Origin of the sequence: Streptomyces gardneri (genome assembly GCF_006539185.1) — a bacterium.
Taxonomy (GTDB): Bacteria; Actinomycetota; Actinomycetes; order Streptomycetales; family Streptomycetaceae; genus Streptomyces; species Streptomyces gardneri.
Genome location: NZ_BJMN01000014.1, coordinates 1 through 114642 on the forward strand (window position 1 = coordinate 1; position 114642 = coordinate 114642).

Annotated in this window: 101 protein-coding genes and 1 tRNA gene (1 of these 102 only partly in view); 64 read left to right on the forward strand and 38 right to left on the reverse strand. The window is 71.3% G+C overall.

All coding sequences use genetic code 11. The features are described 5' to 3' along the window. Positions 1-340 precede the first annotated feature (340 nt). Both SGA01_RS11980 and SGA01_RS41860 read left to right on the forward strand, forming a co-directional pair. The gene (locus tag SGA01_RS11980) at positions 341-1882 is read left to right on the forward strand and encodes a M4 family metallopeptidase (protein ID WP_141296659.1); all 1542 of its coding nucleotides are present in this window, start codon (positions 341-343) and stop codon (positions 1880-1882) included. A 194-nt stretch (positions 1883-2076) separates the two neighbouring features. Beyond that, positions 2077-2949 (forward strand): hypothetical protein, encoded by an 873-nt coding sequence (locus tag SGA01_RS41860; RefSeq protein ID WP_229917609.1) that lies wholly within the window; start codon positions 2077-2079, stop codon positions 2947-2949. Between the two features lie 143 nt (positions 2950-3092). On the opposite strand, the gene SGA01_RS11995 is transcribed toward SGA01_RS41860, so the two are convergent. Then, positions 3093-3164: transfer RNA gene (locus SGA01_RS11995), tRNA-Arg, on the reverse strand. A gap of 169 nt (positions 3165-3333) precedes the next feature. Here SGA01_RS11995 and SGA01_RS41865 point away from each other — a divergent pair. The 25 genes from SGA01_RS41865 (at position 3334) to SGA01_RS12120 (ending at position 29167) form a co-directional block, all read left to right on the forward strand. Then, positions 3334-3891, forward strand: coding sequence for a response regulator (locus tag SGA01_RS41865; protein WP_229917648.1), 558 nt, complete (start codon positions 3334-3336; stop codon positions 3889-3891). Between the two features lie 81 nt (positions 3892-3972). Then, positions 3973-4941 (forward strand): ArgS-related anticodon-binding protein NrtL, encoded by a 969-nt coding sequence (gene nrtL / locus SGA01_RS12005; protein ID WP_141296445.1) that lies wholly within the window; start codon positions 3973-3975, stop codon positions 4939-4941. 18 nt (positions 4942-4959) lie between these two features. Next, the gene (lysA, locus tag SGA01_RS12010) at positions 4960-6351 is read left to right on the forward strand and encodes a diaminopimelate decarboxylase (RefSeq protein WP_141296448.1); all 1392 of its coding nucleotides are present in this window, start codon (positions 4960-4962) and stop codon (positions 6349-6351) included. Positions 6352-6502: 151 nt separating this feature from the next. Further along, positions 6503-7801, forward strand: coding sequence for a homoserine dehydrogenase (locus tag SGA01_RS12015; RefSeq protein ID WP_055646020.1), 1299 nt, complete (start codon positions 6503-6505; stop codon positions 7799-7801). Between the two features lie 7 nt (positions 7802-7808). Continuing rightward, positions 7809-8879, forward strand: coding sequence for a threonine synthase (gene thrC, locus SGA01_RS12020; protein WP_141296451.1), 1071 nt, complete (start codon positions 7809-7811; stop codon positions 8877-8879). Positions 8880-9222: 343 nt separating this feature from the next. Further along, the gene (gene thrB / locus SGA01_RS12025) at positions 9223-10140 is read left to right on the forward strand and encodes a homoserine kinase (protein WP_055641325.1); all 918 of its coding nucleotides are present in this window, start codon (positions 9223-9225) and stop codon (positions 10138-10140) included. 437 nt (positions 10141-10577) lie between these two features. Beyond that, positions 10578-12671 carry a transcription termination factor Rho gene (gene rho / locus SGA01_RS12030; RefSeq protein WP_174867277.1) on the forward strand — a complete coding sequence of 698 codons (2094 nt, stop codon included), beginning with the start codon at positions 10578-10580 and terminating at the stop codon, positions 12669-12671. A gap of 205 nt (positions 12672-12876) precedes the next feature. Beyond that, positions 12877-14007 (forward strand): LCP family glycopolymer transferase, encoded by a 1131-nt coding sequence (locus tag SGA01_RS12035; RefSeq protein WP_141296457.1) that lies wholly within the window; start codon positions 12877-12879, stop codon positions 14005-14007. 147 nt (positions 14008-14154) lie between these two features. Beyond that, positions 14155-14373: a 50S ribosomal protein L31 gene (gene rpmE, locus SGA01_RS12040; RefSeq protein ID WP_030321069.1), complete on the forward strand. Its 219-nt coding sequence runs from the start codon at positions 14155-14157 to the stop codon at positions 14371-14373. Positions 14374-14469: 96 nt separating this feature from the next. Beyond that, on the forward strand, positions 14470-15546 hold the full coding sequence (gene prfA / locus SGA01_RS12045; protein ID WP_141296459.1) for a peptide chain release factor 1: 1077 nt from the start codon (positions 14470-14472) through the stop codon (positions 15544-15546). Positions 15547-15592: 46 nt separating this feature from the next. Further along, the gene (prmC, locus tag SGA01_RS12050; RefSeq protein WP_055641321.1) at positions 15593-16438 is read left to right on the forward strand and encodes a peptide chain release factor N(5)-glutamine methyltransferase; all 846 of its coding nucleotides are present in this window, start codon (positions 15593-15595) and stop codon (positions 16436-16438) included. Between the two features lie 40 nt (positions 16439-16478). Then, a complete protein-coding gene (locus tag SGA01_RS12055) occupies positions 16479-17126 on the forward strand; it encodes an L-threonylcarbamoyladenylate synthase (RefSeq protein WP_055641320.1) in 648 nt (215 codons plus the stop codon). After that, the gene (locus SGA01_RS12060; protein ID WP_055641319.1) at positions 17123-17770 is read left to right on the forward strand and encodes an arsenate reductase/protein-tyrosine-phosphatase family protein; all 648 of its coding nucleotides are present in this window, start codon (positions 17123-17125) and stop codon (positions 17768-17770) included. The genes SGA01_RS12055 and SGA01_RS12060 overlap by 4 nt, the downstream gene beginning before the upstream one ends. Before the next feature lie 67 nt (positions 17771-17837). Beyond that, entirely contained in the window at positions 17838-19085 is a 1248-nt protein-coding gene (glyA, locus tag SGA01_RS12065) for a serine hydroxymethyltransferase (RefSeq protein ID WP_141296462.1), read from the forward strand. A 107-nt stretch (positions 19086-19192) separates the two neighbouring features. Then, positions 19193-20503: an MraY family glycosyltransferase gene (locus SGA01_RS12070; protein ID WP_141296465.1), complete on the forward strand. Its 1311-nt coding sequence runs from the start codon at positions 19193-19195 to the stop codon at positions 20501-20503. Positions 20504-20765: 262 nt separating this feature from the next. Beyond that, positions 20766-21179, forward strand: coding sequence for a Cg1360 family ATP-synthase-associated protein (locus SGA01_RS12075; RefSeq protein WP_055641316.1), 414 nt, complete (start codon positions 20766-20768; stop codon positions 21177-21179). Between the two features lie 222 nt (positions 21180-21401). Beyond that, positions 21402-22211: a F0F1 ATP synthase subunit A gene (gene atpB / locus SGA01_RS12080; RefSeq protein ID WP_024761916.1), complete on the forward strand. Its 810-nt coding sequence runs from the start codon at positions 21402-21404 to the stop codon at positions 22209-22211. Positions 22212-22302: 91 nt separating this feature from the next. Continuing rightward, positions 22303-22569: an ATP synthase F0 subunit C gene (gene atpE, locus SGA01_RS12085; protein ID WP_024761915.1), complete on the forward strand. Its 267-nt coding sequence runs from the start codon at positions 22303-22305 to the stop codon at positions 22567-22569. A gap of 40 nt (positions 22570-22609) precedes the next feature. Further along, on the forward strand, positions 22610-23155 hold the full coding sequence (locus SGA01_RS12090; protein ID WP_024761914.1) for a F0F1 ATP synthase subunit B: 546 nt from the start codon (positions 22610-22612) through the stop codon (positions 23153-23155). Beyond that, on the forward strand, positions 23152-23967 hold the full coding sequence (locus tag SGA01_RS12095) for a F0F1 ATP synthase subunit delta (protein ID WP_141296468.1): 816 nt from the start codon (positions 23152-23154) through the stop codon (positions 23965-23967). The genes SGA01_RS12090 and SGA01_RS12095 overlap by 4 nt, the downstream gene beginning before the upstream one ends. Before the next feature lie 143 nt (positions 23968-24110). Further along, entirely contained in the window at positions 24111-25709 is a 1599-nt protein-coding gene (gene atpA, locus SGA01_RS12100) for a F0F1 ATP synthase subunit alpha (RefSeq protein ID WP_024761912.1), read from the forward strand. A 20-nt stretch (positions 25710-25729) separates the two neighbouring features. Continuing rightward, positions 25730-26647: a F0F1 ATP synthase subunit gamma gene (locus tag SGA01_RS12105; RefSeq protein WP_024761911.1), complete on the forward strand. Its 918-nt coding sequence runs from the start codon at positions 25730-25732 to the stop codon at positions 26645-26647. Further along, positions 26647-28089, forward strand: a complete 1443-nt coding sequence (gene atpD, locus SGA01_RS12110) for a F0F1 ATP synthase subunit beta (protein WP_024761910.1) — start codon at positions 26647-26649, stop codon at positions 28087-28089. Before SGA01_RS12105 ends, atpD begins: the two co-directional genes overlap by 1 nt. 111 nt (positions 28090-28200) lie before the next feature. Further along, complete coding sequence (locus SGA01_RS12115) at positions 28201-28575, forward strand: F0F1 ATP synthase subunit epsilon (RefSeq protein ID WP_024761909.1); 375 nt, start codon at positions 28201-28203, stop codon at positions 28573-28575. A 145-nt stretch (positions 28576-28720) separates the two neighbouring features. Further along, positions 28721-29167 (forward strand): DUF2550 domain-containing protein, encoded by a 447-nt coding sequence (locus SGA01_RS12120; RefSeq protein ID WP_055646019.1) that lies wholly within the window; start codon positions 28721-28723, stop codon positions 29165-29167. A gap of 63 nt (positions 29168-29230) precedes the next feature. Here SGA01_RS12120 and SGA01_RS12125 read toward each other — a convergent pair whose 3' ends face one another. From SGA01_RS12125 to SGA01_RS12135, 3 genes are all read right to left on the reverse strand, one after another. Continuing rightward, positions 29231-31075, reverse strand: coding sequence for a glycoside hydrolase family 18 chitinase (locus tag SGA01_RS12125; RefSeq protein WP_174867280.1), 1845 nt, complete (start codon positions 31073-31075; stop codon positions 29231-29233). Between the two features lie 122 nt (positions 31076-31197). Beyond that, positions 31198-31851: a response regulator gene (locus tag SGA01_RS12130; protein WP_141296472.1), complete on the reverse strand. Its 654-nt coding sequence runs from the start codon at positions 31849-31851 to the stop codon at positions 31198-31200. Positions 31852-31876: 25 nt separating this feature from the next. Continuing rightward, the gene (locus tag SGA01_RS12135; RefSeq protein ID WP_141296475.1) at positions 31877-33073 is read right to left on the reverse strand and encodes a sensor histidine kinase; all 1197 of its coding nucleotides are present in this window, start codon (positions 33071-33073) and stop codon (positions 31877-31879) included. Positions 33074-33224: 151 nt separating this feature from the next. On the opposite strand from SGA01_RS12135, the gene SGA01_RS12140 reads away from it, so the two are divergent. Further along, on the forward strand, positions 33225-33878 hold the full coding sequence (locus SGA01_RS12140; protein ID WP_141296478.1) for a hypothetical protein: 654 nt from the start codon (positions 33225-33227) through the stop codon (positions 33876-33878). Here SGA01_RS12140 and SGA01_RS12145 read toward each other — a convergent pair. From SGA01_RS12145 to SGA01_RS12155, 3 genes are read right to left on the reverse strand one after another with little or no spacing between them, the layout of a single operon-like run. Continuing rightward, on the reverse strand, positions 33795-34367 hold the full coding sequence (locus tag SGA01_RS12145; protein ID WP_141296481.1) for a cob(I)yrinic acid a,c-diamide adenosyltransferase: 573 nt from the start codon (positions 34365-34367) through the stop codon (positions 33795-33797). The genes SGA01_RS12140 and SGA01_RS12145 overlap by 84 nt on opposite strands. Before the next feature lie 13 nt (positions 34368-34380). After that, positions 34381-35130, reverse strand: coding sequence for an ABC transporter permease (locus SGA01_RS12150; RefSeq protein WP_141296484.1), 750 nt, complete (start codon positions 35128-35130; stop codon positions 34381-34383). Positions 35131-35137: 7 nt separating this feature from the next. Next, entirely contained in the window at positions 35138-35911 is a 774-nt protein-coding gene (locus tag SGA01_RS12155; protein WP_141296487.1) for an ABC transporter ATP-binding protein, read from the reverse strand. Positions 35912-35999: 88 nt separating this feature from the next. Between SGA01_RS12155 and SGA01_RS12160 the strand changes: the two genes are divergently transcribed. The 4 genes from SGA01_RS12160 (at position 36000) to SGA01_RS12175 (ending at position 40987) form a co-directional block, all read left to right on the forward strand. Then, positions 36000-36638, forward strand: a complete 639-nt coding sequence (locus tag SGA01_RS12160; protein ID WP_055641306.1) for a TetR/AcrR family transcriptional regulator — start codon at positions 36000-36002, stop codon at positions 36636-36638. A 139-nt stretch (positions 36639-36777) separates the two neighbouring features. Then, positions 36778-37626 carry a 3-hydroxyacyl-CoA dehydrogenase family protein gene (locus SGA01_RS12165; protein ID WP_055641305.1) on the forward strand — a complete coding sequence of 283 codons (849 nt, stop codon included), beginning with the start codon at positions 36778-36780 and terminating at the stop codon, positions 37624-37626. A 126-nt stretch (positions 37627-37752) separates the two neighbouring features. Next, entirely contained in the window at positions 37753-38076 is a 324-nt protein-coding gene (locus SGA01_RS12170) for an STAS domain-containing protein (RefSeq protein ID WP_024761898.1), read from the forward strand. A 211-nt stretch (positions 38077-38287) separates the two neighbouring features. Then, a complete protein-coding gene (locus SGA01_RS12175) occupies positions 38288-40987 on the forward strand; it encodes an ATP-binding protein (RefSeq protein WP_141296489.1) in 2700 nt (899 codons plus the stop codon). Between the two features lie 105 nt (positions 40988-41092). On the opposite strand, the gene nucS is transcribed toward SGA01_RS12175, so the two are convergent. Continuing rightward, positions 41093-41764 (reverse strand): endonuclease NucS, encoded by a 672-nt coding sequence (nucS, locus tag SGA01_RS12180; RefSeq protein ID WP_174867282.1) that lies wholly within the window; start codon positions 41762-41764, stop codon positions 41093-41095. A gap of 228 nt (positions 41765-41992) precedes the next feature. Here nucS and SGA01_RS12185 point away from each other — a divergent pair, with 228 nt between their 5' ends. After that, positions 41993-42385: an SCO5389 family protein gene (locus tag SGA01_RS12185; RefSeq protein ID WP_055641302.1), complete on the forward strand. Its 393-nt coding sequence runs from the start codon at positions 41993-41995 to the stop codon at positions 42383-42385. A 106-nt stretch (positions 42386-42491) separates the two neighbouring features. On the opposite strand, the gene SGA01_RS12190 is transcribed toward SGA01_RS12185, so the two are convergent. Then, positions 42492-43526, reverse strand: a complete 1035-nt coding sequence (locus SGA01_RS12190; protein WP_141296492.1) for an LLM class flavin-dependent oxidoreductase — start codon at positions 43524-43526, stop codon at positions 42492-42494. Between the two features lie 198 nt (positions 43527-43724). On the opposite strand from SGA01_RS12190, the gene SGA01_RS12195 reads away from it, so the two are divergent. After that, the gene (locus SGA01_RS12195; protein WP_141296495.1) at positions 43725-44054 is read left to right on the forward strand and encodes an Rv1322 family protein; all 330 of its coding nucleotides are present in this window, start codon (positions 43725-43727) and stop codon (positions 44052-44054) included. An 11-nt stretch (positions 44055-44065) separates the two neighbouring features. On the opposite strand, the gene SGA01_RS12200 is transcribed toward SGA01_RS12195, so the two are convergent. The 7 genes from SGA01_RS12200 to mce all read right to left on the reverse strand — a co-directional run bounded on the left by SGA01_RS12200 (position 44066) and on the right by mce (position 54349). After that, positions 44066-44902 (reverse strand): ABC transporter permease, encoded by an 837-nt coding sequence (locus SGA01_RS12200; protein WP_141296498.1) that lies wholly within the window; start codon positions 44900-44902, stop codon positions 44066-44068. After that, positions 44899-46029: an ABC transporter ATP-binding protein gene (locus SGA01_RS12205; protein ID WP_141296500.1), complete on the reverse strand. Its 1131-nt coding sequence runs from the start codon at positions 46027-46029 to the stop codon at positions 44899-44901. The genes SGA01_RS12200 and SGA01_RS12205 overlap by 4 nt, the downstream gene beginning before the upstream one ends. Before the next feature lie 222 nt (positions 46030-46251). Beyond that, complete coding sequence (locus SGA01_RS12210) at positions 46252-47031, reverse strand: ABC transporter permease (RefSeq protein ID WP_141296502.1); 780 nt, start codon at positions 47029-47031, stop codon at positions 46252-46254. 3 nt (positions 47032-47034) lie between these two features. Continuing rightward, positions 47035-48003, reverse strand: a complete 969-nt coding sequence (locus SGA01_RS12215) for an ABC transporter ATP-binding protein (protein ID WP_141296504.1) — start codon at positions 48001-48003, stop codon at positions 47035-47037. Positions 48004-48134: 131 nt separating this feature from the next. Next, positions 48135-49070: a coiled-coil domain-containing protein gene (locus SGA01_RS12220; RefSeq protein WP_024759232.1), complete on the reverse strand. Its 936-nt coding sequence runs from the start codon at positions 49068-49070 to the stop codon at positions 48135-48137. Positions 49071-49184: 114 nt separating this feature from the next. Further along, entirely contained in the window at positions 49185-53684 is a 4500-nt protein-coding gene (gene scy / locus SGA01_RS12225; protein ID WP_141296662.1) for a polarized growth protein Scy, read from the reverse strand. A gap of 212 nt (positions 53685-53896) precedes the next feature. After that, positions 53897-54349: a methylmalonyl-CoA epimerase gene (mce, locus tag SGA01_RS12230; RefSeq protein WP_055641293.1), complete on the reverse strand. Its 453-nt coding sequence runs from the start codon at positions 54347-54349 to the stop codon at positions 53897-53899. 138 nt (positions 54350-54487) lie between these two features. Here mce and SGA01_RS12235 point away from each other — a divergent pair, with 138 nt between their 5' ends. After that, the gene (locus tag SGA01_RS12235) at positions 54488-55690 is read left to right on the forward strand and encodes an acetyl-CoA C-acetyltransferase (protein ID WP_141296505.1); all 1203 of its coding nucleotides are present in this window, start codon (positions 54488-54490) and stop codon (positions 55688-55690) included. A 24-nt stretch (positions 55691-55714) separates the two neighbouring features. Next, positions 55715-56671: a methylmalonyl Co-A mutase-associated GTPase MeaB gene (meaB, locus tag SGA01_RS12240; protein WP_055641291.1), complete on the forward strand. Its 957-nt coding sequence runs from the start codon at positions 55715-55717 to the stop codon at positions 56669-56671. A gap of 73 nt (positions 56672-56744) precedes the next feature. On the opposite strand, the gene SGA01_RS12245 is transcribed toward meaB, so the two are convergent. The 4 genes from SGA01_RS12245 to SGA01_RS12260 form a co-directional block, all read right to left on the reverse strand. Then, positions 56745-57221 (reverse strand): MarR family winged helix-turn-helix transcriptional regulator, encoded by a 477-nt coding sequence (locus tag SGA01_RS12245; RefSeq protein WP_055641290.1) that lies wholly within the window; start codon positions 57219-57221, stop codon positions 56745-56747. Positions 57222-57304: 83 nt separating this feature from the next. After that, complete coding sequence (locus tag SGA01_RS12250; RefSeq protein ID WP_141296507.1) at positions 57305-58090, reverse strand: AIM24 family protein; 786 nt, start codon at positions 58088-58090, stop codon at positions 57305-57307. Continuing rightward, on the reverse strand, positions 58087-58737 hold the full coding sequence (locus SGA01_RS12255; RefSeq protein WP_055641288.1) for an AIM24 family protein: 651 nt from the start codon (positions 58735-58737) through the stop codon (positions 58087-58089). Before SGA01_RS12255 ends, SGA01_RS12250 begins: the two co-directional genes overlap by 4 nt. Then, positions 58737-59375: an AIM24 family protein gene (locus SGA01_RS12260; RefSeq protein ID WP_141296509.1), complete on the reverse strand. Its 639-nt coding sequence runs from the start codon at positions 59373-59375 to the stop codon at positions 58737-58739. The genes SGA01_RS12255 and SGA01_RS12260 overlap by 1 nt, the downstream gene beginning before the upstream one ends. A 107-nt stretch (positions 59376-59482) precedes the next feature. On the opposite strand from SGA01_RS12260, the gene SGA01_RS12265 reads away from it, so the two are divergent. From SGA01_RS12265 to glxA, 7 genes are all read left to right on the forward strand, one after another. Continuing rightward, positions 59483-59836, forward strand: a complete 354-nt coding sequence (locus SGA01_RS12265) for a DUF3817 domain-containing protein (protein WP_174867286.1) — start codon at positions 59483-59485, stop codon at positions 59834-59836. Further along, on the forward strand, positions 59833-60126 hold the full coding sequence (locus SGA01_RS12270) for an MTH1187 family thiamine-binding protein (RefSeq protein WP_116158775.1): 294 nt from the start codon (positions 59833-59835) through the stop codon (positions 60124-60126). The genes SGA01_RS12265 and SGA01_RS12270 overlap by 4 nt, the downstream gene beginning before the upstream one ends. A gap of 177 nt (positions 60127-60303) precedes the next feature. After that, a complete protein-coding gene (locus SGA01_RS12275) occupies positions 60304-61026 on the forward strand; it encodes a hypothetical protein (protein ID WP_141296513.1) in 723 nt (240 codons plus the stop codon). A 44-nt stretch (positions 61027-61070) separates the two neighbouring features. Then, positions 61071-61730 carry a DUF4166 domain-containing protein gene (locus tag SGA01_RS12280; RefSeq protein WP_141296663.1) on the forward strand — a complete coding sequence of 220 codons (660 nt, stop codon included), beginning with the start codon at positions 61071-61073 and terminating at the stop codon, positions 61728-61730. Continuing rightward, positions 61727-62407: a TetR/AcrR family transcriptional regulator gene (locus SGA01_RS12285; protein ID WP_141296515.1), complete on the forward strand. Its 681-nt coding sequence runs from the start codon at positions 61727-61729 to the stop codon at positions 62405-62407. The genes SGA01_RS12280 and SGA01_RS12285 overlap by 4 nt, the downstream gene beginning before the upstream one ends. A 90-nt stretch (positions 62408-62497) precedes the next feature. After that, the gene (locus SGA01_RS12290; protein ID WP_141296517.1) at positions 62498-64309 is read left to right on the forward strand and encodes a glycosyltransferase family 2 protein; all 1812 of its coding nucleotides are present in this window, start codon (positions 62498-62500) and stop codon (positions 64307-64309) included. Between the two features lie 3 nt (positions 64310-64312). After that, complete coding sequence (gene glxA / locus SGA01_RS12295; RefSeq protein ID WP_141296519.1) at positions 64313-66274, forward strand: radical copper oxidase GlxA; 1962 nt, start codon at positions 64313-64315, stop codon at positions 66272-66274. 35 nt (positions 66275-66309) lie between these two features. On the opposite strand, the gene SGA01_RS12300 is transcribed toward glxA, so the two are convergent. Both SGA01_RS12300 and SGA01_RS12305 read right to left on the reverse strand, forming a co-directional pair. Next, positions 66310-67326, reverse strand: a complete 1017-nt coding sequence (locus SGA01_RS12300) for a glycoside hydrolase family 6 protein (RefSeq protein ID WP_141296521.1) — start codon at positions 67324-67326, stop codon at positions 66310-66312. Positions 67327-67410: 84 nt separating this feature from the next. Then, on the reverse strand, positions 67411-68403 hold the full coding sequence (locus tag SGA01_RS12305) for an ArsR/SmtB family transcription factor (RefSeq protein WP_141296523.1): 993 nt from the start codon (positions 68401-68403) through the stop codon (positions 67411-67413). 82 nt (positions 68404-68485) lie between these two features. Between SGA01_RS12305 and SGA01_RS12310 the strand changes: the two genes are divergently transcribed. The 4 genes from SGA01_RS12310 to icmA all read left to right on the forward strand — a co-directional run bounded on the left by SGA01_RS12310 (position 68486) and on the right by icmA (position 72583). Then, complete coding sequence (locus SGA01_RS12310) at positions 68486-69883, forward strand: MFS transporter (protein WP_229917606.1); 1398 nt, start codon at positions 68486-68488, stop codon at positions 69881-69883. Positions 69884-69925: 42 nt separating this feature from the next. Next, the gene (locus tag SGA01_RS12315; RefSeq protein ID WP_141296525.1) at positions 69926-70435 is read left to right on the forward strand and encodes a MarR family winged helix-turn-helix transcriptional regulator; all 510 of its coding nucleotides are present in this window, start codon (positions 69926-69928) and stop codon (positions 70433-70435) included. 43 nt (positions 70436-70478) lie between these two features. Further along, positions 70479-70811, forward strand: coding sequence for a DUF3817 domain-containing protein (locus tag SGA01_RS12320; RefSeq protein WP_055641276.1), 333 nt, complete (start codon positions 70479-70481; stop codon positions 70809-70811). A gap of 71 nt (positions 70812-70882) precedes the next feature. Then, positions 70883-72583 carry a coenzyme B12-dependent isobutyryl-CoA mutase large subunit gene (icmA, locus tag SGA01_RS12325; protein WP_055641275.1) on the forward strand — a complete coding sequence of 567 codons (1701 nt, stop codon included), beginning with the start codon at positions 70883-70885 and terminating at the stop codon, positions 72581-72583. Positions 72584-72703: 120 nt separating this feature from the next. Here icmA and SGA01_RS12330 read toward each other — a convergent pair whose 3' ends face one another. After that, the gene (locus SGA01_RS12330) at positions 72704-73336 is read right to left on the reverse strand and encodes a TetR/AcrR family transcriptional regulator (RefSeq protein WP_141296527.1); all 633 of its coding nucleotides are present in this window, start codon (positions 73334-73336) and stop codon (positions 72704-72706) included. Positions 73337-73656: 320 nt separating this feature from the next. Between SGA01_RS12330 and SGA01_RS12335 the strand changes: the two genes are divergently transcribed. From SGA01_RS12335 to SGA01_RS12355, 4 genes are all read left to right on the forward strand, one after another. Further along, on the forward strand, positions 73657-74628 hold the full coding sequence (locus SGA01_RS12335; protein ID WP_141296529.1) for a tetratricopeptide repeat protein: 972 nt from the start codon (positions 73657-73659) through the stop codon (positions 74626-74628). A gap of 600 nt (positions 74629-75228) precedes the next feature. Continuing rightward, complete coding sequence (locus SGA01_RS12345) at positions 75229-75897, forward strand: DUF6230 family protein (RefSeq protein ID WP_141296533.1); 669 nt, start codon at positions 75229-75231, stop codon at positions 75895-75897. 106 nt (positions 75898-76003) lie between these two features. After that, on the forward strand, positions 76004-76570 hold the full coding sequence (locus SGA01_RS12350; protein WP_141296535.1) for a DUF6114 domain-containing protein: 567 nt from the start codon (positions 76004-76006) through the stop codon (positions 76568-76570). After that, positions 76560-77936: a hypothetical protein gene (locus tag SGA01_RS12355; protein WP_371866022.1), complete on the forward strand. Its 1377-nt coding sequence runs from the start codon at positions 76560-76562 to the stop codon at positions 77934-77936. The genes SGA01_RS12350 and SGA01_RS12355 overlap by 11 nt, the downstream gene beginning before the upstream one ends. 92 nt (positions 77937-78028) lie before the next feature. On the opposite strand, the gene SGA01_RS12360 is transcribed toward SGA01_RS12355, so the two are convergent. From SGA01_RS12360 to pta, 4 genes are all read right to left on the reverse strand, one after another. Then, positions 78029-78532: a hypothetical protein gene (locus SGA01_RS12360; RefSeq protein WP_141296539.1), complete on the reverse strand. Its 504-nt coding sequence runs from the start codon at positions 78530-78532 to the stop codon at positions 78029-78031. A 91-nt stretch (positions 78533-78623) separates the two neighbouring features. Next, a complete protein-coding gene (pyk, locus tag SGA01_RS12365; RefSeq protein ID WP_055641270.1) occupies positions 78624-80054 on the reverse strand; it encodes a pyruvate kinase in 1431 nt (476 codons plus the stop codon). Positions 80055-80136: 82 nt separating this feature from the next. Beyond that, positions 80137-81369 carry an acetate kinase gene (locus SGA01_RS12370; RefSeq protein ID WP_141296541.1) on the reverse strand — a complete coding sequence of 411 codons (1233 nt, stop codon included), beginning with the start codon at positions 81367-81369 and terminating at the stop codon, positions 80137-80139. After that, a complete protein-coding gene (gene pta, locus SGA01_RS12375; RefSeq protein WP_141296543.1) occupies positions 81366-83480 on the reverse strand; it encodes a phosphate acetyltransferase in 2115 nt (704 codons plus the stop codon). Before pta ends, SGA01_RS12370 begins: the two co-directional genes overlap by 4 nt. Before the next feature lie 312 nt (positions 83481-83792). On the opposite strand from pta, the gene SGA01_RS12380 reads away from it, so the two are divergent. Together SGA01_RS12380 and SGA01_RS12385 are read left to right on the forward strand one after the other, a co-directional pair. Next, positions 83793-84818 carry an ATP-dependent 6-phosphofructokinase gene (locus SGA01_RS12380; protein WP_141296545.1) on the forward strand — a complete coding sequence of 342 codons (1026 nt, stop codon included), beginning with the start codon at positions 83793-83795 and terminating at the stop codon, positions 84816-84818. A gap of 311 nt (positions 84819-85129) precedes the next feature. Further along, positions 85130-86212 carry an RICIN domain-containing protein gene (locus SGA01_RS12385; protein WP_141296547.1) on the forward strand — a complete coding sequence of 361 codons (1083 nt, stop codon included), beginning with the start codon at positions 85130-85132 and terminating at the stop codon, positions 86210-86212. On the opposite strand, the gene SGA01_RS12390 is transcribed toward SGA01_RS12385, so the two are convergent. The 4 genes from SGA01_RS12390 to SGA01_RS12405 form a co-directional block, all read right to left on the reverse strand. After that, positions 86209-86973, reverse strand: coding sequence for a tyrosine-protein phosphatase (locus SGA01_RS12390; protein ID WP_141296549.1), 765 nt, complete (start codon positions 86971-86973; stop codon positions 86209-86211). The two genes, SGA01_RS12385 and SGA01_RS12390, sit on opposite strands and share 4 nt — an antisense overlap. 94 nt (positions 86974-87067) lie before the next feature. Continuing rightward, entirely contained in the window at positions 87068-87676 is a 609-nt protein-coding gene (locus SGA01_RS12395; protein ID WP_229917646.1) for a helix-turn-helix domain-containing protein, read from the reverse strand. 145 nt (positions 87677-87821) lie between these two features. Further along, entirely contained in the window at positions 87822-88517 is a 696-nt protein-coding gene (locus SGA01_RS12400) for a response regulator (RefSeq protein ID WP_055641264.1), read from the reverse strand. Further along, entirely contained in the window at positions 88514-90160 is a 1647-nt protein-coding gene (locus SGA01_RS12405) for a sensor histidine kinase (RefSeq protein ID WP_141296553.1), read from the reverse strand. Before SGA01_RS12405 ends, SGA01_RS12400 begins: the two co-directional genes overlap by 4 nt. 162 nt (positions 90161-90322) lie before the next feature. Here SGA01_RS12405 and SGA01_RS12410 point away from each other — a divergent pair, with 162 nt between their 5' ends. Further along, on the forward strand, positions 90323-91732 hold the full coding sequence (locus SGA01_RS12410; protein WP_141296555.1) for a cation:dicarboxylate symporter family transporter: 1410 nt from the start codon (positions 90323-90325) through the stop codon (positions 91730-91732). A gap of 118 nt (positions 91733-91850) precedes the next feature. Here the strand turns inward: SGA01_RS12410 and SGA01_RS12415 are convergent, their stop codons facing one another. Both SGA01_RS12415 and SGA01_RS12420 read right to left on the reverse strand, forming a co-directional pair. Beyond that, positions 91851-92744 (reverse strand): aldo/keto reductase, encoded by an 894-nt coding sequence (locus SGA01_RS12415; protein ID WP_141296557.1) that lies wholly within the window; start codon positions 92742-92744, stop codon positions 91851-91853. Beyond that, a complete protein-coding gene (locus SGA01_RS12420; RefSeq protein WP_141296559.1) occupies positions 92744-93676 on the reverse strand; it encodes an NAD-dependent epimerase/dehydratase family protein in 933 nt (310 codons plus the stop codon). Before SGA01_RS12420 ends, SGA01_RS12415 begins: the two co-directional genes overlap by 1 nt. Positions 93677-93740: 64 nt before the next feature. On the opposite strand from SGA01_RS12420, the gene SGA01_RS12425 reads away from it, so the two are divergent. From SGA01_RS12425 to SGA01_RS12440, 4 genes are all read left to right on the forward strand, one after another. After that, positions 93741-94256, forward strand: coding sequence for an Lrp/AsnC family transcriptional regulator (locus tag SGA01_RS12425; RefSeq protein ID WP_174867288.1), 516 nt, complete (start codon positions 93741-93743; stop codon positions 94254-94256). A 48-nt stretch (positions 94257-94304) separates the two neighbouring features. Further along, positions 94305-94715: a MerR family transcriptional regulator gene (locus SGA01_RS12430; protein WP_055641259.1), complete on the forward strand. Its 411-nt coding sequence runs from the start codon at positions 94305-94307 to the stop codon at positions 94713-94715. Between the two features lie 5 nt (positions 94716-94720). Beyond that, positions 94721-95059 carry a thioredoxin family protein gene (locus tag SGA01_RS12435; RefSeq protein WP_141296561.1) on the forward strand — a complete coding sequence of 113 codons (339 nt, stop codon included), beginning with the start codon at positions 94721-94723 and terminating at the stop codon, positions 95057-95059. Positions 95060-95220: 161 nt separating this feature from the next. Next, the gene (locus SGA01_RS12440) at positions 95221-97455 is read left to right on the forward strand and encodes a HelD family protein (protein WP_141296563.1); all 2235 of its coding nucleotides are present in this window, start codon (positions 95221-95223) and stop codon (positions 97453-97455) included. Here the strand turns inward: SGA01_RS12440 and glgB are convergent. The 5 genes from glgB to SGA01_RS12465 form a co-directional block, all read right to left on the reverse strand. Beyond that, entirely contained in the window at positions 97442-99709 is a 2268-nt protein-coding gene (gene glgB, locus SGA01_RS12445) for a 1,4-alpha-glucan branching enzyme (RefSeq protein WP_174867290.1), read from the reverse strand. The genes SGA01_RS12440 and glgB overlap by 14 nt on opposite strands. Positions 99710-99922: 213 nt before the next feature. Further along, positions 99923-101272: a maltokinase N-terminal cap-like domain-containing protein gene (locus tag SGA01_RS12450; RefSeq protein WP_141296565.1), complete on the reverse strand. Its 1350-nt coding sequence runs from the start codon at positions 101270-101272 to the stop codon at positions 99923-99925. A gap of 233 nt (positions 101273-101505) precedes the next feature. Then, on the reverse strand, positions 101506-103200 hold the full coding sequence (treS, locus tag SGA01_RS12455) for a maltose alpha-D-glucosyltransferase (RefSeq protein ID WP_141296567.1): 1695 nt from the start codon (positions 103198-103200) through the stop codon (positions 101506-101508). Beyond that, a complete protein-coding gene (locus SGA01_RS12460; RefSeq protein ID WP_229917602.1) occupies positions 103197-105182 on the reverse strand; it encodes an alpha-1,4-glucan--maltose-1-phosphate maltosyltransferase in 1986 nt (661 codons plus the stop codon). Before SGA01_RS12460 ends, treS begins: the two co-directional genes overlap by 4 nt. A 370-nt stretch (positions 105183-105552) precedes the next feature. Further along, complete coding sequence (locus tag SGA01_RS12465; protein ID WP_141296571.1) at positions 105553-106494, reverse strand: SDR family oxidoreductase; 942 nt, start codon at positions 106492-106494, stop codon at positions 105553-105555. A 118-nt stretch (positions 106495-106612) separates the two neighbouring features. Between SGA01_RS12465 and SGA01_RS12470 the strand changes: the two genes are divergently transcribed. The 6 genes from SGA01_RS12470 to glgP all read left to right on the forward strand — a co-directional run. Then, entirely contained in the window at positions 106613-107608 is a 996-nt protein-coding gene (locus SGA01_RS12470; protein ID WP_141296573.1) for an AraC family transcriptional regulator, read from the forward strand. A 242-nt stretch (positions 107609-107850) separates the two neighbouring features. Next, positions 107851-109281: a 4-hydroxyphenylacetate 3-hydroxylase family protein gene (locus tag SGA01_RS12475; protein ID WP_141296575.1), complete on the forward strand. Its 1431-nt coding sequence runs from the start codon at positions 107851-107853 to the stop codon at positions 109279-109281. Next, positions 109278-109487, forward strand: coding sequence for a hypothetical protein (locus SGA01_RS12480; RefSeq protein ID WP_141296577.1), 210 nt, complete (start codon positions 109278-109280; stop codon positions 109485-109487). Before SGA01_RS12475 ends, SGA01_RS12480 begins: the two co-directional genes overlap by 4 nt. 172 nt (positions 109488-109659) lie before the next feature. Beyond that, positions 109660-110766: a monodechloroaminopyrrolnitrin synthase PrnB family protein gene (locus SGA01_RS12485; protein ID WP_141296579.1), complete on the forward strand. Its 1107-nt coding sequence runs from the start codon at positions 109660-109662 to the stop codon at positions 110764-110766. 19 nt (positions 110767-110785) lie between these two features. After that, the gene (locus tag SGA01_RS12490) at positions 110786-112111 is read left to right on the forward strand and encodes an FAD-dependent monooxygenase (protein ID WP_141296581.1); all 1326 of its coding nucleotides are present in this window, start codon (positions 110786-110788) and stop codon (positions 112109-112111) included. A 139-nt stretch (positions 112112-112250) separates the two neighbouring features. After that, a protein-coding gene (gene glgP / locus SGA01_RS12495) for an alpha-glucan family phosphorylase (protein ID WP_141296583.1) crosses the window boundary here: on the forward strand, positions 112251-114642 show its 5' portion. 164 nt of this gene lie beyond the right edge of the window; only the first 2392 of its 2556 coding nucleotides appear in the window; its start codon is at positions 112251-112253; its stop codon lies beyond the right edge, outside the window.

The following is a 114642-nucleotide window of genomic DNA, read 5'->3' on the forward strand; positions in this document are numbered from 1 at the left end:
CCCACCCCACCCCACCCCCCCCCCCCCCCCCCCACCCCACCCCCAACCCGAAGCCCCCCGGACATCCCGCCGGGGGGCTTCGCGCTGCCCGACATCGGGCAGGCGGCCCCGCGCACGCGCCCAACTTCCCGAATAACGGACAGAGTTCTCTGTCCTTCGGACAACAGATGGTCAAATCCTTGTCGTAGACCTGCCAAAACCTTCCCTTCGCTGGCACGCTCACAGCCGCGCCACCCCCCCCACAACCCCCACGTGCTTCAGCGAAGGAGCCCGCGTGATCCGCCAGCAGTCCTCGCACCGCCGCACCGCCCTCTCGACCGCCCTCATCGCCTCGGCGGCCATGATCGTCGTCGGAGTCCAGACCGGATCCGCCAGCGCGGACGCCCAGCGGGAGGCGGGCGCCACCGCGCTCGTCCTCACCGGCACGCAGCGCGCGGCGGCCGTCCAGGAGGCGCAGGCGGGAGCCGCCGCGACCGCCAGGGCGATCGGTCTCTCCGGCCAGGAGAAGCTCGTCGTCCGCGACGTCGTCAAGGACGCGGACGGCACCGTCCACACGCGCTACGAGCGCACCTACGAAGGCCTGCCGGTCCTCGGCGGCGACCTGGTCGTGCACCAGAAGAAGAACGGCACTCGCGCGACGACGAAGGCGACCAACGCCCGGATATCGGTCGCGAGCACGGCGGCCCAGGTCTCCGACGCCACCGCGAAGAAGGCGGCCCTGGCCTCCGGTGCCCACGCCTCGGAATCCGCCTCCACCGCTCGCAAGGTGGTCTGGGCGGCGACGGGCAAGCCGACGCTGGCCTGGGAGACGACCGTCACGGGCACGCAGTCGGACGGCACTCCGAGCGAGCGTCACGTGATCACCGACGCCACCACGGGCAAGGAGCTCTACTCCTACGAGGCGATCGAGACGGGCACCGGCAACACCCAGTACAGCGGCCAGGTCACGCTCGGCACGGCGCCCTCGTACACCCTCACGGACGCGACCCGCGGCGGCCACAAGACGTACGACCTGAACGGTGGCACCAACGGCACCGGCTCGCTCTTCACGAACAGCACGGACACCTGGGGCAACGGCCTGGCGACGAACCGCGAGACCGCCGCCGCCGACGCCCACTACGGCGCCGCGCTCACCTGGGACTTCTACAAGAACGAACTGGGCCGCAACGGCATCCGCGGAGACGGCGTCGCGGCGTACTCCCGCGTCCACTACGGCAACGCGTACGTCAACGCCTTCTGGTCCGACACCTGCTTCTGCATGACGTACGGCGACGGCGCGGGCAACACCAAGCCGCTGACGTCCATCGACGTGGCCGGCCACGAGATGACCCACGGCCTCACCGCCTCCACGGCGGGCCTCCGCTACAGCAAGGAGTCGGGCGGCCTCAACGAAGCCACCTCGGACATCCTGGGCACCTCGGTCGAGTTCTACGCGGCGAACGCCACCGACGCGGGCGACTACCTCATCGGCGAGAAGATCGACATCCGCGGCAACGGCACCCCGCTCCGCTACATGGACAAGCCGAGCAGGGACGGCAACTCCGCCGACTACTGGTCCAACTCGGTGGGCCGCCTCGACGTCCACTACTCCTCTGGCCCGGCGAACCACTTCTTCTACCTGCTCTCCGAAGGCAGCGGCACGAAGACGATCAACGGCGTCACCTACAACTCGCCCACCTCCGACGGCTCCACCCTCACGGGCATAGGCCGCACGAAGGCCTACAAGATCTGGTACAAGGCGCTCTCCACCTACATGACCTCCTCCACCACCTACGCCGGCGCCCGCACGGCCACCCTCTCGGCAACCACCGACCTCTACGGCGCGAACAGCCCGGAGTACACGGCGGTCGCCAAGGCCTGGACGGCGATCAACGTGAAGTAACCCCACACCGCACCACACGAAAGACCCCGCCCCGGCCCACCCGCCGCAGGCGGGGTCTTCCATTCACACCAACAGTGAGCGCGCTGGGGAGAAGCCGTTGGCACCACGCACGGGCGGCCGCGGTCGGCGCGCCGAGTCCGGAGTCCCCATGGGCAGTGACAGATCGCCCAGATGCGCGAGCAGCACATCCGCACATGCCCGTGGAGCCGGGTGAGCACTCGGCGCATCAGACTTCTCGTGATGACTTCGGCACGGCGGTGTTCGTCGAGCGGCAGAAGCTCGGCCAGGAGCCCGGCTGTGAGCCGGAGCTGCTCGGGGCGGGGGCGGCTGCCCAGGTCTCCGATCCGCTCGACGTGTTCGAGCAGTCGACCGCCGACCCTCGTGGTCGTGGCGCTGGGCATCCTGGCGCTCGGGATGACGGTGATCTGGCGGAGGACCGGTCGCGCAAAGAACCGAATCTACTGACTGACCGACGACACCAACCGATCGGTGGCGTCTGCCCAAGTGAGAGGTCGTCAGGATGCGGCGAATCGGCGGTTCGCAGACCTGCTGGGGGAGTGCGAGTGATCGAGCGAGGGGGGACTGTCAGTGCGATCGCCTACGCTGCGGTCCGCTTCGACGGTTCGCATGGGGAGGAGACAGGAATGGGCGGTAACGCCTGGACACAGACGGGCCCGTATCAGCCTGATCTGGCGGCTGCATTCCGGCAGGCCCAGGATGGCAACCTGGCGGAGGACGACCACGGCTTCGGAGGGCGATCCATCGAGGAGTTGTGGCGCGATCCGGCATGGCACGAGTACATCTTCACCGGTGGTACGGGCACAGTGCTGGACTTCCCCCACATGATCGATGCCACGGACCGGAGCGATGGTCCGTTCATGCGACCGCTGACCGACAGCGAAGTGCGCGCCTGGTCCCCGAGCGGCCAACCCACCTACGAGGACTGGGACGCGGCCCTCGATTCAGGGCGGTTGGAGTTCCCCGACGGCGCCCAAGGGAACTGCACGGTGCTCTACCGCGACGGCAGGCCCGCCTCGATCGGCTACTGGGGAGTGACCGCCGACTAGCCGAAGAGGCTCCAGGACCAGTCCCGGAGCCTTCGTCATTTCCGTGCTCGGCCGCTCAGGGCGTCATGCACCTGCACATACAACAAGACCCCGCGTTCAGCGTTTCCGCTGATCACGGGGTCTGTGTGGCACTTCCTGCGAAGTGCCCCCGGCAGGATTCGAACCTGCGCACACGGCTCCGGAGGCCGTTGCTCTATCCCCTGAGCTACGGGGGCGTCCGCCGCGTTCGGCGGCGACGGGTAGAACCCTACCAGCTCGTGAGGCGTGCCTGTGAACAGGTATTTCCGTGGTGTCACCAGGGGCTGGTTCCCCCGCACGGGTCGGAAGTGGGCAAAACCCGGACGCAGCTCATCGGGGCGTCCTACTCTCGTTCGTGTGTCAGGCATGTCCGGTCGGGTGCTCGTTGTCGATGACAACAAGGTGATCCGGCAGTTGATCAGGGTCAATCTCGAACTCGAGGGGTTCGAGGTCGTGACCGCGGCCGATGGTGCCGAGTGTCTGGATGTCGTTCATCAGGTCTGTCCTGATGTCGTCACCCTCGACGTCGTCATGCCCCGCTTGGACGGGATCAAGACGGCCGAGCGGCTGCGGGCCGACCCGCGGACCAGACATCTGCCGGTGGCGATCATCAGTGCCTGCGGTGAGCACGAGGCGGCCGGCGGCGTCGGTTCCGGTGTCGACGCCTTTCTCGCCAAGCCCTTCGAGCCCTCCGAGCTCGTCCGCGTCGTGCGTCAGTTGATGCACCACGAGCGCCGTGCGCGCCGGAAGGCCGCCGGGCAGGAGGGGGGAGAGGAGCCGCCCGCAGCCGACGGGCGGCAGGAATTGCGGAGTGAAGGTCGGCAGGGCGAGTCGGATGGCGTTCCGGAGGTGTCCCCGCAGGGCGCCCCGCAGGACGTCCGGTCGCAAGCGCGGCGTGCCGGGAGTGCGCCCGGCGCTCATTGAGGGGGCGGCTGGTCGGGGCCGGGTGCCCGCATGGCGAAACCGGTTCGCGTTCTGACCCCCCTCCTCCCCTAGGCTTGTCCCGTGACCCCCGCGGACCTCTCCCTCACCGTGCTGCACGCCGTGCGCCGTGCGGTCGACGACGGTGCACTGCGGGTCGAGGTGCCCCCGCGGATCAAGGTCGAGCGGGCCCGGCCCGGCGGTGCCGGGGAGTACGCCAGTAACGTCGCGCTCGTCCTCGCCAGGTCTGCCGGGCGCAGTGCCCGCGAGGTCGCCGGGATCATCGAGGAGCGGCTCCGTGACGCACCCGGGCTCCGCGGTGTCGAGATCACCGGGCCCGGCTTCCTGAACTTCACCCTGCGTGGCGATGCGGGGAGCGAGCTCGTCCGTGTCGTCCGCGCCGCCGGAGCGTCGTACGGGCACGGCACCGCACTCGCCGGCACCACCGTCCGTTTCGCCGAGGTGACAGAGTCACGGGCCGTGCTCGTGACCGAGGTCGTCGTGCGGCTGCTGCGTTCGCAGGGCGCCGACGTCGACCCCGGGGTCGGCGGCGGCGAGCGGGTGTACGTGCACCCCGGGGCGTACGAGGTCGAGAGGCTCGGGAGCGACGCCGCCCGGTGGGCGCTCCTGCGCGCCGCGCCGCACGACCGGCCCCTCGACGGGGCGCCCCTCCTCGCCCAGCACGAGCGCAACTCCCTCTTCCGGGTGCGGTACGCGCACTCCCGGGTCCGACGGCTGCTCGTCAACGGTGAGCAGCTCGGGGTCGGGCCCGCCCCCGAGGTGCCCGTCGACGCGCCCGTACTCCTCGGTGTCCTCGGCGACCACCCCGTCGTCCTGCTCGCCGCCGCCCGCCACCGCGCCCCCGACCGGGTCGCCCGGCACCTGGAAGCCCTCGCCGACGCGCTGCTCGCGTTCCAGCACACCGTCCTGCCGCTCGGCGACGAGAAACCCTCGGCCGCCCATCGCTCCCGGCTGGCGCTCGCCGAAGCCGCCGGGACGGTGCTCGCCGGTGGCCTCTCCGTGCTCGGCATCAGCGCACCCGACCGGATCTGAAAGAGCAGAAGACCAGACATGAGCCGTTCCGCCCACCCCGCAGGCCCCCGCCACGCAGACGTCCTCACCGAGGGCCACTACTCCGCGCCGCCCGCCGACCTCAACGTCCTCGACCCCAAGGTGTGGGCCCGGACCGTCACGAGGGACGAGCGGGGGGTCGCCACCGTCGGGGGGCTGGGCGTCGACGCGCTCGCCGAGGAGTTCGGCACCCCCGCCTACTTCCTCGACGAGACCGACTTCCGCGCCCGCTGCCGCGCCTGGGCCGAGGCCTTCGGCAAGGACGCCGACGTGTTCTACGCCGGGAAGGCGTTCCTCTCCCGGGCCATCGTCCGGTGGCTCAAGGAGGAGGGGCTGAATCTTGATGTGTGCTCCGGGGGCGAGCTCACCACCGCGCTGTCGGCCGGCATGCCCGCCGAGCGCATCGCCTTCCACGGCAACAACAAGAGCGAGGAAGAGATCCGGACGGCCGTCGAGGCCGGTGTCGGGCGGATCGTGCTCGACTCCTTCCAGGAGATCGTGCGGGTCGCCCACATCGCCCAGTCCCTCGGGAAGCGCCAGCGCGTGCAGATCCGGGTGACCGTCGGCGTCGAGGCCCACACGCACGAGTTCATCGCCACCGCGCACGAGGACCAGAAGTTCGGCATCGCGCTCGCCGGCGGGCAGGCCGCCGAGGCCGTGCGCAGGGCGCTGAAGCTGGACGGCCTGGAGCTCATCGGCATCCACTCGCACATCGGCTCGCAGATCTTCGACATGGCCGGGTTCGAGGTCTCCGCCCGGCGCGTCGTGCAGCTGCTCGCCGAGGTGCGTGACGAGCACGGCGTCGAGCTGCCCGAGATCGACCTCGGCGGCGGCCTCGGTATCGCGTACACCTCCGAGGACGACCCGCGCGAGCCGCACGAGATCGCCAAGGCGCTCAGCGAGATCGTCACGCGGGAGTGCGAGTCCGCGGGGCTGCGGACGCCGCGGATCTCCGTCGAGCCGGGCCGGGCCATCGTGGGCCCCACCGCCTTCACGCTCTACCGGGTCGGCACCGTCAAGCCCCTCGAAGGGCTGCGCACGTACGTGAGCGTCGACGGCGGCATGTCGGACAACATCCGCACGGCCCTGTACGACGCCGAGTACAGCGTCAGCCTCGTCTCGCGGACCAGCGACGCCGAGCCGATGCTCTCCCGGGTCGTCGGCAAGCACTGCGAGAGCGGTGACATCGTCGTACGGGACGCCTTCCTCCCCGCCGACCTGGGCCCCGGCGACCTCATCGCCGTGCCCGCCACCGGCGCGTACTGCCGCTCCATGGCCAGCAACTACAACCACGCTCTCCGGCCGCCCGTCGTGGCCGTCCGGGACGGTGAGGCGCGGGTGATCGTCCGCCGCGAGACGGAAGAAGATCTCCTGCGACTCGACGTCGGGTGATGAAATAGTCGAGTGATAGCCGAGTGATGAAATAGATGTCTCAGGATCCGGACAGGGGCCGGAAACCCCCGTCCGGTGAGTGAGACTGGTTCCACCGTAGAAAACCGTCAGAGATACGACGACGAAGTAGTACGAGAAACGAGGTCGGATGATGCGTACGCGTCCGCTGAAGGTGGCGCTGCTGGGCTGTGGAGTGGTCGGCTCAGAGGTGGCGCGCATCATGACGACGCACGCCGACGACCTCGCCGCGCGCATCGGCGCCCCGGTCGAGCTCGCCGGCGTGGCCGTCCGCCGCCCGGACAAGGTCCGCGGGGGCATCCCGGCCGAGCTGATCACCACCGACGCGACCGCCCTCGTCAAACGGGGCGACATCGACGTCGTCGTCGAGGTCATCGGCGGGATCGAGCCGGCCCGCTCCCTCATCACCACCGCCTTCGAGCACGGGGCCTCCGTGGTCTCCGCGAACAAGGCGCTCCTCGCCCAGGACGGCGCGACGCTCTACGCCGCCGCCGAGCAGCACGGCCAGGACCTGTACTACGAAGCCGCCGTCGCGGGCGCCATCCCGCTCATCCGGCCGCTCCGCGAGTCGCTCGCCGGCGACAAGATCAACCGCGTGATGGGCATCGTCAACGGCACGACGAACTTCATCCTGGACAAGATGGACAACTCCGGCGCCGGATACTCCGAGGCGCTGGACGAGGCCACCGCCCTCGGTTACGCCGAGGCCGACCCGACCGCCGACGTCGAGGGCTTCGACGCCGCCGCCAAGGCCGCCATCCTCGCCGGGATCGCCTTCCACACGCGCGTGCGTCTCGACGACGTCTACCGCGAGGGCATGACCGAGGTCACCGCCGCCGACTTCGCCTCGGCGAAGCAGATGGGCTGCACCATCAAGCTGCTCGCGATCTGCGAGCGGGCCGCCGACGGCGAGTCCGTCACCGCGCGCGTGCACCCGGCGATGATCCCGCTGAGCCACCCGCTGGCCTCCGTCCGCGAGGCGTACAACGCCGTCTTCGTCGAGGCCGACGCCGCCGGACAGCTCATGTTCTACGGCCCCGGCGCCGGCGGCTCACCGACCGCCTCGGCCGTGCTCGGCGACCTCGTCGCCGTGTGCCGCAACAAGCTCAACGAGGCCAACGGCCCCGGCGAGTCCGCGTACACCCAGCTGCCCGTGAGCCCCATGGGCGACGTGGTGACGCGGTACCACATCAGCCTCGACGTGGCCGACAAGCCGGGCGTCCTCGCCCAGGTCGCGACGGTCTTCGCCGAGCACGGCGTATCCATCGATACTGTGCGCCAGCACGGTCGACAGGACGGAGGCGGCGAGGCCTCTCTCGTCGTCGTCACCCACCGCGCGCCCGACGCCGCCCTCTCCGGGACCGTCGAGGCGCTGCGCAAGCTCGACACCGTGCGCGGTGTCGCCAGCATCATGCGTGTTGAAGGGGAGTAAAGGACCCATGACCAGCAAGGGCACCCACCAGTGGCGCGGCATCATCGAGGAGTACCGGGACCGCCTTCCGGTCACGGACACGACGCCGGTCGTCACGCTCCGTGAGGGCGGCACGCCGCTCGTCCCCGCTCAGGTTCTGTCCGAGCGCACGGGCTGCGAGGTGCACCTCAAGGTCGAGGGCGCCAACCCCACCGGCTCCTTCAAGGACCGGGGCATGACCATGGCCATCTCCAAGGCCAAGGAGGAGGGTGCGCGGGCCGTCATCTGCGCGTCCACCGGCAACACCTCCGCCTCGGCCGCGGCCTACGCGGTACGGGCCGGCATGGTGTCGGCCGTCCTCGTGCCCCAGGGCAAGATCGCGCTCGGCAAGATGGGCCAGGCCCTCGTGCACGGCGCGAAGATCCTCCAGGTCGACGGCAACTTCGACGACTGCCTGACGCTGGCCCGCAGCCTCTCCGAGAACTACCCGGTGGCGCTGGTCAATTCGGTCAACCCGGTCCGCATCGAGGGCCAGAAGACCGCCGCGTTCGAGATCGTGGACATGCTGGGCGACGCCCCCGACATCCACGTCCTGCCCGTGGGCAACGCCGGCAACATCACGGCGTACTGGAAGGGCTACACCGAGTACGCCGCCGACGCCATGTCCACGCACCGGCCGCGCATGTGGGGCTTCCAGGCCTCCGGTTCCGCGCCGCTCGTGCGCGGCGAGGTCGTCAAGGACCCGTCGACGATCGCCACCGCGATCCGCATCGGCAACCCGGCGTCGTGGGACTACGCGATCGCCGCGCGCGACGAGTCGGGCGGCTTCATCGACGAGGTGACGGACCGTGAGATCCTGCGCGCCTACCGTCTGTTGGCCGCACAGGAGGGCGTCTTCGTCGAGCCCGCCTCGGCCGCCTCGGTCGCCGGTCTGCTGAAGGCCGCCGAGCAGGGCAAGGTCGACCCGGGGCAGCGGATCGTCTGCACGGTCACGGGCAACGGCCTGAAGGACCCCGACTGGGCCGTGGCCGGCGCGCCGCAGCCGGTGACCGTTCCGGTCGACGCCGCGGCCGCCGCCGAGCGTCTCGGTCTGGCCTGATCCCACCCCCTGCGCGGGGTGAAGCACTGATCGAAACCCGATCAGGAACGTACATAGGCGCACAGGTTGGCTCGCGACACGCATCGTGCGCCTCCTGTGCGCCCTATGTCGCCACAGAACCTTCCTTCGATAGGCTGTACCGAACCCGCCCCGACGCATATGCGCGGTGTTGTTGCCGTTGTCGCCTCCCCGGCCGAAACGGACCCCGGGTCCCCGTACACCTGTCGTGAGCATCCGCTGTCCGAAACACGCAGTCCGCAACACCCGCTGTCCGCAGCATCTGAAGTCCGCAACACCCGCTGTCTGAAACACCGTTGTCGCAATCAAGGAGAGTCATCGAGCGATGGCCGGTCCAGCGTTCCGCGCCGCCGCCGTACGGGTGCGCGTCCCCGCCACCAGCGCCAATCTCGGCCCGGGCTTCGACGCCTTCGGCCTGTCGCTGGGCCTCTACGACGACGTCGTCGTCCGTGTCGCCGACTCCGGGCTGCACGTCGACATCGCCGGTGAGGGTGCGGAGACCCTCCCGCGCGACGAGAGCCACCTGCTCGTACGTTCCCTGCGTACCGCCTTCGACCTGCTCGGCGGGCAGCCGCGCGGCCTCGAGGTCGTCTGCGCCAACCGCATCCCGCACGGCCGGGGCCTCGGCTCCTCCTCCGCCGCCATCTGCGCCGGCATCGTCGCCGCCCGCGCCGTGACCATAGGCGGGGACGCGAAGCTCGACGAGGCCGCCCTCCTGGAGCTGGCCACCGAGATCGAGGGCCACCCCGACAACGTCGCCGCCTGTCTGCTCGGCGGATTCACGCTCGCCTGGACCGAGTCCGGCGCCGCGCGGGCGATCAGGATGGATCCTTCGCATTCCATCGTTCCGGTGGTTTTCGTGCCCGGAAAGCCCGTACTGACCGAGACCGCCCGCGGACTGCTGCCGCGCACCGTCCCGCATGTGGACGCCGCGGCCAACGCCGGGCGCGCCGCCCTCCTCGTCGAGGCCCTGACCCGTCGCCCCGAGCTGCTGCTCGCGGCCACCGAGGACCGGCTGCACCAGGAGTACCGGGCCCCCGCGATGCCGGAGAGCATCGCCCTTGTGAACCGACTGCGCGCGGACGGCGTCCCCGCGGTCATCTCCGGCGCGGGCCCCACGGTGCTCGCGCTGGCCGAACACGGGACGGCCGACAAGGTCGCCCGACTGGCGGGCGAGGGCTGGGCAGCGAACCGGCTCGACCTCGACGCGTCCGGAGCGAGCGTGCTGCCGCTGGCGCCCTAGGGGCGCGGCGGCGGGGGCGCCGGGCAGCGTCCCCCGCGGTGCTCCGGACAACAGCCGGACAAGAGATTGCCGGTGAGGGAGAGGGGGAATGTTTGTTGGAGCCGGTAGTGTTAACCTCAAGTCTGCACCCGACCTCTTTGTGGAGCGGTGCGGAGTGTCCCCATCAGGGACCACCATTCTTCCGGGAGCCTCCTCAACTGCCTGAGCAGCCTGCCTGAGCAGTTTTGAGCACGCTCCGGAACCGGCGCGACACCCCTCGCTTTTTCCGGTGAGGGCCGAGCAGGGGGCCTCGGGCCGGACCCACAGCACGTTTCTCTCTCCGCCGTACCCGGCGGGACCACCGCCCCGGACACGGTCCACAAGCCAGGACCCTGTTCGGACAGCACAACCGGTCGCCGAGCCAGAAGGCCGACGTCCGCTCCAGGGAAGGACCCTTCGTGAGCGACACCACCGATCTGATGGGCGTGACTGCCGACAGCAGTGTCGACACCGCCGCGCCCGCCGCAGGTGCTGCCACCGGCGGCACCGCACGGCGCCGCCGCTCCGGCACCGGCCTCGACGGCATGGTCCTGGCCGAGCTGCAGCAGGTCGCGTCCGGCCTCGGCATCAGGGGCACCGCGCGGATGCGCAAGAGCCAGCTGATCGAGGTCATCAAGGAGGCGCAGGCCGGCGGGGGATCCGCCGCGCCCGCCAAGGCCGCGAAGCCCGCAGACGGCACAGAGGCCGTCGAGACCAAGCCGAAGCGCCGCGCCACCTCCAAGAGCCGTACGGCCGAGGCCGCGGCCGAGGCCACCGCTCCCCAGGCGGAGAAGGCCGAGAAGGCCGTCGCCCAGCAGCAGATCGACATCCCGGGTCAGCCGGCCTCCGAGGACCAGCCGGCCGGTGAGCGCCGTCGCCGTCGGGCCACCGCCCCCGCCGGTTCGCCGGAGGGCGAGGCCAAGGCCGAGGCGGCCCAGGTCGTCAAGACCGAGGCCCGCACCGAGACCCGTACCGACGTCAAGGCCGACACGCAGGCCGCCGACGCCAAGGCCGAGGGTGCCGTCGACGGCGCCGAGGGCCGTGGCCGCCGTGACCGCGGCGAGCGCGGGGAGCGCGGCGAACGCCGCGACCGCCGTGACCGTCAGCGCGAGCGCGGCAAGGGTGACGAGCAGCAGGGCGGTGGCCAGGGCGGCCAGCGCCAGCGTCAGGGCGGCCAGGGCCAGGGTCAGGGCCAGGGCCAGCAGGGTCAGGGTCAGAGCCAGGGTCAGCAGGGCGGCCAGCAGGCCGGCCCGCAGGACGACTACGACGACGGCGAGGGCGGCCGTCGCGGCCGTCGCGGTCGCTACCGCGACCGTCGTGGCCGTCGTGGCCGTGACGACTTCCAGGCCGGCGAGCCGCAGGTCTCCGACGACGACGTCCTGATCCCCGTCGCGGGCATCCTCGACATCCTCGACAACTACGCGTTCATCCGGACCTCCGGCTACCTGCCCGGCCCGAACGACGTGTACGTCTCCCTCGCCCAGGTCCGCAAGAACGGCCTGCGCAAGGGTGACCACGTCACCGGTGCCGTGCGTCAGCCGAAGGACGGGGAGCGCCGCGAGAAGTTCAACGCGCTGGTCCGCCTGGACTCCGCGAACGGCATGGCGGCCGACTCGGGCCGCGGCCGCCCGGAGTTCAACAAGCTGACCCCGCTCTACCCGCAGGACCGGCTCCGTCTGGAGACCGACCCGGGCGTGCTGACCACGCGGATCATCGACCTCGTGTCGCCGATCGGCAAGGGCCAGCGTGGTCTGATCGTGGCCCCGCCGAAGACCGGCAAGACCATGATCATGCAGGCCATCGCCAACGCGATCACGCACAACAACCCCGAGTGCCACCTGATGGTCGTCCTGGTCGACGAGCGTCCGGAAGAGGTCACCGACATGCAGCGGTCGGTCAAGGGCGAGGTCATCTCCTCGACCTTCGACCGTCCGGCCGAGGACCACACCACGGTCGCCGAGCTCGCCATCGAGCGCGCCAAGCGTCTCGTGGAGCTGGGTCACGACGTCGTCGTCCTGCTCGACTCGATCACCCGCCTGGGCCGCGCGTACAACCTCGCGGCGCCGGCCTCCGGCCGCATCCTGTCCGGTGGTGTCGACTCGACCGCGCTCTACCCGCCGAAGCGCTTCTTCGGTGCCGCGCGCAACATCGAGGACGGCGGCTCGCTGACCATCCTCGCCACCGCGCTCGTCGACACCGGTTCGCGCATGGACGAGGTGATCTTCGAGGAGTTCAAGGGCACCGGCAACATGGAGCTCAAGCTCGACCGGAAGCTCGCCGACAAGCGCATCTTCCCGGCGGTGGACGTCGACGCGTCCGGCACCCGTAAGGAAGAGATCCTGCTCGGCGCCGACGAGCTCGCCGTCACCTGGAAGCTGCGCCGTGTGCTGCACGCGCTCGACCAGCAGCAGGCGATCGAGCTGCTCCTCGACAAGATGAAGCAGACGAAGTCGAACGGCGAGTTCCTGCTCCAGATCCAGAAGACGACTCCTGGCGGCAAGAACGACGACTGACGCGTGACCTGCATCACGCGACGGTCACGCGACCGGAGCGAGACCCCGGTCTCGTAACCCTGTCGTGACCTGCACAAACACCGCGCCCACCGTGCCCCGCACGGTGGGCGCGGTGCGTTGCTCACCGAAACCTCACAGGTCCTTATGCAACCCTTTTGGGTGCTTCGCCGTCACACATGGTGAACCGAGGGCCCGAGGGAAGACGATGACCGAGCAGAACAACACCGGCCGAATACGCCCCCGACGCCCTGGGGGCGTGGGGGGACCCCCAGGCGCGGGAAGCGGCCGCCGCCGCAAGCCGCCCGCCAAGAGCCGACGCCGCCTGACGATCCTCCTGTCGGGCGTCGCCGCGGTTCTCGTCCTGGGCGGGGCCGGTCTGGGGTACGTGTACGTCAAGCTCGACGGCAACATCAAGGGCGTCGACATCAACGCCCAACTCGGCACCGAGCGCCCCGACGACGTCGACAACGGCTCCCTGGACATCCTCGTCCTCGGCTCCGACTCCCGCGCCGGCGACAACGCCGCGTACGGCGAGGACGAGGGCGGCGCCCGCTCCGACACCGCGATGGTCGTCCACGTCTACGAGGGCCACAAGAAGGCCAGCGTGGTCTCCGTCCCCCGCGACACCCTCGTCGACCGGCCGCAGTGCGCCGACAGCAAGGGCACGCCCGTCCCCGGCGAGCAGCGAGCGATGTTCAACACCGCGTACGAGGTCGGCGGCCCCGCCTGCGCCGTCAAGACCGTCGAGGCGATGTCCGGCATCCGCATGGACCACTACATCGAGGTCGACTTCACGGGCTTCAAGAAGCTCATCGACGAACTCGGCGGCGTGGAGATCACCACCACCCAGCCGATCAAGGACTCCAAGAGCCACCTCGACCTCGGCCCGGGCACCCACACCCTCGACGGCGAGCAGTCCCTCGGCCTCGTCCGCACCCGCAAGAGCGTCGGCGACGGCAGCGACCTCGGCCGCATCCAGCTCCAGCAGGCCTTCATGAAGGCCTTCATCGACCAGGTCAAGGACGTCGGCGTCTTCACCAACCCGGCGAAGCTCCTCGACCTCGCCGACGCGGCCACCAAGGCCATCACCCCGGACTCCGAGCTCGACTCGGTCCAGGAGCTGATGGGCTTCGCCAAGGGCCTCTCCGGCATCGGCCCCGACAACGTCCACATGATCACGCTGCCGGTCGAGTACGACCCCGCCGACCCCAACCGGGTCATCCCGCTGGAGGCCCAGTCCCGGCAGGTCTGGACGGCCCTGAAGACCGACAGGCCGATCCCCGCGTCGGCGACGAAGGACGCCGCCACGGGCAAGGCCGAAGGCGTCGTGAAGTAGCCCCCCGGACAGTCGAGGAATACTTTCGGCCGGACCCCGGTTTGGGGAGATGCGGCCGGTCCTGGCAGACTGGTACGTCGGCCCCGGTTCACGCTGTCCGCAACACCGCGGCGGCGACCCGGAGCCCTCCCGAAACTAGGAGACACCTTGAAGCGCGAGATTCACCCCGAGTACGTCGAGACCCAGGTCAGCTGCACCTGCGGCGCGTCGTTCACCACTCGTAGCACCCTGACCGAGGGCACCATCCGTGCCGAGGTCTGCTCCGAGTGCCACCCGTTCTACACGGGCAAGCAGAAGATCCTCGACACCGGCGGCCGCGTGGCCCGCTTCGAGGCCCGCTTCGGCAAGGCCGGCTCCGCCAAGTAGCGAGCCCCTGCGCCGGTCCACGGTCGCCCCGCGCGGGTGGCCGGGACCGGCGCTTTGCCGTCCCCGTAGCAACTGACGAAAACCCAGGAGCCCCCGATGTTCGAGGCGGTCGAGGAACTGGTCGGCGAGCACGCCGATCTCGAGACGAAGCTCGCGGACCCTTCGGTCCACGCCGATCAGGCGAACGCGCGCAAGCTGAACAAGCGCTACGCCGAGCTGACCCCGATCGTCGCCACCTACCGCTCCTGGAAGCAGACCGGTGACGACATCGAGACCGCCCGCGAGCTGGCGCACGACGACCCCGACTTCGCCGCCGAGGTCAAGCAGCTGGAGAAGGAACGGGAGGGGCTCACCGAGAAGCTCCGCCTGCTCCTCGTCCCGCGCGACCCGAGCGACGACAAGGACGTCATCCTGGAGATCAAGGCGGGAGCGGGCGGCGACGAGTCCGCGCTCTTCGCCGGCGACCTGCTCCGCATGTACCTCAGGTACGCCGAGCGCGTCGGCTGGAAGACCGAGATCATCGACGCCACCGAGTCCGAGCTGGGCGGCTACAAGGACGTCCAGGTCGCCGTGAAGACCAAGGGCGGCAACGGCGCCACCGAGCCCGGCCAGGGCGTCTGGGCCCGCCTCAAGTACGAGGGCGGCGTCCACCGCGTGCAGCGCGTGCCCGCCACCGAGTCGCAGGGCCGTATCCACACCTCCGCCGCCGGCGTGCTCGTCACGCCCGAGGCCGAGGAGGTCGAGGTCGAGATCGTCGCCAACGACCTGCGCATCGACGTCTACCGCTCGTCGGGCCCCGGCGGCCAGTCGGTCAACACCACCGACTCCGCCGTCCGCATCACCCACCTGCCGACCGGCATCGTCGCCTCCTGCCAGAACGAGAAGAGCCAGCTCCAGAACAAGGAGCAGGCCATGCGTATCCTGCGCTCCCGGCTGCTCGCCGCCGCGCAGGAGGAGGCCGAGTCCAAGGCCGCCGACGCCCGCCGCAGCCAGGTCCGCACCGTCGACCGCTCCGAGAAGATCCGGACGTACAACTTCCCGGAGAACCGCATCTCGGACCACCGCGTCGGCTTCAAGGCGTACAACCTGGACCAGGTGCTCGACGGCGAACTGGACCCGATGATCCAGGCCTGCGTCGACGCCGACTCGGCCGCCAAGCTCGCCGCGGCCTGACCGGCGTAAGTTCCGTAAGCCCCACCCCGCACCACGGAGGACCAGCGTGAACCTGCTGCTTGCCGAGGTGGCCCAGGCCACCCAGCGGCTGGCCGACGCCGGCGTTCCCTCACCGCGTTTCGACGCGGAGGAGCTCGCCGCGTTCGTGCACGGCGTCAAGCGGGGGGAGCTGCACAACGTCAAGGACGCGGACTTCGACGCCCGCTACTGGGAGACGATCGCCCGCCGCGAGGCGCGCGAACCGCTCCAGCACATCACCGGCCGGGCGTTCTTCCGCTACCTGGAGCTCCAGGTGGGGCCCGGCGTCTTCGTGCCCCGCCCCGAGACCGAGTCGGTCGTCGGCTGGGCCATAGACGCCGTACGCGCCATGGACGTCGTCGAACCGCTCATCGTCGACCTCTGCACCGGCTCGGGGGCCATCGCCCTCGCCATGGCGCAGGAGGTCCCGCGCTCCCGCGTGCACGCGGTGGAGCTCTCCGACGACGCCCTCGTCTGGACCCGGAAGAACGCCGAGGGCTCCCGCGTCTCCGTCCACCAGGGCAACGCGCTGACCGCCCTCCCGGAGCTGGACGGCCAGGTCGACCTGGTCATCTCCAACCCGCCGTACATCCCGCTCACCGAGTGGGAGTACGTGGCACCCGAGGCCCGCGACCACGACCCGGAGATGGCCCTCTTCTCCGGCGAGGACGGCCTCGACACCATCCGCGGCATCGAGCGCACCGCCCACCGGCTGCTGCGCCCCGGCGGCCTCGTCGTCATCGAGCACGCGGACACCCAGGGCGGGCAGGTGCCGTGGATCTTCAACGAAGAGGCCGGCTGGGCCGACGCCGCCGACCACCCGGACCTGAACAACCGGCCGCGCTTCGCGACCGCCCGCAAGGCGATGCCATGACCGCCATGACGAACCACGCGTACGAGGAGGCCGGGAACTGATGGCACGGCGATACGACTGCAACGAGGCCACCGATCGTGTGACCGGTCTGCGCGAGGCCGCGTCCGCCGTCCGTCGGGGCGAGCTGGTCGTGCTGCCCACCGACACCGTGTACGGGATCGGGGCGGACGCCTTCAGCAGCGAGGCCGTCGCGGACCTGCTGGCCGCCAAGGGCCGGGGCCGCAACATGCCCACGCCCGTGCTCATCGGCTCCCCGAACACCCTCCACGGCCTGGTCACGGACTTCTCCGAGCACGCCTGGGAGCTCGTCGACGCCTTCTGGCCCGGCGCGCTGACCCTCGTCGCCAAGCACCAGCCCTCCCTCCAGTGGGACCTGGGCGACAGCCGGGGCACCGTCGCCATCCGCATGCCGCTGCACCCGGTCGCGATCGAGCTGCTCACCGAGGTCGGCCCGATGGCCGTCTCCTCGGCCAACCTCACCGGCCACCCGTCGCCGGAGGACTGCGACGCGGCCCAGCAGATGCTCGGCGACTCCGTCTCCGTCTACCTCGACGGCGGCCCGACGCCGGGCATCGTCCCGTCCTCCATCGTCGACGTCACGGGCAAGGTGCCGGTGCTGCTGCGCGAGGGCGCGCTGTCCCCGGAGGAGCTCCGGAAGGTCGTACCCGACCTCGAGGTGGCCAGTTGACCGCCCCTGAGGGGCGTGGCATAGCGGGGTTCGACGACAGCAGCACCTTCCGCATCCTCCACGTCAGCACCGGCAACGTCTGCCGCTCGCCGATCACCGAGCGGCTGACCCGCCATGCCCTGTGCGACCGCCTGGGCGATCCGCTCGGCGGCGGCCTGATCGTGGAGAGCGCCGGTACCTGGGGCCACGAGGGCGCCCCCATGGAGACCAACGCAGAGCTGGTCCTAGCGGACTTCGGCGCGGACTACAGCGGCTTCGTGGGCCGCGAGCTCCTCGACGAGCACGTCATCCGCGCGGACCTCGTCCTCACGGCAACCCGCGACCACCGGGCACAGGTCATCTCGATGGGCCACTCGGCGGGCCTGCGCACCTTCACCCTGAAGGAGTTCACCCGCCTGGTCCGCGCGATCGACCCCGCCACGCTCCCCGACGCGCGCGACGAAGGCATGGTCGAACGCGCCCGAGCCCTGGTCCGCGCTGCCGCGGCTCTACGCGGGTGGCTCCTCGCCCCCTCGGTGGACGCGGACGAGGTCAACGACCCGTACGGCGCCCCGATCACCTTCTTCCGCTCGATCGGCGATGAGATCAACCAGGCGCTGGACCCGGTGGTGACGGCCCTGACGGGCGTGGCGGCGCGCGACTGACCGGTTGTCGTGCCGTGTCGTGGATTCTGAGCGCGCGCGTCGGGGGGTGCGTGCCTACATTGGTGGCATGCCGGTCACCGCGCCCCCCGATGAGGATCTCGACGTCCTGCGCCGGCAGGACCCGGAGATCGCCGACGTGCTGCTCGGCGAGGTGCGGCGGCAGAGCGACAGTCTGCAGCTGATCGCGGCCGAGAACTTCGCCTCGCCCGCCGTGCTCGCCGCCCTCGGTTCCCCGCTCGCCAACAAGTACGCCGAGGGCTACCCCGGCGCCCGGCACCACGGCGGCTGCGAGTACGCCGACGCCGCCGAGCGGATCGCCGTGGAACGGGCCACCGCGCTCTTCGGAGCCGACCATGCGAACGTCCAGGCGCACTCCGGCTCCTCGGCCGTCCTGGCGGCCTACGCGGCCCTTCTGAGGCCCGGGGACACCGTCCTCGCCATGGGCCTGGAGCACGGCGGGCACCTCACGCACGGCTCACCCGCCAACTTCTCCGGCCGCTGGTTCGACTTCGTCCCGTACGGAGTCGACGCCGAGACCGGCCTCGTCGACTACGAGCAGGTCGCCGCCCTCGCCCGGCACCACCGTCCCAAGGCGATCGTCTGCGGTTCGATCTCCTACCCGCGCCATCTCGACTACCGGATCTTCCGGGAGATCGCCGACGAGGTCGGGGCGTATCTGATCGCCGACGCGGCCCACCCGATCGGCCTGGTCGCCGGGGGAGCGGCCCCCAGTCCCGTCCCGTACGCCGACGTCGTCTGCGCGACCACCCACAAGGTCCTGCGCGGACCGCGCGGCGGGATGGTCCTGTGCGGTGCCGAGCTCGCGGGCCGGATCGACCGGGCGGTGTTCCCGTTCACCCAGGGCGGCGCCCAGATGCACACGATCGCGGCCAAGGCGGTGGCGTTCGGCGAGGCGTCCACTCCGGCGTACGCCACGTACGCCCATCAGGTGGTGGAACACGCACGGGTGCTCGCCGCCGCGCTCGCCGCCGAGGGCTTCGCCCTCACCACCGGCGGCACCGACACCCACCTCATCACCGCGGACCCCGCGCCTCTCGGCGTCGACGGCCGGACCGCCCGGGCCCGGCTGGCCGCCGCCGGCATGGTGCTCGACACCTGCGCCCTGCCGTACGGGGAGGGGCGTGGCATCCGGCTCGGTACGGCCGCCGTCACGACCCAGGGCATGGGCGCCCCGGAGATGGCGAGAATTGCCGCACTGTTCACCGCCGCGTTGCGTGATGATCCCGCCGAGACCGCCCGCGTCAGGGCGGAAGTACGTGCTCTGACCGGCCGATTTCCCCCGTTTGGACGCTGAGGAAGACCCGAGCGCAACCGTTCGGGCGGCCCGCGTGTCTCCAAGCACATGGACGGCACGGCTAGGGTGTGGGGCTGAGATGGCCAGCGATTCCTGTGGGGCAGCCCGTGCGTGATTACCTGCTGACGCTCTGTGTCACGGCCGCGGTGACTTACCTCCTCACCGGTCCGGTGCGGAAGTTCGCCATCGCGACCGGGGCGATGCCGGAGATCCGCGCCCGCGACGTACACCGAGAACCGACTCCGCGGCTCGGTGGCATCGCCATGTTCTTCGGGCTGTGCGCGGGCTTGCTCGTCGCCGACCACCTGCAGAACCTCAGCAGCGTCTTCGAGCTGTCCAACGAGCCGCGCGCCCTGCTGTCCGGCGCCGCGCTGATCTGGCTGATCGGCGTCCTCGACGACAAGTTCGAGCTGGACGCGCTCATCAAGCTGGGCGCGCAGATGATCTCGGCGGGCGTGATGGTCGCGCAGGGTCTGACGATCCTGTGGCTGCCGATCCCCGGCGTCGGCGTGGTCCTCCTGACCCCGGCGCAGGGCACGCTCCTGACCGTCGCCCTGGTGGTCCTCACCATCAACGCCGTCAACTTCGTCGACGGTCTCGACGGCCTCGCCGCCGGCATGGTCTGCATCGCCGCCGCGGCCTTCTTCCTGTACGCCTACCGGCTCTGGTACGGCTACACGATCGAGGCCGCCGCCCCCGCGACGCTCTTCACCGCCATCCTCATGGGCATGTGCCTGGGCTTCCTGCCCCACAACATGCATCCGGCGCGGATCTTCATGGGCGACTCGGGCTCGATGCTGATCGGCCTGATCCTGGCCGCCTCGGCCATCTCGATCACCGGCCAGGTCGACCCGGACGCGCTGAAGATCTTCGAGGGCTCGACCCGCGAGGCCACCCACGCCGCCCTGCCCGTCTTCATCCCGCTGGTGCTGCCGCTCACGATCATCGCGATCCCGATGGCGGACCTGGTCCTCGCGATCGTGCGCCGTACGTGGAAGGGCCAGTCGCCGTTCGCGGCCGACCGCGGGCACCTGCACCACCGGCTCCTGGAGATCGGGCACTCGCACAGCCGCGCGGTGCTGATCATGTACTTCTGGTCGGCGCTGATCGCCTTCGGAACGCTCGCGTACTCGGTCCACTCGGCCTCGATGTGGATCGTCCTCGGCATCACCGTGCTGAGCGCGATCGGTCTCGTCCTGCTCCTGCTGCCGCGCTTCACGCCGCGCGCACCCCGCTGGGCCCAGGCCGTCGTCCCGCCGCGCTACCGCCGCCGCAAGCCGGCCCCCGTGCCGGAGGGACTGGGCGGCCCGGACCTGACGGAAGAGCGGGTGCCGGTGCCCGCGGGGCTCCACGGGGCCACCGCCATCGGCAACCGGGAGCGCTTCACCGATCGGCGGAAGGCCGGAACGCCGAGTTGACGAAAGCCGCTTCGGCGGCCAATAGCAGACAACTCGCCCTCGTGTCGTGCACACACGCGCGGACTAACTCTCATGTGTGACAGTTGGCACACCTTACGGGTAAAGAACTACTCAAATAGTTTGTGATACCGTTCACGAGACCCGGCGACAGTGCCGAAAGACCGTAGTGCGACGGTCTGTTGGCCCCGAGACCCACCTCGGACCGGGCTTACGCTCGTCCATGACGACACCATCGCCCCCTCCAGCAAGCGGAGACACCGCCATGCCGTCCAACGACGCACGCATCCTTCTGCACACCGTCATCCCCACCGCTGCCGTCGGCGCGATCGCCACGGTCATCAGCGCTGTGGTCGCCGGTGGCAAGGGCGCGATCGGCGCCGTCGTCGGCACCCTGGTCGTGATCCTCTTCATGGGCATCGGGCAATTGGTTCTGCAGCGGACGGCGAAGTCACTTCCGCACCTCTTCCAGGCCATGGGGCTGATGCTCTACACGGCCCAGTTGTTGGTGCTCTTCATCTTTCTCGCCTTGCTCAAGAACACCACGTTGTTCGACTTCAAGGCCTTCGCCTTCACGCTGCTCGCGACGACCGTGGTGTGGGTCGCCGCGCAGGCCCGTGCCTACATGAAGGCCAAGATCACGTACATCGACCCCGGAAACACGGGGTCGAAGTCGTGAAGGGTAGGGCCGGGATAAAGCCACGTTCGGCTTCCTGCTATCGTCCGGTGCCAACTGCGGCACTGCGGGCGCGGGCATCCGAGACGCCTGTCCCAGCGCGAGGCTCGATGCCGAACCGCCGCCCCCTTATCCGTAAGACCAGTCCAGTGCCGACCCGCGGCTGCGTGCCGCGCCGACACAACGAGGTTGCCGTACCTATGCGCCACGCTGAAGGAGCCCGCGGTGAGTGCTGACCAGACGCTTGCCTTCGACCCGGATTGCCACATCTTCAGTGGATGCGGCTTCCCGGCTCCGGGCCTGCACACGTTCATGTACGAGCCCATCGCCACGGTGGCCGGCATCGAGATCACGAAGCCGATGCTGCTCGCCGTGCTCGGGTCGATCGTGGTCGTCGGGTTCTTCTGGGCCGCCTTCAACAAGCCCAAGCTGATCCCCGGCAAGATGCAGATGGTCGGCGAGGCCGGTTACGACTTCGTGCGCCGCGGCATCGTCTACGAGATCATCGGCAAGAAGGACGGCGAGAAGTACGTCCCCTTCATGGTGTCGTTGTTCTTCTTCGTCTGGATCATGAACCTCTGGTCGATCGTTCCGCTCGCCCAGTTCCCGGTCACCTCGCTGATCGCCTTCCCGGCCGGTCTCGCGCTGATCGTGTACGTCATGTGGATCTCGCTCACGTTCAAGAAGCACGGCTTCGTGGGCGGCTGGAAGAACATCGTCGGTTACGACAAGTCCCTCGGTGCCATTCTCCCGATGGTCGTCGTCCTCGAGTTCTTCTCGAACCTCCTGATCCGGCCCTTCACGCACGCGGTGCGACTGTTCGCGAACATGTTCGCCGGTCACCTGCTGATCGTGATGTTCTCGCTGGCCACCTGGTACCTCATGAACGGCCTCGGCTTCGTCTACGCCGGCGCCTCGTTCGTGATGGTCCTCGTGATGACCGCCTTCGAGCTCTTCATCCAGGCCGTCCAGGCGTACGTCTTCGTCCTCCTGGCCTGCAGCTACATCCAGGGCGCGCTCTCCGAGCACCACTGAGCCGTTCCGGCCCCGTAGCTCCACCCCGAAACCATCAGTCGTCCGGTGGCCAACCCCCATCGGGTCATTGAACAGAGAAGGAAGTAACGGCATGTCCGCTGCTCTCGACATGATCAACCTTGCCGCCGAAGGTGGCAGCGCCAAGACCAACGTCGTCGGCAACGTCGCCTCGATCGGTTACGGCCTCGCCGCGATCGGCCCCGGCGTCGGCGTCGGCATCATCTTCGGTAACGGTACGCAGGCCCTCGCCCGCCAGCCCGAGGCCGCCGGTCTGATCCGCACCAACCAGATCATGGGCTTCGCCTTCTGTGAGGCGCTCGCCCTCATCGGCATCGTCATGGGCTTCGTCTACCAGTAAGCCGGACCGACTGCCCGATTCTTTTACGGAAGGCACTGATGTGAACGCGCTTCTTCTTGCGCAGGCGGAGGAGCCCCAGCCTCCTCTGATCCCGCATCTTGACGAGCTCGTCATCGGCCTGATCGCCTTCGTCATCGTCTTCGGCTTCCTCGCCAAGAAGCTCCTCCCGAACATCAACAAGGTTCTGGACGAGCGTCGCGAGGCCATCGAGGGCGGCATCGAGAAGGCCGAGTCGGCCCAGATCGAGGCCCAGAGCGTGCTGGAGCAGTACAAGGCCCAGCTCGCCGAGGCCCGCCACGAGGCCGCGCGTCTTCGCCAGGAGGCGACGGAGCAGGGCACCGCGATCATCCAGGAGATGAAGGCGGAAGGCCAGCGCCAGCGCGAGGAGATCATCGCGGCCGGCCACTCGCAGATCGAGGCCGACCGCAAGGCCGCGTCCGCGTCGCTGCGTCAGGACGTGGGCAAGCTCGCCACCGACCTGGCCGGCAAGCTGGTCGGCGAGTCCCTCGAGGACACCGCCCGCCAGAGCCGGACGATCGACCGCTTCCTCGATGAGCTCGAGGAGAAGGCAGAGGCCGTCCGATGAACGGAGCGAGCCGCGAGGCACTGTCCGCCGCCCGCGAGTCCCTCGACGCGCTGACCGACAACACCCCGGTCGACGCGACGAAGCTCTCGGACGAGCTGACCGCCGTGACCGCGCTCCTCGACCGCGAGGTGTCGCTGCGCCGGGTCCTGACCGACCCCGCTCAGTCGGGTGAGGCCAAGGCCGAGCTCGCGCAGCGACTCCTGAGCGGTCAGGTGGGCGGCGAGACCGTCGACCTGGTCTCGGGCATGGTGCGCAACCGCTGGTCGCGTTCGCGCGACCTCGTCGACGCGGCGGAGGAGCTGGCGAACATCGCCGACCTCACCGCGGCGCAGAAGGCGGGCGCGCTCGATGGCGTCGAGGACGAGCTGTTCCGGTTCGGCCGGATCGTGTCCTCCAGCCCCGAGCTCCGCTCGGCGCTGACGGACAAGGCCGCCACGGCCACCGCCAAGGGCGCGCTGCTTCGCAGCCTGCTCGGCGGCAAGGCCCACGCGACCACCGAGCGTCTGGTCGTCCGTCTGGTGACCCAGCCCCGGGGACGTAGCCTGGAAGCGGGACTCGAGTCCCTGTCCAAGCTCGCCGCGGCGCGCCGGAACCGGATGGTCGCCGTCGTCACCTCGGCGGTGCCGATGTCCGACCAGCAGAAGCAGCGCCTCGGTGCCGTACTGGCCAAGCTGTACGGCCGGGAGATGCACCTGAACCTGGACGTGGACCCGGCGGTCCTCGGCGGGATCACGGTGCAGGTCGGCGACGAGGTCATCAACGGGTCCATCGCGGAGCGCCTCGGCGAGGCGACCCGGCGACTGGCCGGCTGACGGCTGCAGCCACCAAAGCAACAAGCATCACAGCAACACCAGCGGCCCGGTTGGGCCGTGCAGAGATTGCAGAAGATTCCTGGGGGTCGGCCCCCAGACCCCTTAAGAAACTTCGGGCCCAACAAGGAGAGCAGGGAACCCAGATGGCGGAGCTCACGATCCGGCCGGAGGAGATCCGGGACGCACTGGAGAACTTTGTCCAGTCGTACCAGCCGGACGCGGCCTCGCGCGAGGAGGTCGGCACGGTCAGCCTGGCCGGCGACGGCATCGCGAAGGTCGAGGGTCTTCCCTCGGCCATGGCGAACGAGCTGCTGAAGTTCGAGGACGGCACCCTCGGCCTCGCGCTGAACCTCGAAGAGCGCGAGATCGGTGCGATCGTCCTCGGCGAGTTCAGCGGCATCGAGGAGGGACAGTCGGTGCAGCGCACCGGCGAGGTCCTCTCGGTCGGTGTCGGTGAGGGCTACCTCGGCCGCGTTGTCGACCCGCTCGGCAACCCGATCGACGGTCTCGGCGAGATCGCGACCGAGGGCCGCCGCGCCCTCGAGCTGCAGGCCCCGGGCGTTATGGCCCGTAAGTCGGTGCACGAGCCGATGGAGACCGGCTACAAGGCCGTCGACGCCATGACGCCGGTCGGCCGTGGTCAGCGTCAGCTGATCATCGGTGACCGTCAGACCGGCAAGACCGCGCTGTGTGTCGACACGATCATCAACCAGCGCGACAACTGGCGCTCGGGCGACGTGAACAAGCAGGTTCGCTGCATCTACGTCGCCGTCGGCCAGAAGGGCTCGACCATCGCGTCCGTTCGCGGCGCCCTGGAAGAGGCCGGCGCGCTCGAGTACACGACGATCGTCGCCGCCCCGGCGTCCGACCCGGCCGGCTTCAAGTACCTGGCGCCGTACACCGGTTCCGCCATCGGTCAGCACTGGATGTACCAGGGCAAGCACGTCCTGATCGTCTTCGATGACCTGTCGAAGCAGGCCGACGCCTACCGCGCCGTGTCGCTGCTGCTGCGCCGCCCGCCGGGCCGTGAGGCCTACCCGGGTGACGTCTTCTACCTGCACTCGCGTCTGCTCGAGCGCTGCGCGAAGCTCTCGGACGAGCTCGGTGCCGGTTCGATGACCGGTCTGCCGATCGTCGAGACCAAGGCGAACGACGTGTCGGCGTTCATCCCGACCAACGTCATCTCCATCACCGACGGCCAGTGCTTCCTGGAGTCCGACCTGTTCAACGCCGGCCAGCGCCCGGCCCTGAACGTCGGTATCTCGGTCTCCCGTGTCGGTGGCTCCGCCCAGCACAAGGCGATGAAGCAGATCTCCGGCCGCCTTCGCGTGGACCTGGCCCAGTTCCGTGAGCTGGAGGCGTTCGCCGCCTTCGGTTCGGACCTGGACGCCGCCTCCAAGGCGCAGCTGGAGCGTGGACAGCGCATGGTCGAGCTGCTCAAGCAGGCTCAGTACCAGCCGATGCCCACCGAGAACCAGGTCGTCTCCGTCTGGGCCGGCACCACCGGCAAGATGGACGACGTCCCGGTCGTCGACATCCGTCGCTTCGAGGCCGAGCTCCTGGCGTACCTCCGCCAGAACCACTCGGGTCTCATGACCTCCATCCGTGAGGGCGGCAAGATGTCCGACGACACCCTGCAGTCCGTCGGTGACGCCATCGCGGAGTTCAAGAAGCAGTTCGAGACCTCTGACGGCAAGCTGCTGGGCGAGGACGCTCCTGCCGCCGTCAACGTCTCGAAGTGACGACGGAAGGGACCTGACTCATGGGAGCGCAGCTCCGGGTCTACAAGCGTCGCATCAAATCCGTCACCGCGACGAAGAAGATCACCAAGGCGATGGAGATGATCGCCGCCTCGCGTGTCGTCAAGGCGCAGCGCAAGGTACAGGCATCGACTCCGTACGCGACCGAGCTGACCCGCGCGGTCACGGCGGTGGCCACGGGTGCCAATGACCGGCACCCGCTGACCACCGAGGCGGAGAACCCGATCCGTGCCGCGGTCCTGCTCCTTTCGAGCGACCGCGGTCTGGCCGGCGCCTTCAACTCCAACGCCATCAAGGCGGCGGAAAAGCTGACGGCGAAGCTGGAAGGCGAGGGCCGCGAGGTCACCGTCTACGTCGTCGGCCGTCGTGGCATCGCGCACTACAACTTCCGCGAGCGGAAGCTGGCCGGTACGTGGACCGGGTTCACGGACCAGCCGTCGTACGGCGACGCCAAGACGATCGCGGCACCGCTGATCGAGGCGATCGAGAAGGACACGGCGGAAGGCGGCGTGGACGAGCTCCACATCGTCTACACCGAATTCGTCTCGATGATGACGCAGACGGCGGTCGAGGCCCGGCTGCTGCCCCTCAGCCTCGACGAGGTGGCGAAGGAGGCCGGCGACTCGGACACGCTCCGACCGCTGTACGACTTCGAGCCGTCGGCGGAGGACGTCCTCGACGCCCTGCTGCCCCGGTACGTCGAGAGCCGTATCTACAACGCGCTGCTCCAGTCGGCTGCCTCCAAGCACGCCGCCACGCGCCGCGCGATGAAGTCGGCTACCGACAACGCGGGAGACTTGATCAACAATCTCTCCCGACTTGCCAACGCGGCCCGCCAGGCCGAAATCACCCAGGAAATCAGCGAGATCGTCGGTGGCACCGCAGCCCTGGCCGACGCGACCGCGGGGAGTGACAAGTAATGACGACCACTGTTGAGACGGCCGCCGCCACGGGCCGCGTCGCCCGGGTCATCGGCCCGGTCGTCGACGTGGAGTTCCCCGTCGACGCGATGCCGGCGATCTACAACGCGCTGCACGTCGAGGTCATGGACCCGACCGAGGAGGGCGCGACCAAGACGCTGACCCTCGAGGTCGCCCAGCACCTCGGTGACGGCGTCGTCCGCGCCATCTCCATGCAGCCCACCGACGGCCTGGTCCGCCAGGCCCCGGTGACCGACACCGGCACGGGCATCACCGTTCCCGTCGGTGACGTCACCAAGGGCCGTGTGTTCAACACGCTGGGTGAGGTGCTGAACGCCGATGCCTCCACCGTGGCCGACGCGCCGCGCTGGACGATCCACCGCAAGGCCCCGGCCTTCGACCAGCTCGAGTCCAAGACCGAGATGTTCGAGACCGGCCTGAAGGTCGTCGACCTTCTCACCCCGTACGTCAAGGGTGGAAAGATCGGTCTGTTCGGTGGTGCCGGTGTCGGCAAGACCGTTCTGATCCAGGAAATGATCGTCCGTGTGGCCAAGCTGCACGACGGTGTTTCGGTCTTCGCGGGCGTCGGCGAGCGCACCCGTGAGGGCAACGACCTCATGGTCGAGATGGAAGAAGCGGGCGTTCTGGACAAGACCGCGCTTGTCTTCGGCCAGATGGACGAGCCGCCGGGCACGCGTCTCCGCGTCGCCCTTGCCGGTCTGACCATGGCGGAGTACTTCCGCGATGTGCAGAAGCAGGATGTTCTCTTCTTCATCGACAACATCTTCCGCTTCACCCAGGCCGGTTCCGAGGTGTCGACCCTGCTCGGCCGTATGCCCTCCGCGGTGGGTTACCAGCCGAACCTGGCCGACGAGATGGGTCTCCTCCAGGAGCGCATCACCTCGACCCGTGGTCACTCGATCACCTCGATGCAGGCGATCTACGTCCCCGCGGACGACCTGACCGACCCGGCTCCGGCCACCACCTTCGCCCACCTCGACGCGACGACGGTTCTCTCCCGTCCGATCTCCGAGAAGGGCATCTACCCGGCCGTGGACCCGCTGGACTCCACGTCCCGGATCCTGGACCCGCGCTACATCGCGCAGGACCACTACGACGCCGCCACGCGCGTCAAGGGAATCCTGCAGAAGTACAAGGACCTCCAGGACATCATCGCGATTCTCGGTATCGACGAGCTGAGCGAGGAGGACAAGCTCGTTGTCCACCGCGCCCGCCGTGTCGAGCGCTTCCTGTCCCAGAACACCCACGCGGCGAAGCAGTTCACCGGTGTGGACGGTTCGGACGTTCCGCTCGACGAGTCGATCGCCGCGTTCAACGCGATCTGCGACGGTGAGTACGACCACTTCCCCGAGCAGGCCTTCTTCATGTGTGGTGGCATCGAGGACCTCAAGAAGAACGCCAAGGAGCTTGGCGTCTCCTGAGCCCCGTGCTCCTGAGGGGGGCGGGATCCTGTCCCGCCCCCCTCACCACGCCCATTAGAATTGACCCCAACACCCGGCACGACCGCCGGGTGGTGACCCGAGGAGCCACCCTTGGCTGCTGAGCTGCACGTCGAGCTGGTCGCCGCGGACCGGAGTGTCTGGTCCGGCGAGGCCACCTTGGTCATCGCGCGTACCACCTCCGGCGACATCGGCGTCATGCCCGGCCACCAGCCGCTGCTCGGTGTGCTGGAGTCGGGCCCGGTGACCATCCGTACGAGCGAGGGCGCGACTGTCGTCGCCGCCGTCCACGGCGGATTCATCTCCTTCGCCGACGACAAGCTGTCTCTGCTCGCGGAGATCTGCGAGCTGGCGGACGAGATCGACGCCCAGCGCGCCGAGCGCGCGCTGGAGCGTGCGAAGTCGGACTCCGACGCCGCCGCCGAGCGGCGCGCCGATGTCCGGCTGCGCGCGGTAGCGGTCCGCTGACGGTCCGCGCCGAGTAGAAGTGCCCTCAGCCGCGGCACGGCTGGAATTATCCAGACCGTGCCGCGGCTGAGGCGATGCAGATGCAGGTGTATTTCGGTTCGGTCGGCTCTGCCGGCTACGGGACGCAGCGAGGAGGTCGGTGAAGATGTTCCTCGCTCTGCTCGTGTGCGGCCTGGTCGTCGCACTGGTGGTGATCGGGCTCTTCGTCTTCGGCTTGCGCAGGAGGCTGATCCAGCGTGCCGGCGGCACCTTCGACTGTTCCCTGCACTGGAATGTCCCGGCGGAGCCGGATCCGAGCGGGAAGGGCTGGGTGTACGGCGTCGCCCGCTACAGCGGTGACGAGATCGCCTGGTTCCGTGTCTTCTCGTACGCGCCCCGCCCGCGCCGTGTCCTGGAGCGTTCGTCCATCGTGGCCCTGGAGCGCCGGATGCCCGAGGGCGAGGAGGAGCTCGCGCTCCTCTCCGACATGGTCATCCAGCCCTGTATGTACGAGGGCGTCCGTCTGGAGCTCGCGATGAGCGAGGACGCCCGGACCGGTTTCATGGCCTGGCTGGAGGCGGCGCCTCCCGGGCAGCGGGTCAACGTCGCGTAGGTGTGAGGAAGCGGGGGTCGGCGTGCTGCGCCGGCCCCCGCTTCTTCGTGTCCCCCGGTGGGGTTAGTTCAGACCGGTGTTGATGGCGCCGACGAGCTCGCCGTTGGTGGTGTCACCGCTGAACTCCCAGAAGAACGCTCCGCCGAGGCCCTGGTTCTTGGCCCAGCTCATCTTCGAGTTCACGGTGGCGGGGGTGTCGTAGCTCCACCAGTTGGTGCCGCAGTGGGCGTAGGCCGTGCCCGCGACGGTGCCGTTGGCCGGGCAGGAGTTCTTGAGGACCTTGTAGTCCTCGATGCCCTGCTCGTACGTGCCCTGCGCCGGGCCGGTCGCCGTGCCGCCGGGGGCGGACTGGGTGACGCCGGTCCAGCCGCGACCGTAGAAGCCGATGCCGAGGAGGAGCTTGCTGGCGGGGACGCCCTTCGCCTTGAACTTGGCGATCGCCTCGGCGGAGTTGAAGCCCGCCTGCGGGATGCCGGCGTACGAGGTGAGCGGGGAGTGCGGGGCCGTCGGACCCTTCGCCGCCCAGGCGCCGAAGAAGTCGTACGTCATGACGTTGAACCAGTTCATGTACTGCGCGGCGCCCGCGTAGTCGGCGGCGTCGATCTTGCCGCCGGCGGAGGCGTCGGCCGTGACGGCCGCGGTGACCAGGTTGTTGGCACCGAACTTGGCGCGCATGGCCTGCATCATGTTCTTGAAGGAGGCGGCACCGCTGGTGTCGCAGGAGAGACCGCAGGCGTTCGGGTACTCCCAGTCCAGGTCGATGCCGTCGAAGACGTCGGCCCAGCGCGGGTCCTCGACCAGGTCGTAGCAGGACTGGGCGAAGGCGGTCGGGTTCTGCACGGCCTGGCCGAAGCCGCCGGACCAGGTCCAGCCGCCGAAGGACCACAGCACCTTGATGTTCGGGTACGCCTTCTTCAGCTTGCGCAGCTGGTTGAAGTTGCCGCGCAGCGGCTGGTCCCAGGTGTCGGCGACGCCGTCGACGGACTGGTCGGCGGTGTAGGCCTTGTCGTAGTCGGCGTAGGCGTCACCGATGGTGCACTTGCCGCCCTGGACGTTGCCGAACGCGTAGTTGATGTGGGTGATCTTGGACGCGGAGCCCGAGGTCACGATGTTCTTCACGTGGTAATTGCGGCCGTAGACGCCCCAGTTCGTGAAGTAGCCCATCTTCACCACGTTCGGGGGCGGGGTGCCGCCTCCGCCGGTGGTGCGGACGGGGACCGGGCCGGCGGCGGGGCCGGTCTGGTCGATGGTGTCGCGGGCGACGACCGTGTAGCTGTAGTCGGTGCCGGCGGTCAGGCCCTGGTCGGTGTGGGTGAGGCCGGTGACCGTGGCGACCTTCGTGCCGTCGCGCAGGACGTCGTAGTTCTTGATGCCCTTGTCGTCGGTGGCGACGGTCCAGGTCAGCTTCACCGAGGTGTCGGTGATGTTGGAGGCGACCGGGGTGCCGGGGGCCGAGGGGGCGTTGTCGCCCGGCTGGGAGGTCCCGTCGCAGGCGGCGCCGTTGATCTTACAACCGGTGGGCGCGCCGGAGCCGGAGCCGTTGTAGCCGAAGGAGACGGAGGCGCCGGGCGCGAGGGTCCCGTTCCAGCCGACGTTCTTGGCGGTCCAGTGGGTGCCGGAGCTGGTGACGGTGGCGTCCCAGGCGGAGGTGACGGCGGTGCCGGTGGGGTAGTCCCACTCGACGGTCCAGGAGGTGATGGTGGTGGTGCCGGTGTTCTTGACGGTCCAGTTGGCGCCGAAGCCGGTGCCCCAGTCGGACGTCTTGGTGTAGGTCGCCGTGGCCGAGGTGGCCGCTTCGGCGGGGGTCGCGAGGCCGACCATGGCGGCCAGCGGCAGGATCAGGGCGGTCAGACCGGCGGCGGCCCGGCGTCTGAACCCTGTTCTGCGCGTCGGTGCTTGAGTGCTCAACGGTGCTCCTCAAGTTGCGGACGGACAAGGTGGGGGTGGTCCGTGAAGATGCGCGCGCCCCGCGAGCGTAGGAAGGTCTGGACCAATCGTCAAGAGGTCCAGACCAACGTCGCCGATCTCGGTCAGACCCCCAACTCCTGTGCCAGTACCGCCGCTTGGACCCTGCTGCGCAGCTCCAGCTTGCTCAGCACCTTGCTGACGTGCGTCTTCACCGTCGCCTCCGCCATGTCGAGTCGTACCGCGATCTCGGCGTTCGACAGACCCCCGCCCAGCGCCGACAGCACCTCCCGCTCTCGGGGCGTCAGCGCGTCGAGCACCGCCGGGTCCGTCCCGGCCGACGGCCGCGCCGGGCGGCCCGTCGCGGCGAACTCGGCGATCAGCCGCCGGGTCACCGCCGGGGCGATGAGGCCCTCGCCGCGCGCCACCGTCCGTACCGCCTCGATCAGCTCCCGCGCCTCCGCGTTCTTCAGCAGGAAGCCCGAGGCGCCCGCCCGCAGAGCCCCGAAGACGTACTCGTCGAGATCGAAGGTGGTCAGGACGAGGACGTCCGCGAGCCCCTCCGAGACGACGATCCCGGTCGCCGTCACCCCGTCCATCCGCGGCATCTGCACATCCATCAGGACCAGGTCCGGGCGCAGTTCACGGGCCAGCTCCACCGCCCGCTCCCCGTCCGCCGCCTCCCCGACCACCTCGATGTCCGGGGCGCTGCCCAGGATCAGGACGAGCCCCGCCCGTACCGCGCTCTGGTCCTCGGCGACCAGCACCCGCACCGTCATGCCCGCTCCCCACCCGTCCGTACCGTCATGTCCGCTCCTCGTCGCTCGCGCCCACGGGCAGCTCCGCCCGGACCCGCCACGTCTTTCGTCCCCGGTCGTCCGGGACCGGGCCCGCCTCGAACACCCCGTCGAGCAGGGCCACCCGCTCCCGCATCCCCACCAGGCCGGCCCCCGAACCGGGCGCCGTCGGGCCGGAGCGCTCCCCGTACGGGCTCGTCACCCGGATCCACAGCGCGCCCGGGTCCTGTCCCAGGCTCACCCGCACCTCGCCGGGCGCCGCGTGCTTGAGCGCGTTCGTCAGGGACTCCTGCACGATCCGGTACGCGGCCAGCTCCACCGGCGCCGGGAGGGCCGACGGGCTCCGCCGGGTGTCGTCGAGGACGAGGACGAGACCGCTCGGCTCGGCGTTGGCCGCGGACTGGGCCACCAGCGCGTCCAGGCCGGCGAGTGTGGGCGCCGCGGCCGGTTCCGTGTCCGCGCCGCTGTCGCGCAGCAGCCCGATGAGCCGCCGCATCTCGGCGAGACCCGCGACGCTGTTCTCCCGGATCACGGTCAGCGCCTGCCGGGTGGTGGCCGGCTCGTCGAGCGAGAGCGCCGCCGTGGAGTGGATCGCGATGGCGGACAGGTGGTTGGCCACCATGTCGTGGAGCTCGCGCGCCATCCGGGACCGCTCGGCCACCACGGCCTGCGTGCGGTCCATCTCGGCGAGGAGCGCGGTCTGCTCGGCGCGCAGCCGGGCGGAGTCGGCCGCCTCCCGGTGGTTGCGGACGATCGCGCCCGTGATCGCCGGGAGGAAGCAGAGCATGCCGGTGATCACGCCCACGAGGAGCCCGATCGCGTTCTGCCACCAGACGAGGAAGACCACCGTGACCGTGACGGTGATCAGTCCCATGGTGTACGGGATGCGCCGGGCCTGGGAGGGCGTGCCGTACACCACCGCCGCGTAGACCACGTCCGTGAACATCAGGACCGTGGCGAGGTTGCCGTTGGTGAACTGGTCGCCGACGATCGCCACGGTGGCGAGGGTCAGGGCGGTCTGCGGAGCGGCGCGGCGCAGGGCCTCCGTCGTGGCCATCACAGCCAGCGGGATCAGCGTCGCCCAGCGCGGCCCGATGAGGCGGTCCCCGGTCACGAAGAGTCCGAACGACCACAGGACCAGGCCGCCGACCAGGCCGACGGCGGCGATGAACAGGTCGATGCGGTGCGGGCGGGGAAGGGTCACGTACCCATCCAACACGTCCCCGCGAGCGGAGACCTCCTCGTCCTGGGCGATCCGCCCCTCCGTCGAAGGATGTAGCCGGACTTCGTCCACGGCGACGAGGAATCACGCCCGAACCCACGGGACGCTGAGGGGGAACCGAAAGGGGAACATCGTGATCGTCGCGCTGATCGTGATCTGCGAGGTGGGCTTCTGGGTCCTGCTGGCCGCCGGCCTCGCCACTCGCTATCTCCTGAAGATGCCCAAGGCGGGCATGGCGCTGCTGCTGTGCGAACCGCTCCTGGAGGTCCTGCTCCTGGTCGTCACCGCGATCGACCTCAAGAACGGGGCCGAGCCGAGCTGGCGGCACGGGCTCGCCGCCGTCTACATCGGCTACACCGTCGGCCACGGCCACCGGACCGTGAAGTGGCTCGACGGCCACGCCGCCCACCGCCTCGGCGGCGGCCCCCCGCCGCAGAAGCCGCCGCAGTACGGCATGGCGCGCGCCCGTCACGAGGGCCGGGTCTGGCTCGGCTCGGTGGTCGCCGCGTCCGTCGCCTCCGTCCTGCTGCTCCTGGCGATCTGGTACGTCGGCGACGACGGGAACACGGACGGGCTGCGGAGCTGGATCTTCGGCGCCTGGCGGGCGGCGGGCATCCACGGCCTGATCGCGCTCACGTACGCGATCTGGCCGAAGAAGGCGCCGGAGGGTGAGTCCTCGAAGGGCGAGTCCCCGCAGGGTGTCTCAGCGGTCGCCGCCCGGGACCCAGAGCACGTCCCCGACCTCCTTGTTCGCCGTCCGGGCCAGGATGAAGAGCAGGTCCGATAGCCGGTTGAGGTAGGTGGCGGTCAGGGCGTTCATCGTCTCGCCGTGCACCTCCAGAGCCGCCCACGTGGAGCGCTCCGCCCGCCGGACCACCGTGCACGCCTGGTGCAGCAGCGCCGCACCGGGTGTGCCGCCCGGCAGGATGAAGGAGCGCAGCTTCTCCAGCTCCTCCAGGAAGTGGTCGCAGTCGGCCTCCAGCTTGTCGACGTAGGCCTGCTCGACGCGCAGCGGCGGGTACTTCGGGTCCTCCACCACGGGCGTGCAGAGGTCGGCGCCCACGTCGAACAGGTCGTTCTGGACACGGACGAGGACCTTCACGACCTCCTCGTCCAGCTGCCCGAGGGCGACGGCCGTGCCGATGGCGGCGTTGGCCTCGTTGGCGTCGGCGTAGGCCGAGATCCGCAGATCCGTCTTGGCGGTCCGGCTCATGTCGCCGAGGGCCGTCGTGCCCTGGTCGCCGGTACGGGTGTAGATGCGCGTCAGATTGACCATGGGCCCAGCCTAGTTAGGCACCGGCGCTTCGGAACGTCCGTGTGCCGACCGTCACGGCGAGCGCCGTCAGGCCGAGGGCGACGAGCACCCCGTACAGCACGGCCGGGGTCGTGTAGTGGCCGATGTACGCCTCCCGGACCGCGTCCACCAGATAGCGGAACGGCGTGAGGTGCGAGAGCACGTCCAGCCAGCCGGGGGCGAGGGCCATCGGCAGCATCAGGCCGGACAGCAGCATCGCCGGCATCGCGAGGGTGTTGATCGCGGGGCCGAACTCCTGCGGGCTCGGCAGCTTCAGCGCCAGCGCGTACGAGAGCGAGGCGAGCGCGGCCGAGAGCAGGGCGACGAAGCCGAAGCCGATCAGGATCCCGGGGAGCGGCGCCCTGAGGCCCATCGGAACGGCCACGAGGACGAGCAGCACCGCCTGGAAGACGAAGAGCGCGGCGTCGCGCAGGACCCGGCCGAGCAGCAGGGCCAGTCGGCTCACCGGAGTGACCCGCATCCGGTCGAACACGCCCCAGCTCTTCTCCATGATGATCGAGAAACCGGCGAACGAGGCGCCGAAGAGACCGAGTTGGAGCAGCAGGCCGGGGACGAGGATCTGCCAGGAGTCGCCCTCGCGGCCCAGCGGGAGACCGGTGAGCAGGGGCCCGAAGAAGAACAGGTAGAGCAGCGGCATCAGCGCGCCGAAGAAGATCTGGAACGGGGAGCGCAGGGTCTGGCGGGCGTAGCGCCCGAAGAGCAGCGCGGTGTCGTGGAGAAGCATCAGGGTCCTAGACGGCTACGGGAGTGGTGTCGACGGGGGCCGGGCCGCGCCCGGTGATCGCGAGGAACGCGTCCTGGAGGGTGGCGGCGCCGTGCGCGGCCTTGAGGGCGGCGGGGCTGCCCTCGGCGACGACCGTGCCCTGGTCCACGACGACGATGCGGTCGGCGAGGGCGTCGGCCTCGTCCAGGTAGTGCGTGGTGAGGACGACGGTCGTGCCGTGCTCGTCGCGCAGCCGTCGCACCAGGGCCCACAGGTCGGCGCGGCTGCCGGGGTCGAGGCCGGTCGTCGGCTCGTCGAGGAAGAGGATCTCCGGCCGGTGGGTGAGCCCCATCGCGAGGTCGAGGCGGCGGCGCTGGCCGCCGGAGAGCGCCGGGGTGGGCCGGTCGAGGAGCTCGGTGAGGTCGAGGTCGACCGCGAGTTCCTCGGCGCGCGCGGTCGCGCGGGTGCGGTCGAGGCCGTAGAGCCTGCCCTGGAGGACGAGCTCGGAGCGGACCGTCTCCTGGGGGTCGAGGCCGCCGGACTGGGCGACGTACCCGATCCGGCGGCGTACGGCCGCGGGGTCCTTGACGAGGTCGTGACCGGCGACGGTGGCGGCGCCGCCGGTGGGCGGGAGCAGGGTCGTGAGCATGCGCAGGGTGGTCGTCTTGCCGGCGCCGTTGGGTCCGAGGAGTCCGAGGATCTCGCCTGGCCGGACGGTCAGATCGATCCCGCGGACGGCCTCCACGGGGCTGCTCCTGCCGGTGAAGGTCCGGGCGAGCCCGGCCGTGCTGATGATGGGCATGACGACTACAAAAACAGAGTCACTGAAATTTTGCAATGCCACCAAGTTTTCGCACGGTCCAAAATTTCAGGGAGCCTAGGATGTGGGCATGGCCGAGGGACTCAGGGAACGCAAGAAGCGCGAGACGAAGCAGCGGATCTCGGACATCGCGACCGGGCTCTTCCTGGAGCACGGCTTCGTGACCGTGACCGTCGCCGACGTCGCCGAGGCGGCGGACGTCTCCGTCAACACCGTCTACAACTACTTCCCGGCCAAGGAGGACCTCTTCCTCGACCGGATGGACGGCGTCACCCAGCGCCTCGCCCGGATGATCCGCGGCCGCGACCGGGGCGAGTCCGCCGCCGCGGCCGTCCTGCGCGCGCTGCGCCAGGACATCGGCGCCGTCTCGCCCGCGTACGGACTCATGGACGGCTTCGACGCCTTCATGAACGTCATCGAGCACGCCCCCACCCTCAAGGCCCGGCTCTTCCACCTCCAGCAGCAGGTCCACGACGCCGTCGTCACCACCCTGCGCGAGGAGACCGGGGCCGCCGCCGACGACCCGCTGCCGCTGCTCGTCGGAGGCCAGCTCGCCTGGATCGAGAACACCGTCGTCGCCTACATCACCCGCGAGATGACCGCGGGACGCAAGGCGACGACCGTCTCCCGCGAGGCCCTCGTCCTTCTCGACGAGATCGAGGAGCTGCTCAGCGAGCGGGTCCTGACGTACGCCGTACGCGAGGGCTGACCGGACGAACGAGGTGTCGTGAGTGTGACGTCCGTCAAAGAGGGCGTGACGCGCATTACTTAGCGGTCACATGGCGCCCCCGGCCCGCTAATCTCCGCCGAAGAGTCAGAAGTGAACAGGCGTTAAGGGGTGGAACATCGTGGCCAGGAAGCTCGCCGTCATCGGGGCCGGACTCATGGGATCCGGCATCGCGCAGGTCTCGGCACAGGCGGGCTGGGACGTCGTCCTGCGTGACGTCACCGACGCCGCACTCACCCGCGGCACCGACGGCATCAAGGCGTCGTACGACCGCTTCGTCGCCAAGGGCAAGCTGGACGCGGCCGACGCCGAGGCCGCCCTCGGCCGGATCACCGCCACCACCGAGCTCGAGGCCGTCGCCGACGCCGACATCATCGTCGAGGCCGTCTTCGAGAACCTCGACGTCAAGCACGAGATCTTCCGCTCGCTCGACAAGGTCGCCAAGGACGGCGCCGTCCTCGCCTCCAACACCTCCGCGATCCCGATCACCAAGATCGCCGCGGTGACCGAGCGCCCCGAGGCCGTCGTCGGCGTCCACTTCTTCTCGCCGGTCCCGATGATGCAGCTCGTCGAGCTCGTCCGCGGTTACAAGACCAGCGACGAGACCCTCGCCGCCGCCCGGGAGTTCGCCGAGTCCGTCGGCAAGACCTGCATCGTCGTCAACCGCGACGTCGCCGGCTTCGTCACCACCCGCCTCATCTCGGCCCTCGTCGTCGAGGCCGCCAAGCTCCACGAGTCCGGCGTCGCCACCGCCGAGGACATCGACATCGCCTGCAAGCTCGGCTTCGGCCACGCCATGGGCCCGCTCGCCACGGCCGACCTCACCGGCATCGACATCCTGGTGAACGCGGCCAACAACATCTACACGGAGTCCCAGGACGAGAAGTTCGCGGTGCCCGAAGCGATGCGCCGGATGGTGGACGCGGGTGACATCGGCCGCAAGAGCGGGCAGGGCTTCTACAAGTACTGAGCCGTACCCGCCACCCCGCCTCACCCCGTGGGGTGAATTTCGGTATCGGTTCGCTGACAAGGCGCAACGTATCTGCCAGTGCGGCAGTCAGTTGTTGCGAAGACGGAGCACTCTCGGGGAGCGCATATGCACATCAGGGGCGACCACGTCGAGCTGGTCGTCGGGGGCCGCCTCGACGTCCGCAGCGCGGCGGACGCCCGTACGGTCCTGCACTCGGCCGTCGACGACGGAGTCGGCGATCTGGTGCTCGACCTGACCGGCCTCGACTCCTGGGACGCGACCGGGCTCGGCGTGATCATGGGCGCTCACCGGAGGGCCGGCCGCTGCGGCCGGCGCCTCGTCCTGCGCGGGGTCCCGCCCCAGATGCAGCGGCTGCTCGTGGCCACCCGGCTCCACCGCATCCTCGCCATCGAGGGCGGCCTCGCCGCGGAGTCGCTGCCCCGGGTGTGACCCCCCGTGCGCACCCCCAGGGGTCTCCACCGTCTGTGAAGCCGCTGTGTGAACCAGGCGTCACGCTCAATCCTCACAAGACCGTGACGTCTTGGTCTCCGTGGCACCCCGCCTGTTCCCGAGCGCCTGACCACGGTCTAGGGTTCGGTCGCCTGCACATTGACGGACCCATCCGGCGGGCACCGGACACCGCTTCTTGGGGGCTTGCACCATGGACCCGATCAACCCTGGGTCGGAGCAGTACGGGCACGACACCGAGGGTGACGAGACCCGCCAGGGCCGGGGTCTGCCCGCGCCCGCGGCCCCCGCGCGCGCCCGCGTCGTCACGCTGGTCTCCGGCGACCTGCTCCTCACCGTCAACCCCGTCGACGGCAGCGAGATAGAACCCTGCCCGCCGGGACAGGAGCCCGCGGCCCCCCGCCGCCGCACCCCCGAGGAGCGCGCCGAGGCCGCCCGCGCCGCGGCCCCGCCCGTACCGCCCGGTCCCGCCGCCCCCGACCTGCCCCTCCTCGAACGCCAGGAGCAGCGCGAGCGGCTCGCCGAGATCCTCGCCCGCGGCCGCTCCGCCCGCCTGACGGGCCCCGCCGGATCCGGCCGCACCACCCTCCTCGACGCGGTCGCCGCCGACTGCGCGGAGCTCGCCCCCGACGGTGTCGTACGCCTCTCCGGCCACCACCGCACCCCCACCGAGCTCCTCCACGAACTCTTCACCGCCGTCCGGTACGCCCCGAACCACCGGCCCGACCGGACCGCGCTCCTCGACCTGCTCCGTGACGTCGGTGCCGTCGTCGTCGTCGACGACCTGGAGTTCGGCGGCGCCGCCCTCGACGAACTCCTCGCCGCCGCCCCCGAGTGCGCCTTCCTCCTCGCCGCCGCCCCCGACGCGCCCGCCCCCACGGCCGGCGCCCACGTCGAGGAGGTCGCCCTCGCGGGCCTCGGCCGCGGCGCGTCCCTGAAGCTCCTGGAGAGCGCCGTCGGCCGCACCCTCACCGACGAGGAGGCCAACTGGGCCGGCGACCTGTGGTTCGAGTCCGAGGGCCTGCCCCTGCGCTTCGTCCAGGCCGGAGCGCTGCTGCGCCAGCGCGACCGGCTGCGCGTCACCCCGGCCGAGTTCGACGCCTTCGGCGCCCTCGAAGAAGCCTTCGGCCCCACCGACCCCGCGGCTGCCGCCGCCGCCGCGGCCGCCGCCTTCGACGGCGTCGACGACTCCGACGTCGAACTCCGCGAGATACCCCTGCCCAGCCTCGGCGAGGGCGCCGCCCCCGCCGCCCTCCTCGCCTCCCGGCTCAGCCGCTCCGCCCAGGCCGCCCTGCGCTTCACCGTGGCCCTCGGCGGAGAGGTCCCGCACCAGGCCCACCTGCCGGCCCTGGTCGGCGACACCCACGCCGATGCCGCCCTCGGCGAGCTCGTGGCCTGCGGGCTGCTCTCCCCGGTCGGCACCCGCTACCGGCTCGCCGGCGGGGTCATGACCCAGCTCCTCGCCCACGGGTACGAGCACGATGCCGCGGACCGCGTCCACAGCGCCGCCCAGCACTACGCCTGGTGGGCCGGACACCCCTCCGTCACGCCCGAGCGCGCCGCCGCCGAGTCCGACGCCCTCCTCGCCGCCCTGGCCGCGCTCGTCCCCGGCACCGAGGCCGGCACCGACGGAGAGCGCCGGGCCACCGCCGTCCTCCTCGCCCGCGCCGCCGCGCCCGCCTTCGCCGCCGGACTGCACTGGGGCGCCTGGGAGCGGGCCCTGCGCGCCGGCCAGGAGGCCGCCCGGCTCACCGGGGACGTCGCCGAGGAGGCGTACTTCCACCACGAGCTGGGCGTCCTCGCGATCTGCGCCGGAAACCTGGAGCGGGCCCGCGCCGAGCTGGAAGCCTCCATCGGGATGCGCGGGGTGCTCGCCGACAAGCGCGGCACCGTCGCGGGCCGCCGGGCGCTCGCCCTCGTCGCCGACCTCTCCGGAGAGCACGACACCCCGGTCGCGGCCCGCGCCGAGGAGCCCGTCTCGCCGCCCCGCGGAACCCCGGCCCTGCGGCGCGCCACCGCCCGGCCCGCGCTCCCGGCCCCGGAGCCGCCCACGGCCCCGCTGCCCGGTGGTCCCGTGCGGGGCCCGGCGGTGCCTCCGATTCCCGCGTTCCCGGACTTCGCCGACGAGGGCCCGACGCTCATCACCCGCCCCGACACCGGACCCGGCGACCGCCGCCCGGGCTTCGCGGGAGGCATCCTCGCCGGCGCCCGCCGCAACCTCGCCGCCGTCGGCGCGGGCGCGCTCCTCGTCGCCGTCCTCGGCACCGTCGTCACCCTCGGCGCCACGTCGGGCGAAGGCGAGGACCCCGCCACCAACCGCGTCACCTCCGACAGCACGGCGACCGACGGCACCCTCGACGACGCCATCGACGGCGACGAGCCGCCCGCCGAGGGCGACGAGGGGGAGGGCGGCGAGCCGGGCGACCCGGGCAAGACCGGCGATCCCACGCACTCGGGCTCCCCGAGCCCCTCCGGCTCCGACGGCACCTCCCCGTCGAACGCGCCGACGAGCCCCGGCGCCACGGGCTCCCCGAGCTCGCCCGGCTCCTCGTCCTCGTCGTCGTCCTCGTCGTCGTCCACCGCCCCGCCGTCGCCCACGGGCAAGCCGACGGGCACCACGCCCCCGTCCACGACCAGGCCGCCGTCGAGCCCCTCGGCCTCCACCGGCGGACCGCGCCCGACGACGTCGAGCCCGACGACCACTCCGCCCCCGTCCACGACTCCGCCGACCACGACCCCGCCGACGACCACGGCCCCCCCGACCACGGCCCCGCCGACGACCACCGCTCCGCCGGCCGAGGAGAACTCGCCGAGCAACTCCGCGTCGGCGCCCCTCGGCGGCGGCCCCTCCGTCTCCGACAGCCCCGCCGCCTCGGAGACGACGATCGTCTGACCCCGCTCACGGCAGACGGGGACGGCCCCGGGCGCGCTCACCGCACCCGGGGCCGTCCCCGTACTCGTACCGCTTCGTCCTTCTCCGGGCCGGGCCCGGGAGGACTCAGAAGAGGCGGAGCTTGTCGTCCTCGATGCCGCGCAGGGCGTCGTAGTCCAGGACCACGCAGCCGATCCCGCGGTCCGTCGCGAGCACCTTCGCCTGCGGCTTGATCTCCTGCGCCGCGAAGACGCCCCTCACGGGGGCCAGGTGCGGATCGCGGTTGAGCAGCTCCAGGTAGCGGGTCAGCTGCTCGACGCCGTCGATCTCGCCGCGCCGCTTGATCTCCACCGCGACCGTCCCGCCGTCCGCGTCGCGGCACAGGATGTCCACCGGGCCGATCGCCGTCGGGTACTCGCGGCGGATCAGGGTGTACCCCTCGCCGAGGGTCTCGATGCGGTCGGCGAGCAGCTCCTGGAGGTGGGCCTCCACGCCGTCCTTGATCAGACCGGGGTCCACACCGAGCTCGTGCGAGGAATCGTGGAGGATTTCCTCCATCGTGATGATCAGTTTCTCGCCCGCTTTGTTGATCACGGTCCAGATGCCCGCCTCACCGTCGGCACCCTCCTTCAGGGTGCACGGCGGCGACATCCAGTTGAGCGGTTTGTACGCCCGGTCGTCCGCGTGGATCGAGACGCTCCCATCGGCCTTGATCAGGATCAGACGGGGCGCGGAGGGCAGGTGGGCCGTGAGCCGACCCGCGTAGTCCACGGAGCAACGGGCAATGACGAGACGCATGGTCCGCAACGCTACAAGACGGGCGCTCTTCCGCGCGATTCGGGCATCATCCTGAGCCGAACACCCGTCGGTTATCAGCCTGTTGTGTTCCCAATCTTCTGGTGCGACCAGGTCTGCGCGCTTACCGTGGAAGCTGGAGGTCGTCGTCCGTGCACGCTGCGTGGCGCACGGCCCGGCCTTCGTCCCTGCCCGCAAGACCCCGTCCGCGGGGTCGCGAGAGGAGAACCCATGTCGCTCGACGTCTCACCGGCACTGTTGGAACAGGCCGAGCGAGGCGAGGTCGACGAAGCCGACTTCGTCGACTGCGTCCGGACCTCCCTGCCCTACGCATGGGAGATGATCAGTTCCCTGGTGGCCCAGCTGAAGGTCGACGGCGGAGAGTTCGCCGACAACCAGACGCCGCCGCCGAACGAACAGGCACGTGGTCAGCTGCTGCGCGCGCTCGCGAGCGATGCCATTCGTGGCGCCCTGCAGCGACACTTCGGGGTGCGTCTCGCCTTCCAGAACTGCCACCGCGTGGCCGTGTTCCCGCTGGACCCGGCGGTGGACGAGCGGCTCGCCCGTTTCACGTCCGTACGGGGGCAGCTGCTCAACCAGTCGCCGGAAATGCGCGACTGCTGAGACATGGTGCTGCCGCTCCGCATCGCGGGAGACGTGGTCGACGCGTGCCGACACGCGTCGACCACGAAGAGATGCCGGAGCGGCGGCACACTCTCTCCGCCGGGCCTCAGCCCAGCAGCGGGAGGACCTCGGCGCCGAGCCGCCGGACGTTCTCCTCGGTCGCCGCGAGATCGCCCGAGCCCTCCGCGAGCAGAGCGAACCGCGTGATGCCCGTACGCTCCGCCGTCGCCGCGAGCCGGTCCGCCGCCAGCCGGGGCGTGCCCACCGGGTGCAGCCCGCACAGCAGCTCCGTGTACGCCACGGGGTCCCGCATCGCCCGGTGCCGGCCGTCGACCGTCACATGCGCGTCGAGTCCCTGCTTCAGCCAGCCCGGCATCGCCTTCACCAGCGACTCGGCCGCGTCCGCCTCCCGGTCCGCGAGCTGGACGACCCCCGCGGAGACGTGCCCGGCTCCCATCCGCGCGATCTCGTCCGGGTCCCGCCCGGCCTCCCGGGCGCAGCGCGCCCAGGCCGCGACCATCTCGGCCTTGTCCTCGTCGCCGCAGTGCATGCCGAGCAGCATCGGAAGCCCGCGCTCCGCGGCGAGCCGCACGCTCTTCGGCGAGGTGCAGGCCACCACGACCTCGGGCCCCGGCTCACCGCCGATCAGCTCGTCGGCACGGGGGACCACCGCCACCTCGCGGAAAGCGAATCGTTCCCCCTCGGCGCCGACCCGGGACTCGCCCAGCCACCGCAGCAGCAGATCGAGCGATTCGGGGAAGCCTCCCTCGTACGCCGCCAGACCCGCGCCGAACACCTCAAGATCGACCCACGGACCGCCCCGGCCCACCCCGAGGGTGAACCTGCCGCCCGAGGTGAGGTGCAGCAGCGCCGCCTGCTCTCCCAGGGCGACCGGGTGGACGGTCGGCAGCACACTCACCGCCGTGCCCACCCTCAGCCGCCGGGTGCGCCCGAGGAGCAGCGCGGCGAGCGTCACGGCCGAGGGGCAGACCCCGTACGGCACGAAGTGGTGCTCGGCGAGCCAGACGGAGTCGAGTCCCGCCTCCTCGGCGACCTCGGCGGTCCGCACCGCCCGGTGCAAGGCCTCCCCTTGTCCCTGGCCCGGGAACTGGGCGGCCAGAACGAACGTACCCACGCGCATCGCCTTCTGCCTCCTTGCGGCCGACGCGTATCTCCCCTCGCACTGGCAACAACGTCTGACACGTGCCAAAGGCAACGGCCGTTCATGAAGTTCTTGCGATTTTCGGCTAAGCCGTCGCGGACCGGGCCCTGGGCACCGTGTCGCGGCCCGTAGGCTGGAGAGAACGGTCCGTGTTCCCAGACCCCGTGAGGTGTGCCCGTGTCCCCGCGCCACAACCGCTCCCGAGGCGGCGAGAAGCCCGAGCAGCAGCTGGGCGAACCCGGCGACCGGTACGGCGGCGCGCAGCGCAGCGAGACCTGGCAGGGCGAGGAGTGGTACGTCCGGCTCGTCGCCGGAGCCAGCTCGCCCGGCAAGCGCTACCGCTGCCCCGGCTGCGACCAGGAGATCCCTGCCGGCGCCCCGCACGTCGTCGCCTGGCCCGAGTACGGGGGCGTGGACGACCGGCGCCACTGGCACAAGGCCTGCTGGAACGCGAAGGACCGCCGCACCAGCAGGGTGCAGCGGTCCCGTAATGCGCCGAAGTACTGAGGCAGCCCCTCTTACACGTCCCGGCTGTTCAGCAGGGCGTAGGCGCCGGCCAGAGCCGCGGCCGTGACACCCGCCATGATCAGCAGCGGCTCCCAGCCCGCCGGGCCGTTGTCGCCGAACGGCGGACGCTCGCTGTACAGCGCGATCATCTGCGAGGGGATCGCGTAGGTGAAGAGCGCCTCCTGCACGGACCGGAGCGCCGCCGAGAACATGAACAGCGCCGCCACCAGCGGGAGCAGCAGCAGACCGATCATGACGGTGATCGCACCGGCCGAGTGCCGGATGAGCGTCCCGAGCGCCAGCGACAGCAGACCGAGCATGGCCAGGTACGCGCCCGCCCCGACCGTCGCCCGCAGCCACTCGGCGCCCGTCGGCTCCGACGCGGTGTCCACGATGGCGACCTGCGCCACCGCCACCAGCGCAGCGAAGACGGTGGTGACCGTGAAGACCAGCAGGAAGAAGACGATCGCCTTCGCCGTCAGCACCCGCGCCCGGCTCGGGCAGGCCGTCAGGGTCGTACGGATCATGCCCGTGCCGTACTCGGAGGCGATCGTCAGGACCCCGAGCGTGATCACGCAGATCGAGGCCGGAAGCATGCCGAAGAAGCCGAAGCCGAGCGCGGACTCGTCGCCCATCGGCGCCTCGGAGGCCGAGGCGATGGCCGCCACACCCAGGCCGATGCCCAGCATCAGCAGGATCATGACGCCGAGCGTCCACATCGTCGACCGCACCGAGCGGATCTTCGTCCACTCGGAGGCGAGGGCGTCACCGAGGTGCGCCCTGCGGACCGGGATGGGGGAGACGTAGGCGTGCGGCGCCGGTGCGTGGTGGTGGGTGGGGGCGGTCATCGGGCGTCCTTGGTGGTGTCGCTCGGCTGCGGGGTGGCGTACGGGCTCTGTGCGGGCGCCTGAGGAGCCCCGGCGTACGGGTTCTGCCCGGGCGGCGGCGGGGCGTACCAGCCCTGCTGGGACACCTCGGGGGCCGTCGGCTGCTGCGGCGGCATCCCGTACCCCGGCTGGCCGGGCTGGAGCGGAGCCTGGAGGTGGGCGAGCCGGTCGTCGGTGGAGCGGTAGTCCACGGCGCCCTGCGTCATCCGCATGTACGCCTCCTCCAGGGAGGCCTGGTGCGGGGAGAGCTCCCAGAGCCGAACGCCCGCGTCGTGCGCGAGGTCGCTGATCCGCGGCAGCGGCAGACCCGTCACGCGCAGCGCGCCGTCCGGCTCGGACAGCACCTGGCCGCCGGCCTCGGTGAGCGTCGTCGTCAGCTTCTCGCGCTGCGCCGGCTCGGTCTGCGGCGTCCGCACCCGGGCGAAGTCGGCGGAGTTCGCCGAGATGAAGTCCGTGACGCTCATGTCCGCGAGCAGCTGCCCCCGGCCGATCACGATCAGGTGCTCCGCCGTCAGCGCCATCTCGCTCATGAGGTGGCTGGAGACGAAGACGGTCCGGCCCTCGGAGGCCAGCTTCTTCATCAGGTTGCGGACCCAGAGGATGCCCTCCGGGTCCAGGCCGTTGACCGGCTCGTCGAAGAGCAGCACCTGCGGGTCGCCGAGGAGCGCCGCCGCGATGCCGAGCCGCTGGCCCATGCCGAGCGAGAAGCCCTTGGAGCGGCGCTTGGCCACGTCCTGGAGACCGACGACGCCGAGGACCTCGTCGACCCGCTGCGCCGGGATGCCGGCCAGCTGGGCGAGCGACAGCAGATGGCTGCGCGCGCTCCGGCCGCCGTGCACGGCCTTCGCGTCGAGCAGCGCGCCGACCTGCCGGGGCGCGTTCGGCAGCTGCCGGAAGGGGTGGCCGCCGATCGTCACATGCCCGGAGGTGGGTCGGTCGAGCCCGAGGATCATGCGCATCGTCGTCGACTTGCCCGAGCCGTTGGGCCCCAGGAAGCCGGTGACTACACCGGGCCTCACCTGGAAGGAAAGGTTGTACACGGCCGTCTTGGCGCCGTAGCGCTTCGTCAGGCCGACTGCCTCGATCATTCTCCAGCCCCATCGACAGGTCGGTCGCATCCATGTCGGGGCGTGGCGGCCGACGGCCGGAGCCCCCCGTATGAATGAGGAGCTTATCCAGCCGTTGACGGTTCCAGCGAAGCGGAAGAGATGCGGAAGGGAAGGTCCGGGAGATTTCCAGGTCGTCCCCTACGGGTCGGACCGGCCCCCGGACGGCGCGGCCGGGCGCCTTCGGGGCTCGGCCCCCCGGGGTCAGGCGTCGCGCTTCTTCAGCACCAGGTAGCCGCCGGCGAGCGAGGCCGCCACCCAGATCAGCATGATCCCGAGCCCGCCCCAGGGACCGTACGGGGCCTTCTCCGTGTTCAGGGCGTCCGGGACGACCTGCATGATCTTCGAGCCGGCCTGGTCGGGGAAGTACCGGGCCACCTCCTTGGCCTTCGGCACGGCCGCCAGGATCTGCGAGACCAGGAAGAAGAACGGCATCAGGATGCCGAGCGACAGCATCGAGGAGCGCAGCATCGTGGCCACGCCCATCGAGAAGATCGCGATCAGTCCCATGTACAGACCGCCGCCGAACACCGCCCGCAGCACGTTCTCGTCGCTGATCGACGCCCGGTGCTCGCCGAGCAGCGCCTGCCCGAGGAAGAAGGACAGGAAGCTCGTCACGATGCCGACGAGCAGCGCGAGACCGCCGGCCACCGCGATCTTCGAGAAGATGAAGGTCGCGCGCTGCGGCACGGCGGCGAGCGAGGTGCGGATCATGCCGGAGGAGTACTCGGTGCCGACCACCAGGACGCCGAAGACGACCATCGCCAGCTGCCCCAGGGTCATCCCGAAGAAGCTGACCAGGGTCGGGTCGAAGGTGAGTCTCTCGGCCTCGCTGAGCTCGTCGAAGGTGGAGTTGAACACGGCGGAGAGCGCCGCGCCGACCCCCACCGTGACGATCAGGGCGCTCGCCAGTGTCCAGACGGTCGACGACACCGTCCGGATCTTGGTCCACTCGGACCGGAGGACCGCGGATGCCGCTGCCATCGATCAGTCTCCCTCGGAGATCGAGCCCCACTTGGGGCCGGGCGCCGACGCGGCGCCGTGTACGTCGGTGCCGTGCGCGTGGTACTCCACCGCACCGGCCGTCATCTGCATGAACGCTTCCTCGAGCGAGGCGCGCTGGGAGCTCAGTTCGTGCAGGACGAGCTGGTTCGCGCCCGCCAGCTCGCCCAGCTTCTCGGTGGTCGCCCCGTCCACCTCGAGGGTGCCGTTGCCCGACTCGACCACGACAAATCCGTTGGCGTGGAGAACGTCCCGCAGGCGTTCCTGCTCCGGCGAACGCAACCGCACATAACTTCGTGAATTCTGCTGGATGAAATCCGCCATCGACGTGTCGGCCAGCAGCTTTCCCTGCCCGATCACGATCAGATGATCGGCCGTCAGCGCCATTTCACTCATCAGATGGCTGGAGACGAAGATCGTCCGGCCCTCGCCGGCCAGCGCCTTCATGAGATTGCGGATCCAGTGAATTCCCTCGGGGTCCAGACCATTGACGGGTTCGTCGAACATCAGGATCTCGGGATCGCCGAGCAGGGCCGAGGCGATTCCGAGCCGCTGCCCCATACCCAGGGAGAAACCCTTCGACTTCTTCCGGGCGACCGGCGTCAGACCCACGAGGTCGAGCACCTCGCCGACCCGGCTCTCCGGGATCCGGTTCGACTGCGCGAGACACAGCAGGTTGTTGTACGCGGAACGCCCGCCGTGCATCGCCTTGGCGTCGAGCAGGGCGCCGATGTACTTCAGCGGCTCCGCGAGGTCCCGGTAGTGCTTGCCGTCGATCCGGACCGTACCGCTGGTCGGGTTGTCCAGATCGAGCATCATCCGCATCGTCGTCGACTTGCCCGCCCCGTTCGGCCCGAGGAAACCGGTGACGACGCCCGGCCGGACCTGGAAGGAGAGATGGTCGACCGCTGTCTTCGTCCCGTAGTGCTTGGTCAGGCCCTCAAGCTCGATCATGCGTCCCAACCTAAGGGCGCGGAAAACCCCCCGCCACCGGAGTGACGGAGGGTTTTCGGATGTGCTGTGCACGCGGTACCGGCGCGGTGTTGCCGACGGTGCCGCCCGGTGTCAGCGGGACTGCCGGGGCGTCAGCGGGACTGCTGGGCCGGGACGCCGGCGGCGCGCTCGTCGTCGATCGGGGAGCCGGCCGCGGCGACCGCGGCACCCGTCAGGGTCGCCAGCATCTCGCGGACGTTGGTCAGCTGGGCGTTGATCGAGTCGCGACGGTTCGTCAGCGCCGCGAGCTCGCGCTCCGACTCGCTGCGGATCCGGTCGGCCTTCGCGTTCGCGTCGGCGACGATGTCCTCGGCCTGGCGCTGAGCGGTCTCCACCGTCTGACGGGCCCGGCGCTCCGCGTCCGTACGCAGCTTCTCGGCCTCCAGACGGAGCTGCTCGGCGCGGTGCTCGATCTCCGCGAGGCGCTTCTCGGCCTTCGCCTGACGCGAGGCCAGGTCCCGCTCCGACTGCTCGCGGCGCTTCGCCAGGTTGGTCTCGAAGTCCGCGGCGGCCTGGGCGGCCTTGGCGCGGGTCTCCTCGAAGAGGGCGTCCGCCTCCTCGCGCTTCGACTGCGCGTCCTTCTGCGCCTCGCCACGCAGCGAGTTGGCCTCGCCCTGCGCCTTCTCGACGATCCGGACGCCCTCGTCCTCGGCCTTCGACTTCCGCTCGGCCGCGAAGGACTCCGCGTCGTTGCGCACCTGCTGGGCGGCCGACTCGGCCAGCTCGCGGTGCTGCTCGGCGGCGCGACGGGCCTCCTCGCGCAGGTCCTTCGCCTCCTCCTCGGCGAGCCGGAGGATCTTCTCGACACGGGCGCCGAGGCCGGCGTACGACGGCTCGGCGTCGGTGACCTGCGCCTGTGCGTTCTGCGTTTCGAGGTGGAGTTCCTCGATGCGCTTCTCCAGGGAAGTGATCCGGGAGAGAGCACTGTCACGGTCGGCGACGAGCTTGGTAATGCGGTCGTCCACCTGACCGCGGTCGTAACCACGCCGCACGAGCTCGAAGCCGAAGGGGGAGGAAGTGTCGCTCATGGGGTTCCTGTCGAATGAGACCGGTGAGGTGTTAGAGGGAATCCTAGGGGCCGAAGCGGCGTGTCATCGAGCGTATGCCCGTTTGATCTGGAGAATGTCCAGCCTTTCGAGTGGCTAGCCGTCCTGGGACTTGCCACCCGAACGAGTGATCCCTGACGACGCACCGGCCTTCACCCCGTCCTTTGAGCCCGCCGACGGTGTCTCGAAAGACTCCAACGCCTCCAGTACGTCCTGGACACGGGAGATCTCGGCATTGATGTCCTCGCGCCTGCGCACGAGCACGCCCAGCTCCCGCTTCCCGTCCTCGACCGTCTTGTCGGCCTCGGCCTGCGCCTCGGCGCGGATCTGCTCGGCCTCCGCCTTGATGCCCTCGGCCTCCGCGACGAGCGACGCCTTCTTCTGCTCGGCCTCCTTGAGGAGCGCCTCCGCCTTCCGGACGGCCGCGATGCGGACCTTGCTCGCCTCGGAACTCGCCTCGGAGACCAGCTCCTTCGCCTTCTCCTCCGCCTCGGCGCGCTGCTCCGTCGCGGCCTTGACCAGCTTGTCGACGCGCTCGCCGGCCGTCTTCATCTGCTCGGCGTTCTCGCGCCGCGCCCGGTCGTGCAGTTCCTCGATCTCGGCCTCGACACGGCCCCGCAGCTCCTCGGACCGGTCCCTTATGGCCGTCGCGTCGCTCCGCGCCCCGACGAGCAGCTCGTCGGCGTCCGTACGGGCCTTCTCCACCAGCGAGTTGCCCTCGACGGTCGCCTCGGCGACGATCCGCTCGGCCTCCTTGCGGGCCGCGCCGACCATGGTGTCCGCCTGCGTCTCGGCCTCGGTGGTGGCGCGCAGCGCCTCCTCCTGGGCCTTGGCGATGAGCTGGTCCGCCTGCTCGGCCGCGTCCGAACGCTTACGCGCTCCGGCTTCCCGGGCCTCGTCGAGCGTCCGGTCCGCCTCCTCGCGGGCCTCGGACCGCATCTGCTCGGCCGCCGCCGCGGCGTCCGCCTTCACCTTCTCCGACTCTGCGCGGATCCGCTCGGCGTCCTGCTGCGCGGCGTCCACCGTCGCGGCCGCCTCCGCCTCCGCCTCGGCCTTGTGACGCTCGGCCTCCGCGACGGTCCGGCCCGCCTGCTCGGCGGCCTCCGCCGCGATCCGCTCGGCCTCGGCGCGTGCGTCCGCCGTGACCGCGTCCGACAGCTCGCCCGCCTCACGGGTGAGCCGGTCGGCCTCGGCGACCGCCTCGGCCATGAGTGCGTCGGCCTGCTCGGCGGCGTCGGAGCGGCGCTTGTCGGCGGCCTTGCGGGCCTCGTCGAGGACCTGCTCGCCGTCCGCGAGGGCGGCCGCCCGCAGGGCCTGGGCGTGCGCCTCCCCGTCGATCTTGACCTGCTCGGCCTCGGTACGGAGCCGCAGCGCGTCCTGCTCGGTCGTCTCCATCAGCTCGACCGCCTCGGCGGTGAGCCGCTCGGCCTCGCTCGTCGCCTCGGCCATGAGCGCGTCGGCCTGCTCGGCGGCGTCGGAGCGGCGCTTGTCGGCGGCCTTGCGGGCCTCGTCGAGGACCTGCTCGCCGTCCGCGATCGCCGCGGTCCGCAGCGCCTCCGCGTGCGCCTCCCCGTCGGCCTTGACCTGCTCGGCCTCGGTACGGAGACGCAGCGCGTCCTGCTCGGTGCTCTCCAGGAGCTCGGCGGCCTCGGTCGTGAGCCGCTCGGCCTCGGCGACCGCCTCGGCACCGATCCGCTCGGCCTCGCTCGTCGCCTCGCCCACGAGGGTGTCGGCCTGCTCGGCGGCGTCGCTGCGGCGCTTGTCGGCGGCCTTGCGGGCCTCGTCGAGGACCTGCTCGGCCTCGGCGCCGATCCGCTCCGCCTCCGCACGCGCCTCGCCGACCACCGTCTCGGCGCGCTCGGCGGCCTCCGAACGGATCCGGTTCGCGTCCTCCCGGGAGTCCGCCCGCGTACGGGCCGCGTCCTGCTCCGCCGAGGCGAGCGAGTCCGTCACCTCGGTCCGTACCCGCTGCGCGTACTCCGCGGTGTCCGCCCGCAGCTTCTCCGACTCGGCGATCGCGTCGCCGACGGTCCGCTCGGCCAGCGCCTTCGCGGCCTCCGACTCCTCCTGGGCGCGCGCCCGGGTGCGGGAGGCGTCCTCGGACGCCCGCTCCCGCTCCTCGTACGCGTCGGACCGGACCCGGTCCGCCTCCTCCTGCGCCTCGGTGCGCGTCCGCTCGGCCGCGTGCTCGGCGGCGCTGCGCAGCCCGGCGATCTCCTCCTCGGCCTGCTCGCGCAGCCCGGACACCGAGTCCCGCACCTCCTGGGCGGTGTGCTCGGCGGCGGTGACCATCTCGGTCGCCCGCGCGTCCGCCTCCTCGACCAGGCGCTGCGCCTCGGTCTGGGCGTCCTCGACGCGCTTGCGGGCGGCGGCGAGGAGCTCCTCGGACTGCTCACGGGCGAGCTCGCGCTCGCGGCCGGCCTCGGAGCGGGCCGAGGCCAGCGTCTCCTCGGCCTCCCGGCGGCGGCGGTTGGCCTCCTCCTGCGCGGCGGCCAAGGTCTCGGCGGCTTCGGCGGCCACCCGCTCGGCGGCGGCCGCGGCCTCCGCCCGCACCCGGTCGGCGGTCTCCTGCGCCTCGGACTTCAGTCGCTCGGCCTCGGCCGAGGCCTCCGTGCGGAGCCGTACGGACGCGGTCTCGGCCTCGCTCCGGGCGGAGGAGGCGTCCGAGGCGGCCTCGGCGCGCAGCCGCTCGGCCTCCTGCTCGGCCTGCTCCTGGAGCGTACGGACACGCTCGGCGGCCTCCGTGCGGAGCCGCTCCGTCTCCTCGGCGGTCTCGCGCCGGATGCGCTCGCTCTCGGCGCGGGCGTCGGTCAGCTCCTGGCCGGCCGCCGCCACCTTCGTCTCGGCGTCGGTGTGCAGCCGGGTCAGCTCGTCGGCGGCCTCGGCGCGGCGGGCCTCGGCGGCCCGCTCGGCGTCCGCGCGCAGTCCGGCGGCGGCCTCCTCGGCCGCGTCCTTGACCGACTCGGCCTGCTCCTCGGCCTCGGCGCGCAGCCGCTCGGCCTCGGCGCGGGTGCGCTCCAGGGTCTCCTCGGCCTGCGCGCGGAGCGTCTGGGCGCGCTCGACGGCCTCCGACTTGACCCGCTCGCTCTCGGTGCCGGCCTTGGTGCGGAGCTCCTCTGCGTCGGTACGGGCCTTGGTCAGCAGCTCCTCGGCGGTGCCGGCCGCCTCCTCGATCTGCTGGAGGGCCTCGCGGCGGGCCTCGCCGCGGATCCGCTCGCCCTCCGCGATGGCCTCGGCGCGCAGCTGCTCGGCCTCGCCGCGCAGCCGGCGGGCCTCCTCCTGGAGCTCGACCGTCTTGGCGCGGTACTCCTTGGTGTCGTCCTTCGCCGAGCCGAGCAGTTCGTCGGCCTGCTCCTCGGCCCGGGTCCGCAGCCGGTCCATCTCGGTCTCGGCCTCGCGGCGGATCCGCTCGGCCTCCTCGGAGGCCTTGCGGGTGGTCTCGCGGGCGTCCTCGGACGCCTTGGTGAGGATCTCCTCGGCGCTGCGGGCGGCCTTGGCGAGCGCGGCGGCGGAGTCCTCGGCCACGGCCGTACGGGCCTTCTCCGAGGCCTCCGAGAGCAGCTTCTCGGCTTCGGCGGTCGCCTCGCGGAGCTTCTCCTCGGCCTCGGACTTGAGGGCCTCGGCGTCCTTGGTGGCCTCGCCGACGAGCCGGGCGATCTCCGTCTTGGCGGTGCGGGTGCGTTGTTCGTTGACGGACTCCGCGGAGGCGAGCTGCTTGGCGGCGGCCTCCTTGGCCTCCGTGAGGGCCTTCTCGGCCTCGGCGCCGGCCAGCCGGAGCTTCTCGTCGGCCTCCTGCAGGCGCTGCTCGGCGGCGCGGGAGAGCTCGGTGGCCTGGCGGCGGGCCTGGTCCGTCTCGGCGGTGGTCGTCGAGCGGAGCTGCTCGGCGTGGCTCGCGGCCTCCTGGGCCTGGCTGGAGGCGGTGCCCAGGAGCCGTTCGGCGTCCTTGCGGGCGCGCAGCAGGATCGCCTCGGCCTCGGCGCGGGCGGCCTCGGCCTCGGCGCCGACGCGGCGGCTGGTCTCCTCGGCGAGGCGGGTGGCCTCGGCGCGGGCGGTGGCGAGCGACTGCTCGGCCTCCGCGCGGGACTCCTCCATCAGGCGGCGGGCCTGGGACTCCGTACGGGCGCGCAGTTGCTCGGCCCAGGCGACGTTCTCGTTGACGTGCGCCTCGACGGTCTGCCGGCGCTCGTTGAGCTCCTGGTCCAGCTGCTGGCGGCGCTGGACCGCCTCGTTGTGCAGCTCGGCCTGGAGCCGGGACTGGTGCTCGGCGTGCTCCTGGAGGATGCGCTGCGTCTGGGCGCGGGCCTCGCGCAGCTCGCGCTCGGCGTCCTGGCGGAGCTGCTCGGCCTGCACCTGCGCGTTGCGCAGCAGCTGCTCGGCCTGGTAGCCGATGTCCGCGCTGTCGTACGCGGGCCTGGACGCGATCGTGCGGCGCGCCTCATGGAGCTTGGCGCGCAAGACCTCGACCTGGTAGCCGAGATCCTCGGCGTGCTGGACGGCCTTCTCGCGCTCGGTCTTCAGCCGGTCCATCTCGGCTTCGAACCTGGCGAGATGGTCGTCTTCAGCTCGGTGGCTCTCCTGGCGTTCGTAGCCCCGCACTGCGCGGTCCATCCTTCCCCGAGCTCTCCGAGCAGGGGAGACCCCAACCCTGTCCGCAACTCCAACGGCACCGTCCTCATCGACGAGGACGGACCCCCGGGGAATCGTGGCAGATCGGACGACCCCGACATCCCGACTTCGGTGCCACGTGAAGCAGCCCCGACCGGCCCCGGCCCGGAGTCGCCCACTCTACCGGGCCAGGAATCCGGAGGTCAGTGCTCCGCTGAGGAGTGGTCAGCGGACGGCTTCGCCGAGGTGACCAGTTCCGTGAGGACGCCGTGGCAGTCCTTGGGGTGGAGGAAGGTGATGCGGGAGCCCATCGAGCCGATGCGCGGCTCGTCGTACAGGACGCGGACGCCCTTCTCGCGGATGGCCGCGGCATCGCCGTCGACGTCCTCGGTGCCGAAGGCGATGTGGTGCACGCCCTCGCCGTTCTTGGCGAGCCACTTGCCCACCGCAGAGTCCTCGCGGGTCGGCTCCAGGAGCTGGAGGTAGGACGCCCCGCCGTCGGAGGTCTCGTTGATCTTGAGCATGGCCTCGCGGACACCCTGCTCTTCGTTGACCTCGGTGTGGAACACCTCGAATCCGTACGTCGCACGGTAGAACTCGACAGTCTTGTCGAGGTCGAAACAGGCGATCCCGATGTGGTCGATACGCGTCAGCATGCCCCCTAGTCCACCGCCAGAAGGGCGGTTACGCAACGTGCGCGCGATCACACCGGCTGCCCGGTGACCGGGCGCCGCGCGCCTCAGTACATTGGCGGTAAACCCTCGTTCACTCCTCATCCCTAGGGGCCGTGCCTCATGTCTGGAACGACCGGTACCACCTCAGTGATCGTCGCGGGCGCCCGTACGCCCATGGGTCGCCTGCTCGGCTCGCTCAAGTCCTTCTCGGGCGCGGATCTCGGCGGTTTCGCGATCAAGGCCGCCCTCGACCGTGCGGGCATCGGCGGCGACCAGGTGCAGTACGTGATCATGGGCCAGGTGCTCCAGGCGGGCGCCGGGCAGATCCCCGCACGCCAGGCCGCCGTCAAGGCCGGCATCCCGATGAACGTCCCGGCCCTCACCATCAACAAGGTGTGTCTGTCGGGTCTCGACGCCATCGCGCTCGCCGACCAGCTGATCCGCGCGGGCGAGTTCGACGTGGTCGTCGCCGGCGGCCAGGAGTCGATGACCAACGCCCCGCACCTGCTGCCGAAGTCCCGTGAGGGCTACAAGTACGGCGCGATCGAGATGCTCGACGCCATGGCGTACGACGGCCTCACCGACGCCTTCGAGAACATCGCCATGGGCGAGTCCACCGAGAAGCACAACACGCGCCTGGGCATCCCGCGCGACGTGCAGGACGAGATCGCCGCCCTCTCGCACCAGCGCGCCGCCGCCGCGCAGAAGAACGGCATCTTCGAGGCCGAGATCACCCCGGTCGAGATCCCGCAGCGCAAGGGCGAGCCGGTCGTCTTCTCCAAGGACGAGGGCATCCGCGCCGAGACCACCGCCGAGTCCCTCGGCAAGCTCCGTCCGGCCTTCGCCAAGGACGGCACCATCACGGCCGGCACCTCCTCGCAGATCTCCGACGGCGCCGCCGCCGTCGTCGTGATGAGCAAGGCCAAGGCCGAGGAGCTGGGCCTGGAGTGGATCGCCGAGATCGGCGCCCACGGCAACGTCGCGGGCCCGGACAACTCGCTCCAGTCGCAGCCGTCCAACGCCATCCTGCACGCCCTCAAGAAGGACGGCCTGACCGTCGACGACCTCGACCTGATCGAGATCAACGAGGCCTTCGCCGCCGTCGCGCACCAGTCAATGAAGGACCTCGGCGTTACCCCCGAGAAGGTGAACGTCAACGGCGGCGCGATCGCCCTGGGTCACCCGATCGGCATGTCCGGCGCCCGCGTGGTGCTGCACCTCGCCCTGGAGCTCAAGCGGCGCGGCGGCGGCATCGGCGCGGCGGCCCTGTGCGGCGGCGGCGGCCAGGGCGACGCGCTGATCGTGCGCGTGTCCGGCAAGTAAGCACCTAACCGAGGAGCAGCGCTCATGGTGGACGTCCCCGAACTCGTCGCCCAGGCACGTGAGGGCAGGCCGCGGGCCGTGGCCCGGCTGATCTCGCTCGTGGAGGGGGCGTCCCCGCAGCTGCGCGAGGTGATGGCGGCGCTCGCTCCGCTGACGGGCGGCGCCTACGTGGTGGGCCTGACGGGCTCGCCCGGCGTCGGCAAGTCGACGTCGACCTCCGCGCTGGTCTCCGCCTACCGGCGGGCGGGCAAGCGGGTCGGCGTCCTGGCCGTCGACCCGTCCTCCCCGTTCAGCGGGGGAGCGCTGCTCGGCGACCGGGTCCGGATGTCGGAGCACGCCTCCGACCCGGGCGTCTACATCCGCTCCATGGCCACCCGCGGTCACCTGGGCGGCCTCGCCTGGTCCGCCCCGCAGGCCATCCGCGTCCTGGACGCGGCCGGCTGCGAGGTGATCCTCGTGGAGACGGTCGGTGTCGGGCAGTCCGAGGTCGAGATCGCCTCGCAGGCCGACACCTCGGTCGTCCTCCTCGCGCCGGGCATGGGCGACGGGATCCAGGCCGCGAAGGCGGGCATCCTGGAGATCGGCGACCTGTACGTGGTGAACAAGGCCGACCGGGACGGCGCGGACGCCACCGCCCGGGAGCTCAACCACATGCTGGGCCTGGGCGAGGCGCGGGGTGCCGGTGACTGGCGGCCGCCGATCGTCAAGACGGTCGCGGCGCGCGGCGAGGGCATCGACGAGGTCGTGGAGGCCCTGGAGAAGCACCGCGCGTGGATGGAGGAGCACGGGGTGCTCGCGGACCGACGCAGGTCCCGTGCCGCGCGCGAGGTGGAGACCATCGCGGTCACGGCCCTGCGCGAGCGCATCGGCGACCTGCACGGCGACCGGCGCCTGGACGCGCTGGCCGAGCGGATCGTCGCGGGCGAGCTCGACCCGTACGCGGCCTCCGACGAGCTGGTCGCGAGCCTGACGGGCAACTGACCCCGTACGCCTCGGTACGTACGAGAAGGGCCTCTCCGGTCGTCCGGAGAGGCCCTTCCCGTTCTCTGTCAGGTCACGGCTTGCCGCGCCGCCCGCGGAGCTGCTCCGCGATCGGCTTCAGCGACTCGTGGAGGTCTCCGAGGGCGTCGGAGCCGATCTGGTCGATGAAGTGCCTGCGCACCGACTCGACGTGGTGCGGGGCGACCTTGCGCATGGTCTCCATGCCGTCGTCCGTGAGGACGGCGTACAGCCCGCGCCGGTCGGACTCGCAGTTCTCGCGCCGGACGAGTCCGGCGTTCTCCATCCGGGTGATCTGGTGGGAGAGCCGGCTCTTCGACTGGAGGGTGGCCGTGGCGAGGTCGCTCATGCGCAGCCGCCGCTCCGCCGACTCCGAGAGGTTCACCAGGATCTCGTAGTCGTTCATCGTCAGGCCGAAGGGCTGGAGGTCCTTCTCCAGCTGGTGGGTCAGCATCCTCTGGACGTCCAGGAACGTGCGCCAGGCGCACTGCTCGCCGTCGCTGAGCCACGGGGTGGCGGTCTCGGTCTCCATGTATGGATTCTACCTAAGAAGTTGAATACTTGACGAAGTCTGGGAGCGTGCGTTCGAAGACGTCACACTCCGCAGACTACCGCTCACAGACCGAAGCGCCGCTGGAGGTCACCGAGCTGGCCGGGAAGGCGTGGTACCGAGCCCGGCACGCTCTGGCCGGAACCGTGCGCACCGTGTCCGCCGGGCACTCCCGCCTGCGCGGAAGGCCCGCCGATCGCCCGGTCCGGCATGAGCAGCTCCGTCGACTGGAGCAGCACCGTGCCCGCGCCCACGAACTCGAACTGGTGCTCCTCGCCCGAGGTGCCGCCGATCCCCGTCAGGGCCCGTACGCCGCCCATCACGCCGGTCATGTAGCCGTGGTCGTAATGATGACAGGGGGAGGGGCAGTCGGCCCAGCCGACCAGCGCCTGCGGGTCCACCCGCATCGGCGGCTCCATGAAGACCACCGGGCCGTTCGACGCGGCCACGAACGTGCCCGTGCCGATCAGCGTCACGAAACCCGGCACGATCGACTGCTTCAGCGCGAGCGTGGGCTGGTACGCGAGGAGATTGCCCGAGCGGATCGTCAGGTTGCCCTTGTCCAGGTCGAACGAGTTCACGTCGAAGGCCCGGTCCGCGAGCAGCATCTTGCCGCTGCCCTCCGCGACCACCCAGTCGCTCGCGTGCAGCGGCGAGTGGAACGACGTACGGACCAGCCGGTCGAGCCGCCCGTGCCCGATGCCGTTGAACTCGATCCGCCCGTAGTAGGCGATCATCTTGCCCTTCTGCAGGAACCACTGGGAGCCCTTGAGCTCCACGCAGAAGGTGTACGGGTTGACGTTGTCGTCCGACGGAAGCGTCGTCGGGTCGTGGATCACCGGGGTGCTCACAGCTTCTCCTCCGAGGCCTGGACGTACACCGCGCCGCTGCCGCTCAGCTCCAGCTGGAACGCCTCGCCCGAGCCGCGCCCCACCATGTCGCGCCAGCCCAGCGCCGTGGAGAGCTTGTTCCGTACGTCGCCGTGGTGGGCCACGTACGCCTGCGGGTCGACGTGGACCGGGCGGCCCGGGGTGATGGGCAGCTCGATGACCCCGCCGTGCGCCATGACGGCCACGGCGCCGTGCCCCTTGAGGGTGGTGGTGAAGAGGCCCTGGCCGGTCACCTGGCCGCGGACCATGCCCATGACCCCGCCCTGCGAGCCCATGAACATCGTGCCCTGCTCCAGGGTGCCGTCGAAGGCGAGGAGCCGGTCGGCCTCCACGTACAGGGTGTCGCCGGTCAGGCCGATCACCTGGATGTGGTGGCCGCCGTGCCCGAACATCACCGTGCCGTTGCCCTCGACCGTCATCAGCGGCGTCGCCTCGCCGGCCACGCGGCGGCCGATCATCGACATCACGCCGCCCTGGCCGCCTGCCATGTTCGGCGTGAAAGTGACGTCGCCGCGGTAGGCGAGCATCGCCCCGCGCTGGCTGAACATCCGCTGCCCGGGGACGACGGTCGCCTCGACCATCTTCGAGTTGATCTCGCGGAACGGCATCAGACGTCGCCCCCGATCGTGTTCCGCTCGCTCGGCTGGACGTACACGAGGCCGTCCCCCTCGAAGCGGATCTGGAAGGCCTCGCCGCCGCCCTCGCCCAGCAGGGTGCGGAAGGTCACACCCGACTGGAAGTGCTGCTGGAGGTTGCCCTGGTGGGCGATGTACGCGCCGGGGTCGACCTGGAGCGGGTACTGCGGGGTCACCCGCAGCACGACCGCCGGGCCGTCGGACGTGATCGCCGCCTGCCCGGTGCCCTCGACGGTCGTCGTGAAGAGGCCGTTGCCCGTCGCGCCGCCGCGCAGACCCGTGAAGGTGGTGCCGGTGCGCAGCCCCGCGTCGGTGCAGAGCAGATTGCTCGCCTCGACCCAGAGCTTGTCGCCGTGCAGGGACACGAGGTTGATCTCGGAGGCCCGGTCCGCGAACCAGCAGGTCCCCTGGCCGCGCGCCTCCATCACCTCCATCTGCTCACCGGTGAGCCGGCGGGTCACCATGCCGCGCAGACCCTCACCCCCACCGCTCATCTTCTTGAACGCCACCTGGCCGTCGTAGGCGACCATCGAGCCGTTCTTCGCCTTGACGGCGTCGCCGGTCATGGAGACCGCGAGCACCTTGCTGCCTTGGAGTCGGAACGTTGCCACCCGGAGAAGGTACTGGGGACCCGGATAAAGAGACAGCAAAGTCGGCGTGCACAATGGACGGGCCCTTGTGCATCCGTTCACAAGATCGAACGAAGGTGACCCCCTCCGTGGACATCAAGACCGCTTCCTCCCTCCACCGGCTCCGGCTCGTCTCCGCGCCGGAGGCCGTCTCGTTCCTGCTTCTGCTCGTCTGCTCGGTGCTCAAGCGGACGACGGACTTCAACGCGGTGCCGGTCATGGGCGCGGTCCACGGCGTGCTCTTCATCCTGTACGTCCTCTTCTGGCTGGACGCCTGGAACCGCACCAAGTGGAGCTTCGGGACCGCCGCGCTCTACTTCGTCCTCTCGGTGCTGCCGTTCGGCGGGTTCTACGCCGAGCGGAAGCTGAAGGGCGAGGCCGCCGACGCGGTCATCGCCTCCCGCGCTCGCGCGGAGGCGTCCGAGGGTGCGGTGAAGGCGTGATCGTCGCGTTCTCGGTCACGCCGCTGGGCGTGGGGGAGGAGGTCGGCGAGTACGTCGCCGACGCCGTCCGGGTCGTCCGCGAGTCCGGTCTGCCGAACCGCACCGACGCCATGTTCACGTCCATCGAGGGCGAGTGGGACGAGGTCATGGACGTCGTGAAGCGTGCCGTCGCCGCCGTCGAGGCCCGCGCGCCGCGCGTCTCGGTCGTCATGAAGGCCGACATCCGGCCCGGCGTGACGGACGGTCTGACCGCCAAGGTCGAGACGGTGGAGCGTCACCTCGGCGCCTGACGCCGGTCCGCGCGGCACCTGACGCCGACGCGTGAACCCGGGAGGCCCCCGGTCCTGATCCAGGACCGGGGGCTTCTTCGTGCCGGTGGGTTGAGCGACTGCTCAAAATCGGCTACCTTCAGCTGCAGGCAGTTTTGAGCGGTCGCTCAAAATGCCGGATGAGCTGGGAGAACGGCAATGGGTCTCTACATCGAGACACGAGTGCGCGCGGACCTGGAGACGCTCTGGGAACGCACGCAGGAACCCGACCGGCACCAGCGGTGGGACCTGCGGTTCACGGAGATCGACTACCTTCCGCGCGCCGAGGGCGAACCCCAGCACTTCCGGTACGCGACGCGCGTCCTGCCCTTCCTGGTCGTCGCCGGCACCGGTGTCTCCGCGGGGGAGCGCCACCGGGCCGGCGGCGACCGGGTCTCCGCCCTCCGCTTCGCCTCGCCCCACCCGCTGTCGCTCCTCGCCGAGGGCAGCGGCTACTGGAGGTACGTGCCCACCGGCGACGGCGTCCGTTTCCTCACGGGGTACGACTACCGGCCGCGCTGGGGCCTCCTCGGCCGCGCCGCCGACCGGCTCGCCTTCCGGCCCCTGATGGGCTGGGCCACGGCCTGGTCGTTCGACCGGCTGCGGCTCTGGTGCGAAGAGGGCATCACCCCGGAGCGCTCGCGGAACCGCTGGCTCCTCGAACTCCTCGTCCGGGTGCTGCTCGTGGCCGTGCCGATCACCCTGACCCGGCTGCCGCTCGACCTTGTGTCGTCCTACTCCGTCCCGCTCACCGTCCTCGGGCTCGCCGTCGCCGTCCTCGCGCCGCCCTCGTCCCGCACCCCCGCGGCCCGCCGCTGTCTGCGCACCGCGCCCGCCCGCAGCCGGGACCCCCGGCTCCTCGCCACCCTGGAACGGCCGTGACCACGACCCTGACCGCCACCGCGCCCTCGATCTTCCGCACCGCCATGGGGGACGCCGACTTCGAGCGGCTGCACCCGGAGCTCCGGCGCCGCTTCTCGGTCGGGCTCGCGAGCGGGGAGCTGTGCGTCGGACGGGGCGTCATGGACCGCGTATGGCACGGCCGGGCCTTCGTGAAGCCGTTCCTCGCGGTCGGCGGGCTGCGGAACATCCTGCTGCCCCGCACCGGCCGGGACGTCCCCTTCGTCATCGAGAACGTGCCGTACGCCGACTCGTACGGCCGGGAGACCGTCACCTTCGTCCGGACCTTCGACCTGCCCGGCGGCCCCCGGCGCTTCGACGCCACCATGGTCCACAGCCCCGAGCGCGACTGCGTCCTCGACTACCTCGGCACCCATCAGCACCTCGCCAGCGACCTCCACCTCTCCGCCGAACCGGACGGCTCGCTCCTCATCACCTCCGGGGAACACCGCTTCCGCGAAGGCCCGTTGGACGTGCGCGTCCCCGAGCTGATCGGCGGCCGGGCCGAGGTCCGCGAGTCCTTCGACGAGCGCACCGGCCGCTTCCGTATCAACGTCCGGGTGGTGAACCGCCACTTCGGACCGCTCTTCGGCTACGAGGGCTCCTTCACCGCCGAGTACGCCGACGTACGCTCCCGGGGGGTGCGCGCGGGGCTGCGCCCGGTGCGCGAGGAGGTACGGGCATGAGCGGGAAGACCGCCGGGAGTGTGAAGGCGCAGGACGTCCGGAGTCAGGAGACCCGCGAGAAGCTGCTGGAAGGCGCCCTGCGCACGCTCGTCGAGCAGGGCATCACCAAGGCGTCCGCGCGTGCCATCGCGACCACCGCCGGGGTCAACCAGGCCCTGGTCTTCTACCACTTCGGCTCCGTCGACGAGCTGCTCGCCGCCGCCTGCCGGCACGGCGCCGAGCGGCGGGTCGCCCGCCACCGCGAGCGGCTCCGCTCCGTCGGCAGCCTCACCGAACTGCTCGCCTTCGGGCGCGAGATGCACGAGGAGGAGCGGGAGGCCGGGCACGTCGCCCTCCTGGGGCAGCTGCTGGCCGGCGCGCAGGCGCATCCCCTGCTCGCCCCGGCCACCGCCGCCGGGCTCGACCTGTGGATCACCGAGATCGAGGAGGTGCTCGTCCGCGTCCTCGCGGAGACGCCGCTCGCCGAGTTCACCGACCCCGCCGGGCTCGCCCGCGCGGTCGCCGCGTCCTTCGTCGGCCTCGGGCTCTACGAGGGCGTCGACCCCGCCGGCGCGGAGTCGGCCTTCGCCGCGCTGGAGCAGCTCGGCGCCCTGATGGCGGCCGTCGAGGAGCTGAATCCGGTCGCCCGGAGGGCCGTCACGTACACGCTCCGTCGACAGGGTGGTCGCGGCCGGTAAAAACCCTCACTCGGACGACTCCAGTCGACACGCCGAGCGATATCCCCTTTTGATGGGGTATCGACCTGTTCGACGACAGCTGGAGGCACCGTGCGGCCGGGAGCCTACGACTACGACACCTACAGCCGACTCGCCGGTCCCCTCACGGAGCCGGACCCGGCGGCCTACACGGTGCAGTACCGAAGTCTGCTCTCCCAGGAGCCGCACCGAATACGAGCCGTCCTGCTCATGTGCCTCGCGCCGCTCCTGTCGGCGCTGCTCCTCGCCTATCTCGTCTGGCCGAGCCACTGGACCGTCCGCGAGGGCGGCGACCGCTGGCTCGTCCACCTCGACACCGTGATGCTCGTGTCGATCGGCCTCATCTGCTTCTTCATGCTGGTGAACGTCACGTCGATCGCCCACGCCACGATGGTCGCCCGCGACCCGATACCCGTCCACGCCGAGCCCGGCACCCGCGTCGCCTTCCTCACCACGTACGTCCCGGGCAAGGAACCGCTCTCCATGGTCCGCCGCACCCTCGAAGGCGCCGTCCTGCTGCGGCACGACGGACCGCTGGACGTCTGGCTCCTCGACGAGGGCGACTCCGATGAGGCCAAGGCGCTCTGCGCCGAGCTCGGAGTGCGCCACTTCACGCGCGCCGGCGTCCCCGAGTGGAACCGCAGGAAGGGCGTACACAAGGCGAGGACCAAGCACGGCAACTACAACGCCTGGCTCGCCATGCACGGCGACGACTACGACTTCTTCGCCGCCGTCGACACCGACCACGTCCCGCTCCCCAACTTCCTGGAGCGGATGCTCGGCTACCTCCGCGACCCCGACATCGCCTTCGTCGTCGGACCTCAGGTGTACGGCAACTACACCAACATCGTCACCAAGGCCGCCGAGTCGCAGCAGTTCCTCTTCCACGCCCTCATCCAGCGGGCCGGGAACCGCTACCGCGCGCCCATGTTCGTCGGCACGAACAACGTCGTCCGGATCGCCGCCCTCCAGCAGATCGGCGGCCTGTGCGACTCCATCACCGAGGACATGGCCACCGGCTTCGAACTGCACCGCAGGAAGAACCCGCGCACCGGCCGCTTCTGGCGCTCCGTCTACACCCCCGACGTGCTCGCGGTCGGCGAGGGCCCGGCCTCCTGGAGCGACTTCTTCACCCAGCAGCTGCGCTGGTCCCGGGGCACGTACGAGACGATCATCAAGCAGTTCTGGAAGGCACCTTTCCGCACCCCGCCGGGCCGCTTCCTCAACTACACCCTGATGCTCGTCTACTACCCGATGACGGCCGTCAACTGGTTCGTCGGCATCCTCAGCTGCGTCCTCTACCTCTGGCTCGGCGCCTCCGGCACGCAGGTCTCCACCTCGGTGTGGCTGATGATCTACAGCGACGCCGTCGCCCTCCAGATCGGGCTCTACCTCTGGAACCGGCGGCACAACGTCTCGCCCCACGAACCCGAGGGCTCCGGCGGCCTCGCCGGCATGGCGATGTCCGCGCTCTCCGCGCCCATCTACCTCAAGTCCCTCGGCTCCGCGGTGCTCCGCACCCGCGGCCGCTTCGTCGTCACCCCCAAGGGCGGCGAGGCCAGCCCCGACCGCGTCCTCACCTTCCGCGTCCACCTCTACTGGGCGGCGGTCCTCATCGCCTCGCTCGTGGCCTCCGTCCGCTTCGACCACACCCACGCGGCCATGCGCACCTGGGCGTCCCTCGCCCTCGTCATCGCCCTGGCCCCGGTCACCCTCTGGGCGTTCACGGCCGTGCGGGACCGGCGCGCCCGGAGCGTCAGGGAGCGCGCCCGTGCCCGGGCCCGCGCCCGCGGTCTCGCCGACGCCCGCGAGGGGGTCGAGGTCATCGCGCCGCACCCGACCGCCCCCGCCGCCCCCGCTCCGACGACGACCGGAGGGAACTGAGCCATGGCCCACCGGCCGTCGAAGAAGTTCAAGAAGACCCTGCTCGGCAGCGGGGCCGTCGTGGTCCTCGCGGCGCTCAACGCCCCCGCCGCCGTCTCCTTCGCCGAGGAGAAGTACCACGCGTACAAGATCGCCCAGCCCGGCTACAAGAAGCAGTTCGGCTCCTGGGCGGAGGTGAACGTCCCCGCCGAGTACCGCATCAACGCCATCCACGCCGCCCTCCTCCACACGGGGAAGGTGCTGCTGATCGCCGGTTCGGGCAACGACCAGAAGAACTTCGACGCGGGGACCTTCGAGACGATCCTCTGGGACCCCGCGAAGAACACCTTCAAGAAGATCCCCACCCCCGTGGACTTCTTCTGCTCCGGCCACACCCAGCTCCCCGACGGGCGACTGCTCGTCGCCGGCGGCACCGCCCGGTACGAGGTCCTCGAGGACGGGGTCGAGAAGGCCGGCGGCGGCATGCGGGTCAAGAACGAGAGCCCCGACAAGGCGGTCACCCTCAAGAAGGGCACCGTCTTCCGCTCCCCGTCCGGGGTCGAGTACGTCTCCAAGTTCGACGTCACCGTCCCCAAGGCCAAGCGCGAGTTCGAGATCTCGTACTTCAAGAGCGGCCAGATGAAGCCGTGGAAGACCAAGGTCACCGCCGCCGAGACGCGGGTCTTCGTCGAGGCCACGAAGGCGGGCCCGCAGGCCCTCACCACCGAGGCCGCGCAGTACGAGGTCGTCGGCCTCAAGGGCGAGGAGGCCGACAACGTCTACGGACTCGCGCAGAAGCTCACCACCGAGAAGCAGGACTTCCAGGGCATCAAGGGCGCCTACGAGTTCGACCCCCGGGCCGAGAAGTACATCCCCGTGGCCCCCATGAAGGACGCCCGCTGGTACCCCACCCTCGTCACCCTCCAGGACGGCAAGGTCCTCGCCGTCTCCGGGCTCAACGACGTCGGCGACGTCGTCCCCGGCGACAACGAGATCTACGACCCCGCGACCAAGAAGTGGACCAAAGGCCCCTTCCGCTACTTCCCCACCTACCCCTCCCTCTTCCTCACCAAGGGCGGCAAGCTCCTCTACACCGGCTCCAACGCCGGCTACGGCCCCGCCGAGAAGGGCCGCGAACCCGGCCTGTGGGACCTGAAGAAGAACTCCTTCACCAAGCTCGGCGGGCTCACCGACCCCGACCAGCTGGAGACCTCCGCCTCCCTGATGCTGCCGCCCGTCCAGAACCAGAAGGTCATGGTCCTCGGCGGCGGCGGGGTCGGCGAGTCCGCGAAGTCCACCGCCCGCACCTCGATCGTCGACCTCTCCAAGGACAGCCCCGTCTTCACCGACGGACCCGCGCTCCCGCAGGGCACCCGCTACCTCAGCAGCGTCCTGCTGCCCGACGACACCGTCTTCACCAGCGGCGGCTCCGAGGAGTACCGGGGCCGCAGCGGCAGCGACATCCTCAAGGCCCAGTTCTACGACCCGAGGACCAACGCCTTCGCCGAGGCCGCGGAACCCACCGTCGGCCGCAACTACCACTCCGAGGCGCTGCTGCTCCCCGACGGCCGGGTCGCCACCTTCGGCTCCGACCCGCTCTTCGACGACAAGGACAACACCAAGCTCGGTACGTTCGAACAGCGCATCGAGGTCTTCACCCCGCCCTACCTCCACCAGGCGGGCACCGACCGGCCCGCCCTGGGGGAGGGCCCGCGGGAGCTCGACCAGAACGGCCGCGCCACCTTCAGGACCGCCGACGCCGGACGGATCGTCAAAGCCCGGCTGATGCGGCCCAGCGCCGTCACCCACACAACGGACGTCGAGCAGCGCTCGGTGGAGCTCGGCCTGACGAAGGGGCAGGACGGGAAGACGGTCACCGTCGACGTACCGCAGGACCGCACGCTCGTGCCGCCCGGCTGGTACATGCTCTTCGTGACGGACGCGAACGGCATTCCGAGCGAGGCGAAGTGGATCCAGGTGGGGTGAGCGCGGCCCGTGGGGTGAGCGCGTCCACGGGGTGACTACGCCTTGGCGCGGCGGGCGAGGCCCAGGGCGTACTCCGGCCACCACGTCCCGGCGGCCGGGCCGCCCCGGCACTGACCGTCCGAGTCGCCGGGGCGCTTGATCCACAGATACGCGTCGACCAGCTCGTCCCCGGTCCGGTCCGTCGGCGGTACACCGAGGGACCGGCCCGGCGGATTGCACCAGGCCTCCGCCCGGTTGCCCGGGAGGGGGCCGGCGCCGTTGCGGCTGGTGTCCACCGTGAAGTGGGCGCCGCCGAGCAGCCCCGACAGCGTCGCGCCGAAGCCCTTCACCGTGTCGTTCGTCTGGAAGTTGGAGACGTTCAGCGAGAAGCCGTCCGCGCGGGCGACGCCCGCCCGGCGCAGTGGCTCCGCCAGCTTGCCCGGGTCGTCGATCCACGCAGGATTGCCCGCGTCCAGATAGACCCGGGTGTGCGGCTGCCGCTTGAGCCGCACGATCGCCTCGGCGAGCAGCCCGTAACGCTCGTCGTGGTACTGCGACGGGGTGCAGCCGTCCACGATGTGCGGCACCGCGTCCGGCTCCAGGACGACGATCGCGGGGGAGTCCCCGATCGCGGAGGCGAAGGAGTCGACCCAGTTCCGGTAGGCCTGGGCGTCGTGCGAGCCGCCCGCCGAGTACATCCCGCAGTCGCGGTGCGGGATGTTGTACGCGACGAAGACCGGGGTCCGGCCCTCGGCCGTCGCGCCCCGGACCGCGCGCGTCACCTCGGGGACGGGGTCGTCCCCGGCCGGCCAGTCCGCGACCGGCCGCTCCGCGATCCGCTTCAGGATCTCGGCGTCCTCGGTCCTGCCCTGCGCCTCGTACGTCCTGACCTGCTTCGCCGCGTCGCTCTCCGGGTCGACCCAGAAGGGCGAACCGGCGGAGGGGGCCGGCGCCTCGCTGCGCGTGGACGGCGGGCCGACAGGACCCTTCGGGGGCTCGTCCTCGCCGCACCCGGTCAGGAGCAGCGCGGAGACGAGGGTCAGGGCGGCGGCGGTGACGGTGCGGCGGGACATCCGGCCCCCAGGGTCGGGTACGCCGGTACGGCGGGGCGTACGGGTACGGGGTTCAGGACAATCGGCGCCATCGTGACATATCGGTCAGTCGGTTCCGGGCTGCGACACCGCGATGCCCAGCGGTGTCCGCTCGTACAGCACCTGGTGGCCGTACCGCCGGGACGCCAGCAGCCCCGCGTCCCGCAGCACCGACAGATGCGCGGAGACGGAGGAGGGCGCCCGGCCGAGGAGATGGGCCAGCGCCGTCGTCCCCATCGGCTCCGTCAGCGCGCACAGCACGTCCGCCCGCACCGGTCCGAGGAGGCGCCCGAGGGCCTCCGGCGTGCGGTCCCGGGGCTCGGCCCACAGCCCGCCGATCCCGCGCGCCGGGTAGGCCACGGTCGGCTGCCACGGCGGATCGAAACCGCTCACCACATCGGGCCAGGTGAAGACCGAGGGCATGAGGACGAGCCCCTGCCCGTCCAGCGGACGGTCGTGCTCCCCGGCGTAGGCGACCTGGAGGGTGGCCGTCTCGGCGGCCCAGGCGAAGGCCGGGTGCAGCTCGCTCAGGAGCCGTTCGAGCCCGCCCTCGGCGAGCCGGCGCGAGTGGTACGCCACATCCGCCTCCAGGAGCGCCCGCAGCCGGGGCCACTCGGGCGCGATCAGCGCCTCCCAGGCGGCCTGGAGGAGTGCGGACAGCCGCCGTACGCCGTCGGCCGGATCGGCAAGGAGTCGCCGCCCCTCCTCGGTGGCGGCCGCTCCCGGCGTCTCGGCGAGCGCCCGCTCGAAGTCGACGAGCGCGAGGGCCGGGTCGGTCTCCCGTACGGCCGTGATCTCCTCGTCGAAGGTGGCGGCGGGCCCGAGCGGCGGCGGGTAGAGGAAGTCCGGGCTGTGCCCGCGGAGCGGCATGAGGAGCTGGAGCGGCCCGAGGTCGAGCCCCCGCGCGGCGCCCGCGATCCGCCGCATCCACGGCAGGTGGTAGCTCTGCTGCCGGGGCCGGGCGAGGACCCGGACGGCGGAGTGGGTCTCCCAGAGCGGCGAGATCGCGAAGCGGATCCGCAGCGGGTCGGCCTCGCCGAAGCGCAGGTGGTACGGCACGGGGGCCCTCCCCTGGAGCGCGGAACATTCGTGTGGAGCCGAAAGTCTAGGGCGGAGGCCCGTACGGCGGCACGCTGCCGCCATGCCGAAGCACGACTCCCCGCACCCACCCCTGCCCCCTGCCGCGGCACCGCCCACCGTCCCGGCATCGCCCGACGCGCCGACATCGCCCACTGCCGCGACACCGCCCACCGCCCCGACACCGCCCACCGCGCCGACTTCGCCCACCGCCGCGCCTCCCGCTCCCGCCTCCGCCCCCGCTCCCGCTGCGGCCCCCGTCGGGGCCGCCGGCCCCGGCTATCGGGCCGTGTTCCGGGTGCGGGAGTTCCGGTTCGTCTTCGTGGCGCACCTGTTCTCGCTGCTCGGGGTCGTCGTCAGCGAGCTCGCGCTCACCGTGCTCGTCTACGACCTCACCCGCTCCCCGCTTCTCTCCTCCCTCACCTTCGCCCTCGGCTTCCTCCCCTACCTCCTCGGCGGCACCCTCCTGGCCGGTCTCACCGACCGCCTCCCGCCCCGCCGGATCCTCGTCGTCTGCGACCTCGTCTGCGCCGCCTGCGTCGCCGTGATGACCGTCCCCGCGACCCCCGTCGCCGTCCTGCTCGCCCTGCGCTGTGCCATCGCCGTCGTCTCGCCGGTCTTCAACGGCACCCGCATGGCGACCCTCGCCGACATCCTCGGCGAGGGAGACCTCTTCGTCCTCGGCCGCTCCCTCCTGCGGATCGTCTCGCAGAGCGCCCTCCTCACCGGCTTCGCCGTCGGCGGCGTGCTCCTCACCGTCGTACCGCCGCGCGGCGCCCTCGCCGTCACCGCCGTCACCTTCCTCGTCTCGGCGGTGCTGCTGCGCCTCGGCACCGTCCGCCGGCCCGCCCGCGCCGCCGGGAAGGCCGCCGCGAGCGGGCTCGCCGGGACGTGGGCCGTGCTGCGGAACCGGCGGGTGCGCGCGCTGATGCTGATGTTCTGGGTGCCGCCGCTCTTCGCCGTCGTACCGGAGGCGCTCGCCGCCCCCTACGCCGACGAGATCGGCGTCTCCACCGCCTCCCTCGGCCTCCTGATGTGCGCGCTGCCCGTCGGGACCATCGCGGGCGAGCTCTTCGCGGGGTCCTTCCTCGGTGCGGCGACCCGCTCCCGGATCGTGCTCCCGCTCGCGGTGACCGGCGTCCTCCCGTATCTCCTCTACGCCCCCGAGCCCGGCGTCGCGCTCGCGGTCGTCGCGCTCTTCCTGGCGGGCGCCACCGGCGCGTACACCCTCGGCCTCGACGCCTGGTTCGTCGCCGCGGTCCCGGAGGAGCAGCGGGGGAGGGCCATGACCCTGATGACGGCGGGGATGATGACCGTCCAGGGCGTCGGCATGGCGGGCGCCGGGATCGCGGCCGAGTTCGCCCCCGTGCACACGGTCGTCGCGGGCACGGGCGTCGTCGGCACGCTCTGTCTGCTCGCCGCCGCGGCGGAGCTGAGGGCCTCCGGTGCGACCGAGAAATGAGACGGGGCTGACCGCCAAGTTCCCCATGGGTAAGGTCGACGCGTGCCGAAGCCGCTCAGTCTCCCCTTCGACCCCATCGCCCGCGCCGACGAACTGTGGCAGAAGCGCTGGGGCCCGGTCCCGTCGATGGCCGCGATCACCTCGATCATGCGCGCCCACCAGATCCTCCTCGCGGAGGTCGACGCCGTCGTCAAGCCGTACGGGCTGACCTTCGCGCGGTACGAGGCCCTGGTCCTGCTCACCTTCTCCAAGGCGGGCGAGCTGCCGATGTCCAAGATCGGCGAGCGGCTGATGGTGCACCCCACCTCGGTGACGAACACGGTCGACCGGCTCGTGAAGTCGGGCCTGGTCGCCAAGCGCCCGAACCCCAACGACGGCCGCGGCACCCTCGCGACCATCACCGAGAAGGGGCGCGAGGTGGTCGAGTCCGCGACCCGCGACCTGATGGAGATGGAGTTCGGTCTCAGCACGTACGACGCCGAGGAGTGCGGCGAGATCTTCGCGATGCTGCGTCCGCTGCGGGTCGGCGCGCACGATTTCGACGAGAGCTGACCCGCGCGAAGATCGCCCGGAACGTGCCGTTACGCTCGACGGCATGAAATCCAGCGTGCTGACCCGCTACCGCGTCATGTCCTACGTGACCGCCGTCATGCTGCTCGTGCTCTGCACCTGCATGATCTTCAAGTACGGGTTCGACAAGGGCGAGGACGTGACCTTCATGGTCTCCCAGGCCCACGGCATCCTCTACATCATCTACCTGGTCTTCGCCTTCGATCTGGGCTCCAAGGCGAAGTGGCCGTTCGGCAAGCTCCTCTGGGTGCTGCTGTCCGGGACGATTCCCTTCGCCGCGTTCTTCGTCGAGCGCAAGGTCGTCCGTGAGACGTTGCCGCTGGTCAGCGGCGTGCAGCCGGAGCCGGTCAAGGCCTGACCCCCACCTCCGCACGTATGTGCGGAGGTTTGCCATCGACATTTACTAGGACGTCCTAGTAAATTCGAGTCATGGACGCTGACGCCATCGAGGAAGGCCGCCGTCGCTGGCAGGCCCGTTACGACAAGGCCCGCAAGCGGGACGCCGACTTCACCACGCTCTCCGGCGACGCCGTCGAGCCCGTCTACGGGCCCCGGCCCGGCGACGCCTACGAGGGGTTCGAGCGCATCGGCTGGCCCGGTGAGTACCCCTTCACCCGGGGACTCCACGCCACCGGCTACCGGGGCCGGACCTGGACCATCCGCCAGTTCGCCGGCTTCGGCAACGCCGAGCAGACCAACGAGCGGTACAAGATGATCCTGGAGGCCGGCGGCGGCGGCCTCTCCGTCGCCTTCGACATGCCGACCCTCATGGGCCGCGACTCCGACGACCCGAAGGCGCTCGGCGAGGTCGGCCACTGCGGCGTCGCCATCGACTCCGCCGCCGACATGGAGGTCCTCTTCAAGGACATCCCGCTCGGCGACGTCACCACCTCGATGACGATCTCCGGGCCCGCCGTGCCCGCCTTCTGCATGTACCTGGTCGCCGCCGAGCGCCAGGGTGTCGACCCGGCCGTGCTGAACGGCACGCTCCAGACCGACATCTTCAAGGAGTACATCGCGCAGAAGGAGTGGCTCTTCGAGCCCGAGCCCCACCTGCGTCTCATCGGCGACCTGATGGAGCACTGCGCGCAGGGCATCCCCGCGTACAAGCCGCTCTCCGTCTCCGGCTACCACATCCGCGAGGCCGGGGCGACGGCCGCGCAGGAGCTCGCGTACACCCTCGCCGACGGCTTCGGCTACGTGGAGCTGGGGCTCAGCCGCGGCCTCGACGTGGACGTCTTCGCCCCCGGCCTGTCCTTCTTCTTCGACGCGCACCTCGACTTCTTCGAGGAGATCGCCAAGTTCCGCGCGGCCCGCCGGATCTGGGCGCGCTGGATGAAGGAGGTCTACGGCGCCAAGACCGACAAGGCGCAGTGGCTCCGCTTCCACACCCAGACCGCCGGTGTCTCCCTCACCGCCCAGCAGCCGTACAACAACGTCGTCCGTACGGCGGTCGAGGCCCTCTCCGCCGTCCTCGGCGGCACCAACTCCCTCCACACCAACGCCCTCGACGAGACCCTCGCGCTGCCCAGCGCGCAGGCCGCCGAGATCGCGCTGCGCACGCAGCAGGTGCTGATGGAGGAGACGGGCGTGGCCAACGTGGCCGACCCGCTGGGCGGCTCCTGGTACGTCGAGCAGCTCACCGACCGCATCGAGGCCGACGCCGAGAAGATCTTCGACCAGATCAAGGAGCGCGGCCGCCGCGCCCACCCGGACGGTCAGCACCCGATCGGGCCGATCACCTCGGGCATCCTGCGCGGCATCGAGGACGGCTGGTTCACCGGCGAGATCGCCGAGTCCGCCTTCCAGTACCAGCAGTCCCTGGAGAAGGGCGACAAGCGGGTCGTCGGCGTCAACTGCCACCACGGCTCCGTCACCGGCGACCTGGAGATCCTGCGGGTCAGCCACGAGGTCGAGTGGGAGCAGGTCCGCGTCCTCGGCGAGCGCAAGGAGCGCCGCGACGACGCCAAGGTCCGCGCCTCGATCGACGCGATGCTGGCGGCGGCCCGGGACGGCTCGAACATGATCGCCCCGATGCTGGAGGCCGTCCGCGCCGAGGCCACGCTCGGCGAGATCTGCAACGCCCTGCGCGACGAGTGGGGCGTCTACACGGAGCCGCCGGGCTTCTAGCCCGCGGGAGAAGACGGCAGGGGCGGTACGGGAGTTCCCGTACCGCCCCTGCCGTCGTGCCGAGTGCGTCCCACCGAGTGCGTCCTGCCGAGTTGACGTACTTCGGGACGCGGCCCGCGTTCACAGACCGAGGGCCGCCACCGCGCCGAGGCCGCCCACCAGGAGGGCCGAGAGGCGGGTCACCCACTCCCCGTCGACCGGTTCGGCGCTCACCAGGGCGCGGTGGACGACCGCGCCCGCGATGACGTCGAAGATCAGGTCGTCCGTGGCGTCCACGGCGACCGGATCGCGGTCCGAGGGGAGTTCGCCGCGCAGCTGCGCCCGCCGGCGGCCGTCCAGGACGAGTCGCTTCTGGCGGTCGACTATCGAGGCGCGGATGCGCTCGCGCAGCGGTGCGTCGCGGGTCGACTCGGCCACCACCGCCATCAGGGCCGTCTTGGTCTCCGGGCGTTCGAGGAGCGCCGCGAACTGGAGGACGACATGCTCGATGTCGGCCTGGAGGGAACCCAGGTCGGGCAGTTCGAGTTCATCGAAGAGGACGGCGACGGCGTCCACCACGAGCTCGTTCTTGTTGGCCCAGCGGCGGTAGAGGGTCGTCTTCGCAACCCCGGCGCGGCCGGCGACGTCCCCCATCGTGAGCTTGGACCAGCCGAGATCGACCAGGGCGGCGCGGGTCGCCTCCAGGATGGCCGTGTCGGCCTCGATGGAGCGGGGACGTCCGGTACGGCTGTTGCGGGGGGTACTGCTGCACATGGACGACGACCATACCCGCCGGTAGGTACGGCGCCAGAGGCGCGTGATGTGAGGCAGTTCACCGAGCGGATCGCTCCCGCGCCCTCCCCGCCGATCCTCCCGGAGAGTTACGCTACGACCTGTAGCGAAAGGCTTTGAGCGGCCCGAGCGACAACCATGTGCCGGGTGGGGACCCGGCACGCACCGGGTGGGGATCCGGTGCGTACAGAAGACGAAGAACCGTGTTGCCCGGGCGTCTCGCATACCGGCGGGAGGCGTACGGGCGGCACGGTTCAGCCATGACTTACCGGTTACGCGCGCGGAAGGGGGAGGATGTACGCATGCAGCCCCGAAACATGTCCATGAGCGGCGTCGTCGACCTCGCCGCGGTGAAGGCGGCCGGAGAGGCCAAGGCCAAGGCCGAGCAGGTCCGAGCCGAGGCCGCGCGGACGGGTGGACCCGCCGCGGTGCCCCCTTCCGCCCTGGTGATCGACGTCGACGAGGCCGGCTTCGAGCGCGATGTCATCCAGCGCTCCGCCGAGGTCCCGGTCGTCCTCGACTTCTGGGCCGAGTGGTGTGAGCCCTGCAAGCAGCTCGGCCCCCTCCTGGAGCGGCTGGCCGTCGAGTACAACGGCCGCTTCCTGCTCGCGAAGATCGACGTCGACGCCAACCAGATGCTGATGCAGCAGTTCGGCATCCAGGGAATTCCGGCCGTTTTCGCGGTGGTCGCCGGCCAGGCGCTGCCGCTCTTCCAGGGTGCGGTGCCCGAGGCCCAGATCCGCGAGACCCTCGACCAGCTGATCATGGTCGGCGAGGAGCGCTTCGGCCTCACCGGCATCGCCGTGGACGCGGACGCGGACACCGAAGGTGCGGCCGCCCCGGCGCGCCCCGTCGGCCCGTACGACGCCCTCCTCGAAGCGGCCATGTCCGCGCTCGACGCGGGCGACCTGGCGGGTGCCGTCCAGGCGTACAAGAACGTGCTCGCCGACGACCCGGCCCACCCGGAGGCCAAGCTGGGCCTGGCCCAGGCCGAGCTCCTCGCCCGGGTCCAGGACCTCGACCCCGCCGCCGTACGCAAGAACGCGGCGGACGCCCCGGCCGACGTCGCCGCGCAGATCGCCGCCGCCGACCTCGACCTGGTGGGCGGTCATGTGCAGGACGCCTTCGGGCGCCTCGTGGAGACCGTGCGCCGCACGGTGGGCGAGGACAGGGACGCGGCGCGGCTGCGGCTCCTGGAGCTGTTCGAGGTGATCGGTGTCGACGACCCGCGCGTGACGACGGCCCGCCAGGCCCTCGCCCGGGTCCTTTTCTGATCCGCTTCGGAGTTCCACGCAAGGCGCCGGATCGTCCGACGATTTGGCGACACGGCGACAAACTGCGGCCGCGCTTTACCAAAACTTGGTAATCGCGGCCGCTGTTACTTGCAGTAAATCGAACCGAGGATTCTGTCCGCCTTCATCCGGCTATCTGCTGATATTGGGCGGCACTCGACCGCACCCTGCGTGCCCGTTCGGCGCCGCCCCGCCATGCCCCGGTTATCCACCCGTTACTAGCCAGTAACGAACCCCCTTGTGCGAGCGCCCGGAATGGACCACGATCGGCGACGCTCGGTCCGAACCGCACACCCCGGCAACCACCCGGGTAAGAGGGGAGGGTCCCCACCGGGCGGGCCGGTGCCCCAAGCGCCGGCCATGGACAGGGGGGTTCCCGCTCTCACCGAACGGGGCCTGTCCAATCCGGTCACGCGCAAAGCGTGGCTCATGGTTGTCGCTCGGGGGTGATCGCCGGTGATTCGGACGCGCAGCGCGCCGCCCGATGCCTCGGTGCTTCCCTTCCCGAGGACGTAGCTCTTCTCCCATCCCAGGACGGCCCCGGCCCTCCCGGAGATGTACGTCCGAGAAGGAGGAATTCTCATGAAGTCCCAGGTTCGTGGCGGAACCAGATGGAAGCGGTTCGCCGTCGTCATGGTCCCGAGCGTGGCCGCGACGGCCGCGATCGGTGTCGGCCTGGCCCAGGGTGCGCTGGCCGCGTCCTTCAGCATCTCCGGCCAGGAATTCAAGGTTAAGGCGAAGAGCCTCGTCGGCGAGGACTTCGTCCAGTACGGCAGCGTCAACGGCGGCAAGGACCTGGAGGGCAACGCTTTCGCCGCCCCGGTCGCCGTCTCGGGCTTCTCGAAGGCCTGGATCACCGACATGTGCCAGTCGGTGGTGACGCCGAAGGTGCCGTTCATCGGTGACGTCACGCTGAAGCTCACGGCCGGTACCGGCAAGGACAAGGTCTACGCGGAGGACATCTACCTCGATGTCTCCTCGCTCAAGACCAACGCCGAGTTCAAGAACATCGACATCGGCGTCGCTGCCGGTGCGCTGAACACGGGTCCCGACGGCAAGCCGGTCCCGGGCAAGCCGGGCATCCAGCCCAACACCAAGGCGAACCCGTACGGCTTCGGCCAGCGCGCCGAGGAGGCCGTGCTGAACGACGTCGAGCAGAAGGCGTGGGCGACCACCGCCGCCACCTTCAAGCTCCCGAACCTGAACCTGTCGCTGCACAGGGGCACGGCGCAGGAGTGCTTCAAGGACTGACCCGTTCCGGGGGGTGGGGGCCGTTCCGTACGGCCCCACCCGTTCCGGCCGCAGGCACCACCTTCTTCACCTTTCTCAGCAACACCGCTTCCAGGGAGCTGTTTCCATGAGCGCCGAGATCCCCGCCTCCCGCGAAGTCCCCAAGGAGAACCGGTTCAAGGTCTGGCGGCAGACCCGGCCCTTCTGGGCGGGACTGTTCACCATCATCGGCGGCGTGCCGATCGCCTACCTCCCCTACGGGGACTTCCGGCTCGGCAACGCCACGCTCGCCATGCAGACGACCGCCGGAGCCGGAGCGCTGATCATCGGCGTCCTGCTCATCACGCTCGGTCTCACGATGTGGTTCCAGCCCGTCGTCCGGGTGTTCGCGGGCGTCGCGACGATCGTCCTGGCGCTTGTCTCCATCCCGGTGTCGAACTTCGGCGGCCTCGTCATCGGGTTCCTGTTCTCCCTGATCGGCGGCGCCATGTCCGCCGCCTGGGCGCCCGCGCCCCCGGTCGAGGAGACCGACGACGCAGAGCACGACGGTCAGCTTGAGGCCTCCGAGGAGGCCGGCGCCGAGCTCGGGACCGAGGTCGTGGTGGCGGCCGGTGTCCCGGAGCAGCGCGAGACGTACGAGTCGGCGACCGAAACGACGACGGACGCCAATGGCGGGAGGAACAGTGCGGGGTGACGAGACTCAGTCGGCGCTCGCGAAGGAGGGCCCGCGGCACGCGGCCCCGCGCAAGTCGCTGCTGAACAGGATCCAGGGCCCCGCGGGCAAGGCGATGGCGCTGGCGGCCATGCCGACCGCGGTGTTCGTGGGCATGGGCCTCACGCCCAAGCTCGCCCTCGCCGACGAGAAGGACATCCCCTTCGCGCCCGGCCCCTGCGTGACCCGCTCGGACGAGCCGACCCCGGAAGCCACGGAGACGGCGAAGCCCACGGAGAGCGCGAAGCCGACGGCCGACCACTCGGCGACCGCGACCCCGAGCGCCACGGCCACGACCGGCCCGACGGCCACGGCCTCGGCCACCGCTTCGGCCAGCACCACCTCGGCCCCGACCGCCACCGCGACCCCGACGCCGACCGCGACGGAGACCGGCGCGTCGACCGCGCAGCAGGCGCGCGACGTGGTGCCGACCGCGACCCCGTCGGCCACGGCCACGCCCAGTCCCACGCCCACGGCGACGAATTCGACGAACCCGCTCGACCCGCTGGGCCTGGGCGACAAGCTCAAGGACCTCTTCGACGGCCCGGCGCCGAAGCCGACGGCCACGACGGCGGCACCGACCACGGCCGCCCCGGTCCAGAAGACCGTGACGGACGACGAACCGACCGCGACAGCTTCGGCCACGGCCGGGACCACAGCGCCCGCCAAGCCGAAGGCCACCGCGGACCCGACCACGGACCCGACCACGGCCCCGACCGCCGACCCGGCCGCCGAGGCGACCAAGAAGGCGATCGAGAAGGCGGCCGACAAGGCCGGCGCCACCGTCAAGGAGCTCCCGGAGAGCTCCAAGGGCCTCGACCCCAAGAAGGACGAGTCCATACCCGACGGCGCCAAGCCCCGCTTCCCGTGCCCCGAGCTCGACGCCGAGGCACTCGCGGCGGCCGAACTGGAGCCGGGCATCCCGCTGCTCCCGGACGAGCCGTGGCGGCTGGAGAGCACGCTCCTCACCCTCAAGGGCCTCAAGTACCACGGCATCGTCGAGGTGAAGACCGGCAGCGGCAAGATCAAGAAGGTCCTGAAGTTCACCGCGAGCGGCATCGACATCAAGGACCTCCACCAGCTGACGGTCCACTCCGAGGGCCTGACGGGTCACGTCCGCTCCAACAAGGGCTCGACGTCGACCATCACCGACGGCACGGTGACGATGTACACGGAGGAGCTGAAGGGCAACCTCTTCGGCCTCATCCCGATCACCTTCGGCCCGGAGTCCCCGCCCCCGCTGGACGTCCCCTTCGCCTTCTTCACCAACGTGAAGCTCAAGCAGGCGGGCCAGTTCGGCGGCACCCTCAAGGTGCCGGGCCTCCGCAACACGGTCGAGCCCAACTGACGGCCGACGGCCTCCCCTCCCACGAGATTCCGCGAGATTCCGCGAGATTCCGCGAGATTCCGCGAGGAGGGGAGGCCGTCGTTCTCCGTCCGTCAGCCGAGCGCCTCGGCGGCGGCCCGCCGGATGCGCCTGGTGCGCCCGGACGCGGCCAGGAGCCGCAGCACCGACGGGTCGGACACCTCGGCGCCGATCCGCAGCTGGAGCCAGTCGCTCCAGCCGTCCGGCAGCCCGGGGCCGAGCTCCCGGACGCCCGCCCCGGACCGTAGATCCTCCAGGACGCCCAGCTCGCGCGCCCGGCGCTCGCTGAACGCGCGCACCGAAGGGGCCAGGGCCCGGACCCAGACGTCCCGGTCGGCGCGGGGCACCCACTCCAAGACCTCGCCCACGGCGGCCGAGGCGACCGCGCCGTCCGGCTCCACGACGACGGCGGCCAGCAGACCCGGCCGCGGGGCATCGGAGGCGAGGGCCGCCCGGTACAGCTCCCAGCGGGCGTGGCCGTCGGTCACGTCACGTACGACCCTGCCGGTGAGGGCCTCCAGGCGTCGTACGGCGTCCCGGAGTCCCGGGGACACCTCGGCATCGTCCACGGCGTTCATGGCGCTCATTCAACCGGGCGGCGACACAGGCCTGTGGGCCGCACCCCTTCCGCCGGGGTGCGGCCCACAGTCGTACGCGTCAGGCGGGAGGTCAGGCGTGCTCGCCGCCGCCCAGGTGGTGGACGCGGACCATGTTCGTCGTGCCCGGGACGCCGGGGGGCGAGCCGGCCGTGATGACCATGGTGTCACCCTCGTTGTAGCGCTGGAGCTTCAGGAGCTCGGCGTCCACGAGGTCCACCATCGCGTCCGTGGTCTCCACGAACGGGACGAGGAAGGACTCCACGCCCCAGCTCAGGGTGAGCTGGTTGCGGGTGTTCTCGTCGGTCGTGAAGGCGAGGATCGGCTGCTGCACCCGGTAGCGGGAGAGGCGGCGGGCCGTGTCGCCGGACTGGGTGAAGGCGATCAGGGCCTTGCCGCCCAGGAAGTCGGCGATCTCGCAGGCCGCGCGGGCGACGGAGCCACCCTGCGTACGCGGCTTCTTGCCCGGGACCAGGGGCTGGAGGCCCTTGGAGAGCAGCTCCTCCTCGGCCGCGGTGACGATCTTCGACATCGTCTTCACGGTCTCGATCGGGTACGCGCCGACCGAGGACTCGGCCGACAGCATGACCGCGTCCGCGCCGTCCAGGATCGCGTTGGCGACGTCGCTCGCCTCGGCGCGGGTCGGCCGCGAGTTGGTGATCATCGACTCCATCATCTGGGTCGCGACGATGACCGGCTTGGCGTTGCGGCGACACATCTCGACGAGGCGCTTCTGCACCATCGGGACCCGCTCGAGCGGGTACTCGACGGCGAGGTCGCCACGGGCCACCATGACCGCGTCGAAGGCCGCGACGACGGCCTCCATGTTCTCGACGGCCTGCGGCTTCTCGACCTTGGCGATGACGGGGACGCGGCGGCCCTCCTCGTCCATCACCTTGTGGACGTCCTTGACGTCGTTGGCGTCGCGGACGAAGGAGAGGGCGACCATGTCGCAGCCCATGCGGAGCGCGAAGCGGAGGTCGTCGACGTCCTTCTCCGACAGGGCCGGGACGTTGACGGCCGCGCCGGGCAGGTTGATGCCCTTGTGGTCGGAGATGACCCCGCCCTCGACGACGATCGTCTTGACGCGGGGACCGTCGACCTCGACGACCCGCAGCTCGACGTTGCCGTCGTTGATGAGGACCTGGTCGCCCTTGGAGACGTCGCCGGGCAGACCCTTGTAGGTGGTGCCGCAGATGGACTTGTCGCCGGGGACGTCGTCGGTGGTGATGGTGAACTCGTCACCGCGCACCAGCTCGACCGGGCCCTCGGCGAAGGTCTCGAGGCGGATCTTGGGGCCCTGGAGGTCGGCGAGGACGCCGACGGCGTGCCCGGTGTCCGCGGAGACCTGCCGGACGCGGTCGTACCGCTCCTGGTGCTCTGCCTGGGATCCGTGGCTGAAGTTGAATCGGGCCACGTTCATGCCGGCCTCGATGAGAGCCTTCAGCTGCTCATACGAGTCGACGGCGGGGCCCAGCGTGCAGACGATTTTGGAACGGCGCATGAGGCGGATCCTATCGGTTTGTTTCACTGCGGAATATTCCGACTGGCGGAAAGTACAAATGGGCGCGGGCCCGCTCAAGCGTTCACTCGTTCGAGCTCGCCGAGCTCTGAACGAGCGCGAAACTCTGCCGCGCGATCTCCAGCTCCTCGTCCGTCGGCACCACGGCGACCGCCACCCGCGCGTAGTCCGGGGAGATGATCCGCGCCTCGTCGGAACGCACGGCGTTGAGGTCCGCGTCCACGGCGAGACCCAGCTCCTCCAGGCCCGCGATGGCAGCCTCCCGCACCGGCGCCGCGTTCTCGCCGACCCCCGCCGTGAACACCACCGCGTCCACCCGGCCGAGCACCGCGTAGTAGGCGCCGATGTACTTCTTCAGCCGGTGGATGTAGATGTCGAAGGCGAGGGCCGCCGCCGGGTCGCCCTCGTCCACGCGCCGGCGGATCTCCCGCATGTCGTTGTCGCCGCAGAGCCCGACCAGGCCGGACTTCTTGTTCAGGAGCGCGTCGATCTCGTCGGCCGACATGCCCGCCACCCGCTTGAGGTGGAAGGTGACCGCCGGGTCGATGTCTCCCGAGCGGGTGCCCATGACCAGGCCCTCCAGCGGCGTCAGGCCCATCGAGGTGTCCACGCACCGGCCGCCCGCCACCGCCGAGGCGGAGGCGCCGTTGCCCAGGTGCAGCACGATCACGTTCACCTCCTCGGGCGCCTTGCCGAGCAGCTTCGCCGTCTCCCGCGACACATACGCGTGCGAGGTGCCGTGGAAGCCGTACCGCCGGATCCGGTACTCGTCCGCCGTCGCCACGTCGATCGCGTACCGCGCCGCCGACTCCGGCATCGTCGTGTGGAAGGCCGTGTCGAAGACCGCCACCTGCGGCAGGTCGGGACGCAGCGACATCGCCGTGCGGATGCCGGTGAGGTTCGCCGGGTTGTGCAGCGGGGCCACCGGCACCAGCCGCTCGATCTCCGCGAGCACCTCGTCGTCGATGACCGTCGGAGCGGTGAAGCGCAGCCCGCCGTGCACCACCCGGTGACCGATCGCGGCCAGCTCGGGGGAGTCCAGGCCGACGCCGTCCGACGCCAGCTCCTCGGCGACCGCCTTCAGCGCCGCCGCGTGGTCGGGGATCGGACCGTTCTTCTCGCGCTTCTCCCCGCCGCCGCCCTGGAGCGGGGTGTGCGCCAGACGGGACGTCTCCTCGCCGATCCGCTCCACGAGACCGACCGCGAGCCGATTGCCGTCCGCCATGTCGAGGAGCTGGTACTTGACCGACGACGAGCCGGAGTTGAGGACGAGGACGCGGGTGGGGGTGCCGGTCATGCGGGGAGCTCCTGACCCTGGGAGGGAACCTGCGACGGGGGAGAGGGCAGCTGGGACTGGATCGCGGTGATCGCGACCGTGTTGACGATGTCGCTGACGAGCGCGCCGCGCGAGAGGTCGTTCACGGGCTTGCGTAGACCCTGGAGCACCGGGCCGACGGCCACGGCGCCGGCCGAACGCTGCACGGCCTTGTAGGTGTTGTTGCCGGTGTTGAGGTCCGGGAAGATCAGCACGGTCGCCTGACCGGCCACCTCCGAGTCCGGCAGCTTCGTGGCGGCGACGGAGGGCTCCACCGCCGCGTCGTACTGGATCGGGCCCTCGATCCGCAGCTCCGGGTGGGCCTCGCGGACCAGCTTCGTCGCCTCGCGCACCTTGTCGACGTCGGCGCCGGAGCCCGAGGTGCCGGTGGAGTACGAGAGCATCGCGATCCGCGGATCGACGCCGAAGCGGGCTGCGGTGGCCGCCGACTGGGCGGCGATGTCCGCGAGCTGCTCGGCGTTCGGGTCGGGGTTGACCGCGCAGTCGCCGTACACGAGCACCTTGTCGGCGAGGCACATGAAGAAGACCGACGAGACGATCGAGGCCTCGGGCTTCGTCTTGATGATCTCGAAGGCCGGGCGGATCGTCGCCGCCGTCGAGTGCACCGAACCGGAGACCATGCCGTCGGCCAGCCCCTCCTGCACCATCAGGGTGCCGAAGTAGTTGACGTCCGAGACGACGTCGTACGCGAGCTCGACGGTGACGCCCTTGTGGGCCCGGAGCGCCGCGTACTTCTCGGCGAACGAGTCGCGCAGCTCCGAGGTCTGCGGGTCGATCAGCTGCGTCTCGCGCAGGTCCACGCTCAGGTCGGCGGCCTTCTTGCGGATGGCCTCCACGTCACCGAGGAGCGTCAGGTCGCACACGTCCCGGCGGATCAGGACGTCGGCGGCGCGCAGCACGCGCTCCTCGGTGCCCTCGGGAAGCACGACCCGGCGCCGGTCGGCGCGCGCCTGTTCGAGGAGTTCGTGCTCGAACATCATCGGCGTGACGCGGCCGCTGCGGGCGACCGAGACCCGCTTGAGGAGGTCGGCGGTGTCGACGTGCCGCTCGAACAGGCCGAGGGCCGTCTCCGCCTTGCGCGGGGTGGCGGCGTTCAGCTTGCCTTCGAGGGAGAAGAGTTCGGTCGCCGTCGGGAAGCTGTTGCCGGGGACCGAGACGACCGGGGTGCCGGGCGCGAGGCGGGCCGCCAGGGTCAGGATCTCCGCGCTGGGCCGCTCGTTGAGCGTGAGCAGCACGCCGGCGATCGGCGGGGTGCCCGCCGAGTGCGCGGCGAGCGCGCCGACGACCAGGTCGGCCCGGTCCCCGGGGGTGACGACGAGACAGCCGGGGGTCAGCGCGTTGAGGAAGTTCGGCAGCATCGCGCCGCCGAAGACGAAGTCCAGGGCGTCGCGCGCGAGGCCCGCGTCGTCGCCGAGGACGACGGAGGCGCCGAGCGCGTGGGTGATCTGGGCGACGGTGGGCGCGGCGAGCGCCGGCTCGTCCGGCAGGACGTAACAGGGCACGGGCAGCCGGGCGGAGAGCCGCTCGGCGATGATCTCCCGGTCCTCGGCCGCCACCCGGTTGACGACCATCGCGAGCACGTCGCAGCCGAGTCCGTCGTACGCCCGGAAGGCGTTGCGGGCCTCGGCCCGTACGGACTCCGAGGGCTGGCCCTTGCCGCCGACCACCGGTATGACGGAGGCGCCGAACTCGTTGGCGAGGCGGGCGTTGAGCGCGAGCTCGTCGGGGAGCTGCGTGGCGGCGAAGTCGGTGCCGAGGACCAGGACGACCTCGTACGCGCGGGCGACGACGTGGAAGCGGTCGACGAGCTCCGAGACCAGCTCGTCGGTGCCCCGCTCGGCCTGGAGGGCCGAGGCCTCGTGATAGTCCATGCCGTAGACCGTCGAGGGGTCCTGCGAGAGCCGGTAGCGGGCCCGCAGCAGGTCGAAGAGGCGGTCGGGGCCGTCGTGCACCAGCGGACGGAACACCCCCACCCGGTCCACCTGACGCGTGAGGAGCTCCATGACTCCCAGCTCGACGACCTGGCGGCCGTCACCGCGGTCGATCCCGGTCACGTACACGCTGCGCGTCACGCCGTGGTCTCCTGTCCAGTCCTGCGGAAAGGGGCTCTCCCGTGCGGCCGCGCCGACCGCTGCGTCGGCGTCAATCCGCTGTTCTCGGAAAGCCCCTAAAGGGCGGCATTACCCCCTTGACAATACCCCCGCCAGTAGTTAGGTCGCCCGCCGGACGAAGGGCCCGGAACCCCGGGACGAAAGGCCTCCGCGAGGGCTCGGAAGCCCCTCCGGAAGGGACGCGCGGAGCAGCGACGAGCGATCCCGTCAGGCCGGGCGTGTGAGAATTGCCGTGCATCATCTGGACCGCGACCGAGCAGGAGACACAGCACGATGCGCATCGGAGTTCTCACCGCAGGCGGCGACTGCCCCGGCCTGAACGCAGTGATCCGGTCGGTCGTGCACCGGGCGCTGACCGGCCACGACGACGAAGTCATCGGCTTCGAGGACGGCTTCAAGGGCCTTCTCGACGGCCACTTCCGCCCCCTCGACCTCAACGCCGTGAGCGGCATCCTCGCCCGCGGCGGCACGATCCTCGGCTCCGCGCGTCTGGAGCGCAACCGGCTCCGGGAGGCCGCCGAGTCCGCCCCCGACCTCGCCAGGCAGTACGGCATCGACGTCCTCATCCCGATCGGCGGCGAGGGCACCCTGACCGCCGCCCGGATGCTCTCCGACGCGGGCATGCCCGTCGTCGGCGTCCCGAAGACGATCGACAACGACATCTCCTCCACGGACCGCACCTTCGGCTTCGACACCGCCGTCGGCGTCGCCACCGAGGCCATGGACCGGCTGAAGACCACCGCCGAGTCCCACCAGCGCGTGATGGTCGTCGAGGTGATGGGCCGCCACGCCGGCTGGATCGCGCTGGAGTCCGGCATGGCCGGCGGCGCGCACGGCATCTGCCTCCCCGAGCGGCCCTTCCAGGTCGACGACCTCGTCAAGATGGTCGAGGAGCGCTTCGCGCGCGGCAAGAAGTTCGCCGTCATCTGCGTCGCCGAGGGCGCGCATCCGGCCGAGGGCTCGATGGACTACAAGAAGGGCGAGATCGACCAGTTCGGTCACGAGCGCTTCCAGGGCATCGGCAACCAGCTCGCCGTCGAGCTGGAGCGGCGCCTCGGCAAGGAGGCCCGTCCGGTCATTCTCGGCCACGTCCAGCGCGGCGGCACGCCGACCGCGTACGACCGGGTGCTCGCCACCCGCTTCGGCTGGCACGCGGTGGAGGCGGCGCACCGGGGTCAGTTCGGCCGGATGACGGCGCTGCGCGGCACGAACGTCGAGATGGTGCCGCTGGCCGAGGCCGTGACGCAGCTCAAGACGGTTCCCGAGGACCGCATCCGCGAGGCCGAGTCGGTCTTCTGACCGGACCGGACCGGACAGGACCGGACAGGACCGACTCGGGAAACGTCCTCCGGACCGGCTCGGGGAGCGTCCCGCCGAACGTCCTTCCGGTCGGGACCTGCGTCCCGACCCGTCCCGGAAACGCTCCGGGACCCGGAGACACCCGAGTGGCCCCGACCCTCCCCCCGTGGAGGGTCGGGGCCACTCGTCCGTGACCGGCTTCACCACCGGAATTGCCGGGTTCCACCCTTCCGCCGGAGCGCGAGATCAACAAGGCTTGAGGCCTGTCCCGGACATGTCCCAACCCTGTCCGGCGGAAGGGGGAGACGCGGATGATGCCGGCGGAACGGGCACCCGACCCGCGGGAGGTACGGAACGCCGCGGAGTTCGTCGCGTGCCTCCAGGCGCTCAAGGACTGGTCCGGCCTGACCTACCGGGAGCTCACGGCCCGCGCCGAGGCGCAGGGCGAGATCCTGCCCCGGTCCACCGTCGCCAACATGCTGGCCCGCGCCACCGTCCCCCGCGAGGAGCTCCTGGTCTCCTTCGTCCGCGCGTGCGGGGTGGGACCGGACGGCATGGTGGAGTGGCAGGCGGTACGGAAGGAACTCGCGGTACGGAGGGCGTACGGGCGCGCCGACGGCGGTCCGGCCGAGGACGCGGCGGACCCGGGCGCGGACCCGGATGCGGACGCGGCGGCGACCCGTCCCGTGGAGGACGCCGAGCCGGTGGAGGGCATCGAGCCGGTGGAGGCCGTCGGGCCCTCAGCCGTCGTCTGGCCCGGCGAACCGGCGGAGTCCCCGGACGGCTCCCCCGACACCCCGCGGCCTGGCCCCCGGTCCCGGATACGGCGCGCCCTCGTCGCGACGGTCGCCCTGACGGGTCTCGTGCTCGCCGGCGTCAGCGTCGTCGCCGTCGTGCGGGACGGGCACGGCGCGCATCCGCCCCGTACCCTCACCGCGCCCGCCGCCGGGGACGTACGCATCCGGGTCATCGGGCGGGACCTGTGCCTGTCCGAGCGGCGCGGCGCCCGCACCGGGCAGATCCACCAGGTGCCGTGTGTCGACGCGAAGGTGCCGCTCTACTCGCTGAAGGACCTGGGCGGCGGCCGGTGGAGGATCGTTTCGGACCACCAGGACTACGGTCCCGGCTGCTCCGGCATACCCTCCGGCGGCCGGATACCCGACGCCGCCTACGAGGACTCCGAGTGCGGCGACCCGAGCCGGGTCGAGGCGTTCGCCCTGGAGCCGTACGGCACCCCCGTCGAGGGCTACCGGATCGTTCCGGCGGACTCCGCGACGCCCGGCAGCTGCGTCACCGTCGTCGGCGACCGCTCGGCGGCCTGGGCACGACTGGCCCAGGCCCCGTGCGCGCCGGACGCGGCGGGTCAGCTCTTCAGCTTCGACCGCAGGAACTAGGGCCTGTCCGGAGGGGTGTCCTGGGCGGGCTCCACCAGCCGGGCCCTGAGCGCCGTCACCACCGCCGGGTCGAGTCCGACGTGGCCGGTGACGTACCCGTACACCGAGCCGTACCGCTCGCGCAGGTCCGCGAGGAACAGCCGCAGGATCTCGGCCGGCGCCCGGCCGTACCCCGGCCAGCGGAGCTCACGGCCCGGGTGCGTCGCCCGCCAGTCGGCGATCAGCCGCTCCGTGGCCAGCTCCGTGAGCGCGAAGTCGGCGAGGATCACCTCGTCGGGGACGTCGAGGAGCGCGAGGACGAGGGCCGCGACGATCCCCGTCCGGTCCTTGCCGGAGGCGCAGTGGAAGACGAGCGGGCCGTCGGCCCCGGCGATGACTTCGAGGGCGGTACGGATCTCTTCCGCGCCGTCCTCCGCGACCTCGGCGAACCGGTCGGCCAGGTAGCGCCACGGGTCGAGGTCCGGATCGATCTCCGCCTGGTCGTACGGCCGGTGCTCGATGGACAGGTTGTGCCAGGCGACCTCCTCGGTCTCCGGCAGACGGCCCTTGGCCTCGATCTCCCACGGGTAGCGCAGGTCGATCACGGAGGCCACGCGCAGTGCGCGGAAGCGGGCGAGGTCGTCGGGTCCGGCTCCCGCCAGCTTGGCCAGGGAGTCGGAGCGGTAGAGGGTCTCCCACCGCACGGTCCCGCCGTCGGCGGTCCGATAGCCGCCCAGGTCACGGAAGTTGTGGAGTCGTTCGAAGGGTACGTGTCGTCTCACGTCGGCCAATCTACGGCCCGACGCCGCCGGCCCGACCCCACTGACCCGACCTCACCGGCCCGATCCCACTGGCCGGTCGCTGCCGGCCCCGGCGCTACTGGCCCACCGCCGCCCAGAAGTGCCCGGTGATCTCCTCCAGGTACGCGCGCCCCTCGTCGCCCGTCGCCCCCGAGGCGCCCCAGCTGCTCGTCGCCGCCATCCGCGCGTGGTAGTCCGTGTGCAGGCGCTGGAGCGCCGACTCCACGGTCCGCTTGGGCAGCGGCACCATCTTCACGGCCGGTTTCACATAGGCCTGCCAGCGCGTGGTGGCGGCGTCGCGCAGCAGCTCGGCGAGGCCGGCGTCGCCGCCGGTCGCCGTGATCAGCGCGCGCGGGCCGAGGCCGAGGACCTCCGCGAGGGTGGCCGTCTGGCGTTCGGTGCCGCGCCAGCGGCCCTCGTCCTCCATCCGCTGGTACGCGTGGGCCGCCACGCCGACCCGCCGGGCCAGCTCCTCCGCCGAGAGCGCGCGGGCCAGCCGGTGCTCGCGCATCGTCGTGGCCGCGGCGATGAGCTCGGCCGGGGCGCACCACAGGACGCCCGCGAGGGCGGTGAGCTCCTGCTCGGTCGGAAGGAGGCGGCCGCGTTCCCAGGCGACGACGGTGTCGGGGTCGATGAACATGCCGTACTGGGCGCGGAGGCCGTAGGCGACGTGTCCCGGGTCCATGCCGAGACCTTCGCGCAGACGGCGGGCGGCCAGGCCGTCGAAGGGGGGAGAGGGTTGGTGCACCCGGTCAAGGTAGGTGCGGAGGGTGACGGTTGGCTACGGTTCGTTCGCCCAACGTGCAACGTCGTAGGAACATGGGAACCGATCAGTAACCGCGGGCCCTGCCGTCGAGCCAACGGTACTGGAGCTCCGGCCGCCCGATCTGCCCGTACTGCGGGGCGCGCACGGCCCGGCCCTCGGTCACCAGATGTTCGAGGTAGCGGCGGGCGGTGATCCGGGAGATCCCGACCGCCGTGCCCGCCTCGGCGGCGGTGACCCCGGCCGGGGTGTCCCGGAGGGTGCGGGTGACCGCTTCCAGGGTCGGGGCGCTGAGCCCCTTCGGCAGCGTGGCGGGGTGCGGGGCCCGGAGCGTGGCGAGCGCCCGGTCCACCTCGTCCTGACCGGAGGCCTCCCCGGCGGACGCCCGGAACTCCGCGTACCGGACGAGCCGGTCCCGGAGGGTGGCGAAGGCGAAGGGCTTCAGGACGTACTGGACGACGCCGAGGGACACGCCCTCGCGGACGACCGCCAGGTCGCGGGCGGAGGTCACGGCGATCACGTCGGCGGAGTGCCCGGCTGCGCGGAGCGCGCGCAGCAGGTGGAGGCCGTGGCCGTCGGGCAGGTAGAGGTCGAGCAGGATGAGATCGACCGGCGTCCGGTCGAGCACCCGCACGGCGGCGGCCCGGGAGTGGGCGACCCCGACGACGGTGAAGCCCTCGACCCGCCCGGCGTAGAGCGCGTGGGCGTCGGCGGCGACGGGGTCGTCCTCGACGACGAGGACACGGAGGGGACGCGTACTCACGGGGTCGCCTCCACTCGGGCCGGGGCGGCGGCGGGCGTACCCGCACCGCCCTCCCTCGGCAGGGGCAGTCGCACGGTGAACTCCGCGCCGCCCTCCGTCGTGTCCGTCAGCTCCAGGGTGCCCGAGGCGCGGGAGACCGCCTGGCCCACCAGGGCGAGGCCGAGGCCGCGGCCCGGCCCGCGGGTCGTCCAGCCGCGGCCCAGGACCGCGTCCCGGTCGGCCGGGCGGACGCCGGGGCCGTTGTCCCCGACCCGCAGCAGCAGCTCGCCGTCGCCCGCCCGGGCCGCGACCGTGACCGTCACGCGCGCCTGCGAGGTCCCGCCCACCGCCTCCACGGCGTTGTCGATGAGATTGCCCAGGATCGTGACCAGGTCACGGGAGGGCAGGGCCGCCGGCACCCGGCCGTCGTCGATCCGGCTGTCCTCGGTCAGCACCAGCTCCACGCCCCGCTCGTTGGCCTGCGCCGCCTTGCCGAGCAGCAGCGCCGCGAGCACCGGCTCGCCGACCGCGTCGACGACCCGGTCGGTCAGCGCCTGCGCGAGCTCCAGCTCCGCCGTCGCGAACTCCACCGCCTCCGCCACCCGGCCCAGCTCGATGAGCGAGACGACGGTGTGCAGCCGGTTCGCCGCCTCGTGGGCCTGGGAGCGGAGCGCCTGCGTGAACCCCCGTTCGGAGTCCAACTCCCCGGACAATGCCTGGAGTTCGGTGCGGTCGCGAAGCGTGACGACCGTGCCGCGCCGCTCCCCGCCCACCACCGGACGGGTGCTGACGACGAGCACCCGGTCGGCCGTCAGATGGGTCTCGTCCACGCGCGGCTCGGAGGAGAGCAGTGCGCCCGTCAGCGGCGCGGGCAGGCCGAGTTCGGCGGCCGGGCGGCCGATGACGCCCTCGTCCAGACCGAGCAACTCCCGTGCCCCGTCGTTGATGAGCGCGATCCGTCGCCGCCCGTCGAGCATCACGAGCCCTTCCCGGACGGCGTGCAGCGCGGCCTCGTGGTAGTCGTGCATCCGGCTCAGCTCGGCGGCGTTCATACCGTGCGTGTGGCGGCGCAGCCGGGCGTTGACGACGTACGTCCCCGCGCCGCCCAGCGCGAGCGCCGCGCCCGCCATGCCGAAGAGGGCGGCGACCTGTTCCCGTACCTGCTCGCTGATCCGCTCGATCGTGATGCCCGCGCTGACGAGGGCGACGATCCGGCCGTCCTCGTCGCGGACGGGCGCCACCGTCCGCACGGACGGGCCGAGCACCCCCAGGTGCGTCTCGGAGAAGGTCCGCCCCCGCACCGCCTCCTCGATGTGACCGAGGTACGTACGGCCGATCTGGTCCGGTTCCGGATGCGTCCAGCGGGTTCCGTCGGGCGCCATGATCACCACGAAGGCGACGTCCGCGTGCCGGCGCAGCGACTCCGTGTACGGCTGGAGCGCCGCCGACGGGTCGGCCGAGCGGGCCGCGGCCACCACGGAGGGGGAGTGGGCCACGGCCGCGGCGGTCGCCGTGGACTGGCGCCGCGCGGTCTCCTCGGCCTGGGCGAGGTCCGTGACGTACGCGAAGACCGCGCAGCCCGCCACGACGACGGCCACGAGCACGACCTGCATCGCGAAGAGCTGACCGGCCAGGCTGCGGGGGCGGGGACGGGGGAGACGCATGCGGGTAAGTGTGCACGGCGGAGTTTGCGCCAGGTCATTGCGTTCCCGAATCGTTCTCTTCCCGGGAGCCGTCCCAGGAGTGCCTTGCTCGCCCTCTTCCGGCGGGGTTGATGTTTCGGTCGTGAACGAAACGTACGCAACCGTGACCCCGGTCACAGGCTGATGGATAGTCGCGGAGTCCACCGGGACGTGGACACCCATCAGCGCGAGGAGGAGCCCGTGGCCGCACGACGGGACCGTACCCACTATCTGTATCTGGCCGTCATCGGCGCCGTACTGCTCGGCATCGCGGTCGGCTTCCTGGCGCCGGGCGTCGCCGTCGAGCTGAAGCCGCTGGGCACCGGCTTCGTCAATCTGATCAAGATGATGATCTCGCCGATCATCTTCTGCACGATCGTCCTCGGCGTCGGATCGGTCCGGAAGGCCGCGAAGGTCGGCGCCGTCGGCGGCCTCGCGCTCGGCTACTTCCTCGTGATGTCGACCGTCGCACTCGCGATCGGTCTGCTCGTCGGCAACCTCCTGGAGCCCGGTTCCGGCCTCCACCTCACCAAGGAGATCGCCGAGGCAGGCGCCAAGCAGGCCGAGGGCGGCGGCGAGTCCACGCCGGACTTCCTGCTCGGGATCATTCCGACCACCTTCGTCTCCGCCTTCACCGAGGGCGAGGTCCTCCAGACGCTCCTCGTCGCCCTGCTCGCGGGCTTCGCGCTCCAGGCGATGGGCGCCGCCGGCGAGCCGGTGCTGCGCGGGATCGGCCACATCCAGCGGCTCGTCTTCCGCATCCTCGGCATGATCATGTGGGTCGCCCCGGTCGGCGCGTTCGGTGCGATCGCCGCCGTCGTCGGCGCGACCGGCGCCGCCGCGCTCAAGTCCCTCGCCGTCATCATGATCGGCTTCTATCTGACCTGCGGTCTCTTCGTCTTCGTCGTGCTCGGCGCGGTCCTGCGCCTGGTCGCCGGGATCAACATCTGGACCCTGCTGAGGTACCTGGGCCGCGAGTTCCTGCTGATCCTCTCCACCTCCTCCTCGGAGTCCGCGCTGCCGCGGCTCATCGCGAAGATGGAGCACCTGGGCGTCAGCAAGCCGGTCGTCGGCATCACCGTCCCGACCGGCTACTCCTTCAACCTCGACGGCACCGCGATCTACCTGACGATGGCCTCGCTCTTCGTCGCCGAGGCGATGGGCGACCCGCTCTCGATCGGCGAGCAGATCTCGCTCCTCGTCTTCATGATCATCGCCTCGAAGGGTGCGGCGGGCGTCACCGGCGCGGGTCTCGCGACCCTCGCGGGCGGCCTCCAGTCCCACCGGCCCGAGCTGGTCGACGGGGTGGGCCTGATCGTCGGCATCGACCGCTTCATGAGCGAGGCCCGCGCCCTCACCAACTTCGCGGGCAACGCCGTCGCCACCGTCCTCGTCGGCACCTGGACGAAGGAGATCGACAAAGCGAGGGTCACGGAGGTCCTCGCCGGGAACATCCCCTTCGACGAGAAGACCCTCGTCGACGACCACGCCCCCGTCCCGGTCCCGGACCAGCGGGCCGAGGGCGGCGAGGAGAAGGCCCGAGCGGGCGTCTGACCCGGACGCCCCCACAGACCCCGACGGGGGGCCGCGTCCTTCCGGATCCCGGGCCTTGAGCCGGATCCGGGCGCCGGGAGGACGCGGCGACATCCTGCACGGCCGGTACGGAGGGCGCTCAGGCGTCGCCGGGCCGGCCGTCCAGCAGTTCCCGTTCCTCCGCCCCCAGGTCGAGACCGGCCGCCGCGGCCGAGTCCCGTGCCGTCTCCGGCCGGCTCGCGCCCGGGATCGGCAGCACCGTCTCCGAGCGGGTGAGCAGCCAGGCCAGCGCCACCCGCTGCGGACTGACCCCCCGCTCCCGCGCCACCCGGTGGAAGCCCCCGAACTCCGGGTCCTCCTCCAGGGCGGACGCCCCGTCGAGCGAGCTGCGGGAGATCCCGCCCAGCGGACTCCACGGCAGGAAGGCCAGGCCGAGCTCGGCGCAGAGCCGCAGCTCCGCCTCGCTCTCCCGGACCGCCGGCGAGTAGCGGTTCTGTACGGAGACCAGCCGGTCGCCCAGGATCTCGCGGGCCAGCAGGATCCGCTCCGTGTCCACATTGGAGATCCCGGCCAGTCTGATCGTGCCGGCGTCGAGCAACTCCCGTATCGCGCCCAGTGATTCGGCGTACGGGACGGCCGGGTCCGGCTTGTGCAGCTGGTACAGGCCGATCGGCGTCCCGCCGAGCCGCCGGGCCGAGGCCTCCGCCGCCCGCCGCAGGTGCGCGGGCCGCCCGTCCACGGTCCAGCCGCCGTCCGCCGTCCGGCCGCGCCCGCCCTTCGTCGCCACGAGGACGTCGTCCTTGCGGCCCCCGTACGAGGCCAGGGCCCTCGACACGAGCAGCTCGCCCTCGCCGGGCGCTCCGCCCGGCGGGTGGTAGGAGTCGGCGGTGTCGAGGAGGGTCACGCCCGCGTCCAGGGCCGCGTGGACGGTCGCCACGGCCCGGGCCTCGTCGGGGCGGCCCTCGATGGAGAGCGGCATCGCGCCGAGGCCGACCGCCCCGACCCGTACGTCCCCCAGCGTCCTGAACCGCATCAGCGCTCCACCCCGAGGTCCGTCGCCTCGAAGCGCATCGCCCCGACCGTCTCGGAGACCGCGCGCGGAAGCCACTCGGCGCACTGCCGGAAGGAATAGCCGAGCGCCGTGGCACGGGAGTTGTCCATCCCGTACGAGCGCGCGAAAGAGAAGGGCGAGACCTGGCCGACCTCCACCTCGCGGAAGACCGTCCGGCCGCCCGTCAGCTTCTCGATCTCCGCGCAGATGTCGGCGGTGGAGAGAAGGCCGTGGGAATGGGCGTTCACCGGCCCGGTGAATTCCGCCTCGACCGCCCAGGCGAGAAACGCGGCGATCTCCTCCACGTACACATAGGTCGCCGGACGGTTCACCACGGGCACGGCGATCGGCTCGCCGGCCCGGATCCGCCGCGCGTAGTGGTCGATCCGGCCCGTGAAGTCGTCCTCGCCGCCCAGTACATGGGCGACCCGTACCGAGGTCCAGGCGAACGGCGACCCGGCCGCCGCGAACACCGCCTCGGCCTGCCGCTTCCCCTCCCCGTAGTGCTCCTCGCGGAACTCCGGATCCTCCCAGGCCAGGCCCGTGTCCACGGTGACCGAGGCCAGGTCGAGGACGTCCTCCGCGACCGGCGTCGCCGAGTCCTCGTACGCGTACACCTCCACCGTCGACGTCATCACGTACCGCGCCGCGCGCGTCCCGAACACCCGCCGGGCGATCTCCGCCTGGCGCGGGGTGTAGCAGACCTGGTCGACGACGACGTCGAACGAACGGCCCGCCAGAACGGATTCCAGCGCGGCCTCGTCGTCCCGGTCGGCGACGAGGCGCTCGATTCCCTCAGGGGTCCCGGAAGAACCCCGGTTGAGCACCGTGACCCGGTGCCCGGATTCCCGCAGCAAGGCGATGAGCCGCTTTCCGAAATAGCGATTCCCGCCGATGACCAGAATGTCCGACACTCTCAACTCCCTTGATTCGCAGGACAAGTGTTACGTTGTGCGCTCTCTGTCTGAAGGGGGAATCATGGGAGTCCCGGCCGCCGCACCGAAGGAACCACGGTCCGCTCGCCCCGCCGCCGACAATTCCTCGGCGGCCGCTTTCGACCCCATCGACCGGCAGATCCTGGAGCTCCTGCAGAGCGACGGCCGGATCAGACTCAGCGAGCTCGGCCGCCGCGTCCGGCTCAGCCCCGCGGCCGTCACCGAGCGGGTCCGCCGCCTGGAGGCGAGCGGGGCGGTCACCGGCTACGGCGCCCACGTCTCCCCGGCCCGGCTCGGCTACGGCATCCAGGCCTTCATCCGCGTGAACCCGCACGGCGGCTACACCCTGAAGCACCCGCGGACCCTGGAACTGACCGCGCGTCCCGAGGTCCTGGAGGTCCACCACGTGGTGGGCGAGGACTGCTGGATCCTCAAGGTCGCCGTCACCGACACCGTCCACCTCGAAGAGGTCCTGGAGCAGACCTCGGCGCTCGGCAGGACCACGACCTCGGTCGTGCTGTCGTCGCCGGTGGAGCGCAAGCCCCTGCTTCCCTCCTGAGGTCCTTCCCCTTGCCTTGACGTCGGCGTCAAGGCTTACGTTCGGGGCATGCGCATCGGAGAACTGGCCGAGCGGGCGGGTACGACCACGCGGACTCTGCGGTACTACGAGTCCCGGGGCCTCCTGACCGCGCGGCGCACGGAGCAGGGGTACCGCAGCTACGACGAGGACGACCTGCGGCTCCTCCAGCAGATCAGAACCCTGCAGGACTTCGGGTTCGAGCTGGAGGAGACGCGACCGTTCGTCGACTGCCTGCGCGCGGGGCACCCGGCGGGTGACGCCTGCCCCGCCTCGATCGCCGTCTACCGGCGGAAGGTCGCCGAACTGGACGGCCTGATCGAGCAGCTCCAGGCGGTACGCGCCCAGGTGGGCGCCCAGCTGCTGCGCGCCGAGGCGGAGCTGCCGCACGGCCCGGAGCCCCGGTGCGAACTGGACACGGTGACGGACACGGAGGGGTGACGGAGATGACGACGTACACGGAGGGCATGGGCGAGGTCACGGACGCGGACTTCGCGGCGGAGGTGCTGGGGGCCGAACTGCCGGTCCTGGTGAAGTTCACCGCGGAGTGGTGCGGGCCGTGCCGGCAGCTGAGGCCGGTGCTCGGCGCGATCGCCGCCGAAGCGGCGGGGCGGCTGCGGATCGTCGAGATGGATGTCGACCGGAACCCGGAGACCACGCTGCGGTACGGGGTGCTCGGGACCCCGACGCTCATGGTCTTCCGCGCGGGCGAGCCGGTGAAGTCGCTGGTCGGGGCCCGCCCGAAGCGCCGCCTCCTGGCGGAGCTGGAGGACGTGCTCGCCTGACCGGACAGGCGGGCGGGGGTTCTCGCCAGGGCATACAGAAATACCCCGACTAGAATTGACAGTCGGGGTATTGCCTCGCGTATATTAATGGATTCCGTGCCCGGACATACCGAAAGCACGGAGAAGTTCAATAAACGCACTGTATCGCGCCGGGAGTCGAATTGTCAACCGAGGAATTTCGGAATGAGCAGCAATTCATCACCGATCTGTACGCACGACTCGACGACCTGAGGGACCAGGCCGAGGTCGCCGTCGCACAGGCTCTGCGCACCCCGGGGGTCGGCAGCAACCAGGGCCGTCTCGAACGGGACGTGATCGTCGCCGAACAGTCCGGGCTGCTCGCCGCCTTCGACGCGGGGGAGAGCGGGCTCTGCTTCGGCCGGCTCGTCTTCCGCGACGGCCGCGACCACCACATCGGGCGGATCGGCATCCGCAGGGACGACCCGCACCGCACGCCCCTCGTCGTCGACTGGCGTGCCGAGATCGCCAGGCCCTTCTACCTCGCCACCGGCTACGAGCCCATGGGCCTCTCCCGCCGCCGGCACATCAGCACGCGGGGCCGCGAGGTCACCGCCCTCCACGACGAGGTGCTCGACCTCGCCGACGCCACCCGCACCGGACACGAGAGCCGCGACGCCGACGAGGTGCTGCTCGCCGCGCTCGACGCCGCCCGCACCGGCCGCATGCACGACATCGTGCAGACCATCCAGGCCGAGCAGGACGCCATCATCCGCTCCCCGCACCACGGCGTCCTCGTCGTCGAGGGCGGCCCCGGCACCGGCAAGACCGCCGTCGCGCTCCACCGGGCCGCGTACCTCCTCTACGCCCACCGTGAGCAGCTCGCCAAGCGGGCCGTCCTCATCGTCGGCCCCAACCCCGCCTTCCTCGGCTACATCGGGAACGTCCTGCCCTCCCTCGGCGAGACCGGCGTCCTGCTCGCCACCCCCGCCGAGCTCTTCCCCGGCGTCCGCGCCACCGGCACCGACACCCCCCGCGCCGCCGCCGTCAAGGGCTCCGCCGCCATGGCCGGAGCGCTCGCCGCCGCCGTACGGGACCGCCAGCAGGTCCCCGAGCGCGGCGCGCCCCTCGTCGTCCCGCACGAGGACGGGGACCTGGTCATCGACTGGGACATGGCACTGGAGGCCCGGCACAAGGCCCGCGAGACCGTCCTCCCGCACAACCTCGCCCGCCCCTACTTCGTCTTCCGGATCCTGGACGCCCTCGCGGAGCAGCTCGCCGACCGCATCGGCGCCGACCCCTACGGCGGCCCCAACTTCCTCGGCCCCGACGACCGGGCGCTCCTCGCCAAGGGCATCGCCGCCAACCCGGACGTCCACGCCGCCGTCGACACCCTCTGGCCGTACCTCACGCCCCAGGAGTTCCTGGCCGACTACCTCGCCGAGCCCACCCACCTCGACGACGCCGACATCGCGGCGATCCGGCGCGACGCCGGCGGGTGGACCCCCGGCGACGTGCCGCTCCTCGACGAGGCCGCCGAGCTCCTCGGCGAGGACGACTCGGCCGCCCGCGCCGCCCAGGAGGCCGAGCGGCAGCGGCAGATCCAGTACGCGCAGGGCGTCCTCGACGTCAGCTACGCCTCGCGCACCTACGAGTTCGAGGACAAGGAGGAGCTCGACGAGGACGCCTCCGAGGTCCTCTCCGCCCACCACATCATCGACGCCGAGCGGTTCGCCGAGCGGCACGAGGAGGCCGACCACCGCACCGCCGCCGAACGGGCCGCCGCCGACCGCACCTGGGCCTTCGGCCACATCATCGTGGACGAGGCCCAGGAGCTCTCCGCGATGGCCTGGCGCCTCCTCATGCGCCGCAGCCCGACCCGCTCCATGACCCTGGTCGGCGACCCCGCCCAGACCGGTGACCCGGCCGGCGTCGGCGCCTGGGAGCGGATCCTCGACCCGCACGTGCAGGACCGCTGGGAGCACGTACGCCTCGGGGTCAACTACCGCACGCCCGCCGAGATCATGGAGGTCGCCGCCGAGGTGCGGCGGACCGCCGACCCGGCCTTCGAGCCGCCCCGGTCGGTCCGCTCCACCGGCGTGGCGCCCTGGGACCGTACGGTCGACGACCCGGTGAAGGAGGCCGCCGACGCCGTCGCCGCCGAGCTGCGGACCGAGGGCCGACTGGCGGTGATCGCCCCGGAGGAGCTGCTCCCCGGCCTGGTCGCCGCCCTGCCGGACGCCGCCCACGGAGCCGCCCCCGACCTCACCCGGCCGGTGGTCCTGCTCGACCCCCGGCAGGCGAAGGGCCTGGAGTTCGACACGGTCCTCGTCGTCGACCCGGACGGCATCGTGACCGGCGCCCCGCACGGGGTCAACGACCTGTACGTGGCGCTGACCCGGGCCACTCAGCGGCTGGGCGTCATCAGGCCGGCCTGAGCCAGACGGTCGCCAGCGGCGGCAGCGTCATCCGCAGGCTCGACGCGCGGCCGTGCCACGGCACCGACTCGGTCTTCACCGGGTCGGTGCCCACCACGTCCCCGCCGCCGTACCGGGCGGCGTCCGTGTTCAGGACCTCCGCCCAGGCGGCGAAGGTGTCCGGCACGCCCAGCCGGTAGTCGTGCCGCACGACCGGCGAGAAGTTGGAGACCGCGAGCAGCGGGGAGCCGAAGCCGTCGAAGCGCAGGAACGCGAAGACGTTGTCCTCGGTGGCGTCCCCGACCACCCACTGGAAGCCGTCCGGGACGGTGTCCCGCTCCCAGAGCGACGGGCTCGCGGCGTACACCGTGTTCAGGTCGCGCACCAGGTCCCGCACGCCCCGGTGGTCGGGCTCCGCCCCGTACGACGGGTCGAGCAGCCACCAGTCGGGCCCGTGCTCCGCCGACCACTCCCCGCCCTGCGCGAACTCCTGTCCCATGAAGAGGAGTTGCTTGCCGGGATGGGCCCACATGAAGCCCAGGTAGGCCCGGTGGTTGGCCCGCTGCTGCCACCAGTCGCCCGGCATCTTCGACACGAGCGACCGCTTGCCGTGCACGACCTCGTCGTGGGAGATCGGCAGGATGTAGTTCTCGCTGTACGCGTACACCATCGAGAAGGTCATCTCGTGGTGGTGGTACTTGCGGTGCACCGGCTCCTTCTCCGCGTAGCCGAGCGAGTCGTGCATCCAGCCCATGTTCCACTTCATGCCGAAGCCCAGACCGCCGAAGCCGCCGGGGCCCACCTGGTCCGTCGCCCGCGTCACCCCGTCCCAGGCCGTGGACTCCTCGGCGAAGGTCACGATCCCCGGGCAGCGGCGGTAGACGGTGGCGTTCATCTCCTGGAGGAAGGCCACCGCGTCCAGGTTCTCCCGGCCGCCGAACTCGTTCGGCAGCCACTCGCCGTGCTCCCGCGAGTAGTCCAGGTAGAGCATCGAGGCCACCGCGTCCACCCGCAGCCCGTCGAGGTGGAACTCCTGGCACCAGTACACGGCGTTGGCGACGAGGAAGTTCCGCACCTCCTTGCGCCCGTAGTCGAACTCCAGGGTCCCCCAGTCGGGATGGTGCGAACGCCGCGGGTCCTCGTGCTCGTACAGCGGCCGACCGTCGAACTCGGCGAGCGCCCAGTCGTCCTTCGGGAAGTGCGCCGGGACCCAGTCCATCAGGACACCGATCCCGGCCCGGTGCAGGGCGTCCACCAGGTACTTGAAGTCGTCGGGGGTGCCCATGCGGGCCGTCGGCGCGTAGAAGCCCGTGACCTGGTAGCCCCAGGAGCCGCTGAACGGATGCTCGGCGACGGCCATGAACTCCACGTGCGTGAAGCCGAGGTCGCGCACATAGTCCGGCAGCTGCTCGGCCAGCTGGCGATACGTCAGCCCCGGTCGCCAGGAGGGCAGATGGAGCTCGTAGACGGAGAGCGGCGCCTCGTGGTGCGGACGGGCGCCGCGCCGCTCCAGCCACTCGGCGTCGTCCCACGTGTAGTGCGAGGCGGTGACGACCGACGCGGTGTTCGGCGGGCACTCGGTGCGGCGGGCCATCGGGTCCGCGCGCACGGTGTGCGAACCGTCCGGCCGGGCGATGTCGAACTTGTAGACGGCGCCCTCGCCGATCCCCGGGACGAACAGCTCCCACACGCCCGTCGAACCCAGCGAGCGCATCGGCAGCGCCTTACCGTCCCAGTGGGTGAAGTCACCGGTGACGCGGACGCCCCGGGCGTTCGGCGCCCAGACCGCGAACCGGGTGCCGGTGACGCCCTCGTGGGTCAGGACGTGGGAGCCGAGCGCAGTCCACAGCTCCTCGTGCCGCCCCTCGCCGATGAGGTGCAGGTCCAGCTCGCCCAGGGAGGGCAGGAAGCGGTACGGGTCGACGACGGCGAGCTCCTCGCCGCCGTCCTCGTACCGCACCCGCAGCTCGTACGCGGGCACCTTCCGCAGCAGCGGCAGCAGACCGGAGAACAGGCCGTCGCCGTCGTCGTGGAGCGTGACGCGACGCCCCTTCGTCAGGACCGTCACCTCCTTGGCCCACGGGCGCAGCACGCGCACCACGACCCCGCCCTTGACCGGATGGGCGCCCAGCACGCCGTGCGGGTCGTGGTGCTCGCCCGCGAGCAGCCGGGCCCGGTCACCCGGCCCGATGGGTGGCGCCTTCCGTACGGCGGTCCGGTCCGGTGCGGGCGTCTTCCTGGCGCGGGACGTCTTGCCTGCGGATCGGGCGGTCACGGGGGTGCCTCCTGGAGGGCGGGAACGGGGGGTGCGGGTGTACGGGTGTACGGGGTAGGAAACGGCGCCCCGAGGGCGCGGGACACTCGGCCGAACGGGGCGCGTGCGGGTCACCGCAGGCGAGAGCTGTGCGAACGCCCCGCCCGGCTGGGCCGAACGGGTCCGGCGCCCCGCCCGACGGGGCGGGGCGGCCGGATGCGCGAAAGGGTCGGATCACCGGGGTGCGGCGAGGCGTTCGATCGCGGACATGGGGACCGGGAGCCAGTCCGGACGGTGCCGGGCCTCGTACACGACCTCGTAGACCGCCTTGTCGGTCTCGTAGGCGCGCAGGAGCGCCGGGTCGGCGCGCGGGTCCGCGCCCGCCACCTCGGCGTAGCCCGTGCAGTACGCGGCCCGGCAGCGCGCCGCCCAGTCCGCGTTCCACGGCCGGTGGGTGCGGGCCGCGTAGTCGAAGGAGCGGAGCATGCCCGCGACGTCCCGGACCGTGGGCTGAGGGCTCCGCCGCTCGTCCAGCGGCTTCGCCGGCTCGCCCTCGAAGTCGATGACGGCCCAGCCGCCGTCGGAGCCCCGCAGGGTCTGGCCCAGGTGCAGGTCGCCGTGGATGCGCTGGAGCGCCCCCGCCCCGGGCGCCTCGCCGGCCGCCGCGAAGACGGCCCGCAGGCCCGGTACGTACGGCAGGAGCGCGGGCACCGCCTGTGCCGCCACGTGCAGCCGCCGGTCCATCGCCGCGGCGAGGTGTTCGGTCTCGGACCGCGGCAGCCGCAGGGTCGGCAGTGCGCCGGCGAGCGCGAGGTGCACCTCGGCCGTGGCCCGGCCGAGTGCCCGCGCCTCGGTGGTGAACTCCCGGCCGTCGGCGAGCGCGTCGAGCGCGAGCCGCCAGCCGTCCCGTGAGTCCCGGAGGTAGGGCTGGAGGACGCCGAGGGTCGCGGCCCCCGACTCGAACCAGGCGACCGGGGCCGGTACGCGCGCGCAGCCGGCCCGGCTCAGGGCCAGGGGCAGTTCGAGGTCGGGATTGGCGCCCGGGCTGACCCGTCGGAAGATCTTCAGGATGAAGGAATCCCCGTACACCAGCGAGGAGTTCGACTGCTCGGCGTCGAGCATGCGGGGGGCGAGCGCGGGCGGGAGTGCGGTCGTGGCATGGAAGCGCAGGGGGCCGGTCCGGCCCGGGGTGCGCAGCCGCTCGTAGAGGAGTCCCGCGAGCCGCGGGTCGCGCAGCCCTTCGTAGACCGCGCGTCCGGCGAGCGGGCCCTGCCGGATCCGCCCGATCAGGGCGGGGCCGAGGCGGGGCGGCAGCTGGGTCCGTACGCCCAGGAGCAGTTGGTAGCAGTCGGCGGGCGTGCCGGCCGGGCGGCCGGGCTGGTCGACCCGTACGAGCAGATGGAGGAGACCGGGTCCCGCGCCGTCCAGGGGGAGCAGCTCGGTGGCCGCGTCCAGGGTGAATCCGAGGACCCGGCGGCCCTTGCCCGCGAACCAGCGCTGCCGTGGCAGCCATTCGTGGAGCAGGGGCGCGAGTGACGGAAGGAGGGCGTCCGGGGCCCGGGTGGTGGATGCGGTCTCCGGCATGGCATCGCGTCCTTTCCCCGGGGCGCGCAGCTGGCTGTCGTATGCGTTCAAATGCGCAGAGTGTCCCGGATGGCGGCTTGGACTGTCCGGAAGTGCGGGACGTGTCGGAAGGGGAAGATCCGTATGGGCCCGGCAAGAAGGCCCGTATGGACCTGAATCGTGTGTGGGACACAGTGCCCAGAGGGGGACGGGGGAAACCGTCCCACCCCGGACGAATCCGAACTGGCCGTCGGTCAGCCCTTCTTGAGACGGAACCAGTAGAAGCCGTGTCCCGCAAGGGTCAGGAGGTAGGGCAGCTCGCCGATGGCCGGGAACGTCACCCCGCCGATCAGTTCCACCGGCTGGGTGCCGGCGAAGCGCCGCAGGTCGAGCTCGGTCGGCTGCGCGAACCGCGAGAAGTTGTTCACGCAGAGGACGAGGTCGTCGCCATCCTCGCGGAGGAAGGCGAGCACCGCCGGGTTGGACGCGGGCAGTTCGGTGTACGTGCCCGTGCCGAAGGCCCGGTTCTGCTTACGGATCTCGATCATCCGCTTCGTCCAGTGCAGCAGCGAGGACGGCGAGGCCATGCCCGCCTCGACATTGGTCACCTGGTAGCCGTGGACCGGGTCCATGATGGCCGGCAGGTAGAGCCGTCCCGGGTCGCAGGAGGAGAAGCCCGCGTTCCGGTCGGGCGTCCACTGCATCGGGGTGCGGACCCCGTCCCGGTCGCCCAGCCAGATGTTGTCGCCCATGCCGATCTCGTCGCCGTAGTAGAGCACCGGCGAACCGGGCAGCGAGAAGAGCAGCGCGGTGAAGAGCTCCATCTGCTTGCGGTCGTTGTCGAGGAGCGGGGCGAGACGGCGCCGGATGCCGATGTTGGCCCGCATCCGCGGGTCCTTGGCGTACTCGGCGTACATGTAGTCGCGCTCTTCGTCCGTGACCATCTCGAGGGTGAGCTCGTCGTGGTTGCGCAGGAAGATGCCCCACTGGCAGCCGGAGGGGATCTCCGGGGTCTTCGCCAGGATCTCCGAGACCGGGTACCGCGACTCGCGCCGCACGGCCATGAAGATGCGCGGCATGACCGGGAAGTGGAAGGCCATGTGGCACTCGTCGCCGCCCGAGCGGAAGTCGCCGAAGTAGTCGACGACGTCCTCCGGCCACTGGTTCGCCTCGGCGAGCAGCACCGTGTCCGGGTAGTGGTCGTCGATCTCCTTGCGGACCCGCTTGAGGAAGGAGTGGGTCCGGGGGAGGTTCTCGCAGTTGGTGCCCTCCTGCTGGTACAGGTACGGCACCGCGTCGAGCCGGAAGCCGTCGATCCCCAGGTCCAGCCAGAACTTCAGCGCGGACAGGATCTCCTCCTGCACCGCCGGGTTCTCGTAGTTGAGGTCCGGCTGGTGCGAGAAGAACCGGTGCCAGTAGTACTGCTTGCGGACCGGGTCGAAGGTCCAGTTGGAGGACTCCGTGTCGACGAAGATGATCCGGGCGTCCGCGTACTGCTTGTCGTCGTCCGCCCAGACGTAGTAGTCGCCGTACGGCCCCTCCGGATCCCGCCGGGACTCCTGGAACCACTCGTGCTGGTCGCTCGTGTGGTTCATGACGAAGTCGATGACCACGCGCATCCCGCGCTGGTGGGCCGCGTCGACGAACTCGACGAAGTCGGCCAGGTCACCGAACTCGGGGAGTACGGAGGTGTAGTCCGCGACGTCGTAACCTCCGTCCCGCAACGGGGACTTGAAGAACGGCGGCAGCCAGAGGCAGTCCACGCCCAGCCACTGGAGATAGTCCAGCTTGGCCGTGATGCCCTTCAGGTCGCCGATGCCGTCGCCGTTGCTGTCCTGGAAGGAGCGGACGAGGACCTCGTAGAAGACGGCCCGCTTGAACCAGTCGGGATCGCGGTCCTTGACGGGGGTGTCCTCGAAGGTGTCGGGGACGGGCTCGTTGACAGTCATGATGTGGGTGACCCTCCGGTCTGCGGGGACGGTCGCAGGACGAGGACGTGCGCGGGTGTGACACCCGGTTCCAGGCGCACGTAACTGGCCCTGCCCCAGTGATAGGTATCGCCGGTGAGCTCGTCGCGCACCGGCACGGTCTCGTGCCAGTCGAGGCCGAGTTCCGGCATGTTCAACGAGAGTGAAGCCTCCTGGGTGTGGTGCGGGTCGAGGTTGACGACCACCAGAACGATGTTCGAACCCGAGCGCTTCGAGTACGCGATCACCTGCGCGTTGTCGGTCTCGTGGAAGGTGATGTTCCGCAGCCTGCGGAGCGCCGGGTGGCGCCGCCTGATCCGGTTCAGGGCGGTGATGAGCGGGGTGATCGTCGACCCCGACCGCTCCGCCGACTCCCAGTCTCGGGGCCTGAGTTCGTACTTCTCCGAGTCCAGGTACTCCTCGCTGCCGTCCCGCAGCGGGGTGTTCTCGCACAGCTCGTACCCGGCGTACATGCCCCACGAGGGCGAGAGCGTCGCCGCCAGCACCGCCCGCGCCTCGAAGGCGGGCCGGCCGCCCTCCTGGAGGTAGGCGTGCAGGATGTCGGGGGTGTTCACGAAGAAGTTCGGCCGCATCTGCGCGGCCGTCTCGCCGGACAGCTCGGTGAGGTACTCCGTCAGCTCCTCCTTGGTGTTGCGCCAGGTGAAGTACGTGTACGACTGCTGGAAACCGACCGCGCCGAGCGTCCGCATCATCGCCGGCCGCGTGAACGCCTCCGCCAGGAAGATCACGTCCGGATCGGCCCGGTTGATCTCGCCGATCACCCGCTCCCAGAACACCACCGGCTTGGTGTGCGGGTTGTCGACGCGGAAGATCCGTACACCGTGGTCCATCCAGTGGCGAAGCACCCGCACGGTCTCCGCGACGATCCCGTCCATGTCGGCGTCGAACGCGATCGGATAGATGTCCTGGTACTTCTTCGGCGGGTTCTCCGCGTACGCGATCGAACCGTCCGGACGGTGGTGGAACCACTCCGGGTGCTTCTCCACCCACGGGTGGTCCGGCGAGCACTGGAGCGCGAAGTCCAGCGCGATCTCCAGGCGCAGCTCCCGGGCCCTCGCCACGAAGGCGTCGAAGTCCTCGAAGGTGCCGAGGTCCGGGTGGAGCGCGTCGTGCCCGCCCTCCGGGGAGCCGATCGCCCACGGCACGCCCACGTCGTTCGGGGAGGCCGAGAGCGAGTTGTTCGGGCCCTTGCGGTGGGTCTCGCCGATCGGGTGCACCGGCGGCAGATACACCACGTCGAAGCCCATCGCCGCGACCGCCGGGAGCCGTTCGGAGGCGGTGCGGAAGTTCCCCGGGACCGTACGGCCCTTGACCTTCCGCGCGCCCTCCGAGCGCGGGAAGAACTCGTACCAGGAGCCGAAGAGGGCCCTCTCCCGCTCCACCTGGAGCGGCAACGCGGGCGAGGAGGAGAGGAGTTCGCGCAGTGGATGGCGGTCGAGGGACTCGACGACGCGTGGTGCGAGCGCCGCCGCGAGCCGGACCGCGGCCGGGCGGGAGACATCGCGCAGCGAGTCCGCCGCGGCCAGCACGGCCTCCCGGCCGCCGCCCTTCTTCGGGACGCCCTTCGCGGCCCGCTCGTGCAGCTCGGCGCCCTCGGCGAGGACGAGTTCGGAGTCGATCCCGGCCGGGATCTTGATCCTCGCGGTGTGGCGCCAGGTGGCCACGGGGTCGCTCCACGCCTCGACGGTGTACGTCCACGAGCCCTCGGCGTCCGGGGTGACCTCGGCGCCCCACCGGTCGGTACCGGGGGCCAGTTCGCGCATCGGGGTCCACGGGCCGGGGCGGCCGGACGGGCCGCGCAGCACGACATTGGCGGCGACCGCGTCGTGTCCCTCGCGGAAGACGGTCGCCGTCACCTCGAATGTCTCTCCTGCCACCGCTTTCGCGGAGCGCCGGCCACAGTCGACCAGCGGGCGTACGTCCAGTACGGGAATGCGTCCCATGAGCGGATTCACAGCATCACCTGACGGGTTACGGGGGTGCGGGTGGTGGTGCGCTCTTTCTAGCTCCGTCGACGGCCGGCGGGTTGCGGGCATGACGGCTCCTGTCCGCGTTCACTCGAATGGCGGGTCCACAGGGAGTACGGGTTTCAGAGGGTCCGGGGGTGTGGGTACCGGAGGAGCCTTCCCACAGTTCTCGGGTGGGCAATCCGGCGCTTTGTTAACTACTAGGGCGTAGGCGCACCGGCAAGGCGCACGGACGACTGGAAAAGCCCCTCCCCCCTCTTTTCGGGGCTCGGTTCGCCTCCGGGGCGCCGGAGCCCACGCGAAGAGGCCCCGCCCGAGAGGGGCGGGGCCGTTTTCCGGGTGGTGGTCAGCGGCGCGGGGAGGTGTCCGGTTCCTCCGCGTCCGTCGCCCAGACCTGCCAGGGCTGGCGGGCCACCCACTCCTCCACCGGGGCCGGTTCGAGCGCGAGCGCCTCCGTCGACACCCCGTCGTCGTCCGCCATGAGCAGCGGATCCGCGCCGCTCGCCATGTAGTGGTAGATCCCCGCCACCCCGGCCGCCGCCGCCGGACCGAGGAGCCCGGCGAGCCCGTGCTCGAAGTCGACCGGATCCAGCTCCCGGTAGCTCACGGCCCGGCCCAGGCCCCGGCCGAACGCCGCCGCGAGCTCGCCGCCCGTCAGCGCCGTCGCGCCGCCGATGTCGAACGTCCGCCCCTCCAGGCCCTCTCGGGTCAGCGCCGCGAGCGCCGCCTCCGCCAGGCCCCGGTGCGAGATCCACGCCGTCCGCGCCGACTCCGGCAGGGGATAGGCGAGCACGCCCTCGTCGACGAGCGCGGGACCGTTCCACGGCGAGAAGAGGTTGTCGAGGTAGACCGGCGGCCGGATCACCACGAGCGGCACCCCGCTGTCCCGCAGCACCCGCTCCGTCAGGCGCCGCGTCTCGAACGCCGGGAACCCCGTCGGGGCGTGCGGGACACGGGTGTTGGTGTTGAGGACCAGCCGTATCGTGCCCGCGAGCAGGGCCGCCTCCGCGATGTTCCGCGCGTACGCCTCCACCCGCTCGGGGTCGTACACCAGCGGCATCGTGACGAACGCGTGCGTCGTCCCCTCGAAGAGCCGCCGCACGTCGCCCGGCCGCGTCAGGTCGCCGGCGAGGAAGAAGGCGCCGGGCAGCGGCGGCCGGTCGGCCTCCGGGCGCCGCGTCAGCGCACGGACCCGGTGGTGCCGCTCGGCCAGCAGACGGGCCACCGCACCGCCCTGGAAACCGGTCGCGCCCACGACCGCCACCCGCATCGGAATCTCACTCGACATGTCTTTCTGAGGCCCTTCGATAGGCTGTCGCTGCTGTCGCGTCGGCTGCTCTCCAGGCTCGCCGCGACGGCTTCGGCCGTTCAATTAACAAACCGGGGCGGAAGTTGAAGGATCGTCCATGGATACCGTGGGAACCGACCGTCACGACCGGCGCGAGCACGACGCTCAGCGCGGGGCCGAGCACGAGGACCTGCTGAGCGAACTCCTGAAACCCCTCCGGCTCACCGGCGTCTTCGACAGCCGCTGGCACGTCCGGGCCCCCTGGGCCATCGAAGGCGACGCCGAACGCAGCTGCGCCGTCCTCCACTACGTCGTCGAGGGCGACTGCTGGATCACCACCGACGGGGAGCCCTCCGTCGAACTGCACGCCGGAGACCTCGTCGTCTTCCCCACCGGCACCGCGCACCGGCTCGCCGACCGCCCCGAGCGCCAGGGCGTCCCCCTCAAGGCCGTCCTGCCCGAACGGCAGCCCGGCACCTCCGGCGAGATCGTCATCGAGGGCACGGGCCCCGAGGCCCGGCTGCTCTGCGCCGGACTCCACTACGACGCCGGCGCCGCCACCGGTCTCTACACCTCCCTGCCCTGGGCCCTCGTCCTCGACCGCGCCCAGGTCGACCGCGAGCCGCTGCTCCGCGACACCCTCCGACTGCTCGCCGCCCCCGACCGGCCCGTCGGACCGGGCGACCGGCTCATCACCCTGCGCGCCTTCGAGATGGCGCTCGTCCTCGCGCTCCGCCCGCTGCTGCGCGAACTCGCCGGCAACCCGGCCTCGCTGCCCATGCTGCGGCACCCCGGCATCAGCCGGGCGGTCGTGATGATCGCGACCCGCTTCGCCGAGCCCTGGCGGATCGACTCCCTCGCCCGGGAGGTCGGCATGTCCCGCTCCGCGTTCACCGCGGCCTTCCGCGAGCTCGTCGGCGAGTCCCCGGCCCGCTACCTCGCCGCCCGCCGTATGCAGGAGGCCGTGCGGCTCCTCACCGAGACCTCGCTCCCGCAGTCGGCCCTGCCCGCCCGTATCGGCTACCAGAGCGCCGTCGGCTTCCACCTCGCCTTCCGCAAGTGGTTCGGGGTGACGCCGGGCGAGTACCGCGCGGGGGGTGCCAGGGCCGCCTGAGCCGACCGGGTCCGAGCCGCGGGTGAGCCCGGGCGCCGTCGGGAGCCGACGGCTGCCCGCGCGCCTGCGGCTGCCCGCGGGGTGCCGGCGGCTGCTCCATGGGTGTCCACGGGCGTCCAGGCGGCGCGCCGGGCCTGGACGGTTCATAAGGACCCCTGGACGGACGTTCATTGCCCGGACGCTCCTCGCCGGACAGGCTCGGGACGGCAGAGCCGTGACACCCGAGGAGAGGCGAGCGACCGGTGACGAGGTCCGGGCAGGAGTATCTGGAGGCGCTGCGGGACGGGCGCGAGGTCTGGCTCGACGGGGAGCGCGTCGAGGACGTCACCACACACCCCGCCTTCCGGGCCTCCGCGGCCTCCTTCGCCGGCCTGTACGACCTCGCCGACGACCCCGCGCACCACCCCGTCCTGGTCCAGGGCGGGGTGCGGCGCGCCTATGCCGTGCCCCGCTCGTACGAGGACCTGGTGGCCCGGCGCCGGGCCTTCCGGACGACGGCCGAGGCGAGCTACGGCTTCCTCGGCCGCACCCCCGACTACCTGGCCGCCGGCGCGGCCGGGTTCGCCGCCGCGCCCGCCGTCTTCACCGGCGACACCTTCGACGGCGCCGAGCACGCCCTCGGCTTCCACCGCAGGCTCGCCGAGGGCGACCTGCACGGCGCCTTCACCCTCACCGACCCGGCCTCGGGCCCCGGCGAGGACGACCTCACCCTCCGGATCACCGGGGAGCGGGACGGCGGGATCGTCGTCCGCGGCGCCAAGACCATCGGCACAGGGGCCGTCTTCGCCGACGAGATCCTCGTCGGCACGATCGAACCGCTGGCCGACGATGACCTCGACCACGCCGTGACGTTCTCCTTACGCCTCGACACCCCCGGCCTCAAACTGATCTCCCGCACCTCCTACGAGGGGCGATCCCGGTCCGTCTTCGACCACCCGCTCTCCTCCCGGTACGACGAGAACGACGCGATGCTCGTCTGCGAGGACGTGTTCGTGCCCTGGGAACGGGTCCTCACCTACCGGGACCCCGCCACCACCGGCGCGATCTGGTGGCGGACCCCCGCCTACCTGAACTTCGTCCACCAGTCCGCCACCCGCTTCTGGACGAAGCTGGAGTTCCTCACCGGCCTCGCCATCCTCGTCGCCCGCTCCCACGGCACCGACAAGCTGCCGCCCGTCACCCAGGCCCTCGGCCGGCTCCTCGGCATGGTCGCCCAGGCCAAGGCCTTCGTCCTCGGCGCCGAGGCCTCGTACGAGGAGGTCGACGGAGGCCGCGGCGGGGTCCGGCCGGGCCAGGAGATCTCCTTCGCCCAGCGGATCATGGCCGGCGAGCTCTACCCGCGGGCCGTCCAGGACATCAAGCTCCTCGCGGGCGGCTCCCTCATCCAGCTCCCCGCGAGCGGCCGGGACCTCCTCCACCCCGAACTCGGTCCGCTGGTCCGGCAGTACTTCCGCACCCCGGGCCACCCCGCGGAGGACCGCCTCAAACTCCTCAAGCTCGCCTGGGACGCGCTCGGTTCCGAGTTCGCGGGCCGCCACGAGCAGTACGAGCGCTTCTACCACGGAGCCCCCCACGTCTACCTGACCATGCAGACCTGGGCCGGGTCCGCCGGCGAGTGCGAGCGGCTCGCCCAGGCCTGTCTCGACGGCTACGGCCTGGGGACGACCCGGTGACGACACCGCCGGCACCGGTCCTGTCCGGGGCGCTCGCGCTGCTCGCCTCCCTCCAGCTGCTCCTGATCACGGACACCGCGGTCGTCGACGTCGCCCTGCCACCCGTCGGCGCCCTCGCCGCTCTGGCCGCCCTGATCTCCGTACACCTCCACCTCCCGGAGCCGGCTCCGGTCCCCGAGGACCCCAGGGTGCCGGACCTCCGGTAACCCGCTCCTCGAACGATGCCCACGACCACCCGGCGAGTGAACCGAAGGGGCGCGGCTGTCGAAAGGGAGAGCGCGCGGAGGTCCCGAGGAACGAGGGACCGAGCACGGTCGACCGTCGACAGCCGCTGAAGCGCCCCGGAGGTGAGCGAGCCCCGAAGGAAAAGGAGCGCCCATGTTCGGCGATCCACGTCATCGCACCGAGGACATACGTGCCGCCGACCCGCTGGGCGCCGACGCCCTGCTCGCCGCGGTGCCCGCGCTCAACGCCCGGGCCGACACCGCGGCCCTGACCGTCGCCCTGCGCGCCCTCGTCCCCGACCCGGACCGGGCCGCGCAGTGGAGCGTGGCGGCCGCGCTGGCCGCGATGCGGGACCTCGGCATCCTGCTCGGCTCACTGAAACGCCACGGGGTGCAGCCCCTCGCCGCCGTCCCCGAGGCGCTGCCGGTCCTCGAACTCCTCGGCCGCCGGACCGACATGGTGCCCCGGGACACCGTCCACCACTACACGACCTGGAACCCGCCCGGGCGGCGCCGACGCTCGTACACCGGCCATCCGGTCGAGGCCCGGCTCCAGGAGGCGGTCCGTATGGTCTTCCCCGGCCTGGTCGCGGCGGTCGAGGACTGCTCCCGCGTCGCCCGGCTCGAACCGTACGACCCCGCCTTCGCCGCCGCCCTGGACCGGGTCGCCCGCCACGTACGGACGATCGTGGACTCGATCGACCTCACGGTCGCGCAGGTCCCGCCGGAGTACTTCGCGGTGACCCTGCGGCCGTACTTCGAGGAGGTCGAGGTGGCGGGCCGCGACTACCTGGGGCCCGCCGCCGCGCAGGTCCCGCTCTGGCTCGTCGATCTGACGCTGTGGCAGTGCGACCGCTCGGACGCCGCCTACGACGCCTTCCTGGCCGAGTCCCTGCCGTACGCGCTGCCGGGCTGGCGGGAGTTCCACGCCCTGCACCGGGGCGGGGTGTCGGCGGTGAGCAAGCTGTCGGCGGCGGTGAGCTGGGAGCGGATGGACCGGCTGCCGCCCGAGCTCGTCGCCTCGGCGGCCGCGCTCGGCCGGGTGCTGCGGATCCTCAAGACCTTCCGGGCCCGGCACATCGGCATCGCCCGCAAGGCGTACGACGACGACCTGCGCCTGTACGAGGAGGGCAGCGGCGGCGCCCCCGTCGCGCTGCTCCGCTCGATCCTGGATCTGACCAGGGAGAACGAGACCATGGTGCGCCGCGCGGCCGTGCGGCACCGTCCCGCCGGGGCCCCTGTCGGGCCCGCGGCCGCGTAACGGCGCGAAGGAGCACACGATGTCCCTGCACACTGCCTACGGCCGGAGCCCGCACATCGTGATCGCCGGCGGCGGCATCGCCGGGCTCACCACCGCCCTCTCCCTGCACGCCGCCGGATTCGAGCGCGTCACGGTCGTCGAGGCGGCCGCCGCGATCCGGCCCATGGGCGCCGGGCTCAACCTGATGCCGAACGCCGTCCGCGAACTGGACGCCCTCGGCCTGCTCGACGCGCTGGAGGCGGGCGCCCTGCGCACCCGCGAACTGCGCTACTACCACCGCTCGGGCGGGCTGATATCCCGCGAGCCGCGCGGACTCGGCGCAGGCCACCGCTGGCCGCAGCTCTCGGTGCACCGCGCGCACCTCCAGCAGGTCCTCGCGGGCGCGGTCCGGGCCAGGCTCGGCGCGGCGGCGCTCGTGACGGGGGTCCGGGTCAGCGGCGTGGAGCCGCTGCCGGACGGCCGGCCGCGGCTGCGCCTGGAACACCGGTCGGGAGCCGTCCGGGGCCGGGCCTCGCTCGAACCGGACGTGCTGGTGGGCGCGGACGGCATCCGGTCGGCGGTCCGGGCGGCGCTCCACCCGGGCGAGGGCGGGCCGCCGTGGAACGGGATGCTGGTGTGGCGGGGGGTGTCCCGGATACCGGCGCGGGCCATCGGCTCCTTCATGCTCATCGCGGGCGACGACCGCCAGAAGGCCGTGGTGTACCCGATGGGCAGGCCGACGGGACCGGGGCGGGAGGTCCTGGTGAACTGGGCGCTGGCCCGCCCGGCGGAGACCGGATGCGCCTCCGCCGAGACGAGGCTCCGCGGCGACTGGGACCGGCCCGTGCCCGTGGAGACCTTCCTCCCCTTCTACGAGGGCTGGGAGTTCGACGGCGTCCGCGTCCCCGACATCCTGCGAGCCGCCGACTCCGCGTACGAGTACCCGATGGTCGACCGCGAACCCCTCGACCGCTGGACCCACGGCCGGACCACCCTCGTCGGCGACGCCGCCCACGCCATGCACCCGACCGGCTCCAACGGCGCCACCCAGTCGATCGTCGACGCCCGCGCCCTCGCCCACGCCCTCGCCCGGCACGACGACCCGGCCGAGGGCCTCGCCGCGTACGAGGCCGAACGCCGGCCCGCCATGACCGCACTCCAGCGCGCCAACCGGCGGCTCGGCCCCGAGGCCGTCATCGCCCTCGCCCACGAGCGCGCCCCGCACGGCTTCACCGACATCCACGACGTCGTCCCGGCCGAGGAGCTCGCCGCCGTCGCCGGACGGTACGCCACCGCGGGCGCCTTCGACCCGGACACGGTCAACCAGGGCTCCCCGTACGAGGTGCCGCTCCCCGCCCTCGGCTGAAAGACGCCCTGCCGACACGCCACGCGCGCCGACGCGCCGTGGCCCGGCGGGGCGACATGTCCTAACGTCGGAGCGGAACGACGGACGCACAGCGTGGTGCGTCCACTCCGCTCCGTACTCGCCTGCGAAGGTGGAACACGTGAAGGCAATCCGTCGATTCACCGTGCGTCCCGTCCTCCCCGACACCCTTCGACCCCTCGCCGACCTCGCGCACAACCTGCGCTGGTCCTGGCACGAACCCACCCGCGCGCTCTTCGACTCGCTCGCCCCGGAGAGCCGGACCGGCGCCGACCCCGTCCGGGTCCTCGGCGCCCTCGAAGCCCCCCGGCTCTCCGCGCTCGCCGCCGACCGGGACTTCCTGGCCCGGCTGACCGCCGCCGCCGAGGACCTCGACACCTATCTGCACGCCCCCCGCTGGTACCAGGGACAACCGGGCCGGCCCCCGGCGGCCGTCGCGTACTTCTCGCCCGAGTTCGGCGTCGCCGCGGCCCTGCCCCAGTACTCCGGCGGCCTCGGCATCCTCGCCGGGGACCACCTCAAGTCCGCCAGCGACCTCGGCGTCCCCCTCGTCGGCGTCGGCCTGCTCTACCGGCACGGCTACTTCCGGCAGTCCCTCGGCCGCGACGGCTGGCAGCAGGAGCAGTACCCCGTCCTCGACCCGGGCGAGCTGCCCGTCACCCTGCTCCGCGAGGCCGACGGCGCCCCCGCCCGGGTCACCCTCGCCCTGCCCGGCGGGCGCAGCCTGCACGCCCACATCTGGATCGCCCAGGTCGGCCGCGTCCCGCTGCTCATGCTCGACTCCGACGTCGAGGAGAACGCCCCCGGCGAACGGAGCGTCACCGACCGGCTGTACGGCGGCGGCAGCGAGCACCGGCTCCTCCAGGAGATGCTCCTCGGCATCGGCGGCGTCCGCGCCGTCCGCACGTACACCCGGCTCACCGGCACCCCCGACCCCGAGGTCTTCCACACCAACGAGGGCCACGCCGGGCTCCTCGGGCTCGAACGCATCCGCGAACTCCAGGGAGAGGGGCTCGACTTCGACAGCGCCCTGGAGACCGTCAGGGCCGGGACCGTCTTCACCACCCACACCCCCGTCCCGGCCGGCATCGACCGCTTCGACCGGAGCCTGGTCGCCCGCCACCTCGGCGAGGACGGCGCCCTCCCCGGCGTCGACACCGGACGCGTCCTCGCGCTCGGCGACGAGACCCCGCTCGGCGGCGAACCCGGCGTCTTCAACATGGCCGCCATGGGGCTGCGCCTCGCCCAGCGCGCCAACGGCGTCTCCACCCTCCACGGCGCCGTCAGCCGCGCCATGTTCGCCGGACTCTGGCCGGGATTCGACGCCGACGAGGTGCCCATCACCTCCATCACCAACGGCGTCCACGCCCCCACCTGGGTCGCCCCCGAGGTCGGCCGGCTCGGCCCCGACGCCACCGACGGCGAGCTGTGGGAGCTGCGCCGCACCCTGCGCGAACGGCTCGTGACCGACGTACGGGCACGGCTGCGGGCCTCCTGGCGCCAGCGCGGAGCGGCCGCCGCCGAACTCGGCTGGACCGACTCCGTCCTCGACCCCGACGTCCTCACCATCGGCTTCGCCCGCCGCGTCCCCTCGTACAAGCGGCTCACGCTCATGCTCCGGGACAAGGACCGGCTGCGCGCCCTGCTGCTCCACCCCGAGCGGCCCGTGCAGCTCGTCGTCGCCGGCAAGGCGCACCCCGCCGACGACGGCGGGAAGCGGCTCGTGCAGGAGCTGGTCCGCTTCGCCGACGACCCCAGGATCCGGCACCGGATCGTCTTCCTCCCCGACTACGGCATGGAGATGGCCCGCGGCCTCTACCCCGGCTGCGACGTCTGGCTCAACAACCCGCTGCGCCCCCTGGAGGCCTGCGGCACCAGCGGCATGAAGGCCGCGCTCAACGGCTGCCTCAACCTCTCCGTCCTCGACGGCTGGTGGGACGAGTGGTTCGAGCCCGACTTCGGCTGGGCCATCCCCACCGCCGACGGCGCCGCCGCCGCGGACGAGGACCGCCGGGACGACCTGGAGGCGGCCGCCCTCTACGAGCTGATCGAGCGCCGGGTCGCCCCCCGCTTCTACGACCGGGGCCCCGACGGGGTGCCGGCCGGCTGGACGGCGATGGTCCGGCGAACCCTCGCCGACCTCGGCCCGAAGGTCCTCGCCGACCGGATGGTCCGCGAGTACGTCGAGCGGTTGTACGTCCCCGCCGCCGACGCCCGCCGGGCGCTCACCCCGGACCGGGCGCGGGAGCTCGCGGCCTGGAAGGCCCGGGTCAGGGAGGCCTGGCCCAAGGTGTCCGTCGACCACGTCGAGGTCGGCGACGGGCTCGCGGACGACCTGGCGGACGCGGAGCTCGGCTCGACCCCGGTCGTCCGGGTCCGGGTGGCCCTCGGCGAACTGGGCCCCGACGACGTCGAGGTGCAGGCCGTCACCGGCCGGGTCGACGCCGACGACACCCTCGCGGACACCCGTACCGTCCCGCTGAAGCCGGCGGGCCGCCCGGACCTGGAGGGCC

Bases quoted from the DNA above. Each gene is read 5' to 3' on its own strand.
- SGA01_RS11980 (WP_141296659.1), top strand. From the start codon at position 341: ATGATCGTCGTCGGAGTCCAGACCGGATCCGCCAGCGCGGACGCCCAG.
- SGA01_RS41860 (WP_229917609.1), top strand. From the start codon at position 2,077: ATGCCCGTGGAGCCGGGTGAGCACTCGGCGCATCAGACTTCTCGTGAT.
- SGA01_RS41865 (WP_229917648.1), top strand. From the start codon at position 3,334: ATGTCCGGTCGGGTGCTCGTTGTCGATGACAACAAGGTGATCCGGCAG.
- lysA (WP_141296448.1), top strand. From the start codon at position 4,960: ATGAGCCGTTCCGCCCACCCCGCAGGCCCCCGCCACGCAGACGTCCTC.
- SGA01_RS12015 (WP_055646020.1), top strand. From the start codon at position 6,503: ATGCGTACGCGTCCGCTGAAGGTGGCGCTGCTGGGCTGTGGAGTGGTC.
- thrC (WP_141296451.1), top strand. From the start codon at position 7,809: ATGACCAGCAAGGGCACCCACCAGTGGCGCGGCATCATCGAGGAGTAC.
- thrB (WP_055641325.1), top strand. From the start codon at position 9,223: ATGGCCGGTCCAGCGTTCCGCGCCGCCGCCGTACGGGTGCGCGTCCCC.
- SGA01_RS12035 (WP_141296457.1), top strand. From the start codon at position 12,877: ATGACCGAGCAGAACAACACCGGCCGAATACGCCCCCGACGCCCTGGG.
- prfA (WP_141296459.1), top strand. From the start codon at position 14,470: ATGTTCGAGGCGGTCGAGGAACTGGTCGGCGAGCACGCCGATCTCGAG.
- SGA01_RS12055 (WP_055641320.1), top strand. From the start codon at position 16,479: ATGGCACGGCGATACGACTGCAACGAGGCCACCGATCGTGTGACCGGT.
- glyA (WP_141296462.1), top strand. From the start codon at position 17,838: ATGCCGGTCACCGCGCCCCCCGATGAGGATCTCGACGTCCTGCGCCGG.
- SGA01_RS12075 (WP_055641316.1), top strand. From the start codon at position 20,766: ATGCCGTCCAACGACGCACGCATCCTTCTGCACACCGTCATCCCCACC.
- atpE (WP_024761915.1), top strand. From the start codon at position 22,303: ATGTCCGCTGCTCTCGACATGATCAACCTTGCCGCCGAAGGTGGCAGC.
- SGA01_RS12095 (WP_141296468.1), top strand. From the start codon at position 23,152: ATGAACGGAGCGAGCCGCGAGGCACTGTCCGCCGCCCGCGAGTCCCTC.
- atpA (WP_024761912.1), top strand. From the start codon at position 24,111: ATGGCGGAGCTCACGATCCGGCCGGAGGAGATCCGGGACGCACTGGAG.
- SGA01_RS12105 (WP_024761911.1), top strand. From the start codon at position 25,730: ATGGGAGCGCAGCTCCGGGTCTACAAGCGTCGCATCAAATCCGTCACC.
- atpD (WP_024761910.1), top strand. From the start codon at position 26,647: ATGACGACCACTGTTGAGACGGCCGCCGCCACGGGCCGCGTCGCCCGG.
- SGA01_RS12120 (WP_055646019.1), top strand. From the start codon at position 28,721: ATGTTCCTCGCTCTGCTCGTGTGCGGCCTGGTCGTCGCACTGGTGGTG.
- SGA01_RS12130 (WP_141296472.1), bottom strand. From the start codon at position 31,851: ATGACGGTGCGGGTGCTGGTCGCCGAGGACCAGAGCGCGGTACGGGCG.
- SGA01_RS12145 (WP_141296481.1), bottom strand. From the start codon at position 34,367: ATGGTCAATCTGACGCGCATCTACACCCGTACCGGCGACCAGGGCACG.
- SGA01_RS12150 (WP_141296484.1), bottom strand. From the start codon at position 35,130: ATGCTTCTCCACGACACCGCGCTGCTCTTCGGGCGCTACGCCCGCCAG.
- SGA01_RS12155 (WP_141296487.1), bottom strand. From the start codon at position 35,911: ATGCCCATCATCAGCACGGCCGGGCTCGCCCGGACCTTCACCGGCAGG.
- SGA01_RS12160 (WP_055641306.1), top strand. From the start codon at position 36,000: ATGGCCGAGGGACTCAGGGAACGCAAGAAGCGCGAGACGAAGCAGCGG.
- SGA01_RS12170 (WP_024761898.1), top strand. From the start codon at position 37,753: ATGCACATCAGGGGCGACCACGTCGAGCTGGTCGTCGGGGGCCGCCTC.
- SGA01_RS12175 (WP_141296489.1), top strand. From the start codon at position 38,288: ATGGACCCGATCAACCCTGGGTCGGAGCAGTACGGGCACGACACCGAG.
- nucS (WP_174867282.1), bottom strand. From the start codon at position 41,764: ATGCGTCTCGTCATTGCCCGTTGCTCCGTGGACTACGCGGGTCGGCTC.
- SGA01_RS12185 (WP_055641302.1), top strand. From the start codon at position 41,993: ATGTCGCTCGACGTCTCACCGGCACTGTTGGAACAGGCCGAGCGAGGC.
- SGA01_RS12190 (WP_141296492.1), bottom strand. From the start codon at position 43,526: ATGCGCGTGGGTACGTTCGTTCTGGCCGCCCAGTTCCCGGGCCAGGGA.
- SGA01_RS12200 (WP_141296498.1), bottom strand. From the start codon at position 44,902: ATGACCGCCCCCACCCACCACCACGCACCGGCGCCGCACGCCTACGTC.
- SGA01_RS12205 (WP_141296500.1), bottom strand. From the start codon at position 46,029: ATGATCGAGGCAGTCGGCCTGACGAAGCGCTACGGCGCCAAGACGGCC.
- SGA01_RS12210 (WP_141296502.1), bottom strand. From the start codon at position 47,031: ATGGCAGCGGCATCCGCGGTCCTCCGGTCCGAGTGGACCAAGATCCGG.
- SGA01_RS12215 (WP_141296504.1), bottom strand. From the start codon at position 48,003: ATGATCGAGCTTGAGGGCCTGACCAAGCACTACGGGACGAAGACAGCG.
- SGA01_RS12220 (WP_024759232.1), bottom strand. From the start codon at position 49,070: ATGAGCGACACTTCCTCCCCCTTCGGCTTCGAGCTCGTGCGGCGTGGT.
- mce (WP_055641293.1), bottom strand. From the start codon at position 54,349: ATGCTGACGCGTATCGACCACATCGGGATCGCCTGTTTCGACCTCGAC.
- SGA01_RS12235 (WP_141296505.1), top strand. From the start codon at position 54,488: ATGTCTGGAACGACCGGTACCACCTCAGTGATCGTCGCGGGCGCCCGT.
- meaB (WP_055641291.1), top strand. From the start codon at position 55,715: ATGGTGGACGTCCCCGAACTCGTCGCCCAGGCACGTGAGGGCAGGCCG.
- SGA01_RS12245 (WP_055641290.1), bottom strand. From the start codon at position 57,221: ATGGAGACCGAGACCGCCACCCCGTGGCTCAGCGACGGCGAGCAGTGC.
- SGA01_RS12255 (WP_055641288.1), bottom strand. From the start codon at position 58,737: ATGCCGTTCCGCGAGATCAACTCGAAGATGGTCGAGGCGACCGTCGTC.
- SGA01_RS12275 (WP_141296513.1), top strand. From the start codon at position 60,304: ATGGGTCTCTACATCGAGACACGAGTGCGCGCGGACCTGGAGACGCTC.
- SGA01_RS12280 (WP_141296663.1), top strand. From the start codon at position 61,071: ATGGGGGACGCCGACTTCGAGCGGCTGCACCCGGAGCTCCGGCGCCGC.
- SGA01_RS12285 (WP_141296515.1), top strand. From the start codon at position 61,727: ATGAGCGGGAAGACCGCCGGGAGTGTGAAGGCGCAGGACGTCCGGAGT.
- glxA (WP_141296519.1), top strand. From the start codon at position 64,313: ATGGCCCACCGGCCGTCGAAGAAGTTCAAGAAGACCCTGCTCGGCAGC.
- SGA01_RS12300 (WP_141296521.1), bottom strand. From the start codon at position 67,326: ATGTCCCGCCGCACCGTCACCGCCGCCGCCCTGACCCTCGTCTCCGCG.
- SGA01_RS12310 (WP_229917606.1), top strand. From the start codon at position 68,486: ATGCCGAAGCACGACTCCCCGCACCCACCCCTGCCCCCTGCCGCGGCA.
- SGA01_RS12320 (WP_055641276.1), top strand. From the start codon at position 70,479: ATGAAATCCAGCGTGCTGACCCGCTACCGCGTCATGTCCTACGTGACC.
- icmA (WP_055641275.1), top strand. From the start codon at position 70,883: ATGGACGCTGACGCCATCGAGGAAGGCCGCCGTCGCTGGCAGGCCCGT.
- SGA01_RS12330 (WP_141296527.1), bottom strand. From the start codon at position 73,336: ATGTGCAGCAGTACCCCCCGCAACAGCCGTACCGGACGTCCCCGCTCC.
- SGA01_RS12335 (WP_141296529.1), top strand. From the start codon at position 73,657: ATGCAGCCCCGAAACATGTCCATGAGCGGCGTCGTCGACCTCGCCGCG.
- SGA01_RS12345 (WP_141296533.1), top strand. From the start codon at position 75,229: ATGAAGTCCCAGGTTCGTGGCGGAACCAGATGGAAGCGGTTCGCCGTC.
- SGA01_RS12350 (WP_141296535.1), top strand. From the start codon at position 76,004: ATGAGCGCCGAGATCCCCGCCTCCCGCGAAGTCCCCAAGGAGAACCGG.
- SGA01_RS12360 (WP_141296539.1), bottom strand. From the start codon at position 78,532: ATGAACGCCGTGGACGATGCCGAGGTGTCCCCGGGACTCCGGGACGCC.
- pyk (WP_055641270.1), bottom strand. From the start codon at position 80,054: ATGCGCCGTTCCAAAATCGTCTGCACGCTGGGCCCCGCCGTCGACTCG.
- SGA01_RS12370 (WP_141296541.1), bottom strand. From the start codon at position 81,369: ATGACCGGCACCCCCACCCGCGTCCTCGTCCTCAACTCCGGCTCGTCG.
- SGA01_RS12380 (WP_141296545.1), top strand. From the start codon at position 83,793: ATGCGCATCGGAGTTCTCACCGCAGGCGGCGACTGCCCCGGCCTGAAC.
- SGA01_RS12385 (WP_141296547.1), top strand. From the start codon at position 85,130: ATGATGCCGGCGGAACGGGCACCCGACCCGCGGGAGGTACGGAACGCC.
- SGA01_RS12395 (WP_229917646.1), bottom strand. From the start codon at position 87,676: ATGGACCCGGGACACGTCGCCTACGGCCTCCGCGCCCAGTACGGCATG.
- SGA01_RS12405 (WP_141296553.1), bottom strand. From the start codon at position 90,160: ATGCGTCTCCCCCGTCCCCGCCCCCGCAGCCTGGCCGGTCAGCTCTTC.
- SGA01_RS12410 (WP_141296555.1), top strand. From the start codon at position 90,323: ATGGATAGTCGCGGAGTCCACCGGGACGTGGACACCCATCAGCGCGAG.
- SGA01_RS12415 (WP_141296557.1), bottom strand. From the start codon at position 92,744: ATGCGGTTCAGGACGCTGGGGGACGTACGGGTCGGGGCGGTCGGCCTC.
- SGA01_RS12425 (WP_174867288.1), top strand. From the start codon at position 93,741: ATGGGAGTCCCGGCCGCCGCACCGAAGGAACCACGGTCCGCTCGCCCC.
- SGA01_RS12430 (WP_055641259.1), top strand. From the start codon at position 94,305: ATGCGCATCGGAGAACTGGCCGAGCGGGCGGGTACGACCACGCGGACT.
- SGA01_RS12435 (WP_141296561.1), top strand. From the start codon at position 94,721: ATGACGACGTACACGGAGGGCATGGGCGAGGTCACGGACGCGGACTTC.
- SGA01_RS12450 (WP_141296565.1), bottom strand. From the start codon at position 101,272: ATGCCGGAGACCGCATCCACCACCCGGGCCCCGGACGCCCTCCTTCCG.
- treS (WP_141296567.1), bottom strand. From the start codon at position 103,200: ATGACTGTCAACGAGCCCGTCCCCGACACCTTCGAGGACACCCCCGTC.
- SGA01_RS12460 (WP_229917602.1), bottom strand. From the start codon at position 105,182: ATGGGACGCATTCCCGTACTGGACGTACGCCCGCTGGTCGACTGTGGC.
- SGA01_RS12465 (WP_141296571.1), bottom strand. From the start codon at position 106,494: ATGTCGAGTGAGATTCCGATGCGGGTGGCGGTCGTGGGCGCGACCGGT.
- SGA01_RS12470 (WP_141296573.1), top strand. From the start codon at position 106,613: ATGGATACCGTGGGAACCGACCGTCACGACCGGCGCGAGCACGACGCT.
- SGA01_RS12485 (WP_141296579.1), top strand. From the start codon at position 109,660: ATGTTCGGCGATCCACGTCATCGCACCGAGGACATACGTGCCGCCGAC.
- SGA01_RS12490 (WP_141296581.1), top strand. From the start codon at position 110,786: ATGTCCCTGCACACTGCCTACGGCCGGAGCCCGCACATCGTGATCGCC.